118 protein-coding genes and 2 tRNA genes (1 of these 120 running past the window's edge) are annotated in these 115343 nt (G+C 48.8%); 66 read left to right on the top strand and 54 right to left on the bottom strand.

Annotated features, from left to right (window positions below; translation table 11 throughout):
* On the top strand, positions 1 to 134 hold the 3' end of the coding sequence (locus QFX30_RS02395; RefSeq protein ID WP_300487717.1) for an SBBP repeat-containing protein. The gene continues 3982 nt to the left of window position 1, outside the view; 134 of the gene's 4116 nt are visible here — the last part of the coding sequence; its start codon lies beyond the left edge, outside the window; its stop codon occupies positions 132 to 134.
* 103 nt (positions 135 to 237) lie between these two features.
* Here the strand turns inward: QFX30_RS02395 and QFX30_RS02390 are convergent, their stop codons facing one another.
* Both QFX30_RS02390 and QFX30_RS02385 read right to left on the bottom strand, forming a co-directional pair.
* Positions 238 to 1263, bottom strand: coding sequence for a H(2)-dependent methylenetetrahydromethanopterin dehydrogenase-related protein (locus QFX30_RS02390; protein ID WP_300487713.1), 1026 nt, complete (start codon positions 1261 to 1263; stop codon positions 238 to 240).
* Between the two features lie 249 nt (positions 1264 to 1512).
* Positions 1513 to 2496 carry a TRC40/GET3/ArsA family transport-energizing ATPase gene (locus QFX30_RS02385; RefSeq protein ID WP_300487711.1) on the bottom strand — a complete coding sequence of 328 codons (984 nt, stop codon included), beginning with the start codon at positions 2494 to 2496 and terminating at the stop codon, positions 1513 to 1515.
* Between the two features lie 129 nt (positions 2497 to 2625).
* On the opposite strand from QFX30_RS02385, the gene QFX30_RS02380 reads away from it, so the two are divergent.
* From QFX30_RS02380 to leuS, 3 genes are read left to right on the top strand one after another with little or no spacing between them, the layout of a single operon-like run.
* A complete protein-coding gene (locus tag QFX30_RS02380; RefSeq protein ID WP_300487708.1) occupies positions 2626 to 3411 on the top strand; it encodes an NAD+ synthase in 786 nt (261 codons plus the stop codon).
* Positions 3411 to 3728: a divalent-cation tolerance protein CutA gene (cutA, locus tag QFX30_RS02375; RefSeq protein WP_300487705.1), complete on the top strand. Its 318-nt coding sequence runs from the start codon at positions 3411 to 3413 to the stop codon at positions 3726 to 3728. The genes QFX30_RS02380 and cutA overlap by 1 nt, the downstream gene beginning before the upstream one ends.
* The gene (gene leuS / locus QFX30_RS02370; RefSeq protein WP_300487702.1) at positions 3709 to 6558 is read left to right on the top strand and encodes a leucine--tRNA ligase; all 2850 of its coding nucleotides are present in this window, start codon (positions 3709 to 3711) and stop codon (positions 6556 to 6558) included. The genes cutA and leuS overlap by 20 nt, the downstream gene beginning before the upstream one ends.
* A gap of 108 nt (positions 6559 to 6666) precedes the next feature.
* Here leuS and QFX30_RS02365 read toward each other — a convergent pair whose 3' ends face one another.
* Both QFX30_RS02365 and hisG read right to left on the bottom strand, forming a co-directional pair.
* On the bottom strand, positions 6667 to 7440 hold the full coding sequence (locus tag QFX30_RS02365) for a fumarylacetoacetate hydrolase family protein (protein ID WP_300487699.1): 774 nt from the start codon (positions 7438 to 7440) through the stop codon (positions 6667 to 6669).
* A 9-nt stretch (positions 7441 to 7449) separates the two neighbouring features.
* The gene (gene hisG, locus QFX30_RS02360; protein ID WP_300487696.1) at positions 7450 to 8313 is read right to left on the bottom strand and encodes an ATP phosphoribosyltransferase; all 864 of its coding nucleotides are present in this window, start codon (positions 8311 to 8313) and stop codon (positions 7450 to 7452) included.
* Positions 8314 to 8472: 159 nt separating this feature from the next.
* Here hisG and QFX30_RS02355 point away from each other — a divergent pair, with 159 nt between their 5' ends.
* Together QFX30_RS02355 and QFX30_RS02350 are read left to right on the top strand one after the other, a co-directional pair.
* The gene (locus QFX30_RS02355) at positions 8473 to 9762 is read left to right on the top strand and encodes an amidohydrolase family protein (RefSeq protein ID WP_300487693.1); all 1290 of its coding nucleotides are present in this window, start codon (positions 8473 to 8475) and stop codon (positions 9760 to 9762) included.
* 10 nt (positions 9763 to 9772) lie between these two features.
* Entirely contained in the window at positions 9773 to 10435 is a 663-nt protein-coding gene (locus QFX30_RS02350) for an HAD family hydrolase (RefSeq protein ID WP_300487690.1), read from the top strand.
* 41 nt (positions 10436 to 10476) lie between these two features.
* On the opposite strand, the gene tfrA is transcribed toward QFX30_RS02350, so the two are convergent.
* A complete protein-coding gene (gene tfrA, locus QFX30_RS02345; RefSeq protein ID WP_300487687.1) occupies positions 10477 to 12120 on the bottom strand; it encodes a fumarate reductase (CoM/CoB) subunit TfrA in 1644 nt (547 codons plus the stop codon).
* 225 nt (positions 12121 to 12345) lie between these two features.
* Between tfrA and sepS the strand changes: the two genes are divergently transcribed.
* Genes sepS through QFX30_RS02325 form a run of 4 tightly spaced genes read left to right on the top strand, consistent with a single transcriptional unit; the run spans position 12346 to position 15774 of the window.
* Entirely contained in the window at positions 12346 to 13941 is a 1596-nt protein-coding gene (sepS, locus tag QFX30_RS02340; protein ID WP_300487684.1) for an O-phosphoserine--tRNA ligase, read from the top strand.
* A gap of 4 nt (positions 13942 to 13945) precedes the next feature.
* On the top strand, positions 13946 to 14332 hold the full coding sequence (locus QFX30_RS02335; protein ID WP_300487682.1) for a CTP-dependent riboflavin kinase: 387 nt from the start codon (positions 13946 to 13948) through the stop codon (positions 14330 to 14332).
* A 28-nt stretch (positions 14333 to 14360) separates the two neighbouring features.
* Positions 14361 to 15035, top strand: coding sequence for a 3,4-dihydroxy-2-butanone-4-phosphate synthase (gene ribB, locus QFX30_RS02330; RefSeq protein ID WP_160322825.1), 675 nt, complete (start codon positions 14361 to 14363; stop codon positions 15033 to 15035).
* Between the two features lie 10 nt (positions 15036 to 15045).
* On the top strand, positions 15046 to 15774 hold the full coding sequence (locus tag QFX30_RS02325; RefSeq protein ID WP_300487679.1) for an ATPase domain-containing protein: 729 nt from the start codon (positions 15046 to 15048) through the stop codon (positions 15772 to 15774).
* Positions 15775 to 15804: 30 nt separating this feature from the next.
* Here the strand turns inward: QFX30_RS02325 and QFX30_RS02320 are convergent, their stop codons facing one another.
* Positions 15805 to 17274 carry an AAA family ATPase gene (locus QFX30_RS02320; RefSeq protein ID WP_300487676.1) on the bottom strand — a complete coding sequence of 490 codons (1470 nt, stop codon included), beginning with the start codon at positions 17272 to 17274 and terminating at the stop codon, positions 15805 to 15807.
* An 11-nt stretch (positions 17275 to 17285) separates the two neighbouring features.
* On the bottom strand, positions 17286 to 18641 hold the full coding sequence (gene gatA / locus QFX30_RS02315; protein WP_300487673.1) for an Asp-tRNA(Asn)/Glu-tRNA(Gln) amidotransferase subunit GatA: 1356 nt from the start codon (positions 18639 to 18641) through the stop codon (positions 17286 to 17288).
* 205 nt (positions 18642 to 18846) lie between these two features.
* Here gatA and ala point away from each other — a divergent pair, with 205 nt between their 5' ends.
* From ala to QFX30_RS02285, 6 genes are all read left to right on the top strand, one after another.
* Positions 18847 to 19839 (top strand): alanine dehydrogenase, encoded by a 993-nt coding sequence (ala, locus tag QFX30_RS02310; protein WP_300487671.1) that lies wholly within the window; start codon positions 18847 to 18849, stop codon positions 19837 to 19839.
* Positions 19840 to 19948: 109 nt separating this feature from the next.
* Positions 19949 to 20113: a hypothetical protein gene (locus tag QFX30_RS02305; RefSeq protein WP_013294918.1), complete on the top strand. Its 165-nt coding sequence runs from the start codon at positions 19949 to 19951 to the stop codon at positions 20111 to 20113.
* Positions 20114 to 20122: 9 nt separating this feature from the next.
* Positions 20123 to 20740, top strand: a complete 618-nt coding sequence (locus QFX30_RS02300) for a LysE family transporter (protein ID WP_300487667.1) — start codon at positions 20123 to 20125, stop codon at positions 20738 to 20740.
* 49 nt (positions 20741 to 20789) lie between these two features.
* Positions 20790 to 21581 (top strand): HAD family hydrolase, encoded by a 792-nt coding sequence (locus QFX30_RS02295; protein WP_300487664.1) that lies wholly within the window; start codon positions 20790 to 20792, stop codon positions 21579 to 21581.
* Positions 21582 to 21627: 46 nt separating this feature from the next.
* Positions 21628 to 23052 (top strand): bifunctional metallophosphatase/5'-nucleotidase, encoded by a 1425-nt coding sequence (locus QFX30_RS02290; RefSeq protein WP_300487661.1) that lies wholly within the window; start codon positions 21628 to 21630, stop codon positions 23050 to 23052.
* A 31-nt stretch (positions 23053 to 23083) separates the two neighbouring features.
* Positions 23084 to 23434, top strand: a complete 351-nt coding sequence (locus QFX30_RS02285) for a DsrE family protein (protein ID WP_300487658.1) — start codon at positions 23084 to 23086, stop codon at positions 23432 to 23434.
* 296 nt (positions 23435 to 23730) lie between these two features.
* On the opposite strand, the gene QFX30_RS02280 is transcribed toward QFX30_RS02285, so the two are convergent.
* The 3 genes from QFX30_RS02280 to QFX30_RS02270 are packed head-to-tail and all read right to left on the bottom strand — an operon-like array spanning position 23731 to position 24964.
* Complete coding sequence (locus QFX30_RS02280; protein ID WP_300487656.1) at positions 23731 to 23994, bottom strand: hypothetical protein; 264 nt, start codon at positions 23992 to 23994, stop codon at positions 23731 to 23733.
* Between the two features lie 60 nt (positions 23995 to 24054).
* On the bottom strand, positions 24055 to 24801 hold the full coding sequence (locus QFX30_RS02275; RefSeq protein WP_300487653.1) for a sugar phosphate isomerase/epimerase: 747 nt from the start codon (positions 24799 to 24801) through the stop codon (positions 24055 to 24057).
* Positions 24802 to 24820: 19 nt separating this feature from the next.
* Positions 24821 to 24964 carry a hypothetical protein gene (locus QFX30_RS02270; protein WP_300487650.1) on the bottom strand — a complete coding sequence of 48 codons (144 nt, stop codon included), beginning with the start codon at positions 24962 to 24964 and terminating at the stop codon, positions 24821 to 24823.
* Between the two features lie 125 nt (positions 24965 to 25089).
* Between QFX30_RS02270 and QFX30_RS02265 the strand changes: the two genes are divergently transcribed.
* The 5 genes from QFX30_RS02265 to QFX30_RS02245 are packed head-to-tail and all read left to right on the top strand — an operon-like array spanning position 25090 to position 29936.
* Positions 25090 to 25512, top strand: a complete 423-nt coding sequence (locus tag QFX30_RS02265; protein WP_300487647.1) for a PadR family transcriptional regulator — start codon at positions 25090 to 25092, stop codon at positions 25510 to 25512.
* Positions 25509 to 26558, top strand: a complete 1050-nt coding sequence (locus tag QFX30_RS02260) for an ATP-binding cassette domain-containing protein (protein WP_300487644.1) — start codon at positions 25509 to 25511, stop codon at positions 26556 to 26558. The genes QFX30_RS02265 and QFX30_RS02260 overlap by 4 nt, the downstream gene beginning before the upstream one ends.
* A gap of 5 nt (positions 26559 to 26563) precedes the next feature.
* A complete protein-coding gene (locus QFX30_RS02255) occupies positions 26564 to 27721 on the top strand; it encodes an ABC transporter permease (protein ID WP_300487641.1) in 1158 nt (385 codons plus the stop codon).
* A 26-nt stretch (positions 27722 to 27747) separates the two neighbouring features.
* Complete coding sequence (locus QFX30_RS02250; protein ID WP_300487639.1) at positions 27748 to 28956, top strand: PQQ-binding-like beta-propeller repeat protein; 1209 nt, start codon at positions 27748 to 27750, stop codon at positions 28954 to 28956.
* Positions 28957 to 28991: 35 nt separating this feature from the next.
* Entirely contained in the window at positions 28992 to 29936 is a 945-nt protein-coding gene (locus QFX30_RS02245; RefSeq protein WP_300487637.1) for a pyridoxamine 5'-phosphate oxidase family protein, read from the top strand.
* Positions 29937 to 29993: 57 nt separating this feature from the next.
* Here the strand turns inward: QFX30_RS02245 and QFX30_RS02240 are convergent, their stop codons facing one another.
* The 7 genes from QFX30_RS02240 to QFX30_RS02210 all read right to left on the bottom strand — a co-directional run bounded on the left by QFX30_RS02240 (position 29994) and on the right by QFX30_RS02210 (position 37954).
* A complete protein-coding gene (locus QFX30_RS02240; RefSeq protein WP_300487635.1) occupies positions 29994 to 31880 on the bottom strand; it encodes a hypothetical protein in 1887 nt (628 codons plus the stop codon).
* Positions 31881 to 32245: 365 nt separating this feature from the next.
* Positions 32246 to 32521 carry a DNA-binding protein Alba gene (gene albA, locus QFX30_RS02235; RefSeq protein WP_300487633.1) on the bottom strand — a complete coding sequence of 92 codons (276 nt, stop codon included), beginning with the start codon at positions 32519 to 32521 and terminating at the stop codon, positions 32246 to 32248.
* Positions 32522 to 32600: 79 nt separating this feature from the next.
* Positions 32601 to 33785 carry a nitrogenase component 1 gene (locus tag QFX30_RS02230; RefSeq protein ID WP_300487630.1) on the bottom strand — a complete coding sequence of 395 codons (1185 nt, stop codon included), beginning with the start codon at positions 33783 to 33785 and terminating at the stop codon, positions 32601 to 32603.
* Positions 33786 to 33793: 8 nt separating this feature from the next.
* The gene (locus tag QFX30_RS02225; protein ID WP_300487627.1) at positions 33794 to 35311 is read right to left on the bottom strand and encodes a 2-isopropylmalate synthase; all 1518 of its coding nucleotides are present in this window, start codon (positions 35309 to 35311) and stop codon (positions 33794 to 33796) included.
* Positions 35312 to 35447: 136 nt separating this feature from the next.
* Positions 35448 to 36239 carry a DUF63 family protein gene (locus QFX30_RS02220; RefSeq protein ID WP_300487624.1) on the bottom strand — a complete coding sequence of 264 codons (792 nt, stop codon included), beginning with the start codon at positions 36237 to 36239 and terminating at the stop codon, positions 35448 to 35450.
* Complete coding sequence (locus tag QFX30_RS02215) at positions 36229 to 36891, bottom strand: PHP domain-containing protein (protein WP_300487621.1); 663 nt, start codon at positions 36889 to 36891, stop codon at positions 36229 to 36231. The genes QFX30_RS02220 and QFX30_RS02215 overlap by 11 nt, the downstream gene beginning before the upstream one ends.
* Positions 36892 to 36931: 40 nt before the next feature.
* Positions 36932 to 37954: a DUF1786 domain-containing protein gene (locus QFX30_RS02210; RefSeq protein ID WP_300487618.1), complete on the bottom strand. Its 1023-nt coding sequence runs from the start codon at positions 37952 to 37954 to the stop codon at positions 36932 to 36934.
* Between the two features lie 139 nt (positions 37955 to 38093).
* Here QFX30_RS02210 and QFX30_RS02205 point away from each other — a divergent pair, with 139 nt between their 5' ends.
* The 9 genes from QFX30_RS02205 (at position 38094) to QFX30_RS02165 (ending at position 45796) form a co-directional block, all read left to right on the top strand.
* Positions 38094 to 39380 (top strand): TrpB-like pyridoxal phosphate-dependent enzyme, encoded by a 1287-nt coding sequence (locus tag QFX30_RS02205; RefSeq protein WP_300487615.1) that lies wholly within the window; start codon positions 38094 to 38096, stop codon positions 39378 to 39380.
* Positions 39381 to 39540: 160 nt separating this feature from the next.
* Positions 39541 to 39825: a hypothetical protein gene (locus QFX30_RS02200; RefSeq protein WP_300487612.1), complete on the top strand. Its 285-nt coding sequence runs from the start codon at positions 39541 to 39543 to the stop codon at positions 39823 to 39825.
* A gap of 12 nt (positions 39826 to 39837) precedes the next feature.
* Positions 39838 to 41058, top strand: coding sequence for a bifunctional 5,6,7,8-tetrahydromethanopterin hydro-lyase/3-hexulose-6-phosphate synthase (locus tag QFX30_RS02195; RefSeq protein WP_300487611.1), 1221 nt, complete (start codon positions 39838 to 39840; stop codon positions 41056 to 41058).
* 18 nt (positions 41059 to 41076) lie between these two features.
* Complete coding sequence (locus tag QFX30_RS02190) at positions 41077 to 41661, top strand: flavodoxin family protein (RefSeq protein WP_300487609.1); 585 nt, start codon at positions 41077 to 41079, stop codon at positions 41659 to 41661.
* A gap of 70 nt (positions 41662 to 41731) precedes the next feature.
* Positions 41732 to 43288 carry an oligosaccharide flippase family protein gene (locus QFX30_RS02185; protein WP_300487606.1) on the top strand — a complete coding sequence of 519 codons (1557 nt, stop codon included), beginning with the start codon at positions 41732 to 41734 and terminating at the stop codon, positions 43286 to 43288.
* Positions 43289 to 43328: 40 nt separating this feature from the next.
* A complete protein-coding gene (locus QFX30_RS02180) occupies positions 43329 to 44000 on the top strand; it encodes a TOBE domain-containing protein (RefSeq protein ID WP_300487603.1) in 672 nt (223 codons plus the stop codon).
* Between the two features lie 18 nt (positions 44001 to 44018).
* Entirely contained in the window at positions 44019 to 44249 is a 231-nt protein-coding gene (locus QFX30_RS02175) for a ferredoxin family protein (protein ID WP_300487600.1), read from the top strand.
* Entirely contained in the window at positions 44215 to 44790 is a 576-nt protein-coding gene (hisB, locus tag QFX30_RS02170) for an imidazoleglycerol-phosphate dehydratase HisB (protein ID WP_300487597.1), read from the top strand. The genes QFX30_RS02175 and hisB overlap by 35 nt, the downstream gene beginning before the upstream one ends.
* A gap of 205 nt (positions 44791 to 44995) precedes the next feature.
* A complete protein-coding gene (locus QFX30_RS02165) occupies positions 44996 to 45796 on the top strand; it encodes a class II glutamine amidotransferase (RefSeq protein WP_300487594.1) in 801 nt (266 codons plus the stop codon).
* A 188-nt stretch (positions 45797 to 45984) separates the two neighbouring features.
* Here the strand turns inward: QFX30_RS02165 and QFX30_RS02160 are convergent, their stop codons facing one another.
* From QFX30_RS02160 to QFX30_RS02135, 6 genes are all read right to left on the bottom strand, one after another.
* The gene (locus tag QFX30_RS02160; RefSeq protein WP_300487591.1) at positions 45985 to 46815 is read right to left on the bottom strand and encodes a F420-dependent methylenetetrahydromethanopterin dehydrogenase; all 831 of its coding nucleotides are present in this window, start codon (positions 46813 to 46815) and stop codon (positions 45985 to 45987) included.
* 168 nt (positions 46816 to 46983) lie between these two features.
* On the bottom strand, positions 46984 to 47412 hold the full coding sequence (locus tag QFX30_RS02155; RefSeq protein ID WP_300487589.1) for a cysteine peptidase family C39 domain-containing protein: 429 nt from the start codon (positions 47410 to 47412) through the stop codon (positions 46984 to 46986).
* Between the two features lie 203 nt (positions 47413 to 47615).
* Positions 47616 to 48554 carry a hypothetical protein gene (locus QFX30_RS02150; RefSeq protein WP_300487587.1) on the bottom strand — a complete coding sequence of 313 codons (939 nt, stop codon included), beginning with the start codon at positions 48552 to 48554 and terminating at the stop codon, positions 47616 to 47618.
* Between the two features lie 79 nt (positions 48555 to 48633).
* On the bottom strand, positions 48634 to 49716 hold the full coding sequence (locus QFX30_RS02145) for an oligosaccharide repeat unit polymerase family protein (RefSeq protein ID WP_300487585.1): 1083 nt from the start codon (positions 49714 to 49716) through the stop codon (positions 48634 to 48636).
* A complete protein-coding gene (gene cfbB / locus QFX30_RS02140; RefSeq protein ID WP_300487583.1) occupies positions 49706 to 51061 on the bottom strand; it encodes a Ni-sirohydrochlorin a,c-diamide synthase in 1356 nt (451 codons plus the stop codon). The genes QFX30_RS02145 and cfbB overlap by 11 nt, the downstream gene beginning before the upstream one ends.
* Positions 51062 to 51153: 92 nt before the next feature.
* Positions 51154 to 51534, bottom strand: a complete 381-nt coding sequence (locus tag QFX30_RS02135; protein ID WP_300487581.1) for a hypothetical protein — start codon at positions 51532 to 51534, stop codon at positions 51154 to 51156.
* 644 nt (positions 51535 to 52178) lie between these two features.
* Here QFX30_RS02135 and QFX30_RS02130 point away from each other — a divergent pair.
* Complete coding sequence (locus QFX30_RS02130; protein WP_300487579.1) at positions 52179 to 53285, top strand: radical SAM protein; 1107 nt, start codon at positions 52179 to 52181, stop codon at positions 53283 to 53285.
* 1 nt (position 53286) lies between these two features.
* Here the strand turns inward: QFX30_RS02130 and QFX30_RS02125 are convergent, their stop codons facing one another.
* The 4 genes from QFX30_RS02125 to QFX30_RS02110 form a co-directional block, all read right to left on the bottom strand.
* On the bottom strand, positions 53287 to 53586 hold the full coding sequence (locus tag QFX30_RS02125) for a hypothetical protein (RefSeq protein ID WP_300487576.1): 300 nt from the start codon (positions 53584 to 53586) through the stop codon (positions 53287 to 53289).
* A 4-nt stretch (positions 53587 to 53590) separates the two neighbouring features.
* Positions 53591 to 54358, bottom strand: coding sequence for a ParA family protein (locus QFX30_RS02120; protein ID WP_300487573.1), 768 nt, complete (start codon positions 54356 to 54358; stop codon positions 53591 to 53593).
* 108 nt (positions 54359 to 54466) lie between these two features.
* A complete protein-coding gene (locus tag QFX30_RS02115) occupies positions 54467 to 56284 on the bottom strand; it encodes a threonine--tRNA ligase (RefSeq protein WP_300487571.1) in 1818 nt (605 codons plus the stop codon).
* Between the two features lie 156 nt (positions 56285 to 56440).
* Positions 56441 to 57187 (bottom strand): TrmB family transcriptional regulator, encoded by a 747-nt coding sequence (locus tag QFX30_RS02110; protein WP_300487568.1) that lies wholly within the window; start codon positions 57185 to 57187, stop codon positions 56441 to 56443.
* 87 nt (positions 57188 to 57274) lie between these two features.
* Here QFX30_RS02110 and hcp point away from each other — a divergent pair, with 87 nt between their 5' ends.
* Together hcp and QFX30_RS02100 are read left to right on the top strand one after the other, a co-directional pair.
* Complete coding sequence (hcp, locus tag QFX30_RS02105) at positions 57275 to 58750, top strand: hydroxylamine reductase (RefSeq protein ID WP_300487565.1); 1476 nt, start codon at positions 57275 to 57277, stop codon at positions 58748 to 58750.
* Positions 58751 to 58756: 6 nt separating this feature from the next.
* Complete coding sequence (locus tag QFX30_RS02100) at positions 58757 to 59074, top strand: cupin domain-containing protein (RefSeq protein ID WP_300477274.1); 318 nt, start codon at positions 58757 to 58759, stop codon at positions 59072 to 59074.
* Positions 59075 to 59135: 61 nt separating this feature from the next.
* Here QFX30_RS02100 and QFX30_RS02095 read toward each other — a convergent pair whose 3' ends face one another.
* A complete protein-coding gene (locus tag QFX30_RS02095) occupies positions 59136 to 60371 on the bottom strand; it encodes an MgtC/SapB family protein (protein WP_300487563.1) in 1236 nt (411 codons plus the stop codon).
* Between the two features lie 84 nt (positions 60372 to 60455).
* Between QFX30_RS02095 and ilvD the strand changes: the two genes are divergently transcribed.
* From ilvD to argS, 3 genes are read left to right on the top strand one after another with little or no spacing between them, the layout of a single operon-like run.
* Entirely contained in the window at positions 60456 to 62105 is a 1650-nt protein-coding gene (ilvD, locus tag QFX30_RS02090; protein ID WP_300487561.1) for a dihydroxy-acid dehydratase, read from the top strand.
* 8 nt (positions 62106 to 62113) lie between these two features.
* Positions 62114 to 62551, top strand: a complete 438-nt coding sequence (locus tag QFX30_RS02085) for a signal peptidase I (RefSeq protein WP_300487559.1) — start codon at positions 62114 to 62116, stop codon at positions 62549 to 62551.
* A 15-nt stretch (positions 62552 to 62566) separates the two neighbouring features.
* Positions 62567 to 64249, top strand: a complete 1683-nt coding sequence (gene argS / locus QFX30_RS02080) for an arginine--tRNA ligase (protein ID WP_300487556.1) — start codon at positions 62567 to 62569, stop codon at positions 64247 to 64249.
* 192 nt (positions 64250 to 64441) lie between these two features.
* Here argS and argF read toward each other — a convergent pair whose 3' ends face one another.
* Both argF and purD read right to left on the bottom strand, forming a co-directional pair.
* Positions 64442 to 65341: an ornithine carbamoyltransferase gene (gene argF / locus QFX30_RS02075; protein ID WP_300487553.1), complete on the bottom strand. Its 900-nt coding sequence runs from the start codon at positions 65339 to 65341 to the stop codon at positions 64442 to 64444.
* A gap of 12 nt (positions 65342 to 65353) precedes the next feature.
* Entirely contained in the window at positions 65354 to 66667 is a 1314-nt protein-coding gene (gene purD / locus QFX30_RS02070; RefSeq protein WP_300487550.1) for a phosphoribosylamine--glycine ligase, read from the bottom strand.
* A gap of 131 nt (positions 66668 to 66798) precedes the next feature.
* Between purD and QFX30_RS02065 the strand changes: the two genes are divergently transcribed.
* The 4 genes from QFX30_RS02065 to QFX30_RS02050 all read left to right on the top strand — a co-directional run bounded on the left by QFX30_RS02065 (position 66799) and on the right by QFX30_RS02050 (position 71111).
* Positions 66799 to 68523 (top strand): acetolactate synthase large subunit, encoded by a 1725-nt coding sequence (locus QFX30_RS02065; RefSeq protein ID WP_300487548.1) that lies wholly within the window; start codon positions 66799 to 66801, stop codon positions 68521 to 68523.
* A 1-nt stretch (position 68524) separates the two neighbouring features.
* The gene (ilvN, locus tag QFX30_RS02060; protein ID WP_013294869.1) at positions 68525 to 69022 is read left to right on the top strand and encodes an acetolactate synthase small subunit; all 498 of its coding nucleotides are present in this window, start codon (positions 68525 to 68527) and stop codon (positions 69020 to 69022) included.
* A gap of 62 nt (positions 69023 to 69084) precedes the next feature.
* Positions 69085 to 70071 (top strand): ketol-acid reductoisomerase, encoded by a 987-nt coding sequence (gene ilvC, locus QFX30_RS02055; RefSeq protein WP_300487545.1) that lies wholly within the window; start codon positions 69085 to 69087, stop codon positions 70069 to 70071.
* 47 nt (positions 70072 to 70118) lie between these two features.
* Positions 70119 to 71111, top strand: coding sequence for a methanogenesis marker 12 protein (locus tag QFX30_RS02050; protein ID WP_300488228.1), 993 nt, complete (start codon positions 70119 to 70121; stop codon positions 71109 to 71111).
* Here the strand turns inward: QFX30_RS02050 and QFX30_RS02045 are convergent.
* From QFX30_RS02045 to surE, 6 genes are all read right to left on the bottom strand, one after another.
* Entirely contained in the window at positions 71108 to 71314 is a 207-nt protein-coding gene (locus QFX30_RS02045; RefSeq protein WP_300487542.1) for an LSM domain-containing protein, read from the bottom strand. The genes QFX30_RS02050 and QFX30_RS02045 overlap by 4 nt on opposite strands.
* Positions 71315 to 71401: 87 nt before the next feature.
* Positions 71402 to 71692 (bottom strand): hypothetical protein, encoded by a 291-nt coding sequence (locus QFX30_RS02040; protein ID WP_300487539.1) that lies wholly within the window; start codon positions 71690 to 71692, stop codon positions 71402 to 71404.
* A gap of 23 nt (positions 71693 to 71715) precedes the next feature.
* Complete coding sequence (locus QFX30_RS02035) at positions 71716 to 72003, bottom strand: winged helix-turn-helix domain-containing protein (RefSeq protein WP_300487536.1); 288 nt, start codon at positions 72001 to 72003, stop codon at positions 71716 to 71718.
* Between the two features lie 167 nt (positions 72004 to 72170).
* Positions 72171 to 72875 carry a hypothetical protein gene (locus QFX30_RS02030; protein ID WP_300487533.1) on the bottom strand — a complete coding sequence of 235 codons (705 nt, stop codon included), beginning with the start codon at positions 72873 to 72875 and terminating at the stop codon, positions 72171 to 72173.
* Positions 72872 to 73054: a hypothetical protein gene (locus QFX30_RS02025; protein ID WP_300487531.1), complete on the bottom strand. Its 183-nt coding sequence runs from the start codon at positions 73052 to 73054 to the stop codon at positions 72872 to 72874. The genes QFX30_RS02030 and QFX30_RS02025 overlap by 4 nt, the downstream gene beginning before the upstream one ends.
* A 310-nt stretch (positions 73055 to 73364) precedes the next feature.
* Entirely contained in the window at positions 73365 to 74141 is a 777-nt protein-coding gene (surE, locus tag QFX30_RS02020; protein ID WP_300487528.1) for a 5'/3'-nucleotidase SurE, read from the bottom strand.
* 87 nt (positions 74142 to 74228) lie between these two features.
* On the opposite strand from surE, the gene QFX30_RS02015 reads away from it, so the two are divergent.
* On the top strand, positions 74229 to 74996 hold the full coding sequence (locus QFX30_RS02015) for a restriction endonuclease (protein WP_367186122.1): 768 nt from the start codon (positions 74229 to 74231) through the stop codon (positions 74994 to 74996).
* A 73-nt stretch (positions 74997 to 75069) separates the two neighbouring features.
* On the opposite strand, the gene QFX30_RS02010 is transcribed toward QFX30_RS02015, so the two are convergent.
* From QFX30_RS02010 to QFX30_RS02000, 3 genes are all read right to left on the bottom strand, one after another.
* The gene (locus QFX30_RS02010) at positions 75070 to 75696 is read right to left on the bottom strand and encodes a DUF11 domain-containing protein (RefSeq protein WP_300487522.1); all 627 of its coding nucleotides are present in this window, start codon (positions 75694 to 75696) and stop codon (positions 75070 to 75072) included.
* A 159-nt stretch (positions 75697 to 75855) separates the two neighbouring features.
* Positions 75856 to 75927, bottom strand: a tRNA-Val gene (locus tag QFX30_RS02005).
* Between the two features lie 25 nt (positions 75928 to 75952).
* A tRNA-Val gene (locus tag QFX30_RS02000) sits at positions 75953 to 76024 on the bottom strand.
* A 110-nt stretch (positions 76025 to 76134) separates the two neighbouring features.
* Here QFX30_RS02000 and ilvE point away from each other — a divergent pair.
* Together ilvE and uppP are read left to right on the top strand one after the other, a co-directional pair.
* The gene (gene ilvE / locus QFX30_RS01995; protein ID WP_300487519.1) at positions 76135 to 77055 is read left to right on the top strand and encodes a branched-chain-amino-acid transaminase; all 921 of its coding nucleotides are present in this window, start codon (positions 76135 to 76137) and stop codon (positions 77053 to 77055) included.
* A gap of 58 nt (positions 77056 to 77113) precedes the next feature.
* A complete protein-coding gene (gene uppP / locus QFX30_RS01990; RefSeq protein ID WP_300487516.1) occupies positions 77114 to 77944 on the top strand; it encodes an undecaprenyl-diphosphatase UppP in 831 nt (276 codons plus the stop codon).
* A gap of 231 nt (positions 77945 to 78175) precedes the next feature.
* Here uppP and QFX30_RS01985 read toward each other — a convergent pair whose 3' ends face one another.
* Positions 78176 to 78814 carry a hypothetical protein gene (locus tag QFX30_RS01985; protein WP_300487513.1) on the bottom strand — a complete coding sequence of 213 codons (639 nt, stop codon included), beginning with the start codon at positions 78812 to 78814 and terminating at the stop codon, positions 78176 to 78178.
* 25 nt (positions 78815 to 78839) lie between these two features.
* Positions 78840 to 79910, bottom strand: a complete 1071-nt coding sequence (gene cobT, locus QFX30_RS01980) for a nicotinate mononucleotide-dependent phosphoribosyltransferase CobT (protein ID WP_300487510.1) — start codon at positions 79908 to 79910, stop codon at positions 78840 to 78842.
* Between the two features lie 101 nt (positions 79911 to 80011).
* On the opposite strand from cobT, the gene QFX30_RS01975 reads away from it, so the two are divergent.
* From QFX30_RS01975 to QFX30_RS01955, 5 genes are read left to right on the top strand one after another with little or no spacing between them, the layout of a single operon-like run.
* Positions 80012 to 81631, top strand: coding sequence for a bifunctional N(6)-L-threonylcarbamoyladenine synthase/serine/threonine protein kinase (locus QFX30_RS01975; RefSeq protein ID WP_300487507.1), 1620 nt, complete (start codon positions 80012 to 80014; stop codon positions 81629 to 81631).
* A gap of 39 nt (positions 81632 to 81670) precedes the next feature.
* On the top strand, positions 81671 to 82234 hold the full coding sequence (locus QFX30_RS01970; RefSeq protein ID WP_300487505.1) for an XTP/dITP diphosphatase: 564 nt from the start codon (positions 81671 to 81673) through the stop codon (positions 82232 to 82234).
* Positions 82234 to 82635, top strand: coding sequence for a 30S ribosomal protein S15 (locus QFX30_RS01965; protein ID WP_300487502.1), 402 nt, complete (start codon positions 82234 to 82236; stop codon positions 82633 to 82635). Before QFX30_RS01970 ends, QFX30_RS01965 begins: the two co-directional genes overlap by 1 nt.
* On the top strand, positions 82601 to 83977 hold the full coding sequence (locus tag QFX30_RS01960) for a DHH family phosphoesterase (RefSeq protein ID WP_300487499.1): 1377 nt from the start codon (positions 82601 to 82603) through the stop codon (positions 83975 to 83977). The genes QFX30_RS01965 and QFX30_RS01960 overlap by 35 nt, the downstream gene beginning before the upstream one ends.
* Before the next feature lie 20 nt (positions 83978 to 83997).
* A complete protein-coding gene (locus tag QFX30_RS01955; protein WP_300487496.1) occupies positions 83998 to 85179 on the top strand; it encodes an aconitase X catalytic domain-containing protein in 1182 nt (393 codons plus the stop codon).
* Positions 85180 to 85208: 29 nt separating this feature from the next.
* Here the strand turns inward: QFX30_RS01955 and QFX30_RS01950 are convergent, their stop codons facing one another.
* Positions 85209 to 86717: a GAF domain-containing protein gene (locus QFX30_RS01950; RefSeq protein WP_300487493.1), complete on the bottom strand. Its 1509-nt coding sequence runs from the start codon at positions 86715 to 86717 to the stop codon at positions 85209 to 85211.
* A 114-nt stretch (positions 86718 to 86831) separates the two neighbouring features.
* Between QFX30_RS01950 and QFX30_RS01945 the strand changes: the two genes are divergently transcribed.
* From QFX30_RS01945 to pyrB, 6 genes are all read left to right on the top strand, one after another.
* On the top strand, positions 86832 to 87503 hold the full coding sequence (locus tag QFX30_RS01945) for a DUF169 domain-containing protein (protein WP_300487491.1): 672 nt from the start codon (positions 86832 to 86834) through the stop codon (positions 87501 to 87503).
* Positions 87504 to 87505: 2 nt separating this feature from the next.
* Entirely contained in the window at positions 87506 to 88303 is a 798-nt protein-coding gene (locus tag QFX30_RS01940) for a DsrE family protein (protein ID WP_300487490.1), read from the top strand.
* A 10-nt stretch (positions 88304 to 88313) separates the two neighbouring features.
* A complete protein-coding gene (locus QFX30_RS01935) occupies positions 88314 to 88634 on the top strand; it encodes a DUF5400 domain-containing protein (protein ID WP_300487487.1) in 321 nt (106 codons plus the stop codon).
* A 144-nt stretch (positions 88635 to 88778) separates the two neighbouring features.
* Positions 88779 to 90983, top strand: a complete 2205-nt coding sequence (locus tag QFX30_RS01930) for a DEAD/DEAH box helicase (RefSeq protein WP_300487484.1) — start codon at positions 88779 to 88781, stop codon at positions 90981 to 90983.
* 11 nt (positions 90984 to 90994) lie between these two features.
* Positions 90995 to 91726, top strand: coding sequence for a tRNA (adenine-N1)-methyltransferase (locus tag QFX30_RS01925; RefSeq protein WP_300487481.1), 732 nt, complete (start codon positions 90995 to 90997; stop codon positions 91724 to 91726).
* Positions 91727 to 91735: 9 nt separating this feature from the next.
* Positions 91736 to 92662 carry an aspartate carbamoyltransferase gene (gene pyrB, locus QFX30_RS01920; protein ID WP_300487478.1) on the top strand — a complete coding sequence of 309 codons (927 nt, stop codon included), beginning with the start codon at positions 91736 to 91738 and terminating at the stop codon, positions 92660 to 92662.
* Here the strand turns inward: pyrB and cdc6-1 are convergent.
* Both cdc6-1 and QFX30_RS01910 read right to left on the bottom strand, forming a co-directional pair.
* Entirely contained in the window at positions 92645 to 93793 is a 1149-nt protein-coding gene (cdc6-1, locus tag QFX30_RS01915; RefSeq protein ID WP_300487475.1) for an ORC1-type DNA replication protein Cdc6-1, read from the bottom strand. The two genes, pyrB and cdc6-1, sit on opposite strands and share 18 nt — an antisense overlap.
* Before the next feature lie 781 nt (positions 93794 to 94574).
* Positions 94575 to 95042 (bottom strand): DUF2299 domain-containing protein, encoded by a 468-nt coding sequence (locus tag QFX30_RS01910; RefSeq protein ID WP_300487472.1) that lies wholly within the window; start codon positions 95040 to 95042, stop codon positions 94575 to 94577.
* A gap of 98 nt (positions 95043 to 95140) precedes the next feature.
* Here QFX30_RS01910 and QFX30_RS01905 point away from each other — a divergent pair, with 98 nt between their 5' ends.
* From QFX30_RS01905 to QFX30_RS01895, 3 genes are all read left to right on the top strand, one after another.
* A complete protein-coding gene (locus QFX30_RS01905; RefSeq protein WP_300487469.1) occupies positions 95141 to 96034 on the top strand; it encodes a cobalamin biosynthesis protein in 894 nt (297 codons plus the stop codon).
* Positions 96031 to 97020 (top strand): cobalt-precorrin 5A hydrolase, encoded by a 990-nt coding sequence (locus QFX30_RS01900; protein WP_300487466.1) that lies wholly within the window; start codon positions 96031 to 96033, stop codon positions 97018 to 97020. Before QFX30_RS01905 ends, QFX30_RS01900 begins: the two co-directional genes overlap by 4 nt.
* A gap of 74 nt (positions 97021 to 97094) precedes the next feature.
* The gene (locus QFX30_RS01895; RefSeq protein WP_013296572.1) at positions 97095 to 97349 is read left to right on the top strand and encodes a UPF0147 family protein; all 255 of its coding nucleotides are present in this window, start codon (positions 97095 to 97097) and stop codon (positions 97347 to 97349) included.
* A gap of 94 nt (positions 97350 to 97443) precedes the next feature.
* Here QFX30_RS01895 and QFX30_RS01890 read toward each other — a convergent pair whose 3' ends face one another.
* Both QFX30_RS01890 and QFX30_RS01885 read right to left on the bottom strand, forming a co-directional pair.
* Complete coding sequence (locus QFX30_RS01890; RefSeq protein WP_300487463.1) at positions 97444 to 98007, bottom strand: class II aldolase/adducin family protein; 564 nt, start codon at positions 98005 to 98007, stop codon at positions 97444 to 97446.
* A gap of 17 nt (positions 98008 to 98024) precedes the next feature.
* The gene (locus tag QFX30_RS01885) at positions 98025 to 99488 is read right to left on the bottom strand and encodes a DNA-directed DNA polymerase II small subunit (protein WP_300488225.1); all 1464 of its coding nucleotides are present in this window, start codon (positions 99486 to 99488) and stop codon (positions 98025 to 98027) included.
* A gap of 145 nt (positions 99489 to 99633) precedes the next feature.
* On the opposite strand from QFX30_RS01885, the gene QFX30_RS01880 reads away from it, so the two are divergent.
* From QFX30_RS01880 to QFX30_RS01865, 4 genes are all read left to right on the top strand, one after another.
* Entirely contained in the window at positions 99634 to 100131 is a 498-nt protein-coding gene (locus QFX30_RS01880) for a hypothetical protein (protein WP_300487460.1), read from the top strand.
* Between the two features lie 88 nt (positions 100132 to 100219).
* Entirely contained in the window at positions 100220 to 101293 is a 1074-nt protein-coding gene (cobJ, locus tag QFX30_RS01875) for a precorrin-3B C(17)-methyltransferase (RefSeq protein WP_300487457.1), read from the top strand.
* Between the two features lie 104 nt (positions 101294 to 101397).
* Entirely contained in the window at positions 101398 to 101961 is a 564-nt protein-coding gene (locus QFX30_RS01870; protein ID WP_367186126.1) for a potassium channel family protein, read from the top strand.
* 36 nt (positions 101962 to 101997) lie between these two features.
* Positions 101998 to 103329 carry a magnesium transporter gene (locus QFX30_RS01865; protein ID WP_300487454.1) on the top strand — a complete coding sequence of 444 codons (1332 nt, stop codon included), beginning with the start codon at positions 101998 to 102000 and terminating at the stop codon, positions 103327 to 103329.
* Positions 103330 to 103379: 50 nt separating this feature from the next.
* Here the strand turns inward: QFX30_RS01865 and QFX30_RS01860 are convergent, their stop codons facing one another.
* Positions 103380 to 104171 carry a hypothetical protein gene (locus tag QFX30_RS01860; RefSeq protein ID WP_300487451.1) on the bottom strand — a complete coding sequence of 264 codons (792 nt, stop codon included), beginning with the start codon at positions 104169 to 104171 and terminating at the stop codon, positions 103380 to 103382.
* Complete coding sequence (locus QFX30_RS01855) at positions 104168 to 105070, bottom strand: hypothetical protein (protein ID WP_300487448.1); 903 nt, start codon at positions 105068 to 105070, stop codon at positions 104168 to 104170. The genes QFX30_RS01860 and QFX30_RS01855 overlap by 4 nt, the downstream gene beginning before the upstream one ends.
* 274 nt (positions 105071 to 105344) lie before the next feature.
* Between QFX30_RS01855 and QFX30_RS01850 the strand changes: the two genes are divergently transcribed.
* The 4 genes from QFX30_RS01850 to amrS are packed head-to-tail and all read left to right on the top strand — an operon-like array spanning position 105345 to position 108184.
* Positions 105345 to 105743, top strand: coding sequence for a Zn-ribbon domain-containing OB-fold protein (locus QFX30_RS01850; RefSeq protein ID WP_300487445.1), 399 nt, complete (start codon positions 105345 to 105347; stop codon positions 105741 to 105743).
* Positions 105715 to 106146, top strand: a complete 432-nt coding sequence (cfbA, locus tag QFX30_RS01845; protein WP_300487442.1) for a sirohydrochlorin nickelochelatase — start codon at positions 105715 to 105717, stop codon at positions 106144 to 106146. Before QFX30_RS01850 ends, cfbA begins: the two co-directional genes overlap by 29 nt.
* Before the next feature lie 29 nt (positions 106147 to 106175).
* Positions 106176 to 107159 carry a thiamine-phosphate kinase gene (gene thiL / locus QFX30_RS01840; protein ID WP_300487439.1) on the top strand — a complete coding sequence of 328 codons (984 nt, stop codon included), beginning with the start codon at positions 106176 to 106178 and terminating at the stop codon, positions 107157 to 107159.
* A 17-nt stretch (positions 107160 to 107176) separates the two neighbouring features.
* Complete coding sequence (gene amrS / locus QFX30_RS01835; RefSeq protein ID WP_300487436.1) at positions 107177 to 108184, top strand: AmmeMemoRadiSam system radical SAM enzyme; 1008 nt, start codon at positions 107177 to 107179, stop codon at positions 108182 to 108184.
* 150 nt (positions 108185 to 108334) lie between these two features.
* Here amrS and QFX30_RS01830 read toward each other — a convergent pair whose 3' ends face one another.
* Both QFX30_RS01830 and purE read right to left on the bottom strand, forming a co-directional pair.
* Positions 108335 to 109606 carry a UbiD family decarboxylase gene (locus QFX30_RS01830; RefSeq protein WP_300487434.1) on the bottom strand — a complete coding sequence of 424 codons (1272 nt, stop codon included), beginning with the start codon at positions 109604 to 109606 and terminating at the stop codon, positions 108335 to 108337.
* Between the two features lie 10 nt (positions 109607 to 109616).
* Complete coding sequence (gene purE, locus QFX30_RS01825) at positions 109617 to 110621, bottom strand: 5-(carboxyamino)imidazole ribonucleotide mutase (protein ID WP_300487431.1); 1005 nt, start codon at positions 110619 to 110621, stop codon at positions 109617 to 109619.
* Positions 110622 to 110758: 137 nt separating this feature from the next.
* On the opposite strand from purE, the gene QFX30_RS01820 reads away from it, so the two are divergent.
* A complete protein-coding gene (locus QFX30_RS01820; RefSeq protein ID WP_300487428.1) occupies positions 110759 to 112462 on the top strand; it encodes a glycosyltransferase in 1704 nt (567 codons plus the stop codon).
* Here the strand turns inward: QFX30_RS01820 and mmp11 are convergent.
* The 4 genes from mmp11 to QFX30_RS01800 all read right to left on the bottom strand — a co-directional run.
* The gene (gene mmp11, locus QFX30_RS01815; RefSeq protein ID WP_300487425.1) at positions 112456 to 113388 is read right to left on the bottom strand and encodes a methanogenesis marker protein 11; all 933 of its coding nucleotides are present in this window, start codon (positions 113386 to 113388) and stop codon (positions 112456 to 112458) included. The genes QFX30_RS01820 and mmp11 overlap by 7 nt on opposite strands.
* Before the next feature lie 18 nt (positions 113389 to 113406).
* Positions 113407 to 113823, bottom strand: a complete 417-nt coding sequence (gene ribH, locus QFX30_RS01810) for a 6,7-dimethyl-8-ribityllumazine synthase (RefSeq protein ID WP_300487422.1) — start codon at positions 113821 to 113823, stop codon at positions 113407 to 113409.
* A gap of 98 nt (positions 113824 to 113921) precedes the next feature.
* Positions 113922 to 115115, bottom strand: coding sequence for a cysteine desulfurase (locus QFX30_RS01805; protein ID WP_300487420.1), 1194 nt, complete (start codon positions 115113 to 115115; stop codon positions 113922 to 113924).
* Between the two features lie 4 nt (positions 115116 to 115119).
* On the bottom strand, positions 115120 to 115343 hold a 224-nt coding region (locus QFX30_RS01800; RefSeq protein WP_300487417.1), incomplete at its 5' end, for an isocitrate/isopropylmalate family dehydrogenase.

Raw genomic sequence — 115343 nt, 5'->3', positions numbered from 1 at the left:
TAAGGTTATCTGAGACCTTCAGGGCGGATACACTTTCAGCAACCCTCAGCCACACAAAGACAATCAGGGGTTACAGTTACGTCTACATAACCAGGACATTCAGGACGGTTGATACGCGAATAACCGTAACCTGATTTTTATTTTATTTTTTTTTGAAAAGCAATTACTTCTATATGAATAACCGTGCTGATTAATAGAAAAAGCGCTTATCTATTAAAATAGTTAAAAATAAAGGTTTTATTCGAACATCTTCCTCATACATCTTCTTATGGTACCCTCTGCCGCCTTTCCACCCATGAGGTTCTTGAGTTCCTTTGCAAGGGCCTGGGCTGCAACGAGATCCGTGTGCTTGATCTCACCCTTATTTATCCACTGGATAACCTCATCATCAAGGTCAGAGAGTGTGTTAATTGCAGCATCCAGTTCCTCCTGCTCCTCAAGGAGGTGCATTGACCTTGCACTTCTCACAAGGAGCTCAGGATTCATTGCCTTGAGCATTCCATTAACACCTGATGTTTCAACAAGGGATGCTATTGTCTGGAGTGTCATGAGGATCTGCTTCTCAACCATCTCCACAGGTGCCTTGATTATCTGGGTACCGACGTAGTAGTAGTCAAGGACACCTGACAGTGTTACGGCAGTTACAAGGGACCCCATATCAGCAACTGCGCTTGATACGTCTGCAGGTACAACGTAGGGTGTCTTACCACAGCTTTCTGCGAGTTCAACGCATCTTGAGATCTGTTCATCGGTGGCTATGTCCAGCTCACTGCTTGAGTGTCCGCCTATGACGTAGTGGCCGTGCTGTGGTGTTCCAGGGACAGCTGCAGGGTGCATTGATGCTATACCCAGATCCTGACGGTCTCTTCGAAGTTCCCTTTCAAGGACGTAGTATAGGACCACTGGGGATACTGTACAGGTGTTTGCTATCACAGCACCCTCTGGAAGGTGCTTTGTTATATCCTTGGCTATATCAAATGTTTTTTTACCGAATGGCGTGAATAGAACTGCTATTTCTGCTTCACTGGCTGCCTCAGCATCGTTATCTGTCACTGTTACACCTGCATCTTCAACAACCTTCCAGTGTGCATCATCCAGCATCTCCCTTGCTGGCTCTGCTAGCACAACATCATGACCTGCCTCTGCAAATTCAATTGCCATCCTGCTTCCACCGTAGGGTGCCTCGCCCCCGTATTTTTCAGGCAAATTCAGCTGGTCCACATAAAGTTTCTGATTACCCGCGCCATAAACTGCAACTTTCATAGTGCTCACCTAACATTAATATATTGTTAAGTAATTTGAAGGAATATTATAAATTTTGGCATTTGATTTTTTAAAAAAAATAAGGCATTATATCATTCCAAAACGAATTTAAGACATTAATATTGCCTTAAAATCGGATATATAATGAATTAAAAATTTTAATAATTTTTAAACCCATAAAAGCAGTTTTATGTAAAAATAATGGCGTTTGAGGTTAATTAATTTTTAATATTATAAACCCCAAACGTATTATATTCCATCAGCTGACTCAGGTTCGCCATAAAGCTGCCTGGCAATTTTCTCAAGGGTCTCGATACCCTTGGCCTCCTCCTTGAGTAGTGGAACCTCTGCGACCACCTTGTCACTGAACTTCTCACGTATCTGCTTCAGCCTCTCCTGCTGCAGTTTCCTCCTTGCATTGCAGAACTCACAATCACTGTCCTCTGGCAGTACCTGGTTGACTATGATACCATCTACATGTATGCTGTATTTCTCAAGGGCCTTCATTGCCCTCTCAGACTCATATATGGACATCTCCTCAGGGATCACAACCATCTTGAAGGAGGTCCTTTCAGGGTCTGACATGACCTCCCTTGCAGCGTTTATCTGCTTCTTGGTGGCCTCCATGTCCTGGAGGGCCCTGTCCTCCTCTTCCTCGTCACCCATGAATGGGAGTATGTTCTTGAAGGCCTTTGCCATGGTGCCGATTTGTCTCCTTATCTTGATCATCTTCCCAACCCATGAGTCCATGAGTTCAGGGAATGAGAGCAGACGGAGTGTGTGGCCTGTGGGTGCAGTGTCAAATATCACGATATCGTACTCATCGGTTGTCATGTACCTGAGAAACTGGTCGAAGGCCGCTGCCTCATCGATACCCGGCGACATCGACGCCATGTCCATCTGTTCCTGGAGCATCTCAAGTCCCATTCCAGGGTTCATTGACGCCTGTTCCCTCAGCTTAGCCTGGTACTCCTCCATTGCAACCTCAGGGTCTATCTCAACCGCGTAGAGGTTGTCTGTTATCAGGGTTGGTGTATGACCTATCTCCCTTTCAAGGGAATCTGAAAGTGAGTGTGCAGGGTCGGTTGAGATAACCAGTGTCTTCTTACCTGATCTGGCCATCCAGAGTGCTGTCGCGGCGGATATGGTTGTTTTACCAACCCCTCCCTTTCCGCCTATGAACACGAATGTTGTTTTTCCCTTATTGAACTTGAAAAGATCCTTAAATGCCATTGTACTCCTCCTGTAAGAATCCGTGATGCTGATGAACACCTTTGCATGTTACCTTACATTGATTTATATGGTTATATAAAATATACCCTACTTACTTTTAACCATTGCTACTTTGGAGAGGGTGGTTCCATGAGACATGTTCCAGGGCTTGGTCCCCATATGAGGGAGAAGATAGAGGATTTCATAAAGGCCAGGGTGGCCGATAGCGGGACAGATGGCGTTGTACTGGGTCTCAGTGGGGGTGTGGACTCTTCAACTGTCGCCTACCTTGCAGCGGATGCCCTTGGCCCGGATAGGGTTCTTGGCATAATCATGCCGTCTGCCACAACACCCCCTGAGGACCTCAAACATGCAGAGATGGTTGCAGTGGAAACCGGGATAGAATATGAGATGGTGGACATTGAACCCATTTTGGAGGCCTTCAGTGGTATATGCGGTCACCGGCCCAGCAGACTTGCTGTGGCGAACCTCAAGCCAAGGGCAAGGATGATGGTCCTCTACTACCATGCAAATTCCATGAACCGGCTTGTGGCTGGTACCGGTAACCGTACGGAGCTCCTTGTGGGTTACTTCACCAAATACGGTGATGGGGGAGTCGACATACTTCCAATTGGGGGCCTCTACAAGAAACAGGTCCGTATGCTTGCAGAGGAGCTTGGTGTTCCATCCGAGATAATATCCAAGGCCCCATCAGCCGGCCTCTGGCCCGGCCAGACCGATGAGAAGGAACTAGGGATAAGCTACAATGTCCTGGATGAGATCCTCTTTCTGCTGGTTGATAAAAAAATGGGGGTTCCTGAAGTCGCATCTGAACTTGAAGTGCCTGCTGAAGAGGTTAAGAGGATACAGGGTATGATAAATGCGGCAGGACACAAGCTCAGACCCCCTGAAATACCTGATCTTGAGGTGATCTGATGTTCACACTGATATACATAACAACCTCAGGCCAGGAGGAATCCGCAAGGATCGGGCGTAGACTTGTTGAGGATAGACTCGCAGCCTGCGTGAACATCATACCCTCCATAAAATCATTCTACCACTGGGAGGGCTCCCTTGAGGAGGATGAGGAGTCGGTCCTTATTGTTAAAACAACCAGTGAATTAACCCAGCAAATAATTAAAAGAGTTAGGGAACTACATAGTTATGATAATCCATGCATAATTTCAATTCCCATAACAGGGGGATCCCGTGATTACCTTGAATGGTTAAATAATGAAGTCAAAAAGCCATGATGGCGGTGATTCAGTGGATATTGAGAGTAAATGGCGCGATAAGTGGAGAGATGCAGGAATATTTCATGCTGACCCCGATGACAGAAAAAAGATCTTCCTGACAGTTGCCTATCCCTACCCCAGCGGTGCCATGCACATAGGCCACGGAAGGACCTACACTGTCCCGGATGTCTATGCACGTTTCAAGAGGATGCAGGGATACAACGTCCTATTTCCAATGGCCTGGCATGTCACAGGGGCCCCGGTAATAGGTATAGCCAGGAGGATACAGAGAAAGGACCCCTGGACCCTCAAGATCTACAGGGAGGTCCACAAGGTACCCGAGGAGGAACTTGAACGCTTCAGTGACCCTGAATACATAGTTGAATACTTCAGCAGGGAGTACCGTTCTGTGATGGAGGATATGGGTTACTCCATAGACTGGAGGCGTGAATTCAAGACCACGGACCCCAGCTACAGCAGATTTATACAGTGGCAGATAGGGAAGCTCCGTGAGATGGGCCTTGTAAGGAAGGGTGCCCATCCAGTGAAGTACTGCCCTGACTGTGAAAACCCTGTGGGTGACCATGACCTCCTTGAGGGGGAGGGTGTGGCCATAAACCAGCTCACACTCCTCAAGTTCAGACTGGATGATTCATACCTTGTTGCGGCAACCTTCAGGCCTGAAACAATTTACGGTGCAACCAACCTCTGGTTGAACCCGGATGAGGAGTACATGAGGGTACGGACGGGCGGTGAAGAGTGGATAGTAAGCCGCGCCTCCATTAATAACCTGTCCCATCAGAAGCTGGACCTTGAGGTTGAGGGTGACGTGGACCCTGAGGAACTCATTGGAAGGGAAGTTGAAAACCCTGTGACCGGAGAAATGCACCCCATACTTCCAGCCTCATTCGTTGACCCTGAGTACGCCACTGGAGTAGTATTCTCTGTACCTGCCCATGCCCCTGCAGACTTCATAGCCCTTGAGGACCTCAGGAAGAACTCTGAACTGCTTGAAAGGTATGGCCTCGGTGATGTGATTGAGGGCCTCGAACCCATAAATGTGATCACAGTTGAGGGTTACGGAATGTTCCCCGCTGCAGAGGTGATCCAGAAATTCGGGGTTGAGAGTCAGAAAGATGAACGCCTTGAAGACGCCACAGGGGAACTCTACAAGGTCGAACATGCCAAGGGTGTGATGAGCAGCCACATCCCTGTATATGCTGGAATGAAGGTTTCAGAGGCCCGTGAAGTCATAGCAGATGAACTGAAATCTGAAGGCCTCGCTGATGAGATGTACGAGTTTGCAGAGCGCCCTGTAATATGCCGCTGTGGTGGAAGGTGCGTTGTGAGGCTCATGGAGGACCAGTGGTTTATGAAGTACTCCGATGAGGAGTGGAAGGAACTGGCCCACAGATGCCTCTCCAGGATGAATATAATACCTGAGGAGGTAAGGGCCAACTTCCAGTACTACATTGACTGGCTGAATGACTGGGCATGTTCAAGGAGGATAGGTCTAGGTACAAGGCTCCCCTGGGATGAGAGGTGGATAATAGAGCCCCTAACTGATTCAACCATCTACATGGCCTACTACACCATCGCCCATAAGCTGAGGGAGATGGAGCCCGAGAAACTGGATGATGAGTTCTTTGACAGTGTATTCCTTGGTGAAAGCGGAGGGGATGATGAACTCAGGGAGGAATTCAACTACTGGTACCCCCTTGACTGGAGACTATCTGCCAAGGACCTCATAGGCAACCACCTCACATTCCACATATTCCATCACTCCGCCATATTCCCTGAATCCCGCTGGCCCCGTGGTGTTGTTGTATTTGGAATGGGCCTCCTTGAGGGTAACAAGATGTCCTCATCCAAGGGCAACGTGATACTACTAAGGGATGCGATAGAGAGGCATGGAGCAGATGTTGTGCGCCTATTCCTAATGTCATCTGCAGAGCCCTGGCAGGACTTTGACTGGAGGGAGAAGGAGGTTATAGGGACCAGGAGGCGCATCGAGTGGTTCAGGGAATTCTGTGAAAGGGTCTCTGAGATCTGGGACGGCAAACTGGCCCTATCTGAACTTCCTGAATTTGAGCCTGAAAGTTTCGCGGGTAAATGGATGATGTGCCAGCTTAACCACAGGATAAGAGAGGCCACAGAGGCCCTTGAGTCATTCCAGACCCGTAAAGCCGTGCAGGAGGCTCTTTATCTTCTCAAAAAGGATGTGGACCACTACATGGCCCGTGTTGATGGCCTTATCGACATGGAGGTTAAAATGGTGCTTGCACATGTTCTGAGCGCCTGGATAAGGCTCATGGCACCCTTCACTCCCTACACAGCCGAGGAGATGTGGGAGAGGTACGGTGGTGAAGGTTTCGTATCAGAGGCCCCCTGGCCCGCTTTCAGGGAGGAAGCCATAAGCAGGGAGGTCCAGGTTGCAGAGGAGATGATCCAGAACACCGTCAGGGATATCCAGGAGATCATGAAAATACTGGACGCCCGGCCTGAGAGGGTGCACCTCTACATATCACCGCCCTGGAAATGGGATGTCCTGAGAATAGCATCTGAGGTTGGAAAACCGGATATGGGTGCCATAATGGGGAGGGTTTCAGCCTCAAAAGTCCATAGCAACATGAAGGAGGTCTCAGAATTTGTGAGGAGGATCCTCCGGGATGCAGGTAAATCCGAGGTTGTTGAGGTGGATGAGTACAGTGTGCTGGTTGATGCCAGTGACTACATAAAATCAGAGGTGGGGGCCGATGTGGTGATCCACCGTGATGCAGACTACGACCCTGAAAACAAGGCCAAAAATGCTGTTCCCCTTAAACCTGCAATATATCTTGAGACATGAGGTTAAAGGGACATTCATTTTTTTATTTATTCATTGCCTGACCCTTTTATTTAAAAAATAATATGCTGGCTTGGGGATTAAATAAAGCTTATTTTCAGATGATGTTTTTCATTGGATGTTATCTGAAGATTCAACCCTGTTTTCAAGTGTTCCCACACCCTCAACGGTGGCCCTGACGGTGTCACCCGGTTTCATCTCTCCAACTCCTGGTGGTGTGCCGGTTGCAATGATATCGCCGGGCTCCAGTGTCATGATCTCTGATATGAACTCAACCAGTTCCTGGACGGTGAATATCATGTTTGATGTGCTGGATGACTGCCTGAGTACCCCATTGAGTTCAAGGGATATATCAAGGTTGCTGGGTCTGATATCAGTTTCTATGAATGGTCCTATGGGGCAGAATGTGTCAAAGCTCTTTGCACGGGTCCACTGGCCGTCACGCCTCTGGAGGTCCCTTGCAGTTACATCATTGAGGACCGTGTAGCCTGCTATGAATTCATCCGCCTCCTCTGAATCAACGCACCTCGCCCTTTCTGATATAACCACTGCAAGTTCAACCTCATGGTCAACCTCCGAGGACATTGTAGGGTAGACTATTGCATCGCCATGGCCTATGACCGCTGTTGGTGGCTTGAGGAATATGACGGGTTCATCAGGGATGTCCATTCCAAGTTCAGCTGCGTGGTCCCTGTAGTTGAGACCCACACATATGACCTTTGAGGGTGAAACCGGTGGGAGGATCCTAACGTCCCCCATATTATGTTCCGAGATAACCTCAGGGTCTTCAAGGAGGTAGTGATCACTTTCAACCTGAAATACCCTTTCTCCATCTGTAAAGCCGCAGAGAACCCTTCCATCATGTGAAAACCGGAGGAACTTCATTGATACACCTCAGGGGATTATCCTCTCAATTGGCACAACCAGTATGTCCCTTGCCCCCACAGCCTTGAGCCTGTTCACCAGGTTGAAGACATCCTTCTCATCCACAACCGCGTGGACAGCCACAACCCCATTATCTGAGAGCACCTCAGAGACAGTGGGTCCGGTCATCCCTGGCATGAGTGCCCTCACACGATCCAGGTTTTTCCTGTCTATGTTCAGCATTACGAGTCTGCGACCCTCTGCATCTATAACTCCCCGTATACCTGTTCTGAGTTCCTCTATCAGCTGCCCCTTGCTTCTGTAGCTTTCGGGGTTTGCTATGAGTTTCACTGAACTCTCAAGGAGTGTGTCAATGACCTTGAGGTGGTTCATCCTGAGTGTGGTGCCGGTGCTGCTGAGGTCGGTTATGAGGTCCGCCACCCCGATGAATGGTGCTATCTCTGTGGAGCCTGTGAGTTCAACTATCTCGGCCCCTATATTCCTTTTCCTGATATAATCCCGTGTTATCCTGGGAAACTCTGTTGCTATGACAGCACCGTCGGGTATGTCCTCTGGTTTCTCGATGGGGGAGTCCTCGGGGGCTGCCAGGACAAGGCTGGCCCTCCCATAGTTGAGGTCCTCGAGAATTTCAACCTCACTCCCCCTCTCCACTATGAGGTCGTATCCTGTGATACCAAGGTCAGCCGCCCCATCTGCAACGAATTCGGGTATATCGGCTGCCCTGCTGAACATGACATCGATCTGGGGGTGCTGTGTCTTTGAAAATAGCTTCCTGTTAATTGTATCCTTCAGCCCCACACCTGCGTTTTCAAGTAGCCTTATTGCAGGTTCGCTTATCCTTCCCTTTGAGGGAACTGCTATTCTTATCTTCATTCAATCCCTCGATGACTCAAATTTTACTGTGAATGCCGTACACAGCAGTATCTCATCTGCAGAATCACATCACTTATATCTCTTTTTAAGGAACCTATATAATAGCTTTAGATTCATCCCAGATTACAAGTTAAAACTTATAAGTTATAAGGTGATCCGATGGAGAATGAGAGCATACTGATACATGGCGCCCAGATCCTTGACGCAGCAGGCCCGCGCAGGGGATCGGTTCTGATTGAGGGTAACACCATAGAGGAGGTTTCAGACAACCTGAGTCCCGGTGACGCTGACACCGTCATTGATGGCCACGGGAAACTCCTCGTCCCGGGTCTTGTGAATACACACACCCACCTCTCAATGACACTGTTCAGGGGGATGGCAGATGACCTCCCCCTTGACAGGTGGCTGAATGAACATATCTGGCCAGCCGAGGCCCACCTCAACGGGGAATACTGCCATGCTGGGGCCCTCCTTGGATGTGTGGAGATGATAAGGTCAGGTACAACCACCTTCAATGACATGTACTTCTACATGGATGACGTGGCCCGTGCAGTGGATGAGGCGGGACTGAGATGCGTTCTAAGTCACGGGATGATAGACCTGGGGGATGATGATAAAAGGCGGGCTGAAATCAGGGAGAGCCTCAGGATAATCCGTGAATGCCATGGAATGGCAGATGGACGCATAAAGGTTGCCCTTGGACCCCACAGCCCCTACACCTGCTCAGAGGAACTCCTCCGAGAAACCGCTCGGCTGGCAGATGAACACGGTCTTGGTATCCATATCCACGTATCTGAAACAGAAAATGAGGTCAGGGAGGTATCAGAAGCCCATGGAATGTCCCCTGTTGAGTACCTGGATTCTACAGGCGTCCTTGGACCGGAGACCGTGGCAGCCCACTGCGTCTGGCTGAGCGAAAATGAAATGGAGATCCTCTCAGAGCGAGGAGTGAAGGTCTCACACAACCCCTCAAGCAATATGAAACTGGCATCAGGCACCTCACCTGTACCTGAACTCATGGAGCGGGGCGTCAACGTCTCCATCGGGACAGACGGGGCCGCCTCAAACAATAACCTGGATATGTTTGAGGAGATGAAGACAGCCTCACTGCTCCAGAAGGTCAGACTCCATGACCCCACGGCACTCCCTGCGATGGATGTATTCCGTATGGCAACAGTGAATGGTGCCGAGGCCCTGGGAATCAAGTCTGGCCTCATAGAGGAGGGCATGCTGGCGGATCTTGTGGTCCTGAACACCCGCAGGCCCCACCTCACACCCTGGAGGAACCCGGCCTCACACCTCGTATATTCTGCCAGTGGCGCGGATGTTGATACTGTGATATGTGACGGGAGGATTCTGCTGCTTGAGGATAAACTGAAGGTGCTGGACGAGGAATACGTCATGGAACTTGCAGAGGGTGCTGCAGAGGAGCTTGCATCAAAACAGTAGGGTTGGGAAGATGATCGCATTATTCGACATCGACAAAACCCTCATACACCGCTCAGAGGTCCATGAGGAGGCATTCAGCTATGCTTTCAGGGAGGTCTACGGTGTTGACGCAACCATTGACCTCATAGATTACCATGGAAAAACAGACCCGGCAATAGCCAGGGAGGTCCTCAGCCTCATGGGCCTCAAATTAGAGGATATAGATGATGGGATGGACGACTTCCTCCATGAACTCGTGGTTTATGTGGGAAAAAACATCCAGTACGATGATATCAAGCTCATAGATGGTGTTATGGAGTTTCTTGAGTCCTTAAGATCCGTCAGTGCCTGCATGGGAATTGTCACAGGTAATCTGGAAGATATAGCCTTCATGAAGCTTGAGAGGGCTGGAATTGCAGGTTACTTCTCATTCGGGGGCTTTGGGAGTGACAGCAGCATAAGGGAGGAGCTCACAGAAATCGCGGTTAAGAGGGGACTTGAGATGGGGGCCTCGGGAAGAATCGTCCTCTTTGGTGACACACCCTACGATATGATGGCCGGGGCCCATGTGGGTGCCCTTAAGATTGGAATAGCAGCCGGGAGGTATGGGGAGGCAGAGCTCAGACGGGCGGAGGCTGACCATGTCTTCAGGGACTACCGCAGCCCTGAGATAATGGATATAGTGACCCCCTGAGCAGTTTTAACCTACTTCAATTACTTGTATCAAGTTACTGCTCATCTCTCTATGAACTGAGGCTCCATCTTCCTGTTTAGTAATATGCTTCTTTTCCATTCTGGGCGTGTTTCAGGGAAATCCTCCCGGTAGTGGGACCCCCTGCTCTCCTCCCGTATAAGGGCTGAGCGGGTCACCAGTGAGGCTGTTATGAGCATGTTCTCAAGTTCAAGGGCCTCCAGGAGGTTGCTGTTAAACCCTCCTGTCTCAGGGACATCAAGGTCCCCCAGTTTATCCATCAGCGTGGAAATCCTGGACATTGCAGATTCAAGTGACCTCCGGCTCCTCACAATTGCAACATCACTCCACATCGCCTCATGGAGTTCCTCCCTTATCTCAGCCGGCCTTATGGATCCATCGCGGACCATGCCCTTTATCCTCTTTTCCTCCTCCTCAATGAGTGATCTGACTTGTTTCCTGGATGAATTCATGGCGTTTTTTGCAGCCGATATACCTGCCCTCCTCCCGAATACCTGGGTATCGGCCAGGGCATTTCCTCCGAGCCTGTTGGCCCCGTGGACGCCACCTGCCACCTCTCCCGCTGCGAAGAGGTTCCTGAGGTTGGTCCTGCCCCATTCATCTATCCTGACACCCCCCATGAAGTGGTGTGCTGTGGGTGCAACCTCCATCGGCTCAGACCTTATATCCACGCCCACATCCAGGAACTGGAGGAGCATGGTCTCAAGTTTCTCCTCTATAACCTCATCAGGGAGGTGGCTCACATCTAGGTAGACGCCGCCGTTCTCGGTTCCCCGGCCCTCCATTATCTCGGTGTAGATGGCCCTTGCAACCACGTCCCTTGTTGCAAGTTCCCCTCGGGGGTCATAGCGGCTCATGAACCGTTCACCCTCAATGTTTAGTAGTATACCGCCTTCACCTCTCACGGCCTCCGTCACAAGGACCCCCCTCCGTGACTCGGGGTATACCATGCCTGTGGGGTGGAACTGGACCTGTTCCATGTCTATGAGGTCAGCCCCTGCCTTCCAGGCTAGTGCAAAGCCATCACCACCCTTCTGCATGGTATTGGATGTTACAGGATATATGTGGCCTGCTCCGCCTGATGCCAGTATGGTGGAGGAGGCCCTGAAGGCCACAGGTTCTGAATTCCTGATGGATACACCCATGGCGCCAAGGACGCTGCCATCCTCAACAAGGAGTGAGGTTATCATCACCTCATCGATGGTCTCTATGTCCCTCCTTATAACTTCCTCCTTGAGGGCCATGATAATCTCATGACCTGTCCTGTCCCCATGGTAGCAGGTCCTCCTGTAGGTCTGGCCTCCGAAGGGCCTCTGATCCAGGAGGCCTGACTCCTGGCGGTCAAAGAGTGCACCATATTCTTCAAGGTCCCTCAGTCTGTCAGGGGCCTCGTCCACCAGTACACGGACAAGTCTGGGGTCGTTGATGAACCCCCCACCCCTCATTGTATCCTCAAAGTGGACATCAGGACTGTCATCAGGATCAACACATGCGAATGCGGCGTTGTATCCACCCTCAGCCATTCCTGTGCATCCTGATTTGAATGATAAACCCTTTGAAACTATGATTGGTGTCAGTTTGTGTTCAGAAACCTCAATTGCTGCCCTGCAACCGGCTCCGCCTGAGCCTATTATGAGAACATCACATTCGTAAAGCTCGCTTTCCATGGAGATTATTTTCAACATTCATTATTATAAGGTTTGGCAGTCAATATGTTAAGGTGATGAATATGGGAAGTGAAAGATCACCCTTCTCTTGAAGGTGACGGTGGGAAAACTGAAGGCACCTTCAACTGGCTAATTTAACGGAAGCATCTCATGATGGGTGATAACCCGGCTCATCGCACTTGATGATCCCTATTACGTATACCATAAAGATCACGGGGGTTCCATTTGAAGAAGAAGGATATAGTTAAACTATCAAGGAGGGACTTTGAGAGGGCATGGCTTGAGAGCGGGAAGCTCCTTAAAAAGCCCCACCATGACATGCAGTATCCACGCCTGAGGTTTGGTGTGGGAAAATCCCACGTCCTCTATGACACCATCTGGATGATAAGGGAGGCCTACCTCAGGCTGGGTTTCAGTGAGATGGTGAACCCTGTATTCATAGACGAGGAGCATATATACAGGCAGTTTGGCCCCGAGGCCCCGGCGGTCCTTGACAGGTGCTTCTACCTGGGGGGGCTTCCAAGGCCAGACATAGGCCTGAGCCTTGATAAGATCCAGATGATAGAGGATATGGGAGTTGAGGTGACAGAGGACAGGATCCAGGGCCTCAAGGAGGTCTTCAGGTCCTACAAGAAGGGTGACATCTCCGGGGACGACCTCGTCCTTGAGGTATCCGGGGCCCTTGAGGTTGAAAGCCATGAAGCCCTCAGGATCATCGAGAGGGTGTTCCCTGAGATAAGGGACCTCAAACCCGTCGCAGGCAGGACAACCCTGAGGTCCCATATGACCTCGGGATGGTTCATATCCCTGCAGAACATGCATGACCGATACCCCCTCCCCCTGAAACTCTTCTCAATTGACCGATGCTTCAGGAGGGAGCAGAGGGAGGATTCAAGTCACCTCATGACCTATCACTCAGCCTCATGCGTAGTTGTGGATGATGAGGTTCCCCTGGACGTTGGGAAGGCAGTGGCCGAGGGCCTGCTTGAGCACTTCGGCTTCTCAAGGTTCAAGTTTCTGCCTGATGAGAAGAAATCCAAGTACTACATTCCCGGGACCCAGACAGAGGTCTACGCCTACCACCCAGGCCTCAGGGACTGGGTTGAAATTGCAACCTTCGGGTTATACTCCCCCATAGCACTCTCAATGTACGGCATAGACAAAGAGGTCATGAACCTTGGGGTTGGTGTTGAACGTGTGGCCATGATACTCAACCAGGTGGATGACGTCCGGGAGATGGTCTACCCCCAGATCCATGGACCCTGGAGGCTCACCGACAGGGACATCGCCGGCATGCTCAGGATAAACCTCCACCCTGTAACCTCAGATGGCAGGATGCTCATGGAGAGGATAATTGAAACCTGGAGGGCCCATGCAGACGCAGAGTCACCCTGCAGCTTTGAGGTTTACAGTGGAGAATTCCTTGGCAGGAGGATCAGGGTGGAAGCGGTTGAGGATGAGGAGAACACGCGGCTCCTTGGACCTGCGGTCTGGAACACCATCTACATCCACGATGGCAACATACTGGGTGTTCCACCCGGGACGGAACTGGACAACGAACTCATAGCCAGCGCCCGGCGGGATGGCCTCAACACAGGGATAACCTACATGGATGCCCTTGCAGCCGAGGCAGCCTACAGGGTGGAGGAGATGGCTGTGAGCGGCGCCGAAGAGGTTGAGGTGAGGAGCACGATAGCAAGGTCCCTTTCTGACCTGAACCTAATCCTGGATGATGTGGCCATGAGGTACATAACAGGCAGGAACCGTGAGATAGACCTGAGGGGTCCCCTCTTCTCAACTATAAGGGGCAGGCTGGAGTGAGAGGATGATCATAACCGGAAGGGTCAGTTCAGGTTTCGGTGAGGGCGCATACTTCATGACAAGGGACGTCTACCTTGAACAGTTCAGGGAGAAGCTGGGGTTCGAGCCATTCCCCGGCACCCTAAACATAGAAACTGACGACCCTGAAATCGTCAGAAAACTGCGCCTTAAGGCTGACAAAATACATGGTGGTGGCGGTTTCGGGGATGTACTCTATGTGAGGGCTGTACTGAACGATGAGGTTGATGGAGCCATTCTGTTCCCTGTTAAAACCCATCACAGGGATGTGTGCCTTGAATTTGTTGCCCCTGTAAACCTCAGAAAAACCCTTAAATTAAGAGATGGAGATACTGTTAGCCTAAAGATAATGGATGATAAATCATCAGATTAATTGAGTGATACAACAGAGTCGTGATCATATGATCCAGGAAGCCCTTAAAGCACTCAGAAAGGGAGAAATGGTCCTTGTATTCGACGCCGACAACCGTGAACGGGAAACAGATATGATTGTTGCTGCTGAAAAAACAACCCCTGATCATATCAGGGTCATGAGGAACGATGCAGGTGGCCTCATATGTGTACCGGTATCCTGGGAGAACTCAGAAAGTCTCGGTATACCCTACATGACCGATATAATGAATGAGGCCTCAGGCCGCTACCCCGTACTCAGCAGGTTATCACCCCACGATATACCCTACGATGAAAAGTCGGCGTTCTCCATAACAGTGAACCACCGAAGGACATTTACAGGAATAACTGACAATGACAGGGCCCTAACTATAAGAGAGCTTGCAGAGCTCTGTAAAAACAAAAAACACCATGAGTTTGGGGATCTTTTCAGGTCACCAGGCCATGTCACCCTCCTGAGGGCCGCCGATGGCCATGTGACCAGGAGGAGGGGTCACACCGAGATGAGCATAGCACTCATGGAGATGGCCGGGCTTGAGGGAGTTGCGGTCTGCTGTGAGATGATGGATGATAGGACCGGTAATGCGCTTTCAACGGATGATGCCATGAAATATGCTGAGGAACACGACCTCATATTCATGAGCGGAGCAGATCTAATTGAATCATACATGGAATTCAGATCTTAGAGGTGTTCTTATGGAGAGGCTGAAGATAGGTATCAGTGGACTTGATGACACAATAGGCGGCTTCCCCATGGGTAGGTCCGTCCTCATAACCGGGGAGCCTGGATGCGGGAAGACAATCTTTGGATTGCGTTTTGCAATAAGCAGCTGCATGGAGGGATACAACACGGTCTATATTACAGCCGAGGAGGACGCCAACGACCTCCACATCCAGGCAAACTCCTTTGGCTGGAACACCCAGGAACTTGAGGAGAGGGGACTCCTCAACTTCATAGAACTGACCGGTATAAGGGCCAGGATAACAGAGGCCGAGCTCAGCATGGACATGGACCCAATGAAGGGCAACTTCACCAAGATAATACATGACATCCCCCCTGAGGCTGAGGTGGTTGTGATAGACAGTCTGGGGGGCTACACAGCCAAGTTAACACCATATGAGTTCAGGAACCAGTTTGATCTCCTGGTATATGAGCTCAAGCAGAGGGGTATAACCTCTGTTATCATACTTGACAGCGCCACCTCCAAGGAATTCAATGAAATCGCCCTCTTCTCGGTCTATGGTGCCATAAAGCTCGGCAGAAGGGAGAACCCCTACACAGGTCGAAGGGAGCGTATAATGGACATAGTTAAGATGAGAAGCACCAAGACGCCCCTACAGTTCCTCACCTATGAGATAGGTGGAGAGGAGGGTATAACAATAACAGAGGGGGAGGAGATCCCTGAGGAGGATCTTGAAATTTAACCCCCTATTTTTTATCACCTAAAAAATAACCTAATTTTTTCTGAATCTTCTCATTATCTCCTCAAGGTCAGTGTATCCCCTGAATTCCGGTTCTGCTGCTTCAGATATAAGAAGATCCACATCAAGGTTTTCCTCAACAGCCTCCATGGCCCTCATGCAGAAGTCCTCAAGTTTTATCTCAACCTCAGGTGTGCCGCCCCTCATGCTCATCTTAACCCGGGGCAGAGCCAGGTACCTCCCCCCTGAGGCCCTCTCAAATATATCCATGTCATAGACCCTGTTGAGTATGGCATGGGGGACCTCAACCCCAAGTTTCTCAAGGACACTTATATGGGCTTCCAGGTCAACGGCCGCGGACTCCACCCCGCCCCTGCTGCAGCCGGCCACCATTATGACAGGTATCCCAGCTGCAAGAGCGATTTCGGCCCCTGAGTAGGGTACGGTTTCATTGAGGAGCCCTGTTAATATGCTCATAACACCCTCGATCAGTATTATATCATACCTTCCCCTCACCGATTCCAGGGCATCCTCAAGGTCCATCCAGCCCAGGTGCCCTATCCTTATGGAGGAGTGTTCCTCCATCGGCTCCTTTATGAGGTAGAGGGCCGGTACTATGTCCCTCACATCAGGGCCCACCTTCATGACCCCCACCCTGAGACCCCGCCTCCTTAGGGCCCCTGCAAGGCCGGTGACTATGAAGGTTTTTCCTGCATCCGAGCCTGTGGATGCTATCATGATGGCCAGGGGGGTCTTCCTGGTCTCCCTTCCTCTTTCTTCAACGTTTATGCCTGTGTCCACGCCAATCTCTGATCTGAGGGTTTTTCTGAGTTCCCTGTTCTTCTCCAGTATCCTCTCCCTTGCATCCTCACCGGCGCCCAGAAACTCCAGTATGTTCTCCACAAGGGCGGGGTTCTCATCAAGTGCCCCGTGGACCATGGTGCCTGCGACGTTTCCATCGTCACTGCAGACGCCCGAGGTTACCTCAAGCCTCCTGTCCCTGTAATCAGCCCTCCTTATTATGGAGCGCATTATCTCAGGCGCATCCCCCCTTATCTCACCGTAGGTGTGGCAGTGAAAACCGGTTACCCTCTCACCGGTTAAACCTGAGGTGAGAAACGATTCGCCAGTGATAAGGGCCTCCACACGATCGTTACTTATCATTGGGTGGAATGATACATTCAGGAGCCCCAGCCCCTCCCTGTATATGGGGCAGGGCGATTTTCTCCCTATATCCGTCCTCTCTGCCAGTGCCTGGAACCCTGAGCAGATGCCGAGGACAAATTTTCCCTCAGCCGCCATCCTCCTTATCTCTGATGCAAGGTCCTCTGATAGACTCCCCGACTCAACTATGCTCCCACCGGGTATTATGATGCCATCCAGGACCCTGTGGGCCCTCTCACCATTCACGAGGCCATTCTCCTTAACCAGGTCGGTGGGTAGAAATCCAAAATCCTCAAAGGCCGGTACAGAGCCCCTCAGGTAGGCGAGTCCAATCCTCATGTAAACTCACTCTAAAGGGAGGCTATACCCCTCATTGCAGAGAGTATCATTCCATCATCCCCTGGCTTTGCCTGTAGCTGCAGACCCACAGGAACCCCATCCACGTCACCCGCAGGCATGCTTGCAGCGGGGATACCTGCAAGGTTGGCTATGACCGTGAGGACATCGTATGCATACATCTCCATTGGTTCAAGTTCCTCTCCAAGCCTGTGGGGTAGTTTCGGAACTGTAGGGCCCAGTATTATGTCCACGTTCTTCAGGAGCCCCTCTATCTCCCTCCTTATGAGTGACCTTGCCTGGAGGGCCCTCCTGTAGTATTTACCAGATAGTTCCTTCTGGCTGATGTAGGAGCCCATGTGTATCCTCCTGAGCACCTCAGGGCCGCATACATCCTCTATCCTGTGGCCATACTTCCTGCCATCGTACTTCCTCGTGGCTGAGAAGAATTCAACATAGTTTATGAGGTAATAGGTTGGGAGGCAGAGGTCAATATAACTGAAATCAAGTTCCACTATCTCAGCCCCCTCATCCCCTATCAGGTCAAGTTTCCCCTGGATGGCAGCATCTATCGAGTCATCGGTGACCTCAAGAAACTCCTTCACAACACCGAAGCGCATATCCTTCAGTTCCCGATCCACGCTGAGTTCCTGGTCCTCTGAAATGGTTGTTGGGTCGGTGGGGTCATGGCCTGATATCACCTCAAGGGTCAGCTGAAGGCCGGATACGTCAGCTGCAAGGGGCCCTATCTGGTCGAAGCTCATGGCAAGGTCAAGGAGCCCCTGCCTTGAAACCAACCCATAGGTTGGCTTGAACCCCATGACCCCACAGTGGGAGGCCGGGTTCCTTATGGATCCCCCGGTATCTGATCCCAGTGCAATGTCGCACATCCCGGCTGCAACGGCAGCGGCGCTTCCCCCACTGGAACCACCGGGTATCCTTCCAGGTGCAGAGGGGTTGTCTGTGGGGCCAAAGAATGAGGTCTCTGTTGAACTCCCTGCTGCGAATTCGTCCATATTGGTCATGCCGACTATTATCCCGTCCTCTTCCTTTATGCGCCTTATGACGGTTGCATCGTAGCTTCCAGTGTAGTTCTCAAGGGTCCTGGACGCTGCGGATACCGTGAATCCCTCCACGTTGATGTTGCTCTTAACACCTATAACCAGGCCCGCGAGTCTACCTGTCCTCTCGCCGGAGGCTATCCTTGAGTCTATCTCCTCAGCCCTCTGGAAGGCCTCCTCCTCCCTGACCTCTATAAATGCGTTTATGTCATCATTTTTTGCCCTTATTGTCCTGATGAACCTTTCAAGGTTCTCTGATGCGGTCATGCCATGATCCTTAATCATTTCAACCTTATCCATGATTTCCATTTCCAAACACCCGTATCCTATCATTGAGTAAACCGGTTATCCTGAAGACCTGCATGTGAGGGCCCCTGGCTTCCCATGATGGTTATCCTGAGGTATCTGCAGGTGCCTGGTCACCCTCCTATCTGGGTTTAATTTCATTTTCAACATTAATAAATGTGAAGATGACCAAGATCTAGAATATGGAATGGATGGAAAGGGTGAAGTGATGGAGAAAACCATTATACTCAAAAAAAGTGATGTTGAGAGTCTTCTGACCATGGATGACTGCCTGAAGGCCGTTGAGAACGCCTTTGTCCAGGATGCCCTTGGCCGTGTCCAGATGCCCCCCAAGATGTACCTATTCTTCAGGAAATACGATGGGGACCTCAGGGTGATGCCCTCCTACCTTGAGGAACTTGAAATGGCGGGTGTTAAGTGCGTGAATGTCCACCCCTCAAATCCCCGTGAACATTCCCTCCCGACGGTCATGGCTGTCATAGAGCTTGTCGATCCAAGGACCGGGTTCCCCCTTGCACTCATGGATGGAACATATATAACCGATATGAGGACCGGGGCAGCCGGCGGGGTCTCCGTGAAGTACCTTGCAGATCGGGAGGCCTCAACACTGGGGATGGTGGGTGCCGGGAGACAGGCCTGGACACAGCTCATGGCCATCAGCAGGGTAGCAGACCTTGAGGAGGCCTATGTTTACTGCAGGACACCATCCCAGCGAGAGAAATTCGCAAGGAAAGCCTCTGAGGTCTATGGGTTCAGGGTCAAACCTGCCCGGGATATCAGGGAGGCTGTGGAGGGGAGGGACATAGTTGTAACTGCCACCCCCTCAAGGAAGCCCCTGGTGAAGGCTGACTGGATAACACCAGGGACACACATATGTGCCATGGGGGCGGATGCCCCTGGAAAGCAGGAACTGGACCCCCTCATACTCAAAAGGGGGCGGGTCTTCTATGACAACTGGGAACAGGCATCCCACAGTGGAGAGATAAACGTACCCCTCGGTGAGGGCCTTATCACAGAGGAGGACCTCCAGGGAACAATAGGGGATGTGATAACAGGTAAAATTGAGGGCAGAAGATCAGTTGAGGATATAACAGTATTTGATTCAACCGGACTCTCACTGCAGGACGTTACAACCGCATGGATGGTCTATGAGAGGGCCGCTGAGTCAGGTAAGGGCCTGGAGGTTGACCTGCAGGGTTGAAGACGATGGTATAAAATTCTGATCCGCAGGGTTTAGTCCAATTCACTGTCCCCAGGAAAAGATGCTATATAGGATGGTGAACACAGTTAGTTACCGGAGCTGTGATATCATGTACCCCACCAGGACATCAATGCATGAACTCCTCGTAAGGATGGACCATGTGTTCGAGAGGATAAGGATACTCGGGAGGACCCGGGCCCTCAGGAAGGATGAGATAGAGGAGATTGACCGTCACCTCACTGAGATCATGAAGATACTTAACAGGTACAATTAGGCTGGAAGAATGCTCAGTGTCATCCTATTTACCGTAACATCCTTCATCATAGGCCTCTCAGGGGCAATGGCCCCGGGCCCCCTTCTCACTGTCACGGTCTCGGACTCCATTCAGGGGGGTTTCAGGGCAGGGCCCCTCCTTGTCACCGGCCACATCCTGGGTGAGGTAATCCTGGTTGTCCTAATATTCATGGGTATGGGCTACCTTCTCTCATCAGAGTCCGCATCCTCATTCATTGGGATTGCAGGTGGCTCCGTCCTCATCTGGACCGGTATAAGGGGTCTGAGGTCCGGGGACAATTCATCCAGGAATATTCCAGCAGGGGGATCTGTCCTAAGGGGAGCAGTGATAAGTTTTTCCAACCCCTACTTCTTTATATGGTGGGGTGCTGTTGGGGCCGCCCTCATGTACAGTGGACTTGAACTCGCAGGTGCTGCTGGACTTGCAGGTTTTCTTGTGGGTCACTGGTCATCCGATCTGGCCTGGTACAGCCTGGTATCATTTCTATCATCCAGAGGGGCATTCGATACGTCTGGAAAGGTCTACAGGGCCGTTATGGTAGTATGTAACGGATTTCTGATTATGGTGGGAGCCTACTTCCTTGTGAATGTTTTAACTGGGATATAATACAATCACGCATCAAATCATTAATACCATGAAATGCATAGTAGTATTGATGAAGGCAGCTGTTTTTGATAACTCAGGGACACTTATAAGAAGGTACAGGGCCCTTAAGAATCTTAAAACCGGTAAAATATGTGACAGGATGAATTCACTTGATATAGTGGATTACAGGGATAGAAGGGCTCTCGTTGTGCTTCAGACCGATCCCGCAACCTGTATTGTAAACGCAAAACCCCAGCAGACCATATATGAGTTCATAAAGAGGAACCGCATAGACTTCGATGTCAGCTACGCCAATACCGCGGTTACCTCCGATGAGATCATGGATATACTCAGGGATGACCCTGCAACTGTCAGGGACATACAGGACACCATAGATGCCGTTTCCAGGAAGGACTACAACATACAGATATGCAGTGGATCCGGCTTCATAGTCAACATTGACAGGAACATGGTTGACTTCACAATAACCGCAGGTGGAAAGCTCTTCCCTGAGGTCCCGGATGTTGTGGATGAACTCAGGAAGAGAAACATCCACATGTACATTGCATCTGGAGACCGCCGGGGATCACTGAGGGAACTTGCAAGGATCATCAGGATACCCCAGGAGAACGTCTTTGACACCGCCGACACCGAGAGGAAGGCAGAGATAATCCAGGAGCTGAAGAGAAGGTACAGCAGCGTCATGATGGTGGGTAACGGCCTCAACGATATCCTTGCATTGAGGGAAGCTGATGTGGGAGTTTTAACACTCCAGCAGAGGGAACCTGTGCCTCAGAGACTGATTGAGGCTGCCGACTACGTTGTTGATAACATAAGGGAGGTTCTGGATATAGAATTCTAAGGTTCTAGGTTCCGAATATAGAATTCTGAAATATGGGGGGTTTATATTGAGTGAACTGTGCATCGTGCAGGTGAATGACACCCACGGATACCTGAAACCCCACCCGGAACTCTTCTGGGAGGGCAGAAATATAAGGTATGAGACCCTGGGGGGCTACCACCACATAGCGGGCCTTGTGGCTGGTATACGTGAAGAGGGACCAACACTACTATTTGACTGTGGTGACACCATACACGGCACATACCATGCCGTGAAGAGCGAGGGTGCGGCCCTCGTTCCCATACTCAATGAAATGCGCTTTGATGCCATGACTGCCCATTGGGAGTTCGCCTATGGACCCAAAAGATTCATGGAAGTAGCGGAAAAACTGAATCATCCTGTTCTTGCAATAAACTGCTACCATGAGGGGACAGAACGCCTTGCCTTTAGACCATATGAGATAGTGGAGAGGGGTGACCTCCAGGTGGGGGTTGTGGGGATAGCATCCAATATAGTGGATAAGGTGATGCCCCCACGCTTCAGTGAGGGCCTTGAGTTCACCCTTGGACGTGATGAACTCCCCTACTGGATAGAGGTGCTCCGTGATGATGAGAGGGTGGACCTCGTGGTGGTCATATCACATCTGGGTTTCCCCCAGGAGTGCCAGCTGGCAGCGGATGTTGATGGTATAGACGTGCTTCTTAGCGCCCACACCCACAACAGACTCGAGAGGCCCTTCATTGTCAATGACACCATCATAATACAGTCAGGGTGCCATGGCTCATTCATTGGTCGCCTTGACCTTGAGGTTGATGGTGGTGTCCGGAAATTCAAACACGAACTTGTAAGGGTCAGAGGTCCGTCAAATGAGGATGTTGAGGAGCTGGTCATGAGGGCGTCTGATGTGGACAGGGACTACCTTGAGGCCACCGTGGGTTCAACAAGGACGCATCTCAACAGGTACACCATACTTGAGTCAACCATGGACAACCTTCTACTCAAGGCGATAATGGGTGTTGGTGAATCTGAACTTGCATTCTCCAATGGATGGCGCTACGGTGCCCCGGTACCCCCGGGGGATATCAGGGTTGAGGACCTCTGGAACATGATCCCTGTTAATCCCCCGGTATCCCGTGTTGAACTTCTGGGGAGGGAAATCCTGGAGATGATGGAGGAGAACATTGAGCTCACATTCTCCAGGGACCCCTACAGGCAGATGGGGGGCTACCTCAAGAGGTGCATGGGCCTTGAGATCTACTTCAAGATAGAGAACCCGCCCGGTAGCCGGATACAGAAGATATTCGTGAATGGGAAACCCCTTGATCCAGATAGAACCTACACTGCAGTCTATGTAACCAGTCAGGGTGTGCCATCACGTTACGGTGACAACCATGAGGAGATGGACATAAGGGCCGTTGAGGCCCTCAGGGAGTACGTTGAGAAGAACAGCCCTGTTGATGCCGAACTCGATGGGAGGATAACACCAGTATGATTGTCTTCAAGCAAAAGCTCTGGTGATCATGATGGATGATGAGAGGGTTTACCGTGCAGTCTTCCACCTAGATGAGGATGACGATGAGAGGGTTTTGCTGCTTTTTGCCAATGTGAGGAACCTGATGGCAGACATTCAGAATGTTGAGATTGAGGTTGTGGCGTACTCAAAGGGTGTCAATGCCCTCATGAGGGACTCGGAGTACTCAGATATGATCTATGAGCTCATTGATGATGGTGTCAGATTCGCTGCCTGTTCCAACACCCTGAAGGCATTGGGTATAACCTCAGGGAAACTTGTTGATGGTGTTGATACCGTATCCTCGGGTGTAGGTGAGATTGTCAGAAAACAGTGCGATGGATGGGCCTATATAAGGCCATGATAACCTAAAGGAACTCAAATATCGCCGTGCTGCGCCTCACCGATTTCATGCCTAGACCCATCTAGAGGAATCTTTTGAGGAACATGATTGTATAGGCAATGGAGCTGTACTCGGGGGTGAATGGTGTTAGCAGGAGCGCCACGATTTGCTGCAAATGGCATCAGAAGGTTCCTCTCAAGTGCCCTCAGGTACTGTTCCCTTTCAAGATCCATGAGCCCATTTTTATAGTCGTAGAACCAGCTTGCAGATAGTGGAGGCTATCATCAGCATATTAACATGGAATATGACACTGGATGTCACAAGTCCTCCATAGTCTCCTGTGAGTTCCGTTGATAGGGCACCATGGCCACGAACATCAGCAGAATATGTTTATCCGCAGGAAAAACCGTGTCAACCCCCTTCAGATTTTCAAATTGCATGTGGTTAACCCGCAGAAAATCCCGAGGAGGAGGAAGCTGAGGCAGTAGATGTAGATCCTGGGCGAGGAGTGTGAGGTATGAAGCCATTGAGGACTCTGTTATGATCCCCTCTGGTACTTTAATGCCGAGAAGGAGTGTCATTGCAATGACGAATATTCATCCACGAGGCCCTCCATTCTGTTCTTCCTCATGCTTCACGCCTCAATAAAAGGATTCCAGGATTATCCTGCTCTTTATGACTCCCTCATAGTTATTCAGTTCTATCACCCCACGTTTTATCCCCCGGAGGAGTTCAAGGTCAACGGTACCCTCCCCCAGGGGGAGGTGCTGGTCCCTTTCACCGTTGTTGTCGCTCAGGTGGTGGTGGGCTATTCTCTCCATCCTGAGGAAATCCTCAAGGAAATCTGTGGTGTTTGCATGGCCCACATCCACAGTCACATATGATCCGCATTCCTCTGAAAATTCTGCAAGCTCACGGGGGCTGTTGCAGAGGTATGAGAACCTGCCAGGCATGTTCTCAACTGAGAACTTTACCGATGAATCCTCTGCATGGGCCACGCAGTTTTTAAGTGTTTCAGCTGCGAATTTAAGGGCCGTGTTCCTTATCCTCTCTTCTCTCCTGTGCACAAGACCCGGGTGGGTTGTTACGGTCGTTGCCCCTATCCTTGATGCGAGTTCCACCGTCTCAATCATCTGTCTTTCTGTCTCCTCCCTTACGCCCTGGTTCATGCTGCCGGGGTTCAGGTCTATTGTGGGGGCGTGGAGGAGTATCTCAAGGTCGAAGGATTCAAATACCTCCAGTGCTGCCCCATCTTGAAGGAGCCTCCGGGGCCAGTAGGGTCCTTCGCAGAGTATTTCAAGAAGTTGAAAGCCGTCCTCCTCTGCTTTCTCCAGGATGTTCTCCATTGGTTCCATGAAAAGTGCCAGGGTTGAAAATCCGAGCCTCATATAGATCCCGGTTGGTTTTCTATTCAGCCGGCCTTATGAGTGTTTCCATTCCCTCTGAAAATGAAAGATACTTATAGGTGCCTGGATCTGCAGGGTCCTGCGGTGTTAAGGCGTCTACAGTGAACCTGAACATTGGCTGGATGTGAAGGGCATTCCTCTTCACCTGATAGTGTGTGGTGATCAGCTGTTTCAGTGCTAACTCAACTTTACCTTCATCTTACCACCAAAAAGTATATATAAAACATGATATATCAGAAAATTGATATATCACTTTCTGGAGATGTCCTGATGTGTGCAGAAAATGGCTCCCCTGGAGAGGGGGGACAGTTTGACGAGAAAATAATAAAGAGTTTCATGAGGGGATTCGGAAAAACAATGATCCTCTGGATGATAAGCAGGGAAAAGATCCATGGATACGAGATAATGCGACGACTTGAGAAGTTCTATTCAATCAAGGGGATGCACTGCCAGGAGATCAAACCGCCAGGTCCAAGCGTCATCTACCCAGTACTCCACGACCTGGAGAAGAAGGGGCTCATAAGGGGTTCATGGGAGATGCACGGGGAGAAGAGGGTCAAGTACTACGAGATAACCCCACTGGGCAATGAAACAATAGAGAGAATCCGTGATATAATGAAAAACCACATCTCAAGGATATGGGAGGAGTTCTGGAACGACATGTTCCCATGTGAGAGGGAGGAGGAAGAATGAAATACGCCATAGAGACCTACGACCTCACAAAGGTCTACGGGGACTTCAAAGCAGTTGACAGCCTCAACATGAAGATAGAGAAGAACTCCATCTTCGGGTTCCTGGGACCCAACGGGGCAGGTAAGACCACAACAATAAAGATGCTCACCTGTCTCATACCCCCCACCTCAGGCACGGCCCGTGTCGCCGGATACGATATACTGGAGAACCCCGACGAGGTGAGACAGCATATAGGTATGGTCCCCCAGAAGGTCAGCCTCTACGAGGACCTCACAGCAAGGGAGAACGTGGAACTGTGCGCAGACTTCTACGGGATGCCAGAGGACCTCAAGGAAACAAGGATCGATGAACTCATGGAGCTGGTTGACATAAAGTACGCGGCAGATAAACCCGTTGGACAGATGTCAGGGGGACAGCAGCAGAAGGTTTCACTGGTTGCAAGCCTGATACACCAGCCAGACATACTCTTCCTCGACGAACCAACCATAGGACTGGACCCGACAACAAAGAGGGTGCTGTGGGACCTCATTGAGGAACTGAACAGCAGCGGCCACACTATCATACTCTGCTCCCATGACATGTACGAGGTTGAACTCCTCTGTGACTACGTGGGTATAATAAATCAGGGGCTGCTTGCAGCCTTTGACACACCCCAGGACCTCAAGGACACCGTTATAAGGGAAGAGGAATCCCTAAGGGCACGGGAGACTGGTACCATACTTGACAGGATACAGGAGGAGACCCCTGAATCCGAAAAAAGGGTCATTGAGGAAATGAAAAAAGCCGGGACCTGCGCCGGTAAGGAGCTCAGCATGCTGATCACCGACCTCAGTGATGAACTCATAGCTGAACTTGAATCCCTGCCGGTTACACTGGAGGTTAAAAGGCACCACACCGGCAGGATAATACTTGAACTGGATGAGAGGTGTGACACTGCCATAAATGATGTCCTCGGGGCAGTTATAAGGAACAATGCCAGGATAAGCTCAATTTCAACTAGGGACCCCTCACTTGAGGATGTCTTTATGAAGGTTACAGGGAGGTAACCGTTATGGAAATGAAGAAGATAATGTGGATGCTCAAGAAGGACCTCATAGTCCTCTGGAGGCACAAACCCCGCCTCATATCAATCATACTGTTCCCAATACTCATGATAACCCTCTTCGGTTACGGTATGGGCGGTACACTGGAAAACATACCGGTGGTTATAGTTGAACAGAGCAGCGGGCCCCTCACAGACCAGACCGTCGCTGAAATGAGGAACATGAGCCTCTACGATATTAAGGATATCATGAAGGACCCTGAAACCGCAAGGGACATGGTGGATGCAGGGGAGGTCAAGGCGGCAATAATACTGCCCCCAAACTATGACAACCTCACAGACGAGCCAACAGTGGTCATGTACCTTGACTCATCTGACCAGCTGGCAAGTCAGGCCCTGGTACCTGCAACCCAGGCGCTTTTCAGCAGGCTTTCAGGTGAAATTGCGGTTCAGAAGATGCAGAGCCCCTCTGTGAATATTCAGAACCAGAATTCAACCCCCATGGAAACGGGCTTTCAGAGCATCGTAAACACGATAAACTTCCAGGTTGACAGGATCTACGGGGACGTCAAGTACATGGATTTCCTGGTGCCCGCGGTACTTGCAATGACCATAATGTTCTCCTGCATGTTCGGTATGGGACAGTCAATTGCAGGTGAAAGGGAGAGGGGAGAACTCGCACGTCTCTTCATGACCCCTACAAGCGTTTCAACAGTTGTTGGGGGTAAAATAATCTCAAAACTGGTTATAGAAAGTGGAAGAGCATTTTTACTACTCTGTGTGGCCATAATGCTCTTTGGAATAAAGATCAACGGCGGCATGCTCCTTACAGTCCTTCTACTTGTACTCACAGCACTGTGCTTTGTGGGATTCGGAATAATGATATCAGCGAGGGTGGGGACCCAGGAGGACTATATGCAGATGGTTATGCCCTTTGCAATGCCCATGATGTTTGTATCAGGGGTCTTCTACCCCATCGAGACCATGCCATGGGTGTTCCAGAAGCTGGCCTACTTGGTGCCCCTCACCTATGCCAACGACGCTCTGAGGTCAGTGATGCTGAAGGGTGCGGGTGTCGGGGACATCTGGCTTGACCTGGCCGTGCTTGTGGGATTCACACTCCTGTTCTTTGCAATGGGGGTTACCAGGTTTAACAGGGACATTTAGGTTAATACTAAATTTCAGGTGGTAATATGATGAGAAAAGGTTTAATTGCGGCACTTATAATCATTGGGATGGTTTTAAGTCCTGTATCAGCTGCAGACTGGCCCCTCTTCCATGGGGACCAGCAGCGCACAGGTTTCTCTGAGGAGCCAAGTGACTTCTCAGCAAGGACATGGTATATCTCCATAGGTGGGATAAAGTCATCACCCGCAATATTCAACAAAGTTGCCTACATCGGCTCAGTCGACGGAAAGGTTTATGCGGTGAACCTCGAGACCGGTTCAGTTGTCTGGAGCTACCGGACAGGCGGTGCGGTTGTATCATCCCCTGCGGTGGTCAACGGCACCCTTTATGTGGGTTCAGGAGACGGATACCTCTACGCCATAGACACAGACACCGGTGACCTCCAATGGAAATTTAAAACAGGAAACAGGATAGAGTCATCCCCTGCAGTTAGCGGAGGCACCGTATATGTGGGGTCAGATGACTGCAGGCTCTACGCAGTTGACGCAGATGATGGCTCAAAAAAGTGGGAGTTCTATGCCGGGGAGGCTGTTAAATCATCACCACTTGTGGTGAACGGAACCGTCTACTTTGGATCATGCAACGGTAATGTCTATGCCCTATCAGAGTCCGACGGGAAGGAGAAGTGGAGCTACACAACCGGTGACCAGGTCATTTCATCACCGGCCTTCTGGAACGGAACCATCTACGTGGGGTCAGATGACGGGAACATTTATGCCCTATCAGAGTCCGATGGAAGCACGGTCTGGAGGTACAGCCTAGGTGAGAGGGTCAGGTCAACACCCGCCATTGACACAGAGGAGAACAGCCTCTTTGCTGGATGCGATGATGGCAACGTGACTTCACTTGACACAAGGACGGGTACCCTGAAATGGTCATTCAAAACAGGTGGGGCCGTGAGATCAACGCCAGCCCTCTTCGAGAACATGGTGGCTGTGGGCTCAGATGACGGGACACTCTACATCCTCAACAAGTACACAGGGAAGGAGGAGTGGAGCTACTCACCGGGTTACTATCTTTTCAGCTCACCGGCAAGTTCATCGCCCGTAGTCTACGGCAAGACCATCTACTTTGCAACCGAAAACGGCTACATCTACGCCCTTGACTCCAAGAAGAAGGAGGGTCCCACCTCACCATTCGCATACTATGTGGTGGTGATAATAATAGCCATCATAGGGGCTGGTGCTGTGATAAGAAGGGTTGTGAGGAAATAAACCCTTATTTTATTTAAAAAGCTGAAGGTGAAGGTATGTTCAGGACACTCATAATCTATGAGAGCACCTACGGCTCCACAGAGGAGGCTGCATCAGCCATCGGGAGAATACTCGGGCCCTCAAGGTGCTGCACCACAGGCGAGTTTCCGGAAGACGGCAGGGAATTTGACTTCTTCGTTATCGGTTCAGGGGTTTACAGGGGCCGTTTACACGACAGGATAACCGATTTTATAAAGAAAAATCCCTGGCTTCGTGATAAACCCGTGGCGATCTTCTCGGTTTCCCTGAGTCCGGATGATGGTAGAAGGGCCCTCAGTGAGGCTGAAAAACTTCTTGGGGGTGCTGTCCATTCAGCCACACTTGGTGGGCGCATGATCCTTGAAAGACTCTCTGATGGGGATCTTGAGGATCTCAGGAGATTCTCAGAGGTTGCTGGAATTGAAATTAAGGATTATGACCTCTTTGATATCTCAGAGGTGATTGAGGTTGCCCTTGAACTTAAAGAGATCAGGGACTCGCTTATGACTGACATTGATGAGAATGAACTCCGTGAATCCATTGATGAGTTTCTGAGGTCCCATAACACATGTGTCCTTGCAACCTGCCATGACAGCCGCCCAAGGGCAACACCCCTTGAATACGTGTATGACGGTGAGTCCATATACGTGATCAGTGAGGGTGGGGAGAAATTCGCCGGTATCCTTGAGAACGGTAACGCCTCTGTTGCAGTTTACGAGGACTACACATCCATGAGTAACCTGGCTGGGATGCAGATAACCGGTGCCGTGGAGATACTGGATGAAGAGGAATCAGAAAGGATCTATAATCTAAGGGGCCTAGATACTGAGGCCATGAGGAATCTCCCCGTGGATATGAACGTCATAAGGATCTCAATCCATAAGGTGGAGTTCCTTAACAGCAGGTTCAGTGAGGTCTCAGCAGCCGCAAAAAATGTACTCTGGTTTAAAGAGAAGGTCTAAAAATTTTTATGAAATCCTAGAATTATGCTAAACTCTAAAAAAAGTTTTATGGAATGCCTAGAGCATTCCATTGTTGTATTTATCCAGCATACTCATCCACTGAAGGACCTTCTGCTGATCCTTTTTGCTGAGACTGCTCCAGCTGGACGCATCATGGGTTGCTAGGAAAGCATCTACCTGGGCAATCACGCTGAGAACCTGTGGGGAAGCATAGGCTCCGTTGAGTATATTCAGTTTTGCTGCAAGTAGCTGTGCATATAGCTTGTTTATTCCATTGGATGCTGAGCCATTGAAGCTTAGGATTCTCACAGCCTGTTCAGGGGTGGTGACAAGTACACTCCTATCTCCACCGGCAGTTCCAAGCCATAAACCCGTGCCAAGGAGTGGTGTTACAGCATCCTGGTTGTTTCCATTGAAACCGGCGTGTGTCTTCCAGTAGCCTATTGTCAGTGTACCGTAAGGGCTCCTCACATATACATCAACCAGCCATGAGTCTGATCCCCCCGTGCTGGTATCACATGTTACAAATGATGCCTCATTAACCTCTGTGTAAAGTCCAGGTGCATTGTAGGGTCCATAGACCACAGAATAGTTGAATGTGTAGGTTTCTCCGGGCATTATGTCACTGCCCACATTGATGACTCCCAGGTAGCCCCATCTGTCGTCGGATACAGTTACAGATTCATCAACAAGTTCTGAAGGTTTACCGAATTTCACATCAGCCATTGCGGTGTACTCTGTAGATCCAGCCGTATCTGAACTGTCCAGGTAGTGGTCATGGTTCTGCTGAACCACCGTTGCAGTGTTAACCCTTGAAGAACCATCAGGCAGACTTCCCATGTAGTTGAGGACAAGTGTACCGCCTGGTTCAAGTACACATGGGAACGCTGCGCCGGTTAAATTCATCGAAACTCCTGGTGATACGGTATCAGAGACGGAGCTTATTACAGCGGCAATGGGTGCAGGGTTGAACACTGTGATGGTGCCTCCCACCATCCAGTCACTGTCTGTTCCGGTATCAGCTGAAATGTTCACCGTGTAGTTCACCGTTACCGTGTCCCCCATGTTCACTGTAACCTCTGTTAAGTCGGCCTCCTTGCTGATGTTCCATTTGTAGGTCCTGGTGTAGGACGTTGTGGCATTCTTGGAGACCATCAGCTCATATACGTTAACTTGGACAGATGCACTGGCACTCTGACCGGTTTCCCTTATCGTGGCCGTGTTGTTGTAGGTTCCGGCCCCGGTGAACCGCCTGGTGTATGTAACTGATCCGGAGTCGTTAAAGAGCCATGACTCTCCACTTGTGTCATCAACATGTATGCACTCATTCAGCGTCACCGGTGATGCAGGGAGTGTTGCCGTTGCTGATGGTCCCGGTCCAAAGGGTGTTCCGAGGCGCCCGGAATGGTTTGTAATTGTAACATTCGCAGTCACCTTGTAGTTACCCCCTGGGTGTGCCTGTTCAGGGGTGAGGTAAATCCTGTATGGGTATGTCCCCGTTTCTCCTGGATCAAGAACAGGATTCGATGATATATCCAGTGGATAAACCCCTATAAGGTCATTTGGTGGTGGTATACCATCCCTCAGCTCCAGTATAACTGAGAGATTCTCTGTAGAAACACCCCCACCATTGTGTACAGTCACGTTGCCCTCAATCCATGCCCTCTCTGTCGGGTTTTCCCTCTCAACACCTACTGTGTACTCTGAAGTGGCTGAGTCTCCCTTAAAGATGTCCCAGCTGTCGGGTGTGACGTTCTTGTGGATCTGCCATGTGTATTCCTTCACATAGCTTGTGTTTGCAGTGACACTTGCTGTGAGTGTTGTCCCGGCCTGACCTCCGCTTTCCGCAGAGGATGTGCCTGTTAGGACTAACACTAAAAGAAGTGCCACCAGCCCAAGACCTACCGGTCCAGTTGACCGGGAGGCCCTGAATTTCCTATTCATTCATCCCCCCTCCTTTTTCAGAGAAAATATTTATTCATACCCCTCAAATTTATAAAGTTTGAGGAGTGAGTCTCTTTATGTCCATGATGCCATAAGTAGTTTGGTAAAGTACTGAAAAACCTTGAAAAAATAATCATGATCTCCAGAATATGTGAATAAACTATTACAATTCTATGAAAGTGAGATATTAAACTGATTATTGAGTAAAATAGTATTAAAACTTTCTTAATTTCTGATAAAGTATGGGGGGTTAAGTGAGAAGGCAATGACTATTCTGAATAACTGATAAAGAGCAGATGTCCTGAAAATTCAGTGCATATAAAATATAAAAGAATGGAAACCTGTGGTTTCCATCTTTTATATCCCTAATCCTTTTTGAGCTGGATTTCTATTGCTGAAACATTGGTAGCGGTTCCCTCGTTACCAATGATCTCCTCTGTACATATGTCGATGTTCTCTATCTGTATGTCTGGGATGAAACGGTTCCTGACAATCTCTGCAACATCAACAGCCCTGCTTATAGCTCTTCCACGGGCTTTAAGGATCACTTCACTGGTTCCACCGTTCATCTGAGTCACTACGGCCAGAACATAGTTCATTACAGGCTTGTTTCCGATGTATACTACATTCTCCTCTGACATCACTTAACCTCCAAGAGTGTCTGTAATAAAGATAGAAACCCTGCATTATATAAAGTTTGTGATATGCTAATTAAAAAATTTAATAACTTCTGGACTTAACAGCTTCAAGTATCCTGCCCCCAGTTACAGCGGCCCCCCTGAACCCTGCAGTGAGGGCAGAGCCATGCATAACATCAATAAGTGGCGCTCCAAGTGATTCTGAAAACCGTGTCTCTGCAACTCCACCGAGTATGACCTCAGGTTCATTCCTGATAAGCGCATCCTCCAGCTCAGAGAGATCAGCCCCAACCAGAACCTCCGACCTCAGGCCAGTTTCAGAGAGGTTCTCAAGTGTGTACTCACCAATCATGTCCATTGCCACCAGAGCCGGTTTCATTGCAAGTTCACTTACAAATCCAGCGAGTCCAACAGCCCTTGTGGGCCCTGAGACTATACCAACCCTCACACCCTCCAGTTCCGATTTCAGACGATCCCTTTCCTCAGCGTATTCACCGATTTCATCCTGAAGGGGGTAATCAATGCTGAGGTGTTCAAGTATCACCTCATAGAACCTTAGGGTGTTTGAGAATCCCAGGGGGATGGGGTGGTGGATGAAGGGTACCCCAAATTCCTTCTCAAGAAACCTGCAGGGCCCTATCCCTGATACATCACAGAAGGAATAGTTCAGATGGGCGGACAAAATCCCCTCAATATCACCGACTGTGCTCCCGGATGTAAGAACACAGTTCACAGAAACACCCATCCTGCCAAGGGTATCCACAATATGTTTGAGGTCGGGGCCGCCCCTGAACTCACCTATGATGTTGATTGATGGCTCATCTGATGGTTTCGCATCAGCTGCAATGGACTCAAGGAGTGCCATCATAACCTCGAGATATCCTTCGCCCTGGTTTGACTCAAAACCCCCTGCACTGATGGTTATGATCTTAGAATCAAGTTCCCCCTTAACCTCCTCTGCAGCCCTACCTATATCCTCACCTATTATGCTTGTTGCACAGGAGCTCATAACAGCTATGAGTTCCGGTTTAAGGGTTCTGTCAGCGTCAATTATGACCTTTTTGAGTTTATCGGTGGCTCCAAATACCACGTCTGATTCAGTGAGTTCTGTTGATAGAACCCTTATCCTTTTACCTCCCCTTGCCTTCAGAAGGTATCCAATGTGGTATGCGCAGCCCCTGGGGCCGTGGATGAGCGGTACGGCATTGCGGATGCCTGAAACAGCCCTTACAGCCCCGAAGAGTTTACATGTTGATACTGGCTCCATCGAAACACCTATTTGAGGCTCAGGATCTTGTTGATTGCATCGAGAACCGCCTCCACACTCGCCATTACTATATCCTCCCTTGTGGATCTTCCTGTTGCCTTGTTGCCTTCGGCGTCACTCATGACAACGAAGACCTCTGCAAGGGCATTGGTACCTCCTGTTATTGCCTCTATGTTGTATTCATCAAGTTCTATATCTGCTGTTTCACTTACAAGACTCTGTATGGCGTTTATGGCCGCATCAACTGGTCCCACACCGGTCATTGCTGTTGTCTTGATCTCATCTCCTATCCTCAGCTTAACTGTGGCTGTTGGCATCACACTCTCACCTGTCATCACCGCTATGCCCTCAAGCTTCACGATCTCCCTTGTTGCCTTTCCAAGGATCGTGACCGCCATTGCCCGAAGATCTGCGTCAGTGATCCTTTTACCCTTATCACCGAGTCTTTTGACCTGTTCATAGAGGGTGCAGAACTGGTCCTCGTTCATATCTATACCGTATTCCTGAAGCTTTGATCTGAGGGCGTTGGCCCCTGTGTGTTTGCCGAGGACTATCCTCCTCTTGTGGCCAACCATCTCAGGGGTTATGGGTTCATAGGTCTCTGCCTTCTCAAGAACCCCATGGACGTGTATACCTGCCTCATGCGCAAAGGCATTTTCACCCACGATTGCCTTGTTGGGGGGCATCCTAACCCCTGTTATCTTTGATACGAATTCCGAGATGTTCACAAGTTCCGTTGTCTTTATGGTGAGTGGGAGGTCATAGCGGGTTATGAGGGCCATCACAACCTCCTCAAGGGCTGCATTTCCTGCCCTTTCACCGAGCCCGTTGATAGTTGCATGTACCTGTGATGCGCCGGCCTCCACCGCTGCAAGAGAGTTTGCAACGGCCAGTCCAAAGTCATCGTGGCAGTGGACGCTTATGGGTGTCCTGACCTCATCCCTGAGGCCCCTTATGAGGTGGTTCATGGCCCGGGGTATCATCACCCCAACTGTGTCCGGCACATTTATCATATCAGCCCCTGCATCCTCTGCGGCCCTGTATACCTCCACAAGGTAATCAAATTCTGTCCTCGTGGCGTCCTCGGCAGAGAATTCCACCCTGAGCCCATGTTCAACCGCATATTCCACCCCAAATACCGCCCTGTCTATTATCTCCTCAGGGGACATTTTGAGCTTGTACTTCCTGTGGAGGGGTGAGGTCCCTATGAAGGTGTGTATGTAATCAGCGCCGCAGTCAATAACAGCGTCTATGTCCTCCCTGAGCACCCTTGCCAAACCACAGGTATTCGCATCAAGATCAAGGTCAGCTATCCTCCTTACCGAGTCCATCTCCCCCGGGGAGGCTGCAGGAAACCCTGCCTCTATTGTGTCAACTCCAAGGGAGTCCAGTTTCCTTGCTATGCATATCTTCTCATCCACCGTGAGCGCCACTCCAGGTGTCTGCTCACCGTCCCTTAGTGTTGTGTCAAATATTCTAACCGTCTCAGGTAGCTTCATTTCCGGTTTAACCTCTTCTATGTACATTTAAATTCCCCGTGGTCTGGCCTTTTATCATGATCTATATGCTGCCACAATTAAAAGCTTTTACACAGCAGACTTATAAGTTATAACTTAAAAGTTAGAAGAAGGGCTCTGCTGTCAGAGACAGGGTCCTGGATATTTAAACCGCCATGCTGAGACTCAAAAAGTTCCTGAGGCCCGGTGCAAGGCCAAGTATGAATATCACAAGTTTAAGTAGAGCCGAGTCCCCTGGCTCCTCAACGTACCTGTCAATGGAATAGAGAGCCGCCAGTATGACCGCTATCTTGAGGGGGAACATCACAAGGGCAGTGCCGGTCAGGGCCGTGAATGCCGATGGCAGGACATGCTGTTCAGCATAGCCATAGAGGTCAACCGCAACGTAGGTTGAGGATGCATCAAAAATGTGCGCGTATACCACATAGAGGTTCATCCTCTCCCTTAGAAGTTCCCATTTAATACTTATTATATAGAGAAGGACTGCCGATGCCATGAACACTCCCAGTACAGAGAAAAATGGTACGGCATTAATTTTCTGCATGTTTATGATGTTTGGAATGGAAAGAACCGCCCCTGTAGCAAATACAAGCTTTCTGTAATCCCATCCATAAAGTTTCTCAAGTTTAACTGAGAATAGAAGCGTTGCTATTGCCGTAAGTCCCACAAGGATGTATATGCCTGGGGTCACAAGGAGATGGGTGAGTGGATAGACTCCATTATCAACAAGGGCCCTTGCACCTGACCCTAGAAATATGAAGGGAAGCAGTGGCACCAGGAGTTCCCTGGGGTCCTTTTTAAGCCACCTGAACATCCTCAGTATGATGAGAACAACAGCCCCGAGTACAAGGCCGAAAACAACCGTGTTGAGGGGTGTGTAGCCAGGGTGGAGGTAGAAGAAGTTGCTCTCCAGGAACTTCTGAAGATCAGATATCATTTCTCATCCTGCCTATGATTTTTTTGTTGATTACCTCCCTCACAATCAGTGGAAGAGGTGTCCTTCTTCCCTCTGGCCTGGTTCTACCCCTCTTTATACCTTCAATTATATCATCAGCCGTATTTTCAGACTCTACAATCGTGAATGAGCTTCCAACGGCCTCCACGAAGTGTGCGTCGCTTGCACCTATCTCAGGGATGCCCCTCTTTCTTGCGAATTTTCTCGCCCTCCAGTTGGAGTACCCAACTATGTAGCGGGAGTTAAGGGTTTCAACTGCATCAACACGGAGGTTTCTCTCGTTCACAAAGAGTCCCTTTCTGTACCTGACAAATGGGTGTGGGATTATGGCAAGTGCGTCCTGTGAGTGTATCTCATCCAGGGTCTCTGCAGGTGTGAGGCCCCTCTTTATTTCCTCCTGCACACCCAGTGCCACTATGTGACCGGCGGATGTGCTGAGCTCCACTGCAGGGACCACCGTGACCCCAAACTCTGCTGAGTCCTCCATTGCAAGCCATGATCCCTTCATTGTATTGTGGTCTGCAATCGCAACTGCATCGAGGCCCACATGGGATGCCCTCTTCAGCACATCCCGTGGTGTTCCCCTTGCATCCCCTGAGTATACCGTGTGTATGTGTGGATCAATCCTTATCATGAAACCACCTTAACAATTGCCCTCATGTTCCCTGGACCCATCATTGCATCACCACCCTGTATTCTATGCTTCCTATGAGGCCCACGGGCCCTGTCATCATGACGTCCCCTGCAGGTGCAGCATGGTGGACCCTGAGGGATGTTTCATCGAGAATACTCCTCTGTGGACCAGTTGCAACAACCACCTCAGGCTCACCCACTCCCCCAAGGACATGGGCACCATGACCTCCGTCGCCATGGACCTCCTGGTGGGTTATCTCACCATGGGCGAGTTTCAGGAGGAGTTCCTCAAGTTTCTCAGGGGACAGCATTTTTGTGTGGTGCTCCATGACCCCATGTATCCTGCCATCCAGTATGCTGGCTGCCAGTGTGTGGCCGTTACCCACATCAACAGCGACGAGAGGCCCCTCTGAGTCCACTGCGGGGTCAAGGAGTGCCCCTGCTATTGAGGCGAACTTGGAGTCCATCATAAGGAGAGGATAATCAAGTGCCTCCTCAATGGATTTCATCCTTGTGAAGTAATCGGGTACGTCGCCGAGGTATGAGAACTGCTGAGGTTTCAATGGTTCTCTGAGTTTCTCCCTGATCTTCATGAAACGGAAGTTCCTATCACCCATATCACCACCTGCACCATGGTCCTGAACAGCCACCCCCAGGAAGTCAATCTCCAGTTCAACATCAAAGTGTCCCAGGGCCCCACCTATGGCCTCTAGATCAAGATCCCCCAACTTCACCCTCCTCAGGCCCGGGTTCCTGTCAGATATTTCTATCCCCATTGCCCTGACCCTTTCAAGGTCATCCCTGATGGTCCTTGCTGCCTCAGGGGTCATTACAACCCTGCAACCCTTCTCAATGTGTTCCATTATGGCCCTGCTTACGGGTCCCCCACCCATTGTCTGACCATGAATGAAGATGTCCTCAGTGATTCCCCTGATCCTTTCTGCGATTATCCTTGTGGGTGAAGGCATTACCATCTTTATGGAATTTTCAATTCTATCAACTGCCGTGTCATGGTACATTATATCCTGGGTCCCTGCACCCACATCAACTGCAAGTATCTTCATATGGGAATCATATCTTCCCCCCATTTATTAACCGTTTCCTAAATGTACAGATGTGTACTGTAAAGTTTTAAATAGTTCTTTGAAGAGACATCATGCATGTAAATGCTGATAATAATATCATGAAATCTAAGGTGATATCATGAACAAGATCGTTCTTGACGAAAACGAAATACCCAAGAAATGGTATAACATCAACCCGGACCTGCCATCACCACTACCAGAACCCAGAAACCCGGAGGGTGGAAAGAATCTGGAGAACCTTCCAAGGGTGTTCTCAAGGGGTGTCCTTGAGCAGGAGATGTCAATGGAGCGCTGGATAAAGATCCCCAAGGAGGTAAGAGATGTCTACAAGATGATCGGAAGACCCACCCCACTCTTTCGGGCAAAGGGTCTTGAGGAGATGCTTGACACCCCCGCCAGGATATATTACAAGAGAGAGGATTACTCACCCACAGGAAGCCACAAATTGAATACTGCCATAGCACAGGCATACTATGCCCGTGAAGATGGCGCCGAAAGGCTCACGACAGAAACAGGTGCCGGTCAGTGGGGAACAGCCCTTTCCCTTGCATGTTCACTCATGGACCTCCAGTGCAAGGTCTACATGGTCAGGGTTTCCTTCAACCAGAAGCCCTTCAGGAAAACAATAATGCAGCTCTATGGTGGCGAGGTTGTCCCATCACCAAGTGACCATACCGAATTCGGAAGGAAAATACTTAGTGAGGACCCTGAACACCCGGGCTCCCTTGGTATAGCAATATCAGAGGCTATAGAGGAGGCCCTCCAGTATGAAAACGTTTACTACTCCCTTGGAAGCGTGCTCAACCACGTTCTGCTACACCAGACGGTGATAGGTCTTGAAACACAGAAGCAGCTGGAAATAGCAGGTGAAACACCTGACATAATGATAGGCTGTGTTGGAGGGGGCAGCAACTTTGGTGGGGCAGTTTTCCCATTCATAAAGGATAAAATTGATGGTAAACTCGACTGTGAATTCATAGCAGCTGAACCAAAATCTTGCCCGACCCTCACCCAGGGAGAATACCGGTACGACTTCGGTGACACTGCAGGTATGACACCACTCCTCAAGATGTACACACTTGGCCACGACTTTGTACCCCCCTCCGTGCATGCAGGCGGCTTGAGGTACCACGGGATGTCACCACAGGTTGCGCTGCTGGTGAAGGAGGGCATCATCAAGGCAAGGGCCGTGGATCAGCATAAAATATTTGAAAGCGGTGTTAAATTTGCAAAGGCCGAGGGTGTTGTCCCTGCCCCAGAAACCTGCCACGCCATAAGTGTTGCCATGGAAGAAGCCCTGAAGTGCAGAGAGACCGGTGAGGAGAAAACCATAGTCATAAGCTTCTCTGGCCACGGGCTCCTTGACCTCAAGGGTTACGAAGACTATCTTGAGGGTAAAATCTGAGATCCCTGATTAATCCATGGGATTTCTGGCTGAAACTCCATGATACCTGGAACTCCACTGGATTTCAGCCATGAAATCCCGTATCTTCTTCTTCAATACATATAAATACCATCATCACCTACACTAAATTAGTTTATATCAATCTCATCAAGGTGATCTGATGGACTACAGAAATATCGTTATCGGTGCCATGATCCTTATCATAGCACTGATGGTCGGTTTCAATGTTGCCCTGTACATGGGGGCTCAGGAACAGAACGTGACCCAACTGGACTGGGCTGATAATGCAACAACAGATATGAGTTTTGCAAATGAATCCCCTGCTCCGGTAAGCACAGACAATACCAAAAAAACCGCAAAGAAGACCCGACCAGAAATCACACCTGGTGAAGGAAACACCACACCGGAAGAACCAGAACCACCGTCTCAAAATCAAACCACATAAGGAGGATAAAGATTGTACAGAATAGGTGAAGCACTCATAGGAAGCGGCAATGAGGTTGCCCATATAGATCTCATCATAGGTGATAAGGAGGGAAACGTAGGGGCCGCCTTTGCAAATGGCCTCACCAGCCTCTCACTCGGTCACACACCACTTCTTTCGGTGATAAGGCCCAACCTCATGACAAAGCCAGCTACCCTCATAGTACCCAAGGTCACAGTGAGCTGCCTTGAGGACGCTGATAAGGTCTTCGGGCCGGCACAGACAGCAGTTGCCCGTGCAGTTGCAGATGCAGTTGAGGAGGGAATAATCCCAGAGGAAAAGGTTGAGGACCTTGTGGTAATTGTAAGCGTATTCATACACCCCGAGGCAGAGGACTACCGCAAGATATACCAGTACAACTACGGGGCAACCAAACTAGCACTCAGAAGGGCCATGGAAAACTATCCCTCAGCAAGGAAGGTCCTCAGTGAGAAGGACCGGGGAAGCCACCCCATCATGGGCTTCAGGGCAGTCAGGCTCTGGAACCCCCCCTACCTGCAGGTTGCCCTTGACCTTGACAGCATTGAGGAGATGGAGAGGATTATTGACGCCCTACCCAACAGAGAGAGGATACTCCTTGAGGCCGGAACACCCCTTGTCAAGAAATTCGGTGTTGGTGTTGTAAGCAAGATAAGGGAGCTTCGAAGGGACGCTTTCATAATAGCCGACCTCAAAACCCTTGACGTTGGGAGGATAGAGGTTAAGATGGCCGCAGATGAGACCGCTGATGCCGTGGCCATATCAGGTCTTGGAACCGTTGAATCCATTGAGAAGGCCATCCACGAGGCCCAGAAGCAGGGCATATACTCCATACTGGACATGATGAATGTTGAAAACTTCGTTGATAAACTCAGGGGCCTCAGATACAAGCCAGACATCGTACTACTCCACAGAAATGTTGACCTTGAAACCCTCAGGGCAGAGCGTGGAGAGGACATTGGTGAAATGAGCGAATGGGGGAACATCAGGGAAATAAAGGATATACTTGGCCCCAGGGGCCTTGTGGCCGTTGCAGGGGGTATAACACCATCCAAGATGCAGGAGGCCCTTGATAGCGGCGCCGACATAATAGTGGTTGGAAGGTACATAATCGGCTCAAGGGATGTGAGGAGGGCCGCAGAGGACTTCCTGGAGCACATGCCCCAGGACCCCGACACCATGAGACTGCCCCTTGACGAGGACGAGTCAATCTAGCCTAGAAGGGGATTGCACATGATATTGGGTATATGTGGAAGCCCTAGGAAACAGGCCACCCATTACGTCCTTGAGAGGGCCCTTGGAACACTGGCGGATGAAGGACTTGAAACTGAGTTCTTCACTGTGAGGGGTAAGAACATCTCCCCCTGCAGGCACTGCGACTACTGCCTTAGAAATAAGGAGTGTGTGCTGAAGGACGACATGTACCCACTCTATGACCTCCTTAGGAGGGCTCAGGGAATTATAATTGCAACCCCTGTCTACAATGGCGGTGTCAGCGCCCAGGTGAAGGCCATAATGGACCGCTGCCGGGCGCTTGGTGCAGAGGACTACGACTCCCTGAGGGGAAAGGTGGGTATGGGCATAGCTGTTGGTGGTGACAGGTGCGGGGGGCAGGAACCTGCCCTCATGCAGATACACACCTTCTACATCCTCAACGGAGTAATACCTGTAAGCGGAGGGTCCTTCGGAGCGAACCTCGGTGCATGTCTCTGGTCAAGGGATACCGTTGAGGGCGTTAAGGAGGACTCCTACGGGTTTAAAACCCTTGATAAAACCCTCAAAATGTTTAAAAGATTTCTGAATTTCCATAAACCATAAGCTTTTTTTATCATGGCAACCTCGACCCAAAGGCTTATTTAAGGCACCACCAGATCTATTCGGTGATTCAATGGCATCTTCAGGTACTTCCAAACTCTTAAAGGGCAGCTTCTTTATAATAATCGGCAACCTCCTTTTCAGGGTGGGTGGATACATCTACAGGGTTCTCATGACACGCCTCCTCGGACCCGAGGGCTACGGACTCCTGGGACTGACACTCCCATTCCAGGGAATATTCCAGATACTGGCCGCTGGAGGGCTTCCGCCGGCAATAGCCAAGTATGTGGCCCAGCACCGGGCCCTCAAGGAGGATGAAATGGCCAGGCAGGTTGTTGTAACCGCGCTGAAGGTCATGATATTTCTTGGTCTGACCTTCTCCCTTGTAATGTTCTTCACAGCCCCCTGGCTTGCAAACCAGTTCTTTCATAAACCAGCAGCCCAGTACCCACTCCAGGCTGTTGCACTTATAACACCATTCAGTGTTATAGTAGGTGCCTTCAGGGGTGCATTTCAGGGCATATACCGGATGGAATACGTCGTGGTTACAAGGGCCGTTGAGCAGGTTTTCATGATAACCCTCGCAGTTGTCTTTGTGATGGCCGGTTTCTATGCAGCAGGGGCGGTTATAGGTACCGCCATGGGTTTTCTTGCCTCGGCCATATCAGCTATCCTGATATTCAAAAGACTGATGAACAGCTACTTCCCACCAGTACCCCCAGAAAAGAGGCTGACCATCAGGGAGGAACTGGGACTTGTGAAAGTGCTTCTCTCATTCTCCATTCCCGTCATAATCACAGCCCTCTCTGAGATGGCGATATATGATATAAGTGTATTTGTGATAGGTGTGTTCATGGCAACAACCTCCGTGGGATACTATACTGCGGCTGATCCCGTTGCAAGGCTTCCCCTTGTAGTATCCCTCTCTGTGGCAACCGCGGTTCTTCCTGCGGCCTCAGAGGCCTTCGCACTGAAGGACAGGAGGCTCCTTGAAACCTACATTGTACAGTCATACAGGGTCGTGACTCTCCTTGTACTTCCCATGTGTGTTGGCATAGCAGTCTTCTCAGAGCCCCTCCTTGAACTGCTCTTTGGAAGCAAGTTTATCTTCGGTGCTGGTGCTCTGAGCATACTGGTTGTTGGGATGAGCTTCTATACCCTCTTCATGATATCGTCAAGCATCGCCCAGGGGATAGGTTACCCCCGTCTTCCAATGTACGTTCTGGTTGCTGGAACTGTCATAAACCTTGCACTGAACGTTGCCCTCGTACCTTTACTTGGAATCGAGGGGGGAGCCCTTGCAACAACAATCGCAGCCCTTATCATAATGATCATAATCCTCTGGAAGACCTCAGAGATAACCGGTGTGAAGCCACCGGGCCTCTCACTTCTCAGGATAGGATTCGCATCAGGGGCTATGGGGGTCTTCATGCTGCCTCTTCCCCGGACCATCATGGGGCTCCTTCTGGCAATAATCTTCAGTCCCCTGGTTTACGGTGCGAGCCTACTCCTTATAGGTGGTGTTGAGAAGCGGGATGTGAGGCTTGTGAGGAAGTCTGCATCAAGGATGGGTCCCCTCTCAGGAGCAGTAAGCAGGGTGGCTGATCTTATGGACCGCTGGGCAAGGTGATGGCATAAGGATATAAAGAACAAGATCCATAGGTTCTAAAATGAGTTTCAGCTACAGAATTGCCATTGAGGGAACCGAAGTCCCTGTGGATGAGAGAAGGTTCCGGCTTCTCAGGCTGATCCAGAACAGGGGTTCCATAAGCAGAGCAGCAGAGGAGGTGGGTATCCCCTACCGCAGTGCCCTTGCATATATAAAGAACCTTGAGGAACTCCTCGGTGAAGAGGTCGTGGAAACCAGAAGGGGTGGAAAGGGGGGTGGTGGAGGTAGCAGACTCACAGAAACAGGCGTCAGGGTCGTCCTTGAGTATCTTAAATTAAAAAGGGCCCTTGAAAGGCAGATTTCCAGTAACGAAATCCGGGGAATCGTTGAGGAGATTTCAGGGGATGGTTCAAGAATAAGGGTAGGAAACTCCCTCCTGGAGGCGCCAGTGGTTGATGGTTTATCCCCTGGAGATGAGGTCATGCTCCTCGTTGACCCTGAGGACATTGTGCTCATGGGTGAGAGGTACGATACCAGCATGAGGAACACCCTTCCAGGAACTGTTACAGGCCTGGAACTGCATGGGGACATCGTGACCGTCAGGATCAAGGCAGGTGATATTAAACTCAAAACCCGTATAACACGTGAATCTCAGCGTAAACTGAATATTAACCTAGGATCCGATGTATATGCCGGTTTTAAGGCCGTTGCTGTTACTGTTCTTAAGATATGACTGATGGTGGTGATTTAATTGAAGATAATTGTGGATTCAGATAAATGCACCGGATGCGGGGAGTGCCGGGAGGCTTGTCCCAAGGGAGGCAAGATATGGACAATAGACAGGAGAAAACCTGCCAGAGCCTCAAATCTTGAATTCTGCCACCAGTGCATGATATGTGCAAGTAAATGTCCTGAAGGGGCTATAAGGATCATAAGGGATGATAACTATGAGAAGAAGTCTGAAGAGCAGGGAAACCCTTGAAACCCATGTGAAGGTTGATCTGAACCTTGATGGTAGTGGAAGGTCAAATGTGAATACAGGTCTTGGATTCCTTGACCACATGCTTGGATCGCTGGCCCGTCACGGGCTCATGGACCTTGAGGTGGAGGCAAGGGGAGATCTGGAGGTGGACGACCACCACACTGTTGAGGATGTTGCGCTGACACTGGGCGAGGCTTTCAGGGAGGCCCTCGGTGATGGAAAGGGTATAAGGAGAATGGCCCATGCGATGGTCCCCATGGATGAATCTCTGGCCACAGTTGCACTGGACCTGGGTGGAAGACCCTACACGGTACTTGAACTTGAGTTCAGTGGTGCCAGGATTGGGGATGTCTCATCAGATAATATAGGGCATTTCTTTGAGTCATTTGCGGCTTCTGCGGCCATCAACATCCACGCCTCTGTGAGGGGAAGTAACGACCACCACAAGGCCGAGGCACTCTTCAAGGCACTTGCAATGGCACTCAGGGATGCTGTACGGGTTGAACACGATATGATTCCAAGCACCAAGGGCAGATTGTAAAGAATCTGTGCATGGCAACGTGCACCCTAAAGTCATTTCATTATGCATCTATTTCCGCAGCTGGGAGTCCAACTCACTATATCAATCAGTAGTATTTTTACTTTATGGATGCATAATAATATAATCATAGGATCTGCATCCAAGCATGACATTGACCTTAGACTGCATCACAATCCAAGAGAATGATCTCATTACATTTTAGGGGGTGGTTGGTTTGTGTGAACTTTTGGGGTTCTGTTTTAACCGGGAAGTGAAACCCTCCTTTTCCCTCAGGGGTTTCAGGATGAGGTCAGAGGATAACCCTCATGGCTGGGGGCTGGCCTTCTATCCGGATCAATCGGTACAGGTTTACAAAGAGCCATGCCCATCAAAGGAAAGTCCACTGTCACAGTTCCTGGAGAACTATGAACCCATAGCTTCCAGGATCATAATATCCCATATACGTCGGATAAGCAGGGGAGATGAGTCCCACAGGAACACTCATCCCTTCCAGAGGGAATGGTATGGACGGGACTATGTGTTCGCCCACAATGGCACCCTCAACATTGATAACCCTGAGGGTGGAAGGTATAATCCTGTTGGGACAACTGACTCCGAGATCGCATTCTGCCACATCATGAACCGTATCAGTGAGGAGGGCGTTAAATTCAGGGATGATGAGGATTACTTGTGGCTCTGGAGCGTTTTGAATGATATCAACGGCTATGGAAATTTTAACTGCCTCCTCTCCGAGGGTAAGCACCTCTTCTCCTATCATGACATGAAGGGATACAAGGGCCTCCACCAGTTGCATCGAAGGGCGCCCTACGGTCCCGTTGAACTCCTTGATGATGATTACCAGATAGACCTCGCCCATGAGAAGAAGCCTGATCAGGAGGGTTACATAATCGCAAGTAAACCTCTGACCAGTGAAAAATGGGAGGCCTTCATTCAAGGAGAATTGAGGGTCTACAGAGACGGAAAGTTAATCTTCAGGGTCAGTGAGGAGAGCATCCGCTCGGAGTAAGTGGTAGATAATTTATTTCCGCAAGCTCCATGCAATCCTATTTTAAAGTTTTATAATAACATTCAAGTGACCACTGGACCAATTAATCATCCAGAGTATACGCCATGCTCTGGGAGGTATAACTTAACTGTGCGAATTAAAATCCTATTAAAAGGATCGGTATATCAGAAAAAATAGTGGTTGAAGATCTATTCTGGCTTGGCCAGAAGATCCTTCTTGCTCAGTGTTTCGCCTTCCTTACCGTGTGGTGTTCTAAGCACGGTATCGTTGGACTTCTCGATTTCCCTTGCTTCAACCGCAAGTCTGGCAGCTGCAGATAGCATTTCGTGTGCTGAGGCAACTATTGGTATGTACTGGTCAGGATCCTGTACCATGAAGCAGCCCCTGACGTCTATGTCAGCCACCTTGGTTGCTATCTCATATGCAGCCATTGCCTTGGCCTTTGCATATGGATTGGTGTAGCCTGCTGCCTCCACCGCCTTATCTGTATCTATTACCACCTGTGGAAGTTCAGGTGCCTTTCCGGCTTCAACATCTGCAATCATTGCATCGATTGTGTTCTGCACAACCCTGTATGCGCCTGTAAATGCAAGAACCTTTATAACGTCTGAGTTGAAGGAGGCCATCTCTGTTGGGTCCAGGAACTCCCTTCTTGCCCCTATCATCGGGTCGGCCTTTACTATTATGTAACCAAGCCCCTGCTCCTCGATTTCATCCTTGACCCTGAGGCCAGGTGCGTCACCTATGATCATGGCTGGAACATCAGCCTCTGATAGAAGCTCCCTTGCCTTTGCAGGGCCAGGTGCACCTGGGTTTGGGCTTATGAATATAACAAAGTCCCTATCCATTTCAAGCATGGTTGGCACTGCCCTTTCGATTTCATCGGGGTTCATCTTTGCACCTGAACCCACGACACAGACATCTATGTTTGGCCTGTCTGCCCTCTCATCAAGTAACAGGTCAAGCACAGGTGAGGTCCCGATGTTACCGCATTTTATTATACCAATTTTTACAACCATTAGATCACCAGAATCTTATTATTTTGTGCCTTATTAAGTATTTTATGATTTAAAGATTATGATTAAGCTTTTATACCAGTAGTATAATTTTTACCTTTCCTGGGATCATGATGATTAAAATTTAAATTATAGTTAATATCTTAATCATTTAATTTAATATTAAGTTTATTAATCCCCCTCCCTTTCAACCACAAGAACGTTACCTGTAAATATTTTTGAGAAGATCTCCCTCCTTATCTTGATCCTCCCCATGGCAGGGTCAGCCAGTGTGATGTTTCTATCATCAACCGAGAGAACAACAGTGTAGTGCGCCGTGTCACCGTACTTTACAAATGCAATGTGATTCCTTCTCAGATCCGATATTTTCATCCTTACACCCCTTGCACTCAACCCCTTCGAGGTTGCCGCGAATATCAGTCCATACATGGTGGTCCCTGATTCGTCTGTACCTGCAAGCGCCGCCAGTTCTGCCTCGCTGCAGTGAACTCCAAGGTTTCTGAGAACCGTGGCAAGTGCCGCCGGGCCACAGCTGTATCCGCTGCTCTGCCTCACTATAACCTCATCACCCAGAGACGATTTCATATCAAAAACCTCCATTTTAATACCAGTACTCATAATAAATTATTAATTATTATTAATAAATGTATATGGTTGAAGTGAAACACAAACCCATGAGCTCATGTACCGTGCACTGTTCTTGCTCCAAACGAAAAGGAGGTTAAATAAGCAATTAGAAAATGGGTTAACCATCGCCCAGAGTGATGCTCCGGCGCAGAATTAAGGGTGAAGATATCCATCAGCTACCTGAAACCTTTTCGGGCATCCCAGATGCGCTTCATAGACCTCAATCCGCCCCTGGGACCCGCTACCTCATGGAAATCATCAATGAGCCCCATTAGCTTCCTTACGGCCCGCTCAGCATCCTCTACAATTTCTGAGGACTCGGGTGGTTTCACATCATCAGCCACCTCACCTAGGCTGGTAGAATCAACCACGGGAATCCCCACCTCACCTGCAAGGTCCACACTAGCGTGTCTCTCATGGAAGCCCCGGAGCTTAATTGCCGGAACACCCAGCACCGCAGCTTCGATGGTGAGGCCCATTCCTGCCCCGTATATGACAAGATCAGCGTAGTCCATGAGGGATGGAAGATCAACAAATCCCTCAAGGACCTCAGTCTTCTCTGAACCCGCGAAGCTCCTCACATAATGTGGACTGAAGCGGAAGGGTACCACTATAATGCGTCTTCCAAGTGATTCAACTCTCGATATGAGGTCAGGTATATCCTCCCTTCGCAGGTCGCCTCCAAGGACCAGGAGAGTGTAATTCCCGATACCCGGATCCTCAGTCTGGAGGCGGCTCACATAGAGGGCATGGGGGTAGCCACCTATGACCTCAACATTCTCAAGGAGGTACTCATCCTCAAGGTAATCCCTGTAGCGGGTGGATGGTGCCGTTACAATGTCTGCAAAGGCTATCATTTCAATGGGGTTGTAAATGTCCTGTTCAATATGAAGGACAGCCTTCCCCCTGAGATATGATGCTGCGATGGCCTTCCGTACATCCCCTGCATTCCCGCATGTGAGAACAAGATCCGGATTTATTTTTCCAAGGTGGCGCCAGGTAGCTACAATATCCCTCAGGAGGAGGTATGCGATTTCCATCTTACCGCCGGATCTGCTCCTGCTGGTCCCCATGGAGTAGTACCTCCGGCAGAGGTCTCCCAGGACATCCCTCACTCCCCCACCATGGCACAGACAGTGGTATTCATGTCCAGATTCCTGCATCAGGGGATGGAAGGTCTTTGCAGGTGCCAGTTCAGCTGCAACTGCCAGTTTCAGGATAACACCTCCAGAGGACGTATATAACTGATATGACGGCGACCATGTAGAAAAACCATACCACAAGGTCTGTTGGGCCTGTTTCAACCCAGATTATGGTATGGGCCAGAATTACTGAATAGATACCTGTGAAGATCCCGTTCAGTGATATCTGAATCCTGTGCATTAATCCAAGGATCATTCCCAGGAGGAACATCTGGATAACCATTGCAGGAAGCCCGAAGTCCAGGAGGGGGGGTCCGAATATGAGTGATGTTGTTGAGTGCCTGTAGCCGAGCACAACCTCACCAACGATTGCCCGTGGATCCGTTGAGTGCAGGTATCCTGTAAGGGTGTAATAGAGGAGTTTACCGGCAGTTGCCCCCTGATGGTCCAGGAGCCTGTCAAATACCATGAGGGTGTAGCCTGCCCTGTAGAGAAGGAGTTCCAGTGGATTGAGGGTCCAGCTCTGCCATTCAATTGATTTAACAGCAATGTAACCGACTGATATTGCCACAATGGCAAGAGCTGATAGCAGGAGGCCTATCTGGCGGGGGGATGGTCTTGCAGAGTAGTAGATGGTTATGATACCGCTCAGCAGTATAACCACAACGGTTGTCCTGTAGCCTGTGAGGGCAAAGAGTGTGGCTCCAATGATAAGTGGAATACAGTACCTCCTCCTGGGATAAGCTGCAAGAAGGATGTTAACAGATGGGAGGAATATGAGGTATGAGAGAAGCCATATCTTCGTAACAGCCCTTGCCTTGAGATAACCGCTGAGGAGAGGAATTCCCCCCAGCATATAAAGGTTCAGTGCCTGTAGAATGATTCCAAACGTGACAAGAAGGGCCAGAAGTGTTTCCCGTGGATTTCTTGGACTGGCAGGTTTCTCTGTTCGTATCCTTCCAGATATATGCGCTCCAAGGATGAATATGGTGGCACCAAGAACTATATAGAGAATTGAAAGCCCTGATGGAAGTCTCAGACCCCTGATACCCATCAGTGTCCCTGAAATGGCAAGCACAAGGTATATGAGCAGCGCTATGATGACAGAATAGGGAGAGAATATATCAAACCTCATCCTGGAGCTCCCATGCATTCCTTGTGAAGTTCGCGGCAAAGTTGGGGCATGATGCTGCATGTATGTGCACGTAACTTGCAAGGGCCGATCCAGAGGTTATTCCATCCATGTAGTCCATTATGCCCCTTCCCCTGAGCACCCTGAAGGCAAATTGCGCATCTCCGGTGACTGAGACCCTTGAGTAGTGGAATTCATGCCCCCTGAACACATCCCCCTCCCCTGTTATCAGGTTGTCAGAGACCGCCTCAGAGATCACGTAGCTCAGTCCCTGGACCTTTTTTGTCATCTCAGCATCGTAGGGGAACACACCACACATCTCGCGCCCATCAATGGACCTCATCAGGTACATCAGGCCGCCACATTCCCCGAAGATGGGTCTGCCGTCTGCGTGAAACCTCCTCACCGACATCCTCATGGATCTGTTGGATTCAAGTTCCCCTGCAAATACCTCAGGGTAGCCGCCCCCTATGTATACCGCGTCAACATCAGGAAGCTCCTCATCATGGAGGGGGCTGAAGTAGACAACTGAAGCCCCGTTATCCTCAAGTGCCTCTATGTTCTCCCTGTAATAAAAGTTAAAGGCCTCATCAAATGCCACGCCTATTTTAACCTTCCTTTTGTTCTCCCTCCGCCAGAGGGGTTCCCTGTTCCCATCAATTTTCCCCGCAGATGCCATTATATCCTCAAGGGCCTCAAGGTCCAGGTACTCCTCCATTGCACTGCCCCACCTCTCAATGTAGGATGCTATCTGCTCCCTTTCAACGGCAGGTACAAGTCCAAGGTGCCTCTGCTCAACCTCCAGTTCTGCGCTCCTTGGTATTCCCCCCACCACCTCAGTGCCTGTGAGTTCCTCCACAGCCTCCTTTGTCTTGAGGTAGTGCCTCCTGTTCTTAACCTGGTTCAGGATAACCCCCCTGATTTTAACCTCAGGATCAAGGGACCTGAAACCCAGCACCATGGCCGCCGCGCTTTTAACAAGGCTTCTCGAATTTATTATGAGAACCACCGGGGCCTTAAGGGCCTTTGCAACTGAAGCTGTACTTCCAGTGTCCCCGGTTGCACTTATACCCTCATACAGTCCCCTAACACCCTCTATTATACCCATTCTGGCCCCTGATATCTTCATTGCCCTTGTGAAGGCCTCCCTTATCTGGGCATCTGTCATGAAGAAGGAGTCGAGGTTCCTTGAGATGTTGCCTGTGGCCATGGTATGATATGATGGGTCTATGTAGTCCGGACCCACCTTGAAGGGCTGGATGCCCCTATCGGAGAGTGCCCTCATTATCCCGGTCGCTATGGTGGTCTTGCCAACTGCGCTCCCTGTCCCTGCAAGTACAAGTCTCATATATGAAACTCGATGCTACATTTATTTAAGTTTTGGGAGAATAGCATCTTTCTTCTGTTTCCCAGAAATAAAAAAAGGATTTGTCAGAAATTTCATCTGAGAAGGTATCTTGCCCTTGATGTGTGTGACTTGCCATGGACAAGGCAGAAGTCTGCATCGCATCTGCTGCAGAACCACATCCCCTCTGGACATGTGGAGCCCTCTTCATATCTCAGTGTTCCGTGCCTGCCACAGAATGGGCAGTAATTCCTGAATCGTGACTGATGCTCCTTGTAGTCCACATGAAGTGAACATGAACACCTTCCGCTGGCCTCAACGTAAGTCGCGGTTACAGTGTGGGATGACGCTCCCACATCCCTTGATGTGTGTCTGTAGGCCCTCACATGTTTCCTTTTGAGGACCCTCTTTTTATAGTATGCCTTTGTATGGATTCTTTTTTTGCTGTACTTCTTATGATATTTCTTGGCATCCACCTTCAGGGGCTTTGCGCTGATTTCAGTTCCTCTATCCTCCGCCTCAGAAGCGGTTATGCCCGCTGCAGCTATGGAGAATAGAAATAAAGATGCAATAAAAAGTCGCTTAATTTTACCGCCTCCAATCCAGGAAGATATTTAATGTTCCCTCTGGATGTTGGGAATATAACTGTGACCTCATATATAAATATTTTGCCTCAGAATTGAAAAATAAGACGTTTTAGAACTCTTTTTTTCAATCAGAGCATTCTAATTACTTTTTAAAAATTGAAGTAATGGATGTGATGTTTTAATTTCTTCTTTAAATCACTTTGACACTACCATTTCCTTTTTTCAAAAAATAAGCCATATTAAACCGTTTTTTAAATTGAATGATCTGATGGTTTATTTAAGGGGGTGCAGTGGCACCATACTGAGAGGATCCAGAACCTTAAAAAAGGACCTGCGTTTATATCAGAGCATTATATGGATGCTTTGAAATTTTAAACTTTTCTGGTGATCTAAAATCTAATTTAAATTATTATAATGACTTAAAATCAATTATAATGCTTTCAAATCATTCATCTTATCTCCCCATCAGAATCACTGCGGATCCCGCGAGCCCGTGATAAATTAGTTATAGAATCATGGACATATTATTCACCATGAGTCTTGCTGAAAGGGTCCGGGTGCTGAGTGACAGTGCCCAGTTTGACCTCTGCGACTACAGTGCAGACCCCTCCCAGCGGAACCCTTCGCTGCCGGGTATCTACTACACCAGTTACAGGGGCTGCAGGGTCCCCCTCTTCAAGGTTCTGCTCACCAACAGGTGCTGCAACGACTGCAGGTACTGTATAAACAGCGCAGAGAAAGAGCCTGTTGAGCTGAAGCCGGAGGAAGTTGCAGGGATATTCCTTGACTACTATGAGAGGCGCTACGTTGATGGACTCTTCCTCAGCTCTGGGGTGAGCAGGGACCCTGATGAAACCATGGAGAAGCTCCTGGAGACACTCAGAATCCTAAGACTTGAGGGTTATGGCGGTTACATACACCTCAAGATCATACCGGGCTCATCCATGGACACCGTAAGAAGGGCCATGGAACTTGCAAGTCGTGTGAGCATCAACCTTGAGACCGCGACCAGGGATGGCCTTGATGAACTTTCATCCACCAAGGACTACAGTGTTGACATCCTGCGGAGAATGAGGTGGATCAGCAGGTTCAAGAGGAGACACCCTGAACTTGCGCCCTCAGGTCAGAGCACCCAGCTGATGGTTGGGGCTGTTGATGAAACAGATGAGGATATAGTTAAACGTGTTAAGTGGATCTACGATAAATATTACCTCAGGAGGGTGTACTTCAGTGGTTTTCAGCCCATTGAAGGGACTGCACTTGAGAAAAGGGCCGAAGCAGACCCCAGGCGTGTCTTCAGACTTTACCAGACAGACGCGCTCCTGAAGTCCTATGATTTCGGTGTTGATGAGTTGAGGTTCAGTGGGGGCTACCTGGACACCTCTGTGGATCCAAAGTACGCCGCAGCCATGGAGATGGATATCTTCCCGGTGGACCTCAAGACCGCCCCCTATCATGAACTCATCAGGGTTCCTGGAATAGGACCAAGGTCGGCCAGAAAAATAATTGAACTGAGGGCTAAGGTTAACCTCACCCCGGATATCCTGAAGGGAATGGGGGTGAGGCTGGGCAGGGCTGAACCCTTCATATACCTTGATGGATCCCAGACAACCCTCAGCAGCTGGAATAAGAGCGATTGAATTACTGGAGTTCAGAGAACATTTCCCATATTTCAGGGTACTTCTCCTTCACGGCCCTTTCTATGAGGTTCGATGCCTCCCTGCTTATGCTGAACTCTGGCTGTGTCTTTTTCAGGTACCGGAGTACCGCTGCAGACCTTGCAGACCAGAGGGTTATGCGGGGGTTGCGTTTAACCTCCCTTATAACAGCCTCAACCTGCACATCTCCGGCCACTGAGTCAGAGGTCTCCTTCACTTCCTTCCTTGTCCTTGACTGGATGAGTGCATCGAGTCCCATCCCAAGGCCCTTCTTCTGTGCCATTATATCACTCCATATCCAGTATTTCAGCTGCGAGTTTCATGTAGGCCCCCGTTCCCGTGCTTTCAGGGTCATAGGTGATGCATGGTTTTCCATGACTTGGGGCCTCTGCAAGGCGTACGTTTCTCGGTATCCTTGTTCTGAAGATGTTCTCCCTTTCACCAAAGAACCTTTCAACCTCCCTCTGCACGTCCCTTGCAAGGCGTGTCCTCGAGTCATAGAGGGTTATGAGTATCCCCTTTATGGGGCAGGGACTCTGGAGACGTTCCTCAACAAGGTTCATTGTCCTGAGGAGGTCGGCCATTCCCTCGAGGGCATAGTACTCTGCCTGTATTGGTATTATGACACTGTCAGATGCCACGAGGGCGTTGAGTGTGAGTATCCCCAGTGACGGCGGGGCGTCTATGAATATGTAATCGAATTCATCCCTCACGTCCCCAAGGGCCTCCTTGAGGATGGCGTGGTAGCCTATCTCGCTGCTGAGTTCGATTTCTGCACCGCTCAGGGATATGTTGCTGGGTGCAAGGTAAAGGTCCTCGAGTTCGGCTGGCAGTATCACATCCCTGAGGGATGCCTTTCTGCTGAGTACTGTGTAGATGGTTGAGTCCAGTTCAGATTTATTCACACCGAACCCTGTTGTTGCGTTACCCTGGGGGTCCATGTCAACCACCAGCACCCTCCTCTCAAGGAGTGAAAGGGCTGCTGAGAGGTTCACCGCGGTTGTTGTCTTGCCACAGCCACCCTTCTGGTTTATGATTGAAATTATCTCTCCCATTTAATCACCATCAACTGATTAGGATGATCACTTGGAACTTAGAATTTAGAACTTATAAATTATATCTTATAAGTTATAACTTATAAGAAGATGGGTCAAAAAATTTTTTTAGAAGTTGATTCTCTCTGAAAGTCTGACAGGGAGGGGTAGCCTTCTGAATGGCATCCCCTGGGTCTCTGATCTGACGAGTTCGATGAGCTCATGGAGATCCATCTGAACCTTTTCACCTGTGCTCCTGATGTTAACTGTGAGTTTGCCCTCCAGTTCGCTGTCACCCACAACCACAACGTAGGGTACCCAGTCCTGTGCAGCGTTCCTTATCTTCTTACCAAGGGTCTCTGCCCTGTCGTCAAGGTCCGCCCTCACATCATTTGCAGTCATCTCTGATACAAGGGACTCTGCAAATTCGAGGTGGCGCTCGGAAATTGGAAGCACCCTTACCTGTGTCGGTGAAAGCCAGACAGGTAGCATGGGTGGTTTCTCATCCATTTCAATGGCTGTCTTTTCAAGTAAACTGCAGATAACCCTCTCTATGCTCCCTGTTGGGCTGCAGTGGAGGATTATGGGGTTCACCTCCTCCTCATCACTGTTAACATAGGTTATGCCAAACCTTTCCCCACTCTCAACATCTATCTGCACTGTTGGGTTCTCTATTGGCCTTCCAAGGTAATCTATGGCTGCGAAGTCCATCTTGGCAATCCAGTAGTGCTTTCTTGAGGGTAGAAGTTCAAGTAGTATTGGTTTTCCTATCTTATCGGCCACTGAGTGCACCCAGTCAGAGTACTCCTCATAGAAATCCCTGGTAGCCCTGAATATCACCTCATAGTTCACCTGGAGGTCCTCACCGGTCTTCATGCACATCTCCACCTGCCCTGCAAACTCGGTGAGGGCCTGTTCAAGGTCGGCGCATACAGTGTGAAGGTCGGGCATTGTAAAGCCCCTGAGCCTTTTGAGGCCAACCACCTCACCCTTCTTCTCAAGCCTGAAGCTGTAGGTGGAGAGTTCATATATTGAGGCGGGGAGATTCTTCCATGTGAGGAAGGAATCTGAGAGTATCCTGAAGGCCCCAAAGCAGCATGCATATCGCAGCATGAGTTCCTTCTTGTTCTTCATCCTGTACTGCCTTTCACCGAACTTCTCTGCATGGACCCTGATGGCCTCGTCCTCAAGGTCATACATTATGGGGGTCTCAACCGGCATCGCCCCCTCACTGGTTACGAGCATGTAAACGTAGTCTGCAAGAAGATCCCTTATCAGCCTTCCCCTGGGGTACCATCGGAGGTGTCCCACATCGGCTGATGGCTCATAATCCGCCAGGCCCTTCTCCCTCATGAGTCTAACGTGTGGTGGCTCCTCTCCGGATGATTCGAGCACACCCAGTTCATACTTCACAAGGTTTTCAAGGTCCCTGCTTGTGAACTCAAATTCCTCTGGTCTGATTTTCTGGCCCTTGTATAGTATGAACCACTCTGATTCCTCTGATTCCTCCTCCTCTTTGAGGGGTTCCGGCCTTATGGTCCTTGAGAGCTCCGATAGGGGGTGACCCTTGCAGGATATTCTGAATGCCTTGTACCAGCCGAAGGGGACCCTTGAGACCTCAAGTCCCCTTTCCCTCAGTGCCTCCTCCATTCCCTCAAGAACCCTGCGGGCTGTCTTCGGAGAGCTCAGTGAAGAGCTGAGGTGCGCGTATGGATATATAACAACATTATCAGCCTTAACGTCGCCAAAAACTCTCACTATCTCATTTACCGCATTTTCAATGACTGAATCCGGATTCTCCTCATCCTCAGCCTCCACCGCTGTGAAGACCACAAGGGACTCAGTGAAGTGTCCCTTCATTTTATCTTCAGGTATTTCCTCCGCTATCCCTGTTTTGTTCTTTGTCTCGTATTCCAGGTAATCAGAGTGAATTAACAGTATCCTCATGCCATCACCTTGTAAGAATAATATAATGTTATTGTTTTAAGGGCGAAGGTTTTTAAATATTGCCTATGTGAAGGGGAATGATAAAAGACTCCAGAAAACTGCATATCCATGGATTAAGTGCTGAATACCCTGCAGATTACTGCATAAATGGTGTGACTAGATACCTCCTGTATCCCCATAGGACTTCCCATACCATATACCGTCAAATATCCTAGAGTAGTTCTCTGCTATCTCAGGGTACTGGTTCCATATACCCATTGCAGTCTCAGGTAGCGGTGATCCCTCAGGTGTGAACCTGGAGAATATCCACATCATCTCCACTGAGTCCCTCACAAACATCCGAACAGGTGGCATGCTCACGACCCTAACCTCACAGGGCAGATCAAGGTCCTCGGGGGCCATTATCCTTACATCAGCGCCCCTATCCATTATCCTATCAATTGCAGGGCGCAGCTCCCTCAGCTCGCCCCTGAATATGAAACCCATCCTCATTTTGAGTTCGGACCTTGTCCTCGATATGATCTCGAGTTCCTTCTTCATTATCTTCTCCTGTCCGTGTATGAGCCATACCGGGGCCGGTACCCTTGAAACCTGGTCCTCATAGGTTCGCCTGAGCTGGTGCATGGCATCATCCAGTTCCTTCACTATTCTCTTCTTTTCCCTCCTGAAAACCTCTGCAGGGGGGACCACATGGTACCTGAGGGGTTTGCCGCGCTCAACCTCCACGAATCCCCTTTCTGAAAGCTGCCTCAGTACCTCATAGATCCTTGACCTTGGGATTCCTGATGCCTCGGCTGCCTCGGATGCCCCTGCAGATACCAGTGACACCATTGCAGTGTATGCAGCCGCCTGATAATCTGTAAGTCCCAGGATTCTAAGCGCATTCCTCACCTTCCTCTCCAAACAGACACCCCTATTGTTACATTTTATACTCAAATAGTGACAAAATCTATATATAATTTGCTGTCAGTTTTTAATATGGTGATTGAAATGAAGTACCGCTGCAAGGTATGTGACTACATATACGACCCTGACGTGGGTGACCCCACATCAGGTATAAAACCTGGAACCCCCTTCCAGGAACTTCCAGAGGACTGGGTCTGCCCGGTATGCAATGTGGGTAAGGACCAGTTCGAGCCCCTGAAGGGTGAGGTGAGGCGCGTGAGGCCAGAGGACATAGACATGTTCTGCTACCAGTGCTCCCAGACCGTCCGTGGAAGGGCCTGCACAGTAAAGGGGGTCTGTGGAAAGGAAGCAACCGTTGCAAGACTCCAGGACAACCTTCTATTTGCAATTAAGGGTATCTCGGCCTACCTCTACCATGCCCGTGAACTCGGATACACCGATGAAGTTGTGGATGCCTTCCTTGAGAGGGGATTCTACTCAACACTCACCAACGTGAACTTCGATGCAGAGGAATTCGTAAGCCTCGCCCTTGAGGCTGGTGAGATGAACCTGAGGACCATGAAGCTCCTCAAAAAGGCCCACATTGACACCTACGGGGAACCTGACCCCACAGAGGTGAGGGTGGGGGCCCTTGATGGCCCCGCCATAATAGCAACAGGTCACAGTCTGAAGGCGCTTGAAGAGCTGCTCAAGCAGACCGAGGATACTGGTGTGAATGTGTATACACACTCGGAGCTGCTCCCAGCCCATGGTTACCCTGGCCTCAGGAAGTACCCGCACCTTGCCGGGCAGCTCGGCGGCCCCTGGTTCGACCAGAGGGAGACCTTCTCACGCTACAGCGCCGCAGTACTTGGGACCTCAAACTGTGTTCTGATACCCCATGACAGCTACAGGGATAGAATGTTCACCTGTGGCGTTGCCCGGCTCCCGGGGGTTGAACATGTGGATGGCTACGACTTCAGTCCAGTGATAGAGAAGGCACTGGAACTTCCACCCCTTAAAGAGGAGGAGGCAACGACACTAACAACAGGTTTCGGACTCTCAACAATCCTCTCACTTGCAGATAAAATAAAGGAGCTGGTGGAGGAGGGTAAAATCAGGAGATTCTTCCTTGTTGGTGGGTGTGATTCACCCCTGCCACAGGCAAAGTACTACACCGAATTTGTGAGGAAGCTCCCCCAGGATACCGTGGTCCTCACACTGGCCTGCGGCAAGTACCGTTTCAACTCAATGGATCTGGGTGACATTGAGGGGATCCCCAGGCTAATAGACCTTGGCCAGTGCAACGACTCCATAGTGGCAGTGGAACTTGTGGAGGCACTGAGCAACCTCTTCAATCTGGATGTGAATGAGCTGCCCCTCAGCATAGTCCTCAGCTGGATGGAGCAGAAGGCCGCTGCAATACTCTGGAGCCTCCTATCACTCAACCTCAGGGGCATGTACATAGGTCCCATACTGCCTGGATGGGCCAACGACGACATCATAAATGTGCTCGTTGATAACTATGAACTCACACCAATAGGTGACCCTGAAGAGGACATGAAGAAAATGATGGGGTGATGAAAAATGGAGATTAAGGGAAAGGTTCTGAAACTGAATGAGCTCATTGACTACCAGGACGATTCAGTTGTGAGCAGGGAGATCATCAGAAAGGACACCGGTACAGTGACCCTCTTTGCCTTTGACAGGGGGCAGGGCCTCAGTGAACACACTGCGCCCTTCGATGCCATGGTCCAGGTGATCGAGGGTGAGGCAGAAATTACAATAAGTGGAGAGAAGAACCTTGTGGCCGCAGGGGAGATGATAATAATGCCTGCCAACGAGCCACATGCAGTGATGGCGAGGGAACCCTTCAAGATGCTCCTCACCATGATAAGGTCATGAGTTTGTGGTGGATTCAAATAAAAAGGTGTCAACACCATCAAGCCTAACAAATCAAAAGTAACTAGATACCCATAAGGCCAACCGCCACGAGGCCTGTGCCAACAATGACGAGGAAGAGGGTCCCCACCCTTTTCCCGAACATTCTTGTGCCAAGTGCAAAAGCTAGTCCGCCCTTTATAATTGTATTTGAGACTCCTGCAAGGGTTATGGCAGCTGCAGCTGTTGAAGAACTTAAAGAACCCCCTGCTGCCAGTAAAGACATGCTCACAGTTATGGCATCCACATCAGCAACCCCAGAAATCACAGCCGCAGCCAGGACACCCCCACTACCAATGTAGACATTCGCTGCCTTGGATAGGAATAGAATAGCCAGGAAAAGCGCCCCGAATATGAGTGCAGGCTTAACAGAGAATGGGTTTTGAATTTTAATATCCTGATCAATCTTCGATGGTGACCTGATGAACAGAACACCCATGGCCATCCCGGTTACCCCCATTGCAAGCATTGGGGGTGCAACGTATCCCATAAGTGAGGGGTTTATAACGGAGACCTCCAGCAGGATCCTGAAAAACATCATTGAACTTGAAACGACCGATGCGAACACCGCAGGCCTTATGAGATCATCAGATTCCCTAACCCGACCTGCCATTGCCGTAACCACAGCTGTACTTGACACCAGTCCCCCTATTATTCCCGTGGCGCTAAGGCCCCTGTCTGGACCTGCTATCTTCATGGCAATGTAACCTGAATAGCTTATGGCCGATATGAACACCACCATCAGCCACACCTGATAGGGGTTGAAAACCCCCCACGGGCCAAGCGATGTATCCGGAAGAAGAGGGAGAATCACAAAGGCTATTACAAGGAATTTTATTGTATCTATCATCTCCCTCTCACTTATCCTCCTTACGGCAATGTGAATGTACCTTTTGAGGGCAAGGAGAGCCGTTACAATGATGGCAAGCATTGCTGCAAGCCTGTAATCACATGAAAAACACATGGCCCCAAGCATGAAGGTTACAAACGCTGCAACCTCACCTGTTATCCCAATATCCCCATCATCCCTCGTGCTCACAATGTAACTCGCAGATACTATGGCAACCAGCCCCAGAAAGGCAAGAGGAAGCATCAGAGGGAAAATCTCTGATAGATATGCTGAAAGGGCCCCCATGAGTGATATCAGGATGAAGGTCCTTATACCCGCAAATTCAGTCCCCTGGGTCCTCCGCTCCCTCTCAATACCCACCAGGGCTCCTATGGCAAGGGCTATCAAAAACTTAATTACCGGGAAATCCATGTTATAATATATGACAGTTAAATTAATATTATTTATTCCATGATAATTAATAATAATCAGGGTGATGATAATAACGGTGATTCCATGAAAAGTGATACCATAAAAAGGGGAATACAGAGGGCGCCCCACCGCTCCCTCCTCAGGGCATGTGGCCTGACAGACCAGGACTTTGAAAAGCCATTCATAGGGATAGCCAACAGCTACACGGATATCGTGCCAGGCCACCTCCACCTTAGGGAACTTGCAGATGAGGTCAGGGCCGGAATCAACGCTGCAGGTGGAGTTGCATTTGAATTCAACACCATGGCCATATGCGACGGAATAGCCATGAACCATGAGGGCATGAAGTACTCCCTTGCATCAAGGGAGATAGTCGCAGATACCGTGGAGAGCATGGTAATGGCCCATGCCCTTGACGGACTTGTCCTTCTTCCAACGTGTGATAAGATAGTACCGGGTATGCTGATGGCCGCTGCAAGACTTGACATACCATCAATAGTGGTCACCGGTGGCCCCATGCTACCAGGAGAGTTCCAGGGAAGGAAGGTTGACCTCATAAATGTATATGAGGGTGTAGGCGCAGTGAGTGCAGGTGAAATGAGTGAGGATGAACTCGCCGAACTCGAAAGATGCGCCTGTCCAGGTCCAGGGTCATGTGCAGGACTCTTCACAGCCAACACCATGGCCTGCCTCACAGAGGCCCTGGGTATGAGCCTCCCTGGATGCGCAACTGCCCATGCTGTAAGCTCAAAAAAGAGGCAGATTGCAAGGCTCTCAGGTCACAGGATAGTGGAAATGGTGAAGGAAAACCTCAAACCCACAGATATAATGAGCAGGGAGGCCTTTGAAAACGCGGTGATGGTGGACCTTGCACTTGGGGGGTCAACCAACAGCGCACTCCACATCCCTGCCATAGCAGCTGAGATAGAGGGCCTTGGCATCAACCTTGACGTCTTTGATGAGCTGAGCCGCAGAATACCCCACATAGCATCAATATCACCGGCAGGGGATCATATGATGATAGACCTTGACAGGGCTGGGGGAATACAGGCCGTCATGAAAACCCTCATGGATCACCTCAACACCAGCTGCATAACCTGCACAGGAAAAACCGTCGCTGAGAACATGAGGGATGCTAGGGTGAGTGACACCACAGTTATAAGGCCCCCAGATGACCCGGTCCACCGGGAGGGTGGCCTCGCCATACTCAGGGGTAACCTGGCACCCAGGGGCTCCGTGGTGAAACAGGGGGCCGTTGCAGAGGATATGCTGGTCCATGAGGGCCCAGCCAGGGTATTTGAGAGTGAAGATGAGTGTGTTGAGGCAATATTCAGTGGAGATATAGCCGAGGGTGATGTCATCGTAATAAGGTACGAGGGCCCCAAGGGGGGCCCTGGTATGAGGGAGATGCTGAACCCCACCTCCGCAATTGCAGGTATGGGGCTTGAAAGGGTGGCCCTCATAACCGATGGAAGGTTCTCAGGTGGTACCAGGGGGCCCTGCGTGGGACACGTCTCCCCCGAGGCAATGGAAAATGGACCCATAGCGGCTGTGAGAGATGGGGACACAATAAGGATAGATATACCCTCAAGGAAACTTGAGGTTGATCTGACAGAAGATGAGATCAGAAGAAGGATCGAATCTGCAGAAAAACCAGAACGCCACGTTAAGGGATGGCTTGCACGCTACAGGAAACTCGCAGGTTCAGCAGATACAGGTGCCATTCTGAGATAGGTGTAAGCATGAATGATGACAAAAGGGAATGGGTTGAGGCAGCAGCATACATTCTCCTCCTCTTACTCGCTGTTGTTGCATCACAGCACATGAACGTGATTGTATCAGGGAGTATGGAGCCCGTTTTCTACAGGGGCGACATAGTGATAATCGAGAAGAGCAACTTTTTTGGAATAAAGGAAATGAACCCTGAAAACGTACAGAAGGGTGACATAATAATCTATGACGCCACATGGTTCCCAGAACCTGTTATACACAGGGTTATAGCCGTCGAAAAGGATAAGGCAGGCCGAAAATACTACATCACAAAGGGTGACAACAACCCATCACCCGACCCTGCACCCGTGTACCCATCACAGGTTGAGGCAAGGGTCATAACGGTGGGTTCAAATCCGCTAATGATACCCAAGGTGGGCTACATAACACTCTGGCTTAAGGGACTCTGAAGGCAGGTGAGGAAATTGTTCAGATACATTGAAAACAGTGCAAGGGATTCAATAATTGAGGCGCTTGAGAAGCTCCAGCTACCAGTACCATCAGAGATAAAACTGGAGGAACCACCAAACCCCCAGCTGGGGGATCTTGCATCCACGGTGGCCTTTGAACTTGCAGGTGAACTCAAAAGACCGCCAATGGAGATAACCTCCGATATAATGTCAGTGATTGAAACCCCTGAGATCTTTGAGGCCATCGAATCAAAGGGACCCTACATAAACTTCTTTGTTGACTATAGGAAGCTCTCAGGGAAACTCCTTGAAATCATTGATGACGACTACGGCTCCCAGCCAGAGAGGGGTGAGAGGATAATCCTTGAGCATACCTCCGCAAACCCCAACGGGCCGCTGCACATAGGACATATAAGGAATGCCATCATAGGGGACTCACTTGCAAGGATACTCAGAAAGGCAGGATACCAGGTTGAAACCCAGTACTATGTCAATGACATGGGGCGACAGATAGCCATGATTGTCTGGGGCCTCCTGAACCTACAGAAAAACCTGGATGACTACCCCGGGGATAAGAGGGACCACAGGGTTGGAAGACTCTACCTTGAGGTTAACCAGAAACTCAAAGAGGATCCAGGTATAAAGGACGAGGTGGATGAACTGCTGAGGAAATACGAGGCTGGTGAGAACAAGGAAGTCTTCAGGCAGGTTGTGGAGTACTGCCTGGATGGTATGAAAGAGACCATGCAGAGGCTCCATGTCCACCACGACAGGTTCGTATGGGAGGGAGAACTGGTGAGGGATGGGACAGTTGGTGAGGTTATAGAATCCCTCAGAAAAACGGGACTCACCAGGGAAAATGAGGTCCTCTACCTTGACCTTGAGGATTTCGGCATTGAAAAGGAGCTTGTGCTAACCCGTTCAGATGGAACCTCCCTCTACTCCACAAGGGACATAGCCTACCATCTCCAGAAATCCCATGAAGGGGATATTCTCATCGACGTCCTTGGATCGGACCATAAACTTGCAGCAGAGCAGGTGGGAATCGCCGTGGATCTCCTCGGTGGTAAAAAGCCAGAGGTCATATTCTATGAGTTCATAACACTCCCCGAGGGCTCAATGTCCACCAGGAGGGGTGTCTTCATATCGGTGGATGAACTGATGGACGAAGCTCATAAAAGGGCCCTTGAGGAGGTTAAAAAAAGAAGAAAACTTCCAGATGAAGTTGCAGATGAAATCGCCGAGGCCATCGGCAACGGAGCCATAAGGTACTATATAGCACGCCTTTCCCCTGAGAAGCACATTGTGTTCAGGTGGGATGAGGCTCTCAGCTTTGAACGTGGCTGTGCATCAATACAGTATGCCCATGCAAGGGCATGCAAACTCCTCAAGAAGGCATCCTTCAAGGGTGAGAAGGACATCGAAGAGACCTGGAAACCTGAGGAAAATGAAAGGGAACTTGTGCGTCTCCTTGCCCGTTTCCCTGTGGTTGTTGAGGAGGCCGCTATGGCAAGGAGGGTTCACCCCGTGGCACAGTACGTGCAGGACCTTGCAAATGCCTTCAACAGTTTCTACAGATCCACGCCTGTCATCGGGTCTGAATTTGAGGGTGCAAGACTGAGGCTCGTTGATTCTGTTAGGATCGTGATCAGAAATGCCCTGGATCTTCTGGGTATACATGCCCCGGAGACCATGTAAATAAAATTTTTGGTTAAACTGGTATTCAGGAAAAATTCATGGGCGTCACATATATATTTAAGTCTGGCATTCCGTCATTGTTGGATAAGGAGGGTGATGTGAACAGCCCTCTAAAATATCCTCAAGCCCTTTATCATTGCACTCCTGTTCATGCCTGCCTGAGCAGTCCATCACCACAGGCAACACCCTCAATCATCCCATGAGCCAGTGCATTATCGCCTTCTGTGCATGTAGCCTGTTTTCTGCCTGATCCCAGACAACTGACTGCGGCCCGTCGATGACCTCAGAGGTTGTCTCCTGCCCCCTCACAGCAGGAAGACAGTGCATGAATATGGCGTCGGGGGATGCGAGTTTCATGAGCTCTGAGTTCACCTGGTATGGCCTGAATACCCTGAGGCGTTCATCCGCCTCTTCCTCATAGCCCATGCTGACCCAGACGTCAGTGTAGACAACATCCGCGCCATCAACTGCTTCCTCAGGATCGTGGAGCACCCTTATCTCTGAACCGCTTTTTCTGGCGATTTTCTCTGCCCTTTCAGTGATTTCAGGGTCGGGTTCATAGCCTGCTGGGCATGCAACGTCCATGTCCATCCCCAGCATTGCTGTTATTAGGAGCAGCGAATTGCAGACGTTATTACCATCCCCCACAAATACCAGTCTACCACTGAAGTCCCCCAGTTTCTCCCTTACAGTCTGCATGTCAGCCAGCGCCTGGCATGGGTGTTCGAGATCGGTAAGCCCATTTATAACGGGTACAGAAGACTCCGATGCAAGTTCAACCACGTCTGAGTGCCTTATGGCCCTTATCATGATCCCGTCAACGTATCTGCTGAGGGTCCTTGCGGTGTCTGCTATTGGCTCCCCCCTTCCAAGCTGCAGGTCTGATGCTGATAGATAGAGGGGCTGTGCACCCAGCTGGGATGCCCCAACCTCAAAGGAGACCCTGGTTCTTGTTGATGATTTCTCAAAGATCATGGCAAGGGTCCTGCCCTCAAGTATCTTTCCCGGGATTTTTCCTGCCTTGTAATCATCTGCAAGGTCAAGGAGTGCCACCACGTCTTCCATGTCACATACAGATAGAAGATGCCTCATCTACCCAACTCCTCAGAACCGGAGGTCCTCCATGTGCTTCACCCTCTTCTCAATAAGCTCCCTGGTGCCTATATCTCTTCTGTGATAAAGCCTTCCCTTCACGTATCCTGTGGCGCTCTCACAGAGCTCCTCTGCAGAGTATATGTCCTCTGCAAGGGCCACCAGTGCAAGTGCCCTGGAGGAGGAGGTGTATATGGCGCTGTTCTCCTGGTTGACCGACGCATAGTACGTTATAACCCCCATGTCCTCAATCTTATCCTCTTCGATTTTTATTTCAGAACCTGCAACCCCCTTATCAGGGTAGCCCTCGGGTACAAGGTACTTGCAGACCGTTGCAAGGTTCCTGAACCTTGCCCCGCTGAGGTTTCCGTCCACGATTCCCTCACAGATCTCAAGCATGCTGGAATCAAGTAGTGGGAGCACATTCATTGCCTCAGGGTCCCCGAAACGTGCATTGTACTCTATAAGTTTCGGTCCGTCGGCTGTGAGCATGAACTGTCCATATAGAACTCCCTTATAGGGCCCTGCCTCACTTTTAATTGCATCGACTGTCTTCTGCATTATCTCAACTGCCTCATCGTAGTCCTTCTGTGTCAGAAACGGTAAAAGACCATCTGAATCTGAGTAGGAACCCATCCCTCCTGTTATTGGGCCCTGGTCACCCTCATATGCGTGGGGGTGGTCCTGCACTGCGGGCATTGGCACGATACGATCGCCATCAGAGAAGACCTGGACAGTGAATTCCTCGCCAACAACCCTTTCCTCTATAACAACACTTGCATGGCCACCTATACGATTATCTATTACCTCACACGCGTATTCGATTGCCTCTGAGTTGTCCCGGAGGTGTTCACCAACTACCTTAACACCCTTTCCGCCTGTGAGCCCCACCGGCTTTACGACAGCCTCACCCTCAAAGTCATTCATGAATTCCTTAAGTTCATCCCTGTCATCAAAGACACGGTAGGTTATTGAGCCGGGGATACTGTAAGTTTCAAAGAGTCTGCGCATGAATGACTTGTCTGTCTCAATTCTGGCAGCCTCCTTCGTGGGCCCCACCGAGGGTATGCCTGCTTCCTCAAGGGCATTGACCAGCCCTGCCTCTAGGGGTGCCTCGGGACCTATGAATGCCATATCAACGCCCATACTGGATGCGAAATTGACCACCCTTTCTGTGTCAACCTCAGGAGCAACCATGAATTCACTGGCAAGCCTCGATATGCCGGGGTTCCTGTTACCCATCACAGAGTATATTGTCGCCTCATCTGCCAGTGCACTGCATATGGCATGTTCCCTTGCTCCTGTTCCCACAACAAGTATTTTCATCGGATAATCCTCCCTGAAATTGATAAAGTTAAATCTCCATATTATTTTATATAACCTTACCACTTACCTTTATCATGTATTTATAAGAAATATGTCATTAATAATAATGATAGATTTTCAAGGTGTTTCCAATGAAAGGTGGCCAGGCAATAATCAGATCACTTCTGGATCAGGGAGCAGACACCGTATTCGGATACCCCGGTGGACAGTTACTGCCACTCTACGATATGCTCTATGATTCCGAACTCAGGCACATCCTTGTAAGACATGAGCAGTGCGCAGCCCACGCCGCAGATGGATATGCAAGGGCCTCAGGCAGGGTGGGGGTCTGCATAGCAACCTCAGGGCCAGGGGCCACAAACCTTGTAACCGGTATCGCAACAGCCTACATGGACTCCTCACCCATAGTTGCAATTGCAGGTCAGGTCCCCACCCACCTCATCGGGAATGATGCCTTCCAGGAGGTGGACATGATAGGCATAACCATGCCCATCACAAAGCACAGCTTCCAGCCAGCTGATGCAAATGAAATCCCTGCAATGGTAAAGGCAAGTTTTCACATAGCAAAGACAGGACGCCCTGGCCCCGTTGTCATAGACCTTCCAAAGGACATACAGGAACAGGAGGTCCAGGATCCGATTGATGAGCTGGACCTACAGGGCTACAGACCAACCCTCCAGGGCCACCCGCTCCAGATAAAGAGGGCTGCGGAACTCATAAGGAGATCAGAAAAGCCCGTTATACTTGCTGGTGGTGGGGTGATAATATCAGGGGCCTCAAAGGAGATCATGGAGCTATCAGAACTCATAAAGGCTCCTGTGACCACCACACTCCTCGGTAAGGGTTCTTTCCCTGAGGACCATCCTTCGGCCATGGGTATGCTGGGTATGCACGGCCGCAAGGTTGCAAACCTAACAGTGGATGAGTGTGACTGCCTCATAGCGGTTGGATGCAGATTCTCAGACCGCACAACCGGTAATGTTGCAGAATTCGCCCCCAATGCCAGAATAATACACGTGGACATCGACCCGGCAGAGATAGGTAAAAACGTGGCCGTTGATGTTCCTATCGTCGGTGACGCCAGGAATGTCCTTAGGGAGATCATAGAAAAACTCAAAAAACACGGTGAAAGAGATGATGAGTGGCTGAGACAAGTTCAGAAATTCAAGGCTGACTGCATGCCAAGGATGAGTTATGATGATGTGCCTCTGAAACCCCAGCAGGTTATAAAGGAGATAAGCCACGTCTTGGATGATGAAACCGTTGTCACAACAGACGTTGGACAGAACCAGATGTGGATGGCCCACTTCTACACATCAAGAGCCCCCAGAAAATTCATATCATCAGGTGGCCTTGGGACCATGGGTTTCGGTTTTCCTGCCGCCATAGGAGCAAAGGTTGCTCTTCCAGAGAACGACGTTGTGGCCGTCTGTGGCGACGGAGGATTCCTGATGGTCTGCCAGGACCTTGCAACCATAAGGGAGTATGACATACCCGTTGTGATATGTGTCATGGACAACCGCCACCTTGGTATGGTTGCCCAGTGGCAGCGGCTCTTCTATGATGAGAGGATGTCCCATACACACCTCGGTGAGGTCCCAGATTTTGTTAAACTGGCTGAATCATTCGGAATTGAGGCCGAAAGGGTTGAAAAACCGGGTGAAACCACTGAAGCCCTTTCAAGGGCCATAAGATCAGGTGAACCTGCCCTGCTTGATATAGTTATAGATCCAGAGGAGATACTCCCGATGGTTCCCCCTGGTTGCGGTCTGACCGAAATAGTAGGGGAGTACAGGGTTGAAAGGGAGGATCCCCATGAAATAAGATACTCTGGAGTGAAGGCGGACGGTGATTAAGATGAAACCCGACACACACATCATCAGTGCCCTTGTTGAGCACAGACCCGGTGTCCTTCAGAGGGTTGCAGGACTCTTCACAAGGCGTGGATTCAACATCGAAAGTATCACTGTGGGGGAATCTGAAACCCCTGGAATCGCCAGGATGACCATAATAGCCAGGGGCGACGACCGTGTGCTTGAACAGATAACCAAACAGCTCAATAAGCTGATAGACGTTATAAAGGTCCGTGACCTTGAACCATCATCCACCGTTAAGAGGGAGCTATGTATGGTTAAGGTACACGCCCCATCAGAGAAGGAGAGGTCAGAGATAATACAGTACACCAACATCTTCAGGGGGAGGATAGTGGACGTGAGCAGTGAGGCACTTACAGTTGAGGTCACCGGGGACTCAGAGAAGATAGACGCCTTCCTTGAGCTCCTGAGGGTCTTTGGAATCAAGGAACTTGCAAGGACCGGGCCAACTGCAATGTCCCGTGGTGGCAGAACCATCTGAATCCAGATGAACACAAATTTTATTTTTAATGACCCTTTTAATTAGAGATAAGGAGGTTTTTCATGAAGATCTACTATGAAAATGACATTGACATGGAGATACTGGCAGATAAAAAGATAGCCGTCATAGGTTACGGCAGTCAGGGAGAAGCCCAGGCCAGGAACATGGCCGACAGCGGACTTGATGTTATAGTTGGACTCAGAAGGGGTGGAGCCTCCTGGAAGAAGGCCCATGATGATGGTATGAACGTCATGACAATTGAGGACGCCTCAAGGGAGGCCGACATCGTACACATACTCATACCCGACGAGATACAGGAGACAGTATTCGAGCAGTCCATAAAACCCTATCTCAGGGAGGGCAACACCATATCCTTCTCACATGGCTACAACATACACTACGGCTACATAAGGGCCCCCGAGGGGGTAAACGTCACCATGGTGGCCCCCAAGGGTCCCGGTGCAATGGTGAGGAGAACCTACCTTGAGGGTTTCGGCATACCTGGTCTCGTAGCTGTTGAGGTGGATGCAACCGGCGACGCCCTTGAACAGGCCCTTGCCATGGCAAAAGCATGCGGACTTGCACGTGCAGGTGTCCTTGAGACCACCTTCAAGGAGGAAACAGAGACCGACCTCTTCGGTGAACAGGCCGTGCTCTGTGGTGGTGTAACAGAACTCATAAACACCGCATTCAGAACCCTTGTGAATGCCGGATATCAGCCAGAGATCGCCTACTTTGAGACATGCCATGAACTCAAACTGATAGTGGACCTCATCTACGAGAGGGGATTCCAGGGCATGTGGCACAATGTGAGTAACACGGCCGAATTCGGGGGCCTTACAAGGAGGAAGAGGATTATAACAGATGAAACAGAGAAGGAAATGAGGAAAATACTGGAGGAGATTCAGAACGGTAAATTCGCCAAGGAGTGGGCCCTTGAAAACAGGGCCGGTGCCCCGATGCTCAAAAGGATGAGGGCCCTTGAGGGCGAGCTGAAGATAGAGAAGGTGGGTTCAAAGCTCAGGAAACTCTGCGGCCTTGAAAAATAACTCCTCTATCGGATAAAAGATCTTATATTTTTTAAAAGGTGATTGGCTTGGTATTTGTGGGTATGGACCATGGGACAACAGGTGTGTCCTTCACAATCCTTGGGGATGAGGTCGAACACTTCAAGATAGGGAGGGAGGAACTCTCCGCTGGGAGGGTTTCCGCCCTTGAGGAGCTTGAAGGAAGGGTGTCCGCTGAAGAGATAGAACTCATGGCAATAACCTATGCAATGGGTGACGGTATAAAGAGGATAAAGCCCATTGATCAGGTTAAGAACAGGGGTATCATCTCTATTGGAGGGGCCGGTAAGGTTACAGGTGGTGGGACAGCCGTTTACAGTGAAATAGAGTCCTCTGGAATACCCACTGTACTGATACCTGGCCTTCACCGCAACACCCCCTGTCTTGATGAGAGGTTCCGGGCAGCCTACTCCCACCATGCAAGTCCAGAGAAGGTGAGCATATGCTACAATGCATACCTCGAGACCGGCTGGGAGAACATGATAGTTTCCGATATAAGCTCCAATACGGTAACCATGCTCATACAGGACGGGAAGATAAGAGGTGCTATGGATGCCTGTATAGGTGCCATGGGAGTCATACATGGACCCCTTGACCTTGAAATGCTCAGGAAAATAGATGATGGTGAAAAAACTGCCAACGAGTGTTTTTCACATGCAGGGGCTGTTAAGATAGCCGGCATAGATACGAGGGTATCCCGTGCAAGGGATGAACTCCTTGATATGTACCTTGAGGGAAGGAGGGAAGCGGCCCTTGCACTTGAGACCATGATAATGACCATAGCCATGGAGATATGGGGGCTTGCAGGCATCTCAGAGCGTGTTGATGGGATCGTTCTCACCGGATCCATGGGTGCCATGAGGGAACCCTACGATTTCCACGGAAAACTTGCTGATATGGTGGATGAACTGGCCCCTGTAAAGAGGCTGGATGCAACCTCCGGTTCCATGGGGAGTGCCCAGATAGCGCGTGATATACATGGGGGTAAAAGAGAGATTCTGGGAATAGAGGTTGATATCTAACTATCCATTGCAATGAACGCTATCTTGGTTCCCTTAATGAACCTGATACCCTTTTCAGTCTGAAGTACTGTGTTGAGGTAATTATCTATTGATATGAGTTTCCCTCTTGCCTCTTCATTGTTTTTGAGTGTTAGAAGAACATTCCTGTTTTTAAACTTCAGGAACTGCTTGTTAACCCTGAACTCTTTATCATCGCCTTTCATCAGAATCCCCTTAAAGATTTAGTAATGCTATAATGATTCGCCTATATATACTTCACATATCCTCCATCCTTCAGTTAAACTGCAGGGCTACTCCCAGGTTATCCTGAGTAGAACCAGAAGCGCGCCAAGCTGACAGAGGTTAACACTGAGAACAGAAAATCCCACTCCATGTCCCCTGAAACCCTCCCGTATCAGCATGAATATGATGAATATAATGTTCTGCAGGAGCAGCAACATGGAAAACCCTATAAGTCCAAGTGTAAAACTGGACCGGATCTTCCTGTAGCTTGAAACATAGACCCCAAGAAGGATAAGGAGGACGAACATATTCAGAATCCCCACAACAATCGCCAGGAATGTGAGCCCGGGATCTACCATGAAATTATGTCCAGGGGCCCCCCTCATAAATCAACCCCCTGCATCCTATCCAGTATATCCTCAAATAACTCGTAATTCTCCTCCATTGTATCTGAAAGAAAGTACATCCTCCCGTACCTCTCACCCGACGATACTATGATTTTATTCTTCTCAAGAACCCTTAAGTGATGCTGAACAGTCTTATAATCCAGTTTAAGCACCTCTGCCAGCTGGTTGGTATTGTATGGCCTCTCATGTAACATCCGGATTATCCTTGCACGGTTCACTCCCCCACGTGTCGCTGCAATAAGCCACCACAGGAGCCTCTTCATGGAACCACTCTTATACCTATGGGGGTAAACACTGATAATTTTTTGGCACTGACCCATCCAGTTTTACCTTTGAATACCTGAGAGTCCACACATGATGCCTAAATTTAAAGGTTGGGGTGGGAATTCTGAAGCCCATTAGGACTCTGCAGTGGTGATTTGCTTCACCATCAGGATGCACCCCTCACCAGCTGTCTGAACATGCCCCTTAAGGGCTTCCAGTAGATGTGGGCATGTATCAGGGTACCTATAACCATCAGAATTGCCAGTTCAGCATGCCAGTAGGTTACAGATGGATTCATAGCAGTTTTTATACCAAGGCGTATGAATATGAGGAGAAGTATGCCTGTAATTCCTGTCCCGGCATACCCCACAGTCAGCAACATGTTCCACAGCCTTCTGTACACTGAACGCCTTATGTAGCCACTGCGCATGAGGTAAAGCGTTAGAAGGTACGCACCCACTATAATGAGGCTCACAGGTATTAAATGGTAATCTGTTTCATGGCCGCTGAACTCACCGCTACCGTCTGAAACATCTCCACTCACGTTATGTTCAGGGGTCTGATTCTGCGTCCTGCTAATTTCAGAAGTTTCTCCTAGACCGTAATCATCGCTACCACTGGATAAAGAATCCTTCTGGTCAGATGAAGAAGATTCCCCGTCAGATGCTGCGTAATCGGTTGTGGCTGCTGTCTGTGAGAGGTCACATATGCCGTCACCGTTGAGGTCCGTGAACCGCGGACACTGCCCGGGGTAGGGGTCGTTCACAAGACCATAGGGGCATGAAGCGGCGCATGAAATGCCGGAAGTGGATATTGCGGCTGCGAATGGTAAAATTCCAGTCAGAAACTTAAATCCTTTCTTCAGGTTCATTTACCAACCCCCAGGATTCTGTTTAAGCTGCCTCTGTAGTAGTGGAAGTGAAAAACCGTTACAAGCACGAGGGCCAGGCCCGCCTCCACATGCCAGTAGAGAAGCTGTGAGTTCAGGGAAAACCTTATACCGCTCTCCAGTAGGAGAAGAAGGACGAAACCCCCAATTCCTGATATCAAGAAGGCAATGAGTATGATCAGGTTCCAGAGGTTCACATGAAAACTTCTTCGTATCCTGCCATTCCTGTAAAGCGTATATGTTAATATATAAAGTCCTATTAATGGAAAGGTGGCATTAAAGATAGTGTATTCCATTTTAAAACTCTCCAGTTTTTTATTGTAAAATTGGGCCTTTTCTTAAAAGAAATTTTTCCGAATTTACACCCAAATCTCCACCAGATCCATGGAAACCAAAGTAATTCCTAAACCCGCCTAAAGAAAATATTTAGAGAAGTGTGGATGTGGTCAAGGAGTTATCGAAGATCCCACCCTAATCAAACCATCCCCTCATTGAGTCAAGTGGTGCTGTGCAGTCAAGGGATAGCGGTGTAAGGGTTGCGATGTTTTCAGCCTTAAGGGTATGAACATCTGTTCCATGGGCGTCCATCCCGGCAGGATCACCATCAATCCAGTAGTAGGGCCTCCCCCTTGGATCCAGCCTCTTCTTAATGTGGACATTGTACATCCTGTCCCCAAGTCTTGTTATACGTATATCATCTCCAGCTGGGTGTGATGGTATGTTAAGGTTGAGGAAATCAACACCAGCAGGGAGACCCTTCCTGAGTATCATGGATGCAACCCGTTCTGTCAGCTCAGATGCCAGTGAAAAGTCCACGTCCACATGGCCATCATGAAACTTGATGTCCCCTCTCTTCACCTGAAGTGAAACTGCAAGGGAGGGTACACCATGAACTGCGGCCTCCATTGCGGCACCTATTGTCCCTGATGTGGTGAGTTCAGATTTTCCAAGGTTTTCGCCCATGTTTATCCCTGATATTACAAGGTCAGGTTTTTCATCCATCAGCTCGAATATCCCTATTATCACAGCGTCCGTTGGTGTCCCTGAAACCGCGTAGGCCTCTGAACCGTCCCTGAGGGTGACCTCGCTAACCCTTATGGGTTCAAAGAGGGTGAGGGCATGGCCTATACCGCTTTGTTGCGTGGCTGGAGCCACTACAATCGTCTCTCCAAGGTTTTCAACAGCCTTTCTGGCCGCTAAAATCCCTGATGAGTTCACTCCGTCGTCATTTGTTATGAGAATCTTCATTGGTAACCATCTCTATCCTTTACTAGCATTTATATCAAATTTTAAGTATATCTTATAACATAGCTCTATTAAGTCTAACCCCGGAGGGTGGAGGAATTGAAGAAGCAGAAACTCGTGGATTTCATCGCCAAAGTCATGGAGGATTCTGGTTTCAAGGTTTACAAGGATTTCAGAACCTCCCAGCACATAGTGGACATATATGGTATTCTCCCCACCACCCTCGGGGATATAGGGGTTGTGGTGGCCTGTAAAAACTATGATGAAAACTGGAAGGTTGGCATGGACGTTTTAAAGGAAATGGAAATGGCTGCAAAGACCCTGAAGGCCTCCAAGGTAGTGATCGTTACAACATCCGATTTCTCATCCCAGGCCAGAAACTATGCCGTCAAGAGAAACATGAAGCTGATAGACAGGAATGGACTCATAAAAATTGCTGAGGAGTTTTCAAAGAAAATTCAAGTTCCTGAAGAAGAGGAGGAAGAGGATGAATACTGCGAGGAGGATGTTGAAGTATATGGTCCTCCATCAACCATATTTCACACAGGGTCCCAGCGGGGAGATCTATCAAGGAGAGAAAGACGTCAGCCTCTCACCCCCATTATAAGGGGCCTTCTGCAGAACACCATCATACTCATAATAACTGTTGTGGCTGTTTCCTTCCTGATTGCAACCATATTGCAGATGACCGCAGGTCTAGGTACAAGCATCACAGGCATCGTGAAGATAATGATTGCCGCCTCCCTCTCCTATGGTATACCCTACTTTGTTGAGGATGACGGTGCTGTCATAATGATAAAGGGGACAATAGTGTTCTTCAGTTCACTTCTCCTCCTTGTCATACTGATACTGATCTAGTCATCTGAATAATCGACTTCTGCAACTTGAAACTGAATAATAAGATTAGCTGACTGATCCAAAAAATAAATGGTTATCTTCTTGAGATAACCAGCCCCGCGCCAAGGATGAACATCCCTGCCACGAGTAATCCTTCGGATGCGCCTGTCTCCTGCATGGGAACCATTTTTGCTCCTGTTACCTGTTCAGACCCTTCAGATGATTCAGTGACGTCGATGGTTGCCGTATCCTGGTTATTGGTGGCATTTATATCAGGCAGATTACTTGAGATGGTTGCCGTGAACTGCGCTGTTCCAGTTGCAATGGCCCTCTGGTGTACAACGAGTTTATAGACTGCACCGGCTGGCAGGTTCCCTATAGTCCACTCACTGGTTGAAGGATTGTATGATGGGTCATTGTAGATCCATGTGACCCCATTGTCCCAGGATACCTCATGTTCAAGGTATTCAAAGGGATAATTGCTGCTTCTTGTGATGGTTACCTTCACTCCAGTTGCAGTTGATGGTAAATTGTTTGTGACTGCCACTCCCTCAAAGATCTCATATCCAACAGAGGCACTGTTTATAATGTTTTCATCAAGATCAAGGTATTCTGCATCCACTGCAAGATCTGATGCGATCTGTACATTGTCCTCTGTTTCCTGGGCACTCACAGTCCCCACTGCCATGAAGAGCAGGGCAAGGACAAAAAATCTGTGCATTCTCACCCCCCTCAGTTCAGCATCGAAAAGAAAAAATTCGACACTTTATTGAGTTTATGTTTTCACCGGTGATAAATGTTCTGAAAAGTGGTAGGTCTTGATTGATGATCATTAAGAACTCATGAAAAATTAACTGTTGCATTCATGAAATAAATCCAGTGGGCCGGACGAGATTCGAACTCGTGACCACCTCGGTGTGAGCGAGGTATCATACCCCTAGACCACCGGCCCCCACCAGGATCCTTCAATAATCAGATGGGCCGGACGAGATTCGAACTCGTGACCACCTCGTTGTAAGCGAGGTATCATACCCCTAGACCACCGGCCCTCAGTGTGACTTTAAAATTTTACCCTATATAAACTTTTCCGGTTATGGGGGCAATATATAAACGTTGGAGTATAACTAAGGTAGTGTAATATCATTCTGAGGTTATTCTCATGTCATGTGAAGCCAGTGGAAAGATATGGTTCAATGGTGAAATGGTCGATTGGGAAGACGCCACTATACATGTACTTTCACATGTTGTGCATTATGGATCCTCAGTATTTGAGGGAATAAGGTGCTACAGGAACAGAAAAGGATCCGCCATTTTCCGTTTGCGGGAACATGTAAAGAGGCTCTTTGATTCTGCAAAGATATACAGGATGGAGATCCCCTACACACAGGAGCAGATATGCCAGGCAATAATTGAGACCGTCAGGGAGAATGGCCTCGATGAGTGCTACATAAGGCCAGTTGTCTACAGGGGATATGGAGAGATGGGCGTTAACCCGGTTAACTGCCCTGTCGAGGTTGCCATAGCTGCCTGGGAATGGGGGGCCTACCTGGGGGCAGAGGCCCTTAAGGTGGGTGTTGACGTCGGTGTTTCAACCTGGCGGAGGATGGCCCCAAACACCATGCCAAACCTTGCAAAGGCCGGTGGAAACTATCTGAACTCCCAGCTAGCCAAGATGGAGGCTGTTAGACATGGCTATGACGAGGCAATAATGCTGGACTACCATGGCTATGTCAGTGAGGGCAGCGGAGAGAACATATTCATCGTAACCGACGGTGAACTTCAGACCCCACCTGTATCTTCATCCCTCCTTAAGGGGATAACAAGGGATTCTGTGATGAAGATAGCCAGGGCCGAGGGTGTCCCTGTACGTGAAGAACCTATTACAAGGGAGATGCTTTACCTTGCAGATGAAATCTTCTTCACAGGTACAGCCGCAGAGATAACCCCTGTGAGGTCCGTTGATGGTATAGAGATAGGTTCAGGTCGAAGGGGACCTGTGACAGAGATGCTGCAGAATGAGTTCTTCAGGATAATCAGGGCCGAATCAGAGGACAGCTTCGGCTGGTTAACCTACCTCTAAACTTTCAATTATAAGTGAAAACTTGGAAGTTATAAGTTAAAAGTTATAAGTGATTTCCATGGATGTTCTTCAGGCAATAATAATTGGAACTGTTCAGGGGCTCACAGAGTTCCTACCAATAAGCAGCTCAGGCCACCTTGTCCTGCTACCCCAAATGATGGGTGTTAAATCCAGCCTTGCATTTGACACCCTACTCCATGTGGGAACCCTGGTGGCTGTTGTCACCTACTTCTGGGGTGACATAGTCCACATGATAAGGTCATTCATCTCAAGTCTTAGAGACATTCCTGGAGGCAATTTCAGGAATGGGATGGAAGAGGACCCATTTAAGAGGCTGGCCTGGATGGTTATCATAGGTACCATCCCAGCCGCCCTTGCCGGTGTCTTATTCAAGGACTTCTTTGAATCCCTCTTCAGCAGCATAGCGGCTGTTGGATTTTTTCTCATAGTTACAGGTCTTCTCCTGTGGGGTTCGGAAAGGATCAGCGCAAGGATAAGGGAAAAACTTTCTGTTGAAAAACTGGGTGTCAGGGATTCCCTCATAATAGGGGGTGCCCAAGCACTGGCAATAGCCCCCGGCATATCCCGTTCCGGTGCAACCATATCTGCAGGTCTCTTCCTTGGATTTGAAAGGGAGCTTGCAGCAAGGTACAGTTTCCTTCTATCCATACCCGCCATACTGGGGGCTGCACTCATCCAGGTCAAGGATATCAGTGCAGGTATGGACCTCCTGGGTGCCAGTATGATCGCGGGTTTCGTGGCATCCGCTGTATCAGGTTACATTGCAATAAAGTTCCTGTTGAAGCTCATAAGGGAAAGGGACCTCTATATTTTTGCCTACTACTGCTTTGCACTGGGTCTTCTGGTCCTCGGCGTGTCACTCCTCTGATTAGCTCACATCTTCATTTTTTCCTGTAAAATCACAGACACCCCAATTCAGTTCCACATGTACATTAAAGTCACAGCTACCTGATACCCCCACTGGCTCTGCAGCTGCAACAGAATCTAGTTTAACATGTACATTAAAGTCACAGCTGCCCCAAGCCTTAGGGCACTCGCCAGAATCCAGAACACGTAATAGTCACAGCAGTACTCCCGTCCAGGTTTCAGTTACTTAAAGTCACAGCTCCACAGCGGCAACATGGCTGTGGAAATAGGTCCATGAAACCCGTCTCTCTGTGAATATATAGACCCACCAGGTGCTCCAGAAAACCTCGATAATGGCCGCCATTGCGAATATGATAGCTACCAGTACTATCAGAAACAGGAGCCTTTCCTTTATCGCACTCATCATTGGTTCTGCCGATCCTCTTGAAATAGACTCCAGAACCGAACCAATAAAAACCCTGGCGGCCTGCAGTGAGAATAGACATCCCATAACCTCAAGGTGGAGGTGCACCGTACCTGCATAGATCAGAAACCCCCTGAATCCCCACATGGATATGAGATTATGGAGTAGCGCCCCGGATAAAATAATTACCTTCAAAACCTGAATGGTGGTTGCCAGTGTGAATATGAAAACCAGTACCTGGGTGATATTTGATATGAATATCCAGAAAGCCGTTGCGCCCAGATAGTCAATGAACTGCTCCCTGAAGCCAGGAAAGGATGAAAAATGGACCACCATATTCCCGTTGAGAAACCCATATGGTGGTGGCATGCCAGAAGCGTCCAGCAAAAAACCTGAAATATAAAGGAGCATTGCTACCATGAGGATAGCTGGGCCCGGTATCATGCCATCCAGACCCTTCCATCTCATGGCCAGCAGAATATCACCTCCTTAATCAGAGTATTGTATTGCAGAGCTCCTCAACCCTCTTCCTTATGCTCTCAACAGATATTCCGTGAAGAAGTGCCAGGAGCATTGCACCCCCTGCACCCACACCCTCCTTTACCGAACCGTTGAGGTACTCGTGAAGACCCCTGTGGGATGCCCTCTCAAAGCCGGGGTCAACTGCGTAGATGTCAATTTCAGCTATCTGTTCAGCGATCCTGTTTATATCTGAGGTTTCATCCTCTGCAACGAATATGGTTGTTGCAATTGCTGTGTCTGAAAAGTCAAATTCAGGATCAATCGCCTTCATTAGGGCGCACACCGCGGTCATCTGGGTTCCCCCTGCAAGTGTCACAGGGACACTGCTTCCCATGCACATACCTGCAACGGCGGGTATCATTGGGTCACCGACTGCAGCAACGGCCCCGAATGGATCTTCACGGCAATCACCCTTCTTAAGTCCCGCATTCCTGAGGCCCTCCATTACAACATCCCTCTTGAGATTGTGGGGATTTTCAGGGAGACTTGCGCTGACCCTGAAATCAGCGTCGTAACCAAGGGCCGTCAGGACCCCCAGTGCGGTTGTTGTACCGGCCGGTGTGCTTTCGCCAACCACAAGGTGCTCTGTAAGTTCCGAGAGCGTCCTCCCAACCATGAATCCCCTCTCATATATTTTTTCAGGGTTATCCACTGCCTTTCCTGTTCTTATATCCCTTCCATGCGCTGAATTGATGTTTATATAGGGCACGTCGGGTTTCACCGAGGCCCCTGCATCCGCAACCATGAAGGGTACCTCAGCCAGTTCAAGGGAGGCCTTCGTTATAACAGCGGGTGTGGGTGCAGATTCACCCTCCACAATTGTCTGGGGTATCTCAGGAAGACACCTTGGGGCGTCATGTACTATTAGTTCAACATCAGCCGCGGGTGTGTATTCAGTCAGGTCTGGCCCGGCCCCGGCCCCTGTTATTCCCGGAATCCTTGATGTCTCGGTTGTTGCAACTGCACATATGAAGAGGGATTCCCTGTCAAGAACCCCCTCCAGGTGGTCGCCTGATCCATAAATCCTAAGTCCATCAAACATTTCCATTCACCTTTTCACCGATACTAGTTATAACCGTGAATAAATAAAGTAGTTACAGTTCTGGTGGACCTTACGCACCTTAACCGGTGGTGATCAATAAAATGTTGTGTCTCGGTATAGAGGGAACCGCAGAGAAGACAGGTGTTGGTATCGTTGACGACAGTGGAAGGGTGCTCTCGCTCAGGGGCAGGCCACTCATACCTGAAAGGGGAGGCATACATCCCAGGGAGGCCGCTGAACACCACGCCCGGTGGATACCTGTGCTTGTGGAGGAAGCGCTGGAGGATGCCGGGGTGAATATGGATGAAATAGGACTCATATCATTCTCCAGGGGGCCTGGTCTGGGGCCGGCCCTCAGGACAGTTGCAACAGCCGCAAGGACACTGGCAATTTCACTTAAAATACCAATAGTGGGTGTGAATCACTGTATAGGCCATATAGAGATAGGTAGACTCACAACAGGTGCATCAGACCCTCTTTCACTCTATGTAAGCGGCGGGAATACCCAGGTCATCGCCTTCAACCAGGGCAGGTACAGGGTGTTCGGTGAAACCCTTGATATCGCTGTGGGAAACATGCTGGACCAGTTCGCAAGAGAGTCCGGCCTCGGCCACCCCGGGGGTCCCATCATCGAGGGACTTGCATCCGAGGCATCAGAATACGTAGAGCTTCCCTACAGTGTCAAGGGGATGGACATCTCATTCTCAGGGCTTTTAACGGCGGCCATCAGGAAACTGGAGGCCGGTGAAAAACTTGAAAACCTCGCCTACAGTCTGCAGGAGACAGCCTTCTCAATGCTCGTTGAGATCAGTGAGCGTGCTCTTGCCTACACAGAAAAGGGTGAGGTCCTCCTCTGCGGGGGTGTTGCAGTCAACAGAAGGCTCCGTGAAATGATGGAGACCATGTGCAGGGAGCACGGTGTGGACTTCCATATGCCACCCCCTGAATACTGCGGGGACAACGGGGCCATGATAGCCTGGCTGGGACATCTTGTCCACAAACATCAGGGTCCCCAGAGGATAGAGGAAACATCTGTTTTGCAGCGCTACAGGACGGATGAGGTGGATGTCCCCTGGATGCGTGAGTCAGAACATGTGGTCCGACTTCAGGGAAACCTCAGGGCAAGGGGGGCCGAAGCCAATATTTACAGCGGTGAGTGGATGGGAAGGCCATGTATTGTTAAGGAAAGAATATCAAAGGGCTACAGGATCCCTGAAATCGACCATAAACTCAGATCAGCCAGGACAAGGAGGGAGGCCCGCCTCATCAACCAGGCAAAGAGCGCCGGTGTACGCACACCCATACTCTTTGACGTGGATACAGAAAAGGGAACCATCATCATGGAGGAGATTGAGGGTATAAGGTTCAGGGACGCTGTTGAAAATAAGGAATTCTGTTCAAGAATCGGTGAAGCCGCTGGGAAACTTCACCGTGCAGGTATAATACATGGAGACCTCACAGGGTCCAACATAATCCTCAGGGGGGATGAGGTGGTCCTCATAGACTTTGGCCTAGGCATGTTCTCGGATGAAATTGAGGACAGGGGGGTGGATCTCCTTGTATTGAAAAAATCCCTGAAGAGCACACACTACCAGGTTGCATCAGACTGTTTCAGGAGCGTGCTTGAGGGCTACAGGAGGTTCGCGGACGCTGATATCTCATCAAAGATAGAAGAAATAGAGGCAAGGGGTAGATACACAACAAGGGAGAGGGATGGGTGAATTTTATAAAAATAAGAGAAAAACCTGAAGGTGATCACATTGAAGGTAACATTTATAACAGGCAATAAACACAAACTATCTGAGGCAGAAAAGATCCTCCATGATACTGGAATAGAGCTTGAGCATGCTGATCTGGGCTACCCTGAACTTCAGGGAACACTTGAAGAGGTTGCCCGGTACGGTGCAGAGCATGCAGCCAGGATCATGGACGGTCCTGTTATTGTAGAGGATGCAGGACTATTTATAAGGGCCCTCAAATGGTTTCCAGGGCCATATTCCGCCTATGTACAGGATACCATTGGAAACAAGGGTATCTTAAAGCTCATGGAAAATGTTGAAGACCGCTACGCTGAGTTCAGGTCGGCTGTTGGGTTCTGCACCCCCAACTCCGAACCCGAGGTTTTTCTGGGCGTAGTGAAAGGACGTATAGGTACTGAGGAGCGTGGAACCAGGGGATTCGCATTTGACCCCCTGTTTTATCCTGAAGGTATGGATAGGAGCTTTGGAGAACTCAGTACCCCTGAGAAGAACAGGTTTTCACACAGGAGCAGGGCCCTTAAGAAATTTGCAGAATGGTATATTGAAAATTATGAGGTGATTTGATGGCTATAAAACCTGAATGGGTTGAATACTCAAACGAAGAAATTGAGGATCTTATAGTAAAGTTATACAGGGAGGGTAACTCCACAAGCAGAATAGGAATCATACTGAGGGACCAGCACGGCATACCAAGCGTTAAGGCCGTGACCGGACTCAAAATAACCCAGATACTGGAAAAACATGGTATGAAGCCTGAATACCCAGAGGATCTCATGAACCTCATAAGAAAGGCTGTCAACATAAGGGACCACCTCAAGGAGCACCCCAAGGACCTCCACACAAGAAGGGGTCTGCAGATTGTTGAATCAAAGATAAGGCGCCTTGTGAAGTACTATGTGAGGGAAGGTGTCCTGCCTGAAGGATGGAGATATGACCCACAGAAAGCAGCCCTACTCGTTAAGTAAACTCCCCGATTCAATTTTAAAGAGGGGATCAGAGGCCTCAAAACTCCTGGAGGAGCACCTGGAGAAGGGGAGCATAATCAGGGTCATATCCCACAATGATGCCGACGGTCTGTCGGCTGCAGGAGTTGTTGCGCGGGCCATTTCATCAAGAAATGGTCAGTTCCACATCTCCATCCTTTCAAGACTCAGGAAGGAGTTCATAAAAAAGCTTGGAAGGGAGAAGTACTCCCTCTTCTTTTTCTGTGACATGGGAAGCGCATACATTGATGAGATATCAAGGCTGAAGGGTGATATCATAGTGGCCGACCATCATCAGCCCTCTGAATTCGAGGCCGATTCAAATGTTGTACACGTGAACCCCCACCTGCATGGCCTTGACGGAAGCAGGGACCTCAGCGCCTCTGGAGCAGCCTACCTGGCAACCAGGAACATCAGCAGAAATACAGGACATCTGGCTCTGGTTGGAGCTCTGGGTGATATGCAGTGCAATGGTGGATTCACAGGTGCAAACCGTTTCATAATGGATGAGGCGATTGAAACAGGTGTCCTGCAGGTTCACAGCGACCTCAAACTGGCATCACGATACACCGAGCCTCTTTACCGTTCCATTGCATACACGTTCAATCCTCCCCTCCCTGGATTAACAGGTGACATAGACGCTTCAAGAGGTTTTCTTGAACGTCTAGGTGTCTCCTATGGAATAAAATACGCTGATATCTCACCTGAGGAGAGAGACATCCTCAGAGATGAACTATCAAGTATAAACCCTGATATATTCGGTGAGGTTTTCACTTCAAGGGAGCTTCAGCCAGCAGTTGGCGACCTGTCTGATTTTGCAGGGATTCTTGATGCCTGTGGAAAGAACCGTAAATACGGTATTGGAATAGGTCTCTGCCTCGGTGAGGGTGAAGGTGCCCTTGAAGTGGGCCTTGAACTCCAGAAAAACTACCGTGAAGAGCTCATAAGGGGCCTTGCATGGATCAGGAGGGAGGGCTCAACTGTAATGGAGAATATACAGTACATTTACAGTGAAGAAAAGGTTTTTAAGGGAATTATGGGGACCATAGCAAGCATATCGCTCTCCCTGAAACTGCTGGACCCTAATATTCCACTCCTTGGTCTTTCAAGGATGGACCAGCATGTGAAGGTATCTGCAAGGACCACCAGAGCGGCTGTTGAGAGGGGTGTTAACCTGGGGGCTGCCCTCAGGGATGCAGCATCCAGTTTTGGTGGTACAGGTGGTGGGCATGACATAGCAGCAGGTGCCATGGTACCTTACAGGGATATGGAGAGTTTTCTGCAGCTGGTGGATGAAATAACCGGTTCACAGCTTAAATCATGAGTGCTACCTTGGTGTTGGTTATGTACCTTGATGGAATCGAAGAGAAGATGTATGATGGCGAATTAGGTGAAACCATCCAGAAGAGTATGGAGATACTGGTGGCCCTGGGGGACATCTACGGGGCTGAGAGGATGGTTGAAATATCATCCGCCCAGATCTCAGGTGTATCCTACAAGACCATAGGGGACGCCGGCCTTGAATACCTGGAGGACCTGAGTGAGGGTGGTGCCAGGGTCAGGGTCCAGAGTACACTAAACCCTGCCGGTATGGACCTGGAGAGATGGAGGGAGATGGGTTTTCGAGAGGAATTTGCCAGTAGACAGCTTAGAATAGTGGAAGCCTACTCATCAATGGATGTTATGAACACCTGCACCTGTACACCATATCTTATAGGGAATGTGCCTCTCAAGGGGTCCCATATTGCATGGTCAGAGTCATCTGCGGTTTCCTATGCAAACTCGGTTCTTGGTGCCAGGACAAACAGGGAGGGCGGTCCGGGGGCCCTTGCAGCTGCAATATGCGGAAGGACACCTGAATACGGTTACCACCTTGATGAAAACAGGAAGGCCACCCTCCTGGTTGAGGTGGAGTGTGACCTCTCAGGTGCAGACTACGGTGCCCTCGGTTACATTACAGGTCGAATTGCAGGGGAGGGTGTCCCGTACTTTAAACTAAGGGGTTTACCAGCGCCCGAGGATCTAAAGGCCCTTGGAGCTGCCATGGCGTCATCAGGTGCGGTTGCACTCTACCATGTTGATGACATAACACCTGAGTACCAGGATGCTTCCGTGGAGGATGTGGATGATAGGATCAGGGTGGATGCCGGTGATATATCAGAGGCCCGTGAGGAACTTTCCACAACCTCTGATAGTCCTGATTTAATCTGCCTTGGATGCCCCCACTGCTCCCTTGATGAGATAAGAAGGATAGCATCCTTTGTGGGTAAGAAGGGCGCTGATTGTGATCTCTGGGTGTGCACATCTGCAGCCATAAAAAGTGCCGCGGACCGTATGGGCTACACAGATGTGATAGAGGATGCCGGTGGGATGGTTGTATCCGACACCTGCATGGTTGTGGCTCCTGTGGAGGAACTGGGCTATGAGGTCCTTGGTGTTGACTCTGCAAAGGCAGCCAACTATGTCCCGGGTATGTGCGGCCTTGATGTAGTCTATGATGACTGGATGAATCTCCTTAAATTGTAACTGTCTGGAACAATCAAGGACCCGGCACTCTAACCCTTTATTTTTCTGATGGCACTTCCAAGCTGAAGCCCGATGGATGAGATATTTTCAAGGCTTATTCTGTTATAGGGCTTCACACTGTAACTTGCAAGGTTCAGTATCCCGATTATTTTTCCTGAAAACCTGATTGGGATCATTAAAATTGTCCTTATATTATTTTTACGTATTGAATCGTGGATCATGCGGTATTCAGGGGATTCTGCGGTTATATATATTACCCGCTCATCCTCAATTGATCTGCTGAAAAGGTCCGTGAATACACCTGCCATGCACATCCGGCTGAGGGTCTCAGGCAGGTTCTTCTGGACCCTGAGTTTGAGTTCCTTCTCCTCTTCCATGAGGTAGATGCATCCCATTTCGAATTCAAGGGTATCTATAACCGCTTCAACTGATTTTTCAAGTATTCTGCTCTCTTCCTCATCGCTGTTTATAATCTCAGAGACCTTATTCATTGCCAGGAGTGTTCTTATAAACTCCTCGTTCTCTCTTCTGAGCCTTTCAATTTCAATGTACTCTGAGACCTCATCGGCAAACATTTCCACGATTTCAAGTGCCCTGGAGGATATGGACTCATCGGGTACCTCAAGTATAATGGCCCCCCTTGCCCTTTCCTCTGTTATGAGGGGAACAGATAACATGAGGCCCTTATCCGAGCTCCATGAGACTGTTTCAAGTGTTTCGATACTTCTGTATATGAAATAATCAAATTCTTCAAGTTTAATTGTTGATGGGTGGTCATAGACCCTGTTTAAACCTGATGCATCTCTCAGGACCACTGAGATCTGCTTGACATTCAGAACTCCTCCAAGTTCCTCCCTTGCAGACTCAAGAAAGTCCTCCAGACTATCGGATGATGTCCTGAGCCTTGTGATTGTTAGTAGGACTTCAAGTTCATTCTTTGAAAATGATGAGCTTGCCATGTCCTTTGCGATGATCACCCAGAAGTTATTTACAGGGCTTATGAAGAGACTGTAGGTTCTCCTTATACCATCCCTTCCCTTGAGGTCCGTCTGTATTTTACCAGGGGCATGCATTTTGCTTTCAAGAAGTATTATACTTTCCCTGTCCATTATATCCTCAAGGTTTCTGGCTCCAGGAAACATTCTCCTGAATGATTCATTGGCGACAACTATGTCAAGGAGTGTGTTTACAGTGAAAACCAGTTTATCAGGATCATCTATTTTTCTTTCAAGTTTTAGTAGCCTTAGAAGTGTCTGGTGAATCTCTGATGCATTCTTTATTATCTCTGAGTCCCTTGAGGTTTCATCCCTGTATTCTACTGTCTTAACATCTGCATCCTTTGATGGCATCCAGAGTTTACTTCTGCCTACCATTTTATAGGTCACAAGCCCCTTTGCCTCCAGGATGTGGAGGTATTTGAGTACGGTTGCCCTGCTGCGGTTTATTCCCCTGGTTATCTTATCCAGTATGCACTCCTCTAGCGGGTTAGATTCAAGGTAGGACATTATCAGCTTCTCTGTTTCAGAAAGGTTCTCCAAGATCTCACCCCATTTACCTATGGTATAACCATGAATTATAACTTTATAGAAAAATTTAAATATAAGTTTTTTATACTTTATTGTATAGTTATACTATAATGTCGAGGTGGTTGTATGGATTACAAAAAAATCGCGGGTGAACTCAAGGAACTCCTGCAGATGGAGGGCAGCCCCGTGGCTGTCAAACTTGTTAAGGCAGATGAAGAAACATCAGGTCCCAGACTTGAAAAAAGGAGGCACTGCGAGTTCATACAGGAGGCCAGATTGAAGGGGATGAAGGGCCATGCGACAGCAGAGGAACACCTCTGTAAGGGTGGCGCCGCTGCCATGGGCCTCTGCAGCCTTCCAGCGCCTCTTGCAGATGGGAGCATGTACCACAAACTCGGGAACTACAGCACCCCTGAAGCGGCCCATGAAACCGTGAAGGCGGTGCCAATGCTAGATGAGGAATATTATGCCTCAGAGTACGCTCCACTTGAGGATGCTGACTTTGAACCCGACGTGGTTGTGCTGATACTCAAACCTGCCCAGGCACTGAGACTCAGCCAGGCATACCTCCATGAGAGGGGTGGCAGAATCACAGGGGACTACTCAGGTATACAGTCACTCTGTGCAGATGCAGTTGCTGCGGTCATCCAGAGGGGCCTTCCAAACATTACAATGGGATGCAACGGGTCAAGAAAATATGCCGGAATAAAGCCAGAGGAACTCGCAGTTGGAGTCCCTGCAGAGGAACTTGAGAAAATAGTGGATACCCTGAGGAAATTCAGGGAGAAATGGGGGTAACCATGAGGATCAACCTCAGAGGAGTAAACAGGTACGCTGCAGCCATAATCACAGACAACATCCTGAAGAATGGCCAGGAAAACATCCAGCTGATACTCAGGGAGAACTATGAAGAGATTCAGAAGGTTGCAGCCAGGTACGGAATGAATTATTCTGCTAAAAAGGGACCTGATGGTGTGGTGGTTTATATTTCACGTGGAGAGATTGAAGAGGTGGACGTCACCGGTGAAACCTGTCCTGGACCCCTTATAATCGTAGGCGAAAAACTATCATCAATGAAACCGGGGATGAGGATAAAAATAAAGTCCGGAAGTGAGGACGTTATCGATGACCTTGCGGTTTCAGCCCCTGAAATGAACGCCAGGGTCATAGAAAAATCAAAAACCCACCTTATACTTGAAAAAATAGAAAAAACTGGGAAAAAGGAATTCACAGGAAGGGACAGGGTCCTGGTTGTTCAGAGCAATGGAACAGGTAATGCGGAGAGGGCCTACGCCACATTCATATTCTCAAAGGCCGCCCTGAGCATGGGTAAGGACGTCACTGTGTTCCTTCTGATGGATGGTGTGAGCCTTGCCAGGAGGGGCGCAGCAGCAAAGGTTAAACACCCGGCCTTCCCTGCCCTCAATGAACTCATGGAGGAGGTAATTGGAATGGGTGCTAAAGTCTATGTCTGCGAGATGAGCGCCCAGTTCAGGGGGCTCACAGAAGATAAAATAACAGAAGGATGTAAAATCGCTGGGGCCGCAACGTTCATAACACTCCTCAGCGACCCCAGGTACGCCGTAGTGAACTTCTAGAGGTGATAGGATGTATCAGGTTATTGTGCTTGCTCTGCTACTTGCAGGGATCCCCTCAGGTTTCATAACATTCCGTATAATGGGGATGAGGATGGCACCCCACTTCGGGGTCCTCATCCTTGCGATCATTGCAACAGGACTGAATCTTGTGACGGGTGGTGGAAATTTCATTTATCCTGCTGTGGCCCTCCAGCTCCTGGCGGGTATATCAGCCTACACCCAGTTTTTCCCGGTACTCAGGGATAACTTCCAGGCCGCTCCCCTATACGCATGTCACCTCAGCACCATGACCACAGCGGCGGTGCTTGCAGCCGCATCACTCCTTGCATAACTTTAAGTCCCCTAATTTCTATTTTTTTATTCCCCATGTGGGTACCAGAAATTTAATTCTACTTTACATCTCGCTCCAGCATATTCATTAACACCCGATGCCATGATTAAATCATTAAATAAATTGATCACCAGATAGAAGACCATGGCAAGGTACATAGAGCACCCACTGATAAAACCGGGGACAGTCGAGGCGAGGACCTACCAGCAGTTACTGGCAGCAGACGTCCTAAAGAAGGGTAACTCAATGATAGTGGCTCCCACGGCCCTTGGAAAAACCATTGTTGCCGTTCTGGTGGCTGCAGAGAGGCTGCAGAAATACAGGGGGTCCAGGGTGCTCATTTTATCACCCAGCAAACCGCTGGCCATACAGCATGAGGAGAGCTTCCGGGAGTTCCTCCTCGCACCATGCACGTCACTCACAGGGAGTATAAACCCTGAGGAAAGGGTGAGGCGCTGGAATGAGTCCAGGGTCATATCTGCAACACCCCAGACAATAGAATCAGACATCCTCGCCGGGAGGTACGACCTCAGCGACGTTTCACTCCTGGTATTTGATGAGTGCCACCGTGCCGTTGGTTCCTACTCCTACGTCTTCCTTGCATCCACTTATATGCAGACCGCGAAAAACCCCCTTATACTTGGATTGACAGCCTCCCCGGGTGCAGATGAGGACAAAATAAAAACCGTTTGCAGTAACCTATTCCTCAACGAGGTGGTTGTGAAAACAGAAAAGGATCCGGATGTCAGACCCTACCTCAAGCCCATCAGGATAGAATGGGTCAGGGTCAAGATGAAGCCTGAACTTGAGGAGATAAGGGAACTCCTTAAGAAGGTTTTAAAGACGCGGCTGAAGATGCTCAAGAACCTTGGAGTTATAGAGACTGTGAGTGTGGGTAAAAGGGACCTCCTGAAGGCCAGGGGCAGTGTTCAGAACAAAATCGCCCGCTCATCAAATCCGCCAAAATCATGCTACAGGGCCATATCACTCATAGCAGCCTCAATAAATGTTGAACACGCCCTTGAACTCCTTGAAACCCAGGGGATCCATCCGCTCCTCAGATACCTCACCCGACTTAAAAAGAAGAACACAAGGGCTGCCAGAAGCCTCATTATGGACCCTGACTTCACAAGGGCCATGTACCTCACCAGGAAGGCCTCTGTTTCAGGGGTTGAACACCCAAAACTTGACAGGCTCATTGAAATACTCAGAAAGGAACTTGAAGGGGGAGACTTAAAAGTAATAGTTTTCACCCAGTTCCGTGACACCCTTGAAGAGATATACCAGCGCTGTGTACGTGAGGGTATAAACGCCGTTAAATTTTATGGTCAGAACAGTAGAAGCGGCGAAAAGGGCCTCACACAGAAACAGCAAAGGGATATAATCAAGTCATTCAGGATGGGAAACCACGATGTTCTCATATCAACCAGTGTTGCAGAGGAGGGAATAGATATACCCTCAGTTGACCTCGTGGTCATGTACGAGCCTGTCCCATCAGAGATAAGGATGATACAGAGAAGGGGGAGGACCGGAAGAAAAAGATCGGGGAGAATGGTGGTCCTCATGACTGAGAAAACCCGGGACGAGGCCTACTATTACTCAAGTATCAGAAAGGAAAAAACCATGAAGGAAAACCTCAGGGGGGGTTCCATGAAAATTGAAGTAACACCCGTTGGGTTTCCTGAAACTGATGGTGAAAGGCCATTCATTTACGTGGATTCACGGGAGGTTAACTCAAGGGTCCTAAGGGAGCTCAGGAAGATTGGGGTGGACTTTGAACTCAGGACGCTCTCTGTGGGTGATTATCAGGTCAGCGATGACACTGTTATCGAAAGAAAAACCACCCAGGATTTCCTGGGGTCAATTATGGATAATAGACTTTACCGGCAGGCCAGGGAGATGGTGGAAAACTTCAAGCGCCCAGTGATGATAATAGAGGGTGATGACCTCTACTCGGGCTTCATGAACCCCGACGCTGTGAGGGGTGCCCTTGCATCAGTTGCAGTGGACTTTGGAATACCCATAATCCCCACAAGGTCCCCTGCAGATACGGCTGCAATGATAAGGAGGATAGCCCTGAGGGAACAGAGGGAGGGAAAACCTGACATGCGTATCAGGACAGATAAGAAACCCCTCACCCTCCAGGAAAAGCAGCTCTTCATCGTGGAATCACTTCCATACATTGGATCCAAGTATGCCAGAAGGCTCCTTGAAAGTTTCGGTTCGGTTGAAGCGGTTATGAACGCATCAGAGAAGGAGCTCATGGAAGTGGAGGGAATCGGTAAAAGGATAGCATCCGAGATCAGAAAGGTTATTGAAGCAGAATTCAGGGATTCAGAAAAAAATTAGAGGGTGATCAATTGCGTATACTCATGGATGAAAGGGGTAAAAAGTACCTCCTGAAGGAAGGAGAGGACTTTCAGACTGACATGGGGATCATCCAGGCACGGATGATAGAGGAGGCCAGACCAGGGGATGTGCTCAGAACCCACCTTGGAAGGGAGGTTTATGTCCTTAAACCCAGCCTCTCAGATTACCTTGAACTCATGGAGAGGAGGTGCTCCATACTCCTTCCCAAGGATATAGGGATGATCTGTGCATACACAGGGATAGTTAAGGGTTCAAGGGTTGTTGATGCGGGGACCGGTGCAGGTACAGTTGCAATGTACCTGGCAAATATTGTGGGCGAATCAGGGCACGTTACAACCTATGAGATACGGGAGGACTTTGCAGAGGTTGCAGAAAGGAATATCAGAGAATTTGGATTTAAGAATATTGAGGTCAAAAACAGGGACATAAAGGAGGGTATAGATGAGCATGACCTTGACCTCGTCTTCCTGGATCTCCCGGGGCCCTGGGAGCTGATGGAGGATCTGCATGAATCCCTTATTAGAGGTGGATGGGCTGTTTTCTACAACCCCTACATTGAACAAGTTAAAATTCTGCACAAAGTTGGTTCGAAGCTGGGATTTGCAGATATGAGGACATCCGAGATAATTGAACGTGAAATTGAGGTCAGGAAGCAGGGTACACGCCCCAGGACCAAAATGGTCGGACACACAGGATACCTCACATTCATGAGAAAGGTGTAGAGGGATTTGATGTTCGAAAATGTTATCTCAATAAAAGACTTTGAGAAGGACGATATAGAGTTCATTCTGAGAGAAGCGGAAAAGATGGAGCCAGTTGCCTCTGGAAAAAGGTCATCTGACATTCTTAAAGGAAAGATACTTGGAATGATGTTCTATGAGCCATCAACAAGGACACGCCTTTCATTTGAAACTGCAATGAAAAGGCTGGGTGGCAGTGTGGTTGGATTTGCAGATACAGGGGCTACATCCGCTGCTAAGGGTGAAAGTCTGACTGATACGGCAATGATGCTTGCAGGCTACTCCGATGCAATTGTTATAAGACACAACCTTGATGGAGCTGCCCGTTACATATCAGATCTGGTGGATGTTCCAGTTATCAATGCAGGTGATGGGGCAGGTCAGCACCCCACACAGACCCTCCTTGACCTCTACACAATCAAGAGATTCTTTGGTAGAATAGAATCCCTCAATGTTGCACTTGTGGGGGACCTGAAATATGGCCGGACAGTGCATTCACTGGCCTATGCACTTGCTGTTTTTGGGGTTAGAATGAGTTTTGTATCACCTCCTGAGCTCAGAATGCCTGACAGTGTCATACATGACCTTGAAGGTAGTGGTGTCGAGGTTACAGAGACTGATAGACTTGATGATGTTATAGATGATGTGGACGTCCTCTATGTTACAAGAATACAGAAGGAGCGCTTTCCAGACCCAGAGGAATATTCAAGGATCAGAGGGGCCTATCATATAGACAGGGACATGGTCGCCGGTAGGGACCTCATCGTCATGCACCCACTTCCAAGGATAGATGAGATATCCCCCGAGGTTGATTCTCTTCCACAGGCAATGTATTTCAGGCAAGCATTCTACGGTGTGCCTGTGAGAATGGCTCTTCTCAAGATGCTCATAAGAGAAAGATTAGACTCCCCAGAGTGAATCCTCCAGAAGGGAAGTTTCACATTGAAGATCTATAATGTTTGTGCGTCCCTTTCCCCTTCCCCTTGAAACTGTGTTGGTTGATATAAGTCCAAGCATTTCAAGTTCATTTATAAAGTCAAATATTCTTCTGTACGAAACTGAATCACCCTTTGATATCTCCTTGTAGACCTCATAGAGCCTTCCTGAGGTTATCTCCTCCTTTCTTTTTGTGAGGTAGAGTATTGCCTCAAGGACCCTCTGCTGCTGGCTGGGTAGTGTCAGTATTATGTCTGTGATTTTGTTGTGTTCTATGTAATCCTTGGCTTCCCTTACAAAGTCCCCCTTTACCACATCTGAATCTCTTTCATCTGCAATTTCACCTGCTGTCCTGAGAAGATCAAGGGCATACCTTGCGTCACCCTCCTCCTTGGCTGCAAGTGCTGCACAGAGGGGTATTACATCGTCATCAAGTGCACCCTCCTTGAAGGACAGCTTGGATCTTTCCTCGAGTATATCAACAAGCTGCTGGGCGCCGTAGGGTGGGAAGACTATCTCCCTGTCCCTCAGACTGCTCCTCACGCGTGGTTTTATGAACTTTTTAAATTCAACGTAGTTACTTATGGATAGTATGGAGACGTTATCTGTCCTTGTGAGAGTGTAGAGCAGACCGTCACCATCGTTCCTTAGGAGTATGTCTATCTCGTCAAGGACAACAAGTAGTATCATGTCCTGGCCAAAGGCGTTTTTCTTGAACATGTTCCTGAATGTGTTGACTATCTCGGCCTTTGTCCAGCCACGGTAGGGGACATCGCGACCAAGCTGCTGGCAGAGCCTTGCTATGACCTGGTATTCTGTTGTGTAATCGGTGCAACGGATATATTCTGTCCTTATGTTAACATCACAGTCCCTTGAAGCCTCTTTAAGCTGTTTCATGGCAAATTTAGCGACTGCAGTTTTCCCTGTCCCTGTTTTTCCATATATTGTTATGTCCGGTGGTGTGACTCCATTCAGTGCTTCAACCCAGTACTTGGCTATTGAACGTATCTGTTCCTCTCTGTGAGGCAGCCTGTCAGGCAGAAACCTGTGGTCAAGATATTTTTTATCCTTAAAAACAGATTCTTTGTCCCCTATCTCATCAAAAATGTTCATAGTACCACTTCAAATAAAGTTTTAGAGAAAACTGCTACTTCAATTTATTTTAAAGGCCTCAAAACTGGAATGATATTTACTTCAGGTTTTTGAGGTTCCCTTTTAACACTGGCAGTGCCCCTTTAGATCACCCGATAAACATGGTGATAAGTTTCAAGTGTAAATTTTCTTATTCTAACTCTTAGATAAAAGTTTTTATTAATATCAATCCTTTTCATAATAATGGCGTGAGACATCCATTTCAAGTGTAAATTTCCCTTGCACCTTGCCTGAATGTGAATGGGGGACATAAGTTTCAAGTGTAACAGATTATTTTTCCTCCCTTCTCACAGAGGGAGACATCCATTTCAAGTGTAACGGTTCCTAAACTGCTGGGGTGTTGTGAGGGAGACATCCATTTCAAGTGTAAATGCAGGATTTGATTACTGCTATGTTGAGAATATGCATTCTGATATAAAAGAAGAGAATTTTTTGGGCGTATCTGGAAGGAACGTCCAATTTTACACTTGAAGTTAATGTCACCTTTTAATTTTAAAATTTAATATCGTAATAAAATTTTCACTTGAAATGTATCTCTCTCCCACGTGTCCATCAATATCAAGTGTAAATTACAGTTGAAATGCACCTCTCACTCATGCAAATAAATGTACTGGAATTAATTTACACTTGAAATAGATGTCCCACAAACCCAGAGTCATGATACAAAAAACAGATTTACAGTTGAAATCTATCTCTCAAAGTGTTAAGAGGAACCTCCTAGATGTTACAATGGAAATGAACCTCACACATACATGCTGTCGTGTTCAGGCTTATCCTCGCCAAAGCGTTCCTGTATCATCCACATGACATGAAGTTTAGCCCTGAAAACATTTTTTATACTTGAAATCAACCTGTCCTTTGAGAGGCCATCAGAGAATATCTCAGAGGTTACAAGATAGCTGTTCAGCACATTTTCTGGGTGATCAAGCTGAAAATCAACTCCAAACATGTTCAGGGTAAAACGAACCTTCCATATGAACTCGGTCCTTTTCTCCATACTGAGTGCACGTATTCCTGACTGGTGCTCGGGGCTAACACTGGTTGCACAGGCTATGAGGATCATGTCATTCTTTCCAGCAGGCTGAATGATATCAATGACATGATCCTCTGGATAATTTATTACATAATGGAACGAGGCGTTTTCGTCAGGGACTTCCATCCTCAGAAAACCCTCCTCCTCAAGCCATTTCTTTATCTTCTTCTCTGGCATGGTATCACACAACTAATTATATCCATCCATGAATATATAACATCATGAAATTATTACATGTCACTGGTATATAATGAATCGCAACAAAAAGGGAAAACATGAATGAAATCCCTGTCCTCTTACTTGCAGTTTCAATTGACATCATGATTGGAGAACCACCAACCATAATTCACCCTGTTGTACATATGGGTTCAATAATAGCATGGACAAAAAGAATACTCAGTAAAAAACGCATATCAGGAATAATAATGACTCTACTGGTTGTATCGATATTCACAGCACCAGCCATCCTCGTAGGCTACCTGAGTGACCCCCTCTACACTTTGATAGCTGCAGTACTCCTTTCAACTGTAATATCCATAAGGATGCTCTTTACATCTGCCTTGGATGTTGGAAAATCACTGGATAAGAACATTTGGGAGGCAAGGGAGAAACTTTCCTATCTGGTAAGCAGGGATACCACCACACTAACAGATGAACAGATACTCTCAGCAACTATTGAAACACTCACAGAGAACCTCACAGACTCTGTCACAGCGCCACTTTTTTACTTCATCTTATTTGGACTCCCAGGGGCGTTCCTATACAGGGTCGTTAATACACTTGATGCAATGGTGGGATACCTCGATGATGAAAACAGGGATCTGGGATGGTTTCCTGCAAGACTCGATGACATACTGAACTACATACCATCCAGACTCACGGGGCTTTTGATGGTTCTTGCAGCATTTTTTCTCTCCATGAACTGGGAAAATTCAATGAGGATACTCCTCAGGGACGCAAGGCGCACCCCCAGTCCCAATTCAGGATTTACGATGGCTGCAGCGGCTGGAGCACTATCTGTTCAGCTGGAAAAACCAGGAGTATATGTTCTAGGGGATCCCAGAGATCTACTTTCAGTTGAAAAGCTTAAAGAGGCCCTGAAACTTAGTTCTCTAACCCTAGTACTATTCATTGTATCTGCAACCGGAATAATACTGGTGATGCCATGAGGCTTAGCATACTTACACTCACAGAAAATGGCAGGAAACTTGGGGAGACCCTGAAGAAGGCTCTTATGGATGATCCCACAATTCTCTCAGTTGAAGCCCTGCACAGGGATATAGATTTCAGGGAAGTGTTTTCAAGAAGTGACATGATAATTGGTATAATGGCAGCAGGTATAATGGTGAGAAAGATTGCGCCGCTCATTAAAAACAAATTCTCTGATCCAGGGGTTCTAGTTATCGATGAAATGGGAAAGAATGTTATAAGCCTTCTTTCAGGTCATGCAGGAGGTGCAAACGATTTTGCACTCAAAATTGCAGACATAATCAATGCAAACCCCGTTATAACAACAGCAACTGATGTTAATGGTCTTGTGGGAATTGACAGCTTCGCAGCAAGATACTTCTATGTGATACTTGACAGGCACCTTGTGAAGCACTTCAATTCCTCAATTGTGGATGGGTACACTGTGGAGCTGCATTCCTCAAGGAATCTGGAACCCCTCATTGATGGTGAACTTTCCAGAACCTACAGGTACATAAGGGATGGAGATGAGATTGTAAGGGCCCACTGCAATTCTGAGGTCATGAGACTGGCTCCCCTCAAGGTTTCAGTGGGTATAGGGACAAGGAGGGGAGTTGAATCCAGGAGGGTAACCGGTGCAATTGTGGAAGCACTTGGTCTCTTGAAGCTACCCCCAGCGAGGATCGATGCACTGGCAACAGGTTACATGAAGAAGGATGAAAGGGGAATAATTGATGCAGCGGAGAATCTGGGGGTCCCCCTGGAAATCATACCTCTTCATGAGCTCAGATCACAGGATACACACTCATTTTCAGATTTTGTCAACAAAAAATTTGGTGTTGGGAGCGTATGTGAAGCTTCGGCTCTTAAAAGTGCAGGAAATGGATCAAAACTAGTTATAAGAAAAACAACGTCATCAGGAGTTGCGGTTGCAGTGGCGGTTTCAGAGACACCAAAAACTTTTTAACCCAAATGATATAAACCAGATTGAATATAAACATTATTCTGTATTCTTCAGGAATTCAGCAGGGAGGACCCAACATGAGTAACGAAACATTTGATCGCGTTTCTGAAATTTTAAAGCACATTATGGAAGATAATAGCGTCCCAAGAAACATCAGAAGGGCTGCTGAGGAATCAAAGGAGATCCTCAACAACCCTGATGAGGACAGCACAGTGAGGGCGAGCACGGTCATATCGATTCTGGATGAGATAAGCAACGACCCCAACATCCCGATACATGCAAGGACACTGGTATGGGAAATACTCAGTGAACTTGAATCCATAAGGGAATAACTATTCTGTTTTTTATATCCTATTTTGTCTGATTTAAAGTGTTTCTACTGAATAAATCCCTGTTTTTTATATCCTATTTAAACAGTTAATTTAACTATTTCATGAATTTAAGGACCTCAGCAATGAAACGGGTTTTCGCCAGCTCCTCAATGAACTCTGCAAGGAGGAGGGCTTCCTCAACAGTTTCACCTGCACATACCACACCGTGGTTTTCAAGGACAGCTGCATTTTCATTTACCATCATCTCTGCACAGGCGGATGCAAGTTTCCTGCTTCCAGGGGGATGATAGGGTACCACAGGAAGATTTCCCTCTCCGAGCCCCCTGAAGCCCTCCATTTTCTCAATCTCAATCCCGGCAACTAAAAATGCCCTGGCATATGGTGAGTGGGTATGCACCACACCATGTACATCAGATCTCCTCCTGTAGACCTCAAGATGGAGTTCCAGTTCCGAGGATGGTCTTCCACCCCTGAGAACATTCCCTTCAAGGTCAACCATTGCAATATTCTTAAGTGTCACCCGGTCAAGGGGGACCATTGTGGGTGTTATGAAAACCCTATCATCCACCCTTGCGCTAACATTCCCTCCAATGCCAGATACAAGACCCCTCCTATAGAGCTGTACCGAAACATTAACAACATCCCTCAATGGATTCAAGGAATCACCTGCCTCAACTAATTGAACTCCAGAAGCTTCATCACACCCCTGTTGAGCACCGGGACCTGGCCACATGTGGGGACAATGTTGTATATCTTCTGAAACTCTGTCTGTGACTGGAATGTACCTGAATTTATAAGGTGAATACCCTTGTATTTTTTGTATGCATTTATGTGGACATGTCCGGTATGAAGGATATGGGGGACATCATCAATCACAAGGTGGTCCTCTATCTCAGATGCAAGGGGGGTCCTCTCGCCATATATAGGTGCAAGGTGTCTCTTCTCAAGGAGTTCCTCCATTATGAGATCGGACCTTTCATGGGAAAGTCCATTCACGCTCATGGCCATATCGTCGAAGCTCCTCCCGTGATATATGAGGGTTTTTACACCATCAAGACTAACCATCGACGGGTTACTCAAAAATTCAACATTTTTGAGGCTGTAAAGTGGTTTCGCATATTCCTCGGGTATTGCAGGCTGGGGCTCAGCGATCCTCGATGCATCGTGGTTCCCAGGAATCATCACAATCTTTATGTCATCACTTATATCTCCAAAAAGCCTTGCAGCCTCCTCATACTGCTCATGGATATCTTTTATAATGAGTTCCTTTTCCTGTCCAGGGTATATCCCGATACCATCAACTATGTCACCTGCAACCACAAGGTACTTAATGTCAGCCGCTATATCCCTCTGTTTCTCAGTTCCAAAGTCCCCGTTTATCCATTTAATGAAGCTGGTGAATGCATCTTCAAGGAATGTCTGGCTTCCTATGTGGACATCGGATATGAAGGCAACTGAAAAGTCCATTTCCTTCTCCTGTATTCTTGGTACACCAGGCTGGAAGATCTCGGAGGCCACAACAAACCTACCCTTTTTCGCGCCCTGAACACCTATGACCTCGTCCCTCACGAGTTTCTCGGATTTTTCAAAAAGTTTATGATTTTCATTATGCACAACAACTGTTATTTCCCCTGTTTCATCCTCCAGTTCAAGCATCTTGTGGTTGTTCTTGGTGGTTCTTATGTCATTTATGATCCCTATGATGCTCACAGCATCATCTCCGCCGCGAAGATCAGCAATGGGCACATGACTCTTAAGTTCAGGGCGTCTTTTAAGGAGATCCCTCAGGCAGCTGAATCTGCTGTTGAAGTAGGAGATCATGTCACCTATCTCCCCGCTGGTATATGATCTCTTACTGGTGTCTTTGATGACCCTGAAGTCAAATTCCCTCTCCCGTGGAATATTGATGGGACCTTGTGCCTTTATTTCTTTAGGCTTATCTATTTCCTTACTCACATCAAAGAGGTCATCAAGCATCTCAGAGGTCAGAAGAGCGAATTTACCCCCACCATTCTTCTTTATCTTAACTATAATCTCTGAGGAAGCCGTTGCAGGGTCATCCATCTCCTTCAGCCGAAAATATGCTTTATCCTCTATTAAAATTCCTTCCCTTGCAAATTTTCCTATTATTTCATTCATTTCAATCATTCACTGCATGAACTGGTTAGGGAAATTCAGAAATCTTTAAAATGGGTTCACAGTTAAATATTCCATTGAGTTCATATATTCTTTATCAAAATATTAGTTTACCCTTTGGGTCCATTCACAGAAAAAAGGTGATGCATTGCCAAGGATCATTAAATTCTTCCTGTTCCTCATAATATTCCTGGCCTTCTTCGAGGCTGGGCTCATAAGTTCATACACACTTGTAACGTCTAAGCCACCGGATATAGAAAAGCTTATTGAAATGCAGATAGACACAGTATCCTCATTTCTGGACTCAGGTAAGAATATAACCTCCACAATCACAGGAGGCCCCGAGGAGATAAGGATAATAAACAATGCAGATGTTGCAGATGCCCTTAAAGCCCGCACAGGCCTTGATGGAATAAACATCCGATCCCTCAACGCAACAACAACCGAGGATACCTCACTTGAAAAGATCAATATCAACATAACAGCGATCGGCTACCGTGAAAACCAGACCGGAAGTGGTCAGATAGTCATAAGGCCAACGGAGCAATTCACTGTAACTGCAACTGCAAGGGCTGAGACGAGGTCATCAGGGGTATGGGTAGATGTCAGGACCCTTAGAATCATTTCAGTAACCAGGATTTACTGAGTATCAATTGGGAGGGTAAATTCATACAGTTTGGAAATCCGCTGCAGTGGCTTCACATCTAAGCCCCCGATCCACTGAAGGTGTTTTCATGATAAGGATAATAGGACTTGGACCCACAAGGGATGATATAACAGTTAGGGCCCTCAGGGCCCTTGAAGAATCCGATGTCGTCATAGGATATTCAAGGTACATAAGACAGATAGAGGATCTTCTTGAGGGTAAGGAGGTAATAAAGAGCGGCATGGGGTCCGAACTTGAGAGAGTTGAAAAGGCCGTTGAGAAACACCGTAAGGGTCTCAACGTTGCACTGGTGAGCTCAGGAGACCCTGGTGTCTATGGGATGGCCAATGTTTTTTTTCAAGTATTTGATAAGTATTCGGGACTTGAATTTGAGGTTATACCTGGCGTGACTGCGGTTAATTATGCAGCATCACACCTTGGAGCACCTCTCCATGACTTTGCGGTTATAAGTCTGAGTGACATCCTCACACCTCTATCAGAGATAAGAAAAAAGATCAGGGCAGCTGCAGAAGCGGGACTTGTAATAGCCCTTTATAACCCCTTGGGAAAGAGGAGGAAGAAACCCTTCAGGGAGGCTCTTGAAATACTCAGATCTGAACTTGAATCTGAAACGCCGGTTGGCGTGGTGAAGACCGAAAATGGACGTCCACAGGTGAGTATTGTGGCTCTTGGAGATCTAAATGAATCCCTTGTGGATATGTCCACCACCCTCATAGTTGGCAACGTTACAACCTACACAAGGGATGGTTACATGGTCACGCCCCGTGGGTACGCTGTTGAGGCCCCGCTCCATGAACTTGCAAGGAAGTTCTATGAGGAGAATCCTTACGGCAAATCCTCAGGCCCTGATGAGAAATGTGAATTCTATCCCTGCCATTTTGAAGGTCAGAACTGCGCGTTCTGTTACTGTCCATTCTATCCATGCGGTGAGGGGTCCACAGGGGGCTACTGGATACGGGATAAGGGTGTATGGAGCTGCCAGGATTGCAGATGGATACACACCGATGAGGCTGTTGAGTGCATCAGGAGAGGTCTTAAGCGGCTGATTTCAGAACCAGATGATCTAACCGATAGGAAGAAGGAACTTCTCAAGCTTCGAAGGGAGTGCCTCATGGCTTCAGGAGGGGCCTCCAGTAAATAACTGATTTCACCGCAGCAAGATATTTATTTTAAATCACCCAATATCATTTCAGCAGCCCAGGAGGATGAAAGTTGTCCAAAAGTGTTAAGGATATTCTCATTGAAATGAAGAACCTCTCGGAGTTGATGGTGGATCTTGCATACTCTGCCCTTCTGTTTAACAGCAGGGACGCTGCAGAAGAGGTCATAAAACTTGAAAACAAGGTTAACAGGCTTAACTATGAGATAAAAAAGGAGTCACTCCTTGCTGCAAGATCTGTTGAGGACGCCGAAAAACTGACAGCTCTCCTAGAGGTGGGTGAGGCAGCTGAAAGCATTGCGAACTCTGCCAAGGATATCGCTGACCTGGTGCTGAAGGGCATCAAACCACACCCTGTCTTCAAGATGGTCATGGAGGAGTCCGATGAGATAATAGTCAGGGTGACAATTGATGAGGGATCAGAGCTGGCAGGAAAATCACTGGGAGACCTTTTACTTGCAACCAGAACAGGTATGAGGGTTATAGCCATCAGAAGAGGAGAATCCTGGATTTATGGACCTGACAGGAACACGGTACTTGCAGAGAACGATACCCTCATCGCCAAGGGAAACGAAGCAGGTTCAGAACTCTTATTCGCACTTGCAAAGGGTGAGATGACCCTTGAGGATATAGGATGCAGCATAGAATAGTCCCAGAGATGATGTAAATGTTAGCAGGTGAGGTCAATGAGGATAACCGGAAGATTACTGAGGACGACTCGGCTCATACTTCAGTCCCTGCTAACATTTACCGTGAATTTATCCATAACGGCCTCAAGGGGATGGGTAAGGGCTTTTAACCTATTCAAGAGTTTTGGAAGCTTTTTCAGGGGTTCTAAAAGGGTTATAGGGGAAAGCTTCGTCGCACTCTTCATATGTGCCCTGGGGGACCTTGTTGCAGGTATATTTCTGGGTAAGATGTCTCCCCTACTGGAGTCATATCCAGGACTCCTTGTACTGATACCCGGCGCCATAGGCATGAGGGGTAACATCTTCGGTGCTCTGGGCTCACGCCTTGGTTCAGGTCTGCATATAGGTACCCTTTCACCGGAACTTCGAAAATCAGATGTCCTTACAGAGAACATTGAGGCGACCATAATACTGACCGTGGTCATGTCAATTTTCCTCGGATTCATGGCCTGGATATTCTGCCATCTCTTCGGATTTCGAAGCATGGGAATAATGGATTTCATTGTTATCTCTGTGGCCGGCGGAATAATATCAGGAGCTGTTCTTCTCCCGGCAACAGTCCTCATATCCCTCAAAAGCTATGAGAACGGCTGGGACCCTGATAACGTCACAACACCCCTCATAGCAGCTTCAGGAGACCTTTTCACCCTCCCATCAATATTCGCGGCACTTGCCATCCTTGAAACTGTAAGGAACGGCATTTTTGAATGGGTACTCTTTTTCCTGTTTATTCTGATGGGTATTATGGGTCTTGCAATGGGAATTAAGGGCAGATATAACCTCAGAAGGATAATAAGACAGAGCGTGCCCGTACTTCTTCTCTGCTCAGCCCTAGGAACCACTGCGGGTATAGTCCTAAACAGTAAACTGTCATTTATACTTGACAACCCTGCAATACTCGCACTGGTGCCGCTGTTTTCAGGTGAAAGTGGAGACCTTGTGAGCATACTCGGAGCAAGGCTTTCCTCCGGGCTACACTCAGGTATAGTCCCTGCAAGCCTCAGACCCCATGGGGAGGCCCTCAGGAACTTTGGAATAATATCCGTGCTTTCACTGATCATATATCCAACAATCGGGCTTCTGGCCCATGTTGTGAGTGTTTCCCTTGGTATAGGGTCCCTTGGACTTGAGAGGATGGTTCTTATAAGTTCACTTGCAGGATACCTTCTGACCCCATTTCTTCTACTGGTGGGCTTTTATCTGAGCTCAGCATCCTACAGACTTGAACTGGACCCTGACAACATAGTTATACCACTTTCGACAAGCATGACAGACCCTGTGGCAAACACGTGTCTTGTAATAGCCATAATAGCAGTTATAGGACTCTGAGTCACCATTAAGGCCTCTGAACATGTAATGAATGCTGGAGGGACTTTTGGTCAGTATGGGGATATGAAGATCTGGAGGGAGCATGGCTGGACCTCAAAGTAATCAGGTTTCAGCGGGTAATCCATTCCAGAGCGTGGAAGCCCGGCAATTATTAATTCCCTTCCACACCCATGTAAATGGATCCATACCACGCCCTGACATGTTAAATTCAGTTTTAAACTTCCCGGCCGGATTTTTATCTCTTCATGGCTTCTGTTGCAGTCTGTGTCAACGATGAATGATCCGCTGCAATCATCTGATATTAGGTAGTAATCAAGTGAGTTATTAACGCGAAAATTCATGCATGTCCAGTTTTCACCATGACCCGAGGGACACAGGCATTCCTCTCGCCTGATAACATAATCAGACAGGAAGTTGCAGTTGATGGTTCTTCTAAATACGTATATTTCATTCCCCTTTAACTTATCCCCAATGATTATTGGGCTTATTCTATCGTTGAGGGGGCGCAGTACAATTCTCACATGAAATCCCCTGAATGTCCTTTCAACCAATTCCGGTTTTGAGCGAAGTTTCATGATTTTTTCATATGATATAACCCCCCTTTTCCCCGGCACGGCAAGTCCAGGATACCTGCAGCTGCCTAGAGGAAGTTTTTCCCAATTTACGGGATCTCCAGGAGTATTTATGAAAACATCCGCTGCTGTGGCACCTTTATACCTTGTGTATGTTTCTCTGAATCTTTCATTCATTCGGGTCTCCTGCACGTCCATCAGTTCTGCAGATATACCCACGATAATAGCCACGATTATGAGGGAAAGCAGAAAATCTGTTGAGAATATCACTGTATAACACCGTACTTTTTTCTGTGGGCCCCGTCAAGGTATATGATGAATCCTGATACGTTGTGGAGTTCCCCGGAGTAGGCTCTCGTGAACAGAACATGGTCAACAGATACTGGGGCCTCGTCAAAATTTCCTGAGGGTATTATGAAGGTTTCAAGACCCAGGTGGGGACAGGAGGTTTTTCCCTCCAGTCTACAGAGGTAGCAGGACCCATCATGACTCTCATGGTAGTATCCATTTAGGAGGCAGGCGTAGAGGACACCGCTGGATCCATGGATGGTGTAGGGTTCATATGGGCACCTTCTTATCAGGAAAGGACCGGAAGCCCCCTCATAGGCTTCCCTGTTCCCTGAAGAAAGGTGGTCCATGAGACTCCTTCCATATTCTATTGATGTTTCATTGTGCTCCAACCTCCCCAGAACCCTGAATGGTAGGGGATCAGGTAGATCCTCAACGGATACCCTTACTGAAATGTTCTCAGTGTGATGAATTTTCCCTGCCCTGATATCAACAGTGGAGTTAACCTCAATACAGAAGGGGTCGTCGGATGCCCCATCAACTGAATTCACTCTGCAGCTTAGATTCATGTTTCTGTGGACAGCGCATAACCTGTCAAGACGCCCCTGGACCCCTGCTCTTATAAGGGCTCTGGCATCCAGCTCTGAGGGAAGTGTACCGTTTATGGCCTCCTGTGCAGTTTCATTTAGGACATCCCTTGTTACCACTGGAATGTTGTCTCTGATATCCCACACTGCCCCTGTCATGGTCTCGGATAGGGACCTATCAGCACTCCTTTCCAGTGATGAATCCTCGATGCTGAGTATCATCATGGCAAGTATCATGGCTGGAACCATGAGAAGAAGGCTGAGACCTGCCATCACATATCCTCTATCATCCATTGTATCACCAGATTAAAATTAAGTATTACAAATATAAAAATATTACTGAAATAATATTAAGTTAATATTAGAACTTCTGGAGTTTCAATGGCCACATAAACCATTAGAAATAGAAAAAAAGCCAGATTGTCCCATGGATCAACTCTGGGGGTAATAAGAATCTTTATTACTCCCATGGGAGCACAAGGAATTTAAATATCCTCTGACCATATGATTTAATTATGATGAATCAAGATAGATAATGAAAACTGATTACATTTATGGAGGTCACATCATGACAGAAACCGTTAGGACATGGCGCCATATACCCCAGCGCTACAATCTTACAGGTTCAAAATGTCTCCAGTGTGGGAATGTTTTTTTCCCAAGCAGAATAATATGCCCCGAATGCAGGCGTAAAGGTAAACTTGAGGACCTAAAATTCAGCGGGAGGGGAAAGATACACAGTTACTCTGTGATAAACACCCCAACCGACGAGTTCAAGGATATAGCCCCCTATGTGGTGGCCATAGTTGAACTGGAGGAGGGTGCGAAGATAACAAGCCAGATTGTTGACTGCGATCCTGATTCAATAGAGATAGGTGACGAGGTCGAAATGGTATTCCGCAAGGTGAGAGAAGAGGGTGAAGATGGAGTGATATCATATGGATTCAAATTCAAGCCAAAAACCTAAAATAGGTGTTCTTCTTGTGGGGCATGGAAGCCGCCTCCCATACGGTGAGGAGGTCATAAACGGTATAGCGGATATCTACAGGAAGGAGGCTGACCATCCTGTTGCAGTGGGATTCATGAACATATCCAAGCCTTCAATACCAGAGGCCATAAATGAACTCGCAGCGATGGGCGTTGAAAAGATCATTGTTACACCGGTATTTCTGGCCCATGGAGTCCACACCAAACACGACATACCACACATTCTGGGTCTTGATAATGGTACCGAACATCATCATCACCATGAACATGAACATGAGCACGAAGAATTTGAATTTGACGGTGAGATAATCTACACCGAGCCCCTAGGGGCAGATCCGCGAATTGCTGAGATAATCCGGGACAGGGTCAAATCAGCAATTTAAGGATGACCTCTAATTTATTTTTGATAAAAATGCCCCCTGATAGAATATCATCACTTGGCGAGAAGAAACTCATCTCAAGGATAATATCAACTTCAGCCTCATTTTTCAAACCATCAGAGCTTCTTGGTCTTGGAGATGATGCTGCACTTCTTGAAATGGGCAAGGAGTACCTTGCACTGACCTCAGACCTTCTAATTGAAAGCAGGCACTTTCCTCCTACAATGAGTTATCAAGATATGGGATGGAAGACGGTTACAGTGAACATGAGCGACCTGGCTGCGATGGGTGCTTCACCGGAGGGTTTCATACTCTCCATGGCTCTCCCTGACCTTGAGCTTGAATCCTTCGATTCCCTCATAAGCGGCGTCCTGGAGGCCTGCAGTTATTACGGCGCACCCCTCATTGGGGGAGATACCAATGAGGGGGATGAGATAATAATGGGGGGTACAGCCATTGGAAGGGTCAGAAAGGACCTTGTGATGATGAAGTCCGGTGCCAGGCCAGGTGACCTCATTGCAGTTACGGGGCTCCTTGGGCTTGGAGCTGCAGGCACAGAACTTCTTCTATCAGGAGCAGATACTGATGGATTTGAGGTCGCGGTTGAAAAATCCCTGAAACCCATTGCAAGGGTTGAAGAGGCATCCAGAATGGCGGAATCTGGGCTTGTGTCTTCGGCCACGGACATAACAGATGGCCTCATAAGTGAACTTGGTGAGCTTATGGCTGCCAGCGGTGTGGGAATGAGGATCCACGAGGTGAAGTTACCTGTACCTTCCCAGGTATCAGAGGCAGCATCCCTTGTTGGAGTGGATCCACTGGAACTTGCCCTGTATTATGGGGAGGATTTTGAACTTGTTTTCACTGCACCACCTGATGCAATGGATGAACTCTCCAGAATAATGGAAGTGCATATCATAGGTGAGGTCATAGAGTCACCATCCATTGAAATGGTTGATAAACATGGAGATACATATAAACTTCATGTGAGGGGCTATGAACATCTGCGCCCCTGAATTACAGGGGGGATACCATGAGGAAGGAATCCATACTCTATGAGAAGGCCGATGATAGGTTAAGGTGCCTGGTGTGCAGTAGAAAGTGCTTGATACCTGAAGGGGGAAGGGGGTACTGTCTTACACGTGAAAATAGCAACGACAAAATCTATTCTCTCACCTATGGGGAGGTATCCTCAGAGGCGGTTGACCCGATAGAGAAAAAGCCACTATTCCACTTTCACCCTGGCAGCCTTGTCTACTCCCTTGGCAGTGTTGGATGTAACTTCAGGTGCAGGTACTGCCAGAACTGGAGCATATCACAGGCACGCATAGATGGCTTCCCCACAAAGTACATCCCACCGGAGGAGGCGGTTGAAAATGCCCTCAGAAGTAACTGCACCTCCATAGCCTGGACCTACAATGAGCCCACCATGTGGCTTGAATACACAGTGGACTCTGCAGAACGTGCAAGGGCAGAGGGCCTCAAAACGGTTTATGTTACAAATGGCTACATGAGTGAGGAGGCCCTTAACATTATAGGACCCCTACTGGACGCTGCGAACGTTGACCTCAAGGGAATGTCTGAGAGATTCTATCGTGAGTTATGCGATGCAAGACTGGAACCTGTCCTCGAGAACATCATAAGGATGCATGAAATGGGTATCCATATAGAGGTCACCAACCTACTCATACCCGGTTACAATGACTCTGATGATGATATAGTGGCCCTTGCGAATTTCATGGTATCTGAGGTCGGCGTCGAGGTTCCACTCCACTTCACAAGGTTCTTTCCACATTACAGGATGCAGGATGTGCCCCCAACAGGGGTGGAGAGACTGATGAGGGCCAGGGAGCTTGCCCTTGAGGCTGGTATGAAGTACGTGTACGTGGGGAACCTTCCAGGGACCGATGCTGAGAACACCTACTGTCCGGTTTGTGGAGAGCTACTTATAAAAAGGGATGGCTACCTCACAAGAACAGTGGGTATCAGTGATGGTAAGTGCAGAGCCTGCAGAGCCGCTGTTGACGTTGTAACAGATTAGTTAACATGATTCTGGGCCTCAAGGTCGGGAGATTCTTGGGGGAATGGAGGTGATTCTGTTCTGTAAATGTGATTTGGATCCCTGAGATTCCTGTGGCCAGAAAAGTAGGAAAATGGGCCATTATTCAAAATAAATTCTTATGGAGCCCTTTCACTCCGATCGGCTGACTCTCTGGAATTTTTCTGCGCCAGCTAGGGGCACCGTTGCATCAACACCGACCTTGGTTGTCGTGCCATCGGGAAGTGCTGCAGGGTCCAGGGATGAGCCCCTAGCCCCAGGGACTATCAATATGTCATCATCGCCCTTCACCCTTGTTGCCACGGCATATTCGATTTCCTCAGGGTCAAAAACGTCTATGTCGTCGTCCACAACCACCACATGTTTGAGGGATGGATGGGCTGCAAGGGCCGCCATTATAACATTTTTACCGTCCCCCTGACTCTGCTTTTTAATTGAGATGGCCGCATGGAGCCAGCAGCACCCCCCCTCAGTTAGAACAACATTCCTGACCGTGGGCACCGTATTTTTAACTGCCCTGTATATCCTTGGCTCCTGGGGCAGCCCCTGAAGTAACCTGTGTTCAAATCCTGCCGGCAGAATCGCATGGTACATTGCATCTTCCTTTATATGCATCCTCTCAAGGGATATGACAGGTTCCTCCCTTACAACGTCATAGGTATCTGTGAGGTCAACAAAGGGGCCCTCACTTTCCCTTTCACCGCAGAGTATCCGACCTTCCAGTATTATCTCTGCAGGGGGGACCTCCAGGTCAACTCCACTGCACCTTACAAGTTCCAGTTTTCCGTCGTGGAAGGTGTTTGCAACCTCCATTTCATCTGCGTCTATTGGTATGGATGTGGTTGTCGCAAGGAGGGTGGCGGGGTCCATACCTATGGCCACTGCTATCTCAAGGTCCTCACCCATCTCCTCGGCCCGCTGGTGGTATGTGTAAAGGTGCCTTGGAACTATGCGGACCGCCATCCTGTCATTGGATATGACCATCATCCTGTGGATGGAGGCGTTCCTGACGCCGGTTTCAGGGTCCTTGGCAAATATGACCCCTGCCGTTATGTAGGGGCCTCCATCCCTCTGGTAGTGGGTTAGAACCGGTAACCTTGAGAGGTCGGCATCCTCTGAAGTGTAACCCTCAAGGCCCCTAAAGTTTCTGATGGGGGTCGGGTTTTCCATTGCATGGACAATGCACTGGGTTATTTCATTGACCTGGCAGTTCAGGGAGAGGGCAATCTTTTTCCTGGTATTGCAGAGGCCGGATATGACCGGCATATCTGATTCCCGTACATTCTTCAGTATCACAACATCCCTGGGATGCCTCCTCAGTATACCTGCAGCCTCAAATCGTGTCGAAACCTCATCCTCAATTATCACAGGTTCTTCTTTGAGCCTATCAAGGAATTCTCTCATTGAATCACCATCAGAACTTGACTGAACGGCTTTTTATCCTCTTTATTCTGGACTCGATTTTATCGTCATATATTCCAAGCATTTCAGCCGCAAGTATTGCGGCGTTACCACCGTTACCGATTCCAACGGTTCCAACGGGGACACCCGGTGGCATGTTAATCATGGAAAGGAGTGAATCCCAGCCGTTCATTTTGAGGGGGCATGGAACACCAATCACAGGCCTGTCAGTGAGGGCGACCACGGCACCTGTAACATGGGCGGAGAGTCCGCTTATCGCTATGAAGAGCTTAACATTCTCCATCCGCTCAAGGTACCTCTCGAACCTATCAGGGTACCTTATGGGTGATATGACGTTGAGGTCATAGCTTATACCCATCCGCTCAAGGAACATTGTTGTCTTCTTGGCGATTTTCATGTCCGAGTAGCTACCCGGGATCACAGATACCATGGGGGCTTCTTCTTCACCAGATTTTTCCTTATCCTGCACCTCTGGCAGTTCAACATCGAGGGGGGTGTAGTATGACCCCTCTATGCTGTTTAGGACCTGGCACTCATCCCGGCGGACTTTCTCATAGAAACCCCTTCTGAGTTCAGAGACTCGTTCCCTCACCTCGGGGTCACCTATCCCTATTATTTGGGCAGCCAGTATCGCGGCGTTTTCTCCCCTGTCAACACCAACCGTTGCAACCGGTGCAGGAAAGGGCATCTGTGAGCATGCAAAAAGGGCGTCAAGTCCTCCAAGTTTAACATCAACCGGGACACCTATCACCGGGCGGTGTGTGTTAGCAGATATCATGCCGGGAAGGTGGGCAGAGAGTCCCGCTATACCTATGAAGACCTCAACACCCTCCTTTATGGACTCAGCGACTATAATCTTTACCTTTTCATGGGTCCTGTGGGCTGAGGCAACCCTGAGGTCATAGGGTATCCTGAGTTCTTCAAAGATCTCCATGGCCTTTTCAGCTATTCTGAAATCTGATGCACTTCCAAGGAGTATCATAACTCTGGGCTTCATTTAGAGATTCACCTTTACATTTATGGATAGATATTTATTTCAATTCATATTTAATAGAATCTCCCGAAGCGTCTTAATAGCTTAATATTTAAGCGTTTTCAACCAATAGAACTTCATAAGTAGGAGAAGGTGTAGGGATGTCATGGCTTATTCTGATCCTGGTCTTCCTTTTGTGTGCCCTAAAGACATTGAAGGAAGATGAACAGACAGTTTCAGTGGTTATACCAGCTTTCAATGAGGAAAAGACCGTTGCACGGGTTGTTGAGGCAGCTAATGGTTCTAAAATGGTGAGTGAGGTCATAGTGGTGGATGATGGGTCTACGGACAACACTGCCAGGGTGGCGGAGGCTGCAGGTGCAAGGGTCATAAGACATGCCAGTAACCGCGGAAAGGGCGCTGCCCTGAGGACGGGATTCAAGCATTCCAGTGGGGACATAGTGGTTTTTGTTGATGCTGACCTTGAGAATATGACAACAGAGAAAATTGAGAGGATGATAAGACCCATCCTCAGGGGTAGGGCGGATCTCACAAAAACACGCTTCAGGAGAAAGGCAGGGAGGGTTACTGAGCTAACTGCAAAACCACTCCTGAATTTCTTCTTCCCTGAGATAAAATTTGAGCAGCCACTAAGCGGACAGTTCGCGGCAAGGAGATCTGCCCTTGAGAAGATGAAATTCGAGGAGGATTATGGGGTCGATGTTGGTATAGTACTTGATGCGGATGTCCTTGGCCTCACAGTTAAGGAGGTGGATATAGGGACAATACACCATGACATGGCAAGCCTCAAGGACCTCAACCTGGTGGCCAATGAGGTTGTAAGGACCATAGTTGACAGGGCACTTGAGTACGGCAGAATAACCATGATGGACACCATGGGAAAGTCCATAAGAATGTGTATACTGGGTCTTTCACTTACAACACTTGGCATATTCAGTATATTCTTTATAAGGGCAATACCAGCAACAGCCGGGATCATTATAGCGGTTTTAGGATCCATAGTTGCTCTTTATTACTTTATAAGCTTAATAAGAAGATCTATATATGTTTTCAGGCGCTCGCAGGGCAAGCTTCAGACAGCCAGATCATTCATATACATGCACTTTCCCATTCTGGTCTCTGGCCTTATCCTTCTTGCAATGATCTCAACATTGCTGGGTGCAGTCAAGGTGGACGATGGTAAAATATCAATTGAACCAACATCAGGTAACCTGATAATATGGAAGAAGAGCAATGAAAACAGGACATTTGATGTTAGGGGACCATACAGGGTTGACAGCGCACTTGAAAATGAGAATAACTCTATAAGAATTCCTGAAGAGGCTATAAATACCCTTGGGCTCAATTATGGTGACACAGTGTTGCTGAATGGTGAGGCCTACACCCTCAACAGGACCCGTGACGGCGAGGGTAACATAATGAGGATCCCAACCAGTGCGAGGGGGGTTCTCGGGCTTAATGTGGGGGATGTGATCCAGGATGGAAATCTTCGAAAGATATTCAGCAACGTCTATGCAATTAGGAACATATCCAGCTCAAACATGACGGTATATAACGGTATCATAATTCAGTACGATGAGTCCCAGGCGTCGGAGGTCATGGTTTACGTTGACAATCGGCTGGTTGCAGAGGCCAGTGGGATCATGAAGAATGGTTCATACACTGTATCCGTTAATGGAGAGGTTATAAGAAATATAAGGTTCAGGGGAGAGGACTCCAGCTACAGAATTTATCATGGAAGCCATATAATAAAAATTGATATCAGAAGAGGGGGGTCATCTGACATGAGGTTTGCATCTGCATCTGAGGGGAAATTCCTTAACATATGGTTCTCAGGTCAGTAGTATACTCTTGCAGCTTCTTCTGGATCATCATAGAGGCCGATGGCTGCAAGGGCCCCTATCTTGCCCTGAGCCCCTGTTACCTCGATGAGATCTATTCCAAGGGACTCTGCGACTTCCTCTGCATCTTCGACTTCCATGAAACTCTTTTTGGCCATCATTGAATACTCTTTAAGCTCTTTTGGAACCTTTATTCCCCTGAAAACTGCAAGTGAAGTTTTATCTGAAAGGGTGTTCTCTTCAAGAAAACCTGTAGCAAGATGGACCAGTTCATTACTTTTACCGGGCTGCACCGCGAAGGAAAGGGCAACCGATACACAGTTCTGTGTCTTGCGGGGGTTGTGTGGGTATAGCTGAACTGTCACATGGTCAATGTACTCAAATCCTCTTCTGGAGATCTCCATACCCATATTGTTGGCAAGGGTCCAGGTCGCGCCGCTTTCAGGGGTGTCTGTGTCATCTATGCCCAGGACAACCTTCTCGAGGCGGGGTGTTATCACCGCGGCTCTACCGGGCTTTGAGCCCCCTCCCACCTCATAGAGTTCAATTCTCTTCACACCCTCTGCCATGCCCCGGCACATTGCAGCACCAACACCGGCACCTGCAAGGCCAGCATGCACAACGCGGACCTCGTCACCCTCAACAGACACCTCCTCTATCCCAGCGGCGTTGAGACTCGCCCTGAGTTCTATTGGAGCCTTGCCGGTGTGTGCAAGGTAGGTGTGCCTGTTACCATCCCTCCGGGCCCTCTCTATCAGCTTGCTTGACCTGCTGTACTGGTATATCATCCACTCTGACCCTGAGATGCAGGGGTGGTATTCCAGGATCTCAACGAGATCCCCGTCCACCATGGTGAGGACCTTGGTGTAGGGTGATATCCAGGGGTCCCTGAACCTTTCCTTCAGCTCTGATGGTCTGAGTATCTCCATGGGGGTTCTCCAGAAATATCAAATTTCGTTGAGTCTTCTGTACATTTTAACGGCTGCCTCAACGGCCCTCTTTGCATAGTCAACACGCTGGTGGGCTTCCAGCCTCGTCATACCGGGGCCGGATATTCCAAGGGCCACGGGCTTATCGTATTCCAGTGATAGGTCCGCTATCTTACGTGAGGCGTGCTGGACCACTATCTGGTCATGGTCCGTTGCCCCCTCAATAACAGCCCCCAGCGTGATAACTGCGTCGATTTCATCATCAAGGAGAAGCTTCTTAACCGCGAGAGGCATATCGAATACCCCTGGAACAGCTATAACCTTTGTTATTTCAGATTCAAGAAATTTAGCATGTTCTTTTGCAAGTTCAAGCATCATATGTGTTATGTCATAGTTGAATTCGGCTACCACAGCCCCTATCCTGACATTTACCATTCAATACCTCCTTTTAGAGCACAAGTGCGCCTGCAATGGTGCTTAATACCATTATTATTACTATGAGCAGTGCTATTATCTGTGCCTTATTCATCCCATCACCCCATCCTTGCTATTTCCCTCAGGGTTTCTGCAAGGACCTCAATGTCATCCTCTGTATTATAGTAGTGTATGGATGCCCTCACGGTGCCACCGGATTCATGAACTCCCAGGTGCCTCATGGCTGGTATTGCGCAGTGGTGGCCGCTTCTAACACAGACACCGGCGGTTTCATCCAGTAGCTTTGCAACGTCATGGGGGTCCATATTATCTATGTTGAAGGAAAGAATACCATAAATATTTTGGGGGTCACCATAGCACCTGATTTTGTCAATGGATGAAACCTCACTGTAGAGTTTTTCTGTCATTTTCAGGCCATGATTTCTGATTTTATGGATTCCTATCCTGTTTATGTAGTCTATGGATGCCCCCAGGCCTATGAAACCTGCTATGTTGAGGGTTCCTGCCTCGAACCTTGAGGGAAACTCTTCCAGGACGTAGTCATCCTCTGAGACATCAATGACGGTACCCCCACCCAGCATGAATGGTTCAAGTTCATCCTGGCATTCCCCCCTGCAGTAGAGGAACCCCGTCCCCACCGGACCCAGGGTCCCCTTGTGTCCAGGGAAGGCTGCAAAGTCTGCCCCCAACTCCCTAACATCGACCTTCATATGTCCAATGGACTGGGCCCCGTCAATCATGTAGAGGGCACCGTTTTCATGGGCGATCCTCCCCACCTCCTTCACATCCTGCACCGTACCAAGGGCATTGGATATGTGGGTTATGGTTACAAGGCGCGTGGTCTCATCGACAGCCCCCTCAACCATTGCAGGGTCCACAATGCCATTTTCATCTGCCCTCACTATCCTTACATCAACACCCCTTTCACGGAGCCTGAGCCAGGGGAGGAAGTTGGAGTGGTGCTCGATGTTGGGTACAACCACCGAGTCCCCCTTCCTGAATTTGAGGCCGCCTGCCACAATGTTTATGGCCTCGGACGTGTTCTTTGTGAATACTATTTCGTCTTCAGAGGCATTTATGAATCCTGAAACCTTTCTACGGGCTTCCTGAAGTTTCATGGTTGCTTCAACTGCAAGTGAATACGCCCCTCGTCCTGTATTGGCGTTGTATCTTTCAAAGTACTCTGTCATTGCCCTCACAATGGGGAGGGGGGTTGGGGTTGTGCTTGCAGCATCAAGGTAAGCCTTCTCCCTGAGGAGTGGTATGTCGGCCCTCACGTCCTCTGTACGCACAGGATCACCCCTCAATTCTCTTTGCTATCTCAGCAGCCATTTCCATTGTACCGAGGCTTCCCCCAAGGTCCGGTGTAACCAGACCCTTTTCAAGGGTTTTTTCCAGTGCTTCCTGTATTTTCTGTGCTTCCTGTGTTTTGTTGAGGTGTTTTAGCATGAGTGTTGTTGTGAGTATCATGGCTGTGGGGTTTGCTATGTTTTTTCCGGCTATCTGGGGTGCTGATCCGT

Origin of the sequence: Methanothermobacter sp., assembly GCF_030055435.1 — an archaeon.
Lineage (GTDB): Archaea > Methanobacteriota > Methanobacteria > Methanobacteriales > Methanothermobacteraceae > Methanothermobacter.
Note: the sequence above shows the minus strand (reverse complement) of the source record. Positions and strands in the feature narration are given on the sequence as shown.

Bases quoted from the DNA above. Each gene is read 5' to 3' on its own strand.
- QFX30_RS01935 (WP_300487487.1), top strand. From the start codon at position 88,314: ATGTATCAGGTTATTGTGCTTGCTCTGCTACTTGCAGGGATCCCCTCA.
- QFX30_RS02100 (WP_300477274.1), top strand. From the start codon at position 58,757: ATGGAGATTAAGGGAAAGGTTCTGAAACTGAATGAGCTCATTGACTAC.
- QFX30_RS01985 (WP_300487513.1), bottom strand. From the start codon at position 78,814: ATGAGATGGAAGGGTCTGGATGGCATGATACCGGGCCCAGCTATCCTC.
- ilvN (WP_013294869.1), top strand. From the start codon at position 68,525: ATGAAACCCGACACACACATCATCAGTGCCCTTGTTGAGCACAGACCC.
- QFX30_RS01850 (WP_300487445.1), top strand. From the start codon at position 105,345: ATGACAGAAACCGTTAGGACATGGCGCCATATACCCCAGCGCTACAAT.
- QFX30_RS02255 (WP_300487641.1), top strand. From the start codon at position 26,564: ATGGAAATGAAGAAGATAATGTGGATGCTCAAGAAGGACCTCATAGTC.
- purE (WP_300487431.1), bottom strand. From the start codon at position 110,621: ATGAAGCCCAGAGTTATGATACTCCTTGGAAGTGCATCAGATTTCAGA.
- pyrB (WP_300487478.1), top strand. From the start codon at position 91,736: ATGTTCGAAAATGTTATCTCAATAAAAGACTTTGAGAAGGACGATATA.
- QFX30_RS02245 (WP_300487637.1), top strand. From the start codon at position 28,992: ATGTTCAGGACACTCATAATCTATGAGAGCACCTACGGCTCCACAGAG.
- QFX30_RS01910 (WP_300487472.1), bottom strand. From the start codon at position 95,042: ATGCCAGAGAAGAAGATAAAGAAATGGCTTGAGGAGGAGGGTTTTCTG.
- hisB (WP_300487597.1), top strand. From the start codon at position 44,215: ATGAGAAGAAGTCTGAAGAGCAGGGAAACCCTTGAAACCCATGTGAAG.
- QFX30_RS01945 (WP_300487491.1), top strand. From the start codon at position 86,832: ATGGATTACAAAAAAATCGCGGGTGAACTCAAGGAACTCCTGCAGATG.
- cfbB (WP_300487583.1), bottom strand. From the start codon at position 51,061: ATGAGACTTGTACTTGCAGGGACAGGGAGCGCAGTTGGCAAGACCACC.
- QFX30_RS02335 (WP_300487682.1), top strand. From the start codon at position 13,946: ATGATCATAACCGGAAGGGTCAGTTCAGGTTTCGGTGAGGGCGCATAC.
- QFX30_RS01830 (WP_300487434.1), bottom strand. From the start codon at position 109,606: ATGAGAGAATTCCTTGATAGGCTCAAAGAAGAACCTGTGATAATTGAG.
- QFX30_RS02230 (WP_300487630.1), bottom strand. From the start codon at position 33,785: ATGGAGCCAGTATCAACATGTAAACTCTTCGGGGCTGTAAGGGCTGTT.
- QFX30_RS02240 (WP_300487635.1), bottom strand. From the start codon at position 31,880: ATGAATAGGAAATTCAGGGCCTCCCGGTCAACTGGACCGGTAGGTCTT.
- QFX30_RS01885 (WP_300488225.1), bottom strand. From the start codon at position 99,488: ATGAATGAAATAATAGGAAAATTTGCAAGGGAAGGAATTTTAATAGAG.
- gatA (WP_300487673.1), bottom strand. From the start codon at position 18,641: ATGGAAATCATGGATAAGGTTGAAATGATTAAGGATCATGGCATGACC.
- leuS (WP_300487702.1), top strand. From the start codon at position 3,709: ATGAAGTCAAAAAGCCATGATGGCGGTGATTCAGTGGATATTGAGAGT.
- QFX30_RS01855 (WP_300487448.1), bottom strand. From the start codon at position 105,070: ATGGATGATAGAGGATATGTGATGGCAGGTCTCAGCCTTCTTCTCATG.
- amrS (WP_300487436.1), top strand. From the start codon at position 107,177: ATGAGGAAGGAATCCATACTCTATGAGAAGGCCGATGATAGGTTAAGG.
- QFX30_RS02185 (WP_300487606.1), top strand. From the start codon at position 41,732: ATGGCATCTTCAGGTACTTCCAAACTCTTAAAGGGCAGCTTCTTTATA.
- uppP (WP_300487516.1), top strand. From the start codon at position 77,114: ATGGATGTTCTTCAGGCAATAATAATTGGAACTGTTCAGGGGCTCACA.
- cfbA (WP_300487442.1), top strand. From the start codon at position 105,715: ATGGATTCAAATTCAAGCCAAAAACCTAAAATAGGTGTTCTTCTTGTG.
- QFX30_RS02325 (WP_300487679.1), top strand. From the start codon at position 15,046: ATGGAGAGGCTGAAGATAGGTATCAGTGGACTTGATGACACAATAGGC.
- QFX30_RS02030 (WP_300487533.1), bottom strand. From the start codon at position 72,875: ATGAACCTGAAGAAAGGATTTAAGTTTCTGACTGGAATTTTACCATTC.
- QFX30_RS02275 (WP_300487653.1), bottom strand. From the start codon at position 24,801: ATGAGGCTCGGATTTTCAACCCTGGCACTTTTCATGGAACCAATGGAG.
- QFX30_RS02215 (WP_300487621.1), bottom strand. From the start codon at position 36,891: ATGATAAGGATTGATCCACACATACACACGGTATACTCAGGGGATGCA.
- QFX30_RS02045 (WP_300487542.1), bottom strand. From the start codon at position 71,314: ATGAAAGGCGATGATAAAGAGTTCAGGGTTAACAAGCAGTTCCTGAAG.
- QFX30_RS02300 (WP_300487667.1), top strand. From the start codon at position 20,123: ATGCTCAGTGTCATCCTATTTACCGTAACATCCTTCATCATAGGCCTC.
- QFX30_RS02085 (WP_300487559.1), top strand. From the start codon at position 62,114: ATGAATGATGACAAAAGGGAATGGGTTGAGGCAGCAGCATACATTCTC.
- cutA (WP_300487705.1), top strand. From the start codon at position 3,411: ATGTTCACACTGATATACATAACAACCTCAGGCCAGGAGGAATCCGCA.
- mmp11 (WP_300487425.1), bottom strand. From the start codon at position 113,388: ATGGAGATACTCAGACCATCAGAGCTGAAGGAAAGGTTCAGGGACCCC.
- cdc6-1 (WP_300487475.1), bottom strand. From the start codon at position 93,793: ATGAACATTTTTGATGAGATAGGGGACAAAGAATCTGTTTTTAAGGAT.
- QFX30_RS01940 (WP_300487490.1), top strand. From the start codon at position 87,506: ATGAGGATCAACCTCAGAGGAGTAAACAGGTACGCTGCAGCCATAATC.
- QFX30_RS01905 (WP_300487469.1), top strand. From the start codon at position 95,141: ATGAATGAAATCCCTGTCCTCTTACTTGCAGTTTCAATTGACATCATG.
- QFX30_RS02125 (WP_300487576.1), bottom strand. From the start codon at position 53,586: ATGGCACAGAAGAAGGGCCTTGGGATGGGACTCGATGCACTCATCCAG.
- QFX30_RS01865 (WP_300487454.1), top strand. From the start codon at position 101,998: ATGAGGATAACCGGAAGATTACTGAGGACGACTCGGCTCATACTTCAG.
- QFX30_RS02350 (WP_300487690.1), top strand. From the start codon at position 9,773: ATGATCGCATTATTCGACATCGACAAAACCCTCATACACCGCTCAGAG.
- QFX30_RS01870 (WP_367186126.1), top strand. From the start codon at position 101,398: ATGAAGAACCTCTCGGAGTTGATGGTGGATCTTGCATACTCTGCCCTT.
- QFX30_RS02130 (WP_300487579.1), top strand. From the start codon at position 52,179: ATGAGTCTTGCTGAAAGGGTCCGGGTGCTGAGTGACAGTGCCCAGTTT.
- ribB (WP_160322825.1), top strand. From the start codon at position 14,361: ATGATCCAGGAAGCCCTTAAAGCACTCAGAAAGGGAGAAATGGTCCTT.
- QFX30_RS02385 (WP_300487711.1), bottom strand. From the start codon at position 2,496: ATGGCATTTAAGGATCTTTTCAAGTTCAATAAGGGAAAAACAACATTC.
- QFX30_RS02225 (WP_300487627.1), bottom strand. From the start codon at position 35,311: ATGTACATAGAAGAGGTTAAACCGGAAATGAAGCTACCTGAGACGGTT.
- QFX30_RS02115 (WP_300487571.1), bottom strand. From the start codon at position 56,284: ATGAGGATACTGTTAATTCACTCTGATTACCTGGAATACGAGACAAAG.
- QFX30_RS02260 (WP_300487644.1), top strand. From the start codon at position 25,509: ATGAAATACGCCATAGAGACCTACGACCTCACAAAGGTCTACGGGGAC.
- QFX30_RS02220 (WP_300487624.1), bottom strand. From the start codon at position 36,239: ATGATATCTGATCTTCAGAAGTTCCTGGAGAGCAACTTCTTCTACCTC.
- QFX30_RS02320 (WP_300487676.1), bottom strand. From the start codon at position 17,274: ATGAGGATTGGACTCGCCTACCTGAGGGGCTCTGTACCGGCCTTTGAG.
- QFX30_RS01820 (WP_300487428.1), top strand. From the start codon at position 110,759: ATGTCATGGCTTATTCTGATCCTGGTCTTCCTTTTGTGTGCCCTAAAG.
- ala (WP_300487671.1), top strand. From the start codon at position 18,847: ATGGAGAAAACCATTATACTCAAAAAAAGTGATGTTGAGAGTCTTCTG.
- QFX30_RS01960 (WP_300487499.1), top strand. From the start codon at position 82,601: ATGACCCACAGAAAGCAGCCCTACTCGTTAAGTAAACTCCCCGATTCA.
- ilvC (WP_300487545.1), top strand. From the start codon at position 69,085: ATGAAGATCTACTATGAAAATGACATTGACATGGAGATACTGGCAGAT.
- hisG (WP_300487696.1), bottom strand. From the start codon at position 8,313: ATGAAGATAAGAATAGCAGTTCCCTCAAAGGGAAGGATAAGCGAACCT.
- tfrA (WP_300487687.1), bottom strand. From the start codon at position 12,120: ATGGAAAGCGAGCTTTACGAATGTGATGTTCTCATAATAGGCTCAGGC.
- QFX30_RS02160 (WP_300487591.1), bottom strand. From the start codon at position 46,815: ATGGTTGTAAAAATTGGTATAATAAAATGCGGTAACATCGGGACCTCA.
- QFX30_RS01975 (WP_300487507.1), top strand. From the start codon at position 80,012: ATGTTGTGTCTCGGTATAGAGGGAACCGCAGAGAAGACAGGTGTTGGT.
- argF (WP_300487553.1), bottom strand. From the start codon at position 65,341: ATGAGGCATCTTCTATCTGTATGTGACATGGAAGACGTGGTGGCACTC.
- QFX30_RS02285 (WP_300487658.1), top strand. From the start codon at position 23,084: ATGGATGATGAGAGGGTTTACCGTGCAGTCTTCCACCTAGATGAGGAT.
- thiL (WP_300487439.1), top strand. From the start codon at position 106,176: ATGCCCCCTGATAGAATATCATCACTTGGCGAGAAGAAACTCATCTCA.
- QFX30_RS02180 (WP_300487603.1), top strand. From the start codon at position 43,329: ATGAGTTTCAGCTACAGAATTGCCATTGAGGGAACCGAAGTCCCTGTG.
- ribH (WP_300487422.1), bottom strand. From the start codon at position 113,823: ATGGTAAATGTCAGGATAGGGGCTGTGGTAGCCGAATTCAACTATGAC.
- QFX30_RS01965 (WP_300487502.1), top strand. From the start codon at position 82,234: ATGGCTATAAAACCTGAATGGGTTGAATACTCAAACGAAGAAATTGAG.
- QFX30_RS02145 (WP_300487585.1), bottom strand. From the start codon at position 49,716: ATGAGGTTTGATATATTCTCTCCCTATTCTGTCATCATAGCGCTGCTC.
- QFX30_RS02040 (WP_300487539.1), bottom strand. From the start codon at position 71,692: ATGGTAGATCCCGGGCTCACATTCCTGGCGATTGTTGTGGGGATTCTG.
- QFX30_RS02205 (WP_300487615.1), top strand. From the start codon at position 38,094: ATGAACAAGATCGTTCTTGACGAAAACGAAATACCCAAGAAATGGTAT.
- QFX30_RS02035 (WP_300487536.1), bottom strand. From the start codon at position 72,003: ATGAAGAGGCTCCTGTGGTGGCTTATTGCAGCGACACGTGGGGGAGTG.
- QFX30_RS02355 (WP_300487693.1), top strand. From the start codon at position 8,473: ATGGAGAATGAGAGCATACTGATACATGGCGCCCAGATCCTTGACGCA.
- ilvD (WP_300487561.1), top strand. From the start codon at position 60,456: ATGAAAAGTGATACCATAAAAAGGGGAATACAGAGGGCGCCCCACCGC.
- QFX30_RS01895 (WP_013296572.1), top strand. From the start codon at position 97,095: ATGAGTAACGAAACATTTGATCGCGTTTCTGAAATTTTAAAGCACATT.
- QFX30_RS02065 (WP_300487548.1), top strand. From the start codon at position 66,799: ATGAAAGGTGGCCAGGCAATAATCAGATCACTTCTGGATCAGGGAGCA.
- cobT (WP_300487510.1), bottom strand. From the start codon at position 79,910: ATGTTTGATGGACTTAGGATTTATGGATCAGGCGACCACCTGGAGGGG.
- purD (WP_300487550.1), bottom strand. From the start codon at position 66,667: ATGAAAATACTTGTTGTGGGAACAGGAGCAAGGGAACATGCCATATGC.
- QFX30_RS02305 (WP_013294918.1), top strand. From the start codon at position 19,949: ATGTACCCCACCAGGACATCAATGCATGAACTCCTCGTAAGGATGGAC.
- QFX30_RS02190 (WP_300487609.1), top strand. From the start codon at position 41,077: ATGATATTGGGTATATGTGGAAGCCCTAGGAAACAGGCCACCCATTAC.
- QFX30_RS01900 (WP_300487466.1), top strand. From the start codon at position 96,031: ATGAGGCTTAGCATACTTACACTCACAGAAAATGGCAGGAAACTTGGG.
- cobJ (WP_300487457.1), top strand. From the start codon at position 100,220: ATGATAAGGATAATAGGACTTGGACCCACAAGGGATGATATAACAGTT.
- QFX30_RS01955 (WP_300487496.1), top strand. From the start codon at position 83,998: ATGTACCTTGATGGAATCGAAGAGAAGATGTATGATGGCGAATTAGGT.
- QFX30_RS02210 (WP_300487618.1), bottom strand. From the start codon at position 37,954: ATGAAGATACTTGCAGTTGATGTGGGTGCAGGGACCCAGGATATAATG.
- ilvE (WP_300487519.1), top strand. From the start codon at position 76,135: ATGTCATGTGAAGCCAGTGGAAAGATATGGTTCAATGGTGAAATGGTC.
- QFX30_RS02365 (WP_300487699.1), bottom strand. From the start codon at position 7,440: ATGAAGTTCCTCCGGTTTTCACATGATGGAAGGGTTCTCTGCGGCTTT.
- QFX30_RS02155 (WP_300487589.1), bottom strand. From the start codon at position 47,412: ATGGAGGTTTTTGATATGAAATCGTCTCTGGGTGATGAGGTTATAGTG.
- QFX30_RS01930 (WP_300487484.1), top strand. From the start codon at position 88,779: ATGGCAAGGTACATAGAGCACCCACTGATAAAACCGGGGACAGTCGAG.
- QFX30_RS02120 (WP_300487573.1), bottom strand. From the start codon at position 54,358: ATGGGAGAGATAATTTCAATCATAAACCAGAAGGGTGGCTGTGGCAAG.
- QFX30_RS02265 (WP_300487647.1), top strand. From the start codon at position 25,090: ATGTGTGCAGAAAATGGCTCCCCTGGAGAGGGGGGACAGTTTGACGAG.
- QFX30_RS02010 (WP_300487522.1), bottom strand. From the start codon at position 75,696: ATGCACAGATTTTTTGTCCTTGCCCTGCTCTTCATGGCAGTGGGGACT.
- QFX30_RS02390 (WP_300487713.1), bottom strand. From the start codon at position 1,263: ATGAAAGTTGCAGTTTATGGCGCGGGTAATCAGAAACTTTATGTGGAC.
- QFX30_RS02280 (WP_300487656.1), bottom strand. From the start codon at position 23,994: ATGACACTCCTTCTCGGCATTAAAGTACCAGAGGGGATCATAACAGAG.
- surE (WP_300487528.1), bottom strand. From the start codon at position 74,141: ATGAAGATTCTCATAACAAATGACGACGGAGTGAACTCATCAGGGATT.
- QFX30_RS02295 (WP_300487664.1), top strand. From the start codon at position 20,790: ATGAAGGCAGCTGTTTTTGATAACTCAGGGACACTTATAAGAAGGTAC.
- hcp (WP_300487565.1), top strand. From the start codon at position 57,275: ATGAAGTACCGCTGCAAGGTATGTGACTACATATACGACCCTGACGTG.
- QFX30_RS02380 (WP_300487708.1), top strand. From the start codon at position 2,626: ATGAGACATGTTCCAGGGCTTGGTCCCCATATGAGGGAGAAGATAGAG.
- albA (WP_300487633.1), bottom strand. From the start codon at position 32,521: ATGTCAGAGGAGAATGTAGTATACATCGGAAACAAGCCTGTAATGAAC.
- QFX30_RS02095 (WP_300487563.1), bottom strand. From the start codon at position 60,371: ATGGATTTCCCGGTAATTAAGTTTTTGATAGCCCTTGCCATAGGAGCC.
- QFX30_RS02200 (WP_300487612.1), top strand. From the start codon at position 39,541: ATGGACTACAGAAATATCGTTATCGGTGCCATGATCCTTATCATAGCA.
- QFX30_RS02250 (WP_300487639.1), top strand. From the start codon at position 27,748: ATGATGAGAAAAGGTTTAATTGCGGCACTTATAATCATTGGGATGGTT.